This window comes from Lactobacillus sp. ESL0701 (assembly GCF_029433445.1).
Classification (GTDB): Bacteria; Bacillota; Bacilli; order Lactobacillales; family Lactobacillaceae; genus Lactobacillus.
The window spans coordinates 115,344-217,073 of record NZ_JAQTIC010000003.1 but is presented as its reverse complement, the minus strand read 5'-3'; the positions used below and the strand labels follow the sequence as shown (position 1 = coordinate 217,073).

The following is a 101,730-nucleotide window of genomic DNA, read 5'->3' as shown; positions in this document are numbered from 1 at the left end:
AGGCACATTAGTTGCCGCATGGGCAACCTGCGGTGAACTCAATAGACCACCTAAAATACCACCGATTCCGGCAGTACTCGCAGCTAATAAATTACGTCTGAGTGCCCGCGCCTTGTCAATCTTCTCCTTCTCTACTATTTCCTTCTCTAACTTTTTCTTTTGATCTGAATCTACCATCTTACACACCTAACTTAATAATAGTTAACTTGGATTTCATGACGGTTACCCGTTCTTTAACACTAACTTACATTAGTCTTAGACCTGAGAAAGTAGCTTGTTTATCATCTCTAGTAATAATCAAGCTACATTGTCTGTTATCTTTTTTGATAACAATCACTTTTACTAAACACTTTTTATAAGCCACATATTAATGACCTAACTGTAACTATTATAATGATTAATTCAATAAATTCAACGCCTATTTGGACACTATTATTACTCATAATAATAACAAAAAAATTTAATAACCATTGTATATAAACAAGCGTATTTATTATTGTATTTAGCGAATACTACTGAATAAACAGTAAAATAAAATAACATATCTAAAAAAATATAGTAATTATCACTTGAATAATTTAATCTAAAAAATAATTTATTTTTCTATGCTTTTACTAAATATTAAATTCAAAATAGAAAAACCGCTTACCAATTAAAATCAATATAATATGCAATTAGATATATTTTTAAAATGTATACGTTTTATATTATATATATAAAACGATTATGCAGAATTATCTATAATCTATTATAAATATTTGACCTAAGTTTAAATCCAAGCAAAAAAGCATTCTAAATCATAGTTTTAGAATGCTTTTTGCATTTTCTAGAACAAAATATTACTATTGATTATTTTCTGCAGTAGCAGCAGCGATAATTGCATCTACTTTGGCCGAAAAGTCATTATAAGCAGTAGTTATCTCTGTATCTGTTGTTGCCGCATTAACCGCCGAAATACCTGCTGTTAAGGCACTAGTTAACTGTGACTGATACGTAGCCTTATGGGAAACTGTTAATTTAGTGAGTTTCATCAAACTAGTTCTGGCATTAACCCATTTATTCTTAATATTAGTCGTTGCTTCATTCTTCAACTGATTATTTAACTTAGTTGAAGCATAACTTGCAATTTTACTCTTACTATCTTGATATACCGCATTAAGCTTGTCAGCATCAGTAGCCATAGTAATGCTCCGACTAGCTGCACTAAAAGCAGCATCAATTTTATCTTTTAAATCACTAGCATTAGTTATTTCCGGATGCTTATCAATATCTGCTTTAGCATTAGTACATTGCTCTTTAAGTAAATTGTTCAACCATGACTTACATATATCAAGTATTTGACTGGTATATGTATCACGAGCTTGGTTAATGGCTGAGTAATCTGTCTTGGCTTCTGCTCTTGTACTACCATGTTGACTATCAATATAACCATCACCAGCTTTAACTTTATTAGCAATCTGTTGACGAACATTTGCATCCGTAACATTTAATACTGTAATACAGTTGTTAGCATAGGCTTCAAGTTCAGACTTAGCAGCTTCATGGTTATAAATATCTAATGCTTGTGTATATTGATAGTTAATTGTATCAAAGTCAGTAGCATTATCAATGTAGTAAACAGCATCATCATGAGCCTTTTGAATCTTGTCTAGGTGTGGTGTTTGATCAGCTACACTTAATCCCGATCCTTTTACTCGAGCTGTCGCACTATCCAAACCAGCATCAAGGTCCTTTTCAGTAGCAGCTTTCATCTGTTTTAAGTCCATGATATTACCAAGATAAACAGTTGCCATCTTGTCTTTAATTTCAGGGTCATAACCAATGAAGTTAGCTTCTGGAGTCAAATCAATTGCGGCACCACTAAATAGACCACTTGTACCTGCTGGAATTGTGATGCTAAATGTCCCATCTGGACTAGCCTTGGTACTATAAACATGGTTCAAGTCTGACAAGACATCATTGGTATTAATATATGGATCAGCTACTGGATTAGCAGGATCTGAAATGATTCCCGATTGTCCTCTAAACTGTGCTTTAACATAAACATCTGTACCACAGCTCATTAACTTACTAAACGGATTATCTGATTGTACCGGACCATCTGTAGCATAGTTAAAGTTATCTACTTTACCCGTAATTGTAATTGAACCGTTAGGATTTTGATGATACGAAGCTTGACCTGGTACACCATTATCATCTTCAATATCCAAGAATCCACCCTCATTAGGTGATACCATTCTAATATTGTTATAGCCTGGGTTAGTTGGATCAGAGAATGCTGCAGAAATAATATCACTGAAGATTTGATCATACGGTGTTTGTTTAGCAGAATAGTCTTGCAGTACAGACATATAATACGGACCAAATACTTTTTGGAGTAATGCTACTAAAGATGAATTTTCTGGCTTAGCAAGATCAGTTTGAAGCATTTGAAGAGTGCCAGCAGAAATTGTCTGTTTACCGTTCAAAACTGAAATCTTATTAACACCAATTGTTGGTTTACCACCAACTGTCTTCTTCTGAACATTCAAAACATGGAATGGTGGTAAGGTAATTGGCTTCATTCCAGGATAAAGTGAACTAAAGTCAAATACTTGACGCACGTTCTTAATGTTAATTGCACTATCACCAATGATACTTGTGCCGGCAGCTGTATTCTTAGAAGCATTCAAGACTAATTCATTTGGATTATTAACAGTTAAGGCAGCTGAGCTGGAAACATCAAGTAAAGTAATCGGCTTGGTACCTGCACCATAAGCATTATCTCCTGGATGTTTAGGATCATCTTGCAATTCAATATGTAACGATCCGTTATTCAGATCCGCTTTACCAGTAATGTAAATTAACGTACCCGAATAGTCTTGCATATTCTTGCCATAAATATTAAGAGATGCGCCAGGTCCAACTGATAAACTACCCTGATCGTAAATCAAACTTTTAGCTCTAGTATTTCCACCAGTACTGTCTGAAATGTCACCATTAGTGTTAATGTTAATTGTCCCATTATCAACTAATTTTGCGTTATTACCGGTTTTACTGGTTAGCATAATCGCAGCTGTACGGTGCATATCTAAACCACCTGTATAGTCCGGTGTTCCGACATTAATAGTCAGTTTTGCTCGCTTATTAACAGTAACGGAACCTTCACCGTTATTAACAAAGATCCCACTAGCCTTACCGGTGTTTTGAGCATTATCACCATTATTACCAGGATCTTTACGAGGGTTCAGAGTTACATCAGCACCACTATCAATTAAGATATTGTTGGTCCGTGATCTACCGTTAGGACCAGCATTATCAGCAATACCTTGATCCAGTTCGAGCACGTTACCATCACTTGAAGAACCAACAAACTTACAATCCTTAGTGAAAACTAAATTTTGTCCTGGTTGATTAAGTTCAAATAACTGTTGTCCACCGCCATCACAAGTATATGTTTTTCCGTCAAGCGGACCAACATATGTCTGTACAGCATCAGCAGTAACTGTATTCTTAATATAAATATCACTATATTGACCACTATAAGTAACCTGGGAACCAGTAAAGTCAATATCATCAAGCGTTAACTTACATGGTGATGAAGTACCATCAACAGTATTATCAAGTCCGTAATAACTTTGAGTATAAATACTTAAGTTGTGATAAGTTAAATCAGTTGTTCCCCGATTAGCTGGATCAGTCGAGCCATCATCAGGTCTAGGTCCTGAATAATGCAAGTCAAGAATAAAGCGTTTATTTCTAGCTGGATCTGACTGAATTAAAATCTTACGTTGTGGGAAATTGACATCTGCTCTACCTCCGGTATTATCAGAAGCAATATCATTTTCAAGATCAATTTCACTAACAGTTGCATCTTTAAGTGCAGCCACAAATTCCTGCCAAGTAGTTACTTGCTTTACAGAACCAAAAGCTTGAGTTCCAACAGTTGGATCAACCTCTTTAGTTACAGGAGCCTTAGCCTGGTTGATTACATCTGTTGCTTGTACAGCTGAATCTGTAGTTTGATCCGACTTAGCAGTTTGAGTAGTAGATGTAGAATCTTTGGCTGCTGGTGCAGCAATATCTACGTTAGCATCAGAATCTGTTGAAGCTTTTGTTGGCTTAGCTGCCTTAGAATTATCTGGTGCTGAAGCAGTTGATTTAGTTGCAGCTGTGGTAGCAGTTGATTCATCTGTCTTAGTATCAGCTGCTTGTTCTTTTACTGCTGCTTGCTTTTGATTCGAAGTAGCAGTTTTAGCCGCTTTTTTACCAGTTGACTTGTTGTTCAAATAAGACGTTAAACCTTTATAGCTAGTAAGATTAGCCTTTTTAGCTGGCTTATCAGCTGGTTCATCCGTATTTTGAGTATTATTTGTTGCCTCATCCGTTTGTGTAGGTGTCACAATTGTATCAGCTTTAGTAGTTTGTGTACCAAGACCCATAAATGTTATACCCAACAAGACAGATGTTGCACCCATGCTTAATTTTCTAATTGAAAAACGTTCATGTTTTGATTGCGATTCAACTTTTCTGTTTTTCGCATCAAAATTATTTTTCCCTACCATATTTTTCCTTTCCGTATAATGCCCATAGCAAAATACTTCACACTTTTGTATTGATTAATTTTAAATCATTCTGTTTATTATGTAAATATATTTTTACATATAAAAACGCTATATAAAAATAACGTATTTAAGATTTTTTATGTGGAAAATATAATAATATTTATTAAGAATCTTAATATTATAGGTAATAATAAATAACAAAATATTTATTAACAGCGAATTTTTGATAATTTTGTATTTTTGCAAAAAAATAAAGCGTATAGTATACGCTTTATTAATAAACTAAAATTTTTGACCATACTTACTTCTAAGAATGTGATACAATTGCTGCTCAAACCAAGCCGCAATTGAACTACTATCATCATTATGCCGACCATAATAACCTTTAGAAATAACATGACGATCTGGATAATACTTTTGTAGAAAATTTTGTAATTTATTATAAGCAAAACGATCATAATCATCATTGCGCATATAACCTAAAACAAAATCTGTCTTACTAAAATCACCCTTTTTAATCCGCTGCCACATAATATCATCAACTTTTTGACAAGCTTCATGATCATTATTACCTTCAAGCATCAAAACCATATCAGTTGAGCAATGAAATTCATTTGGTCGATTAATTCGTAAATTTTCGGCAATTGTTCCTAAGTTCATTAATGGTTTAGCAATTACAATATTCCCCGGGCTTAGTAAAGCCCCATAATACATAGACGCGTATGTTCCCATCGAAATTCCTGACAACACAAGATCTTTAGTATCAAAATGCAGCTTAGCCAGGCAATCCTTAATTACTGTAAGGATTTTATTTTCAACTGCTGCATCTCCCAAATAAAAAGTACCACCTTCAACTCGTAAATCTGAAATTAATAAATAAGGAACTCCTTTAGAATGTAACATTCCTCGAGCCTCAAAAGTTTCAGCAGAGTGATACCCCGCAAAATAAACGGTGAGTGGCGGTTGCATATTTCCCGGATTAAACAAATAGGCAATTTCACCATTAAGTGAATTTCGATCAATAATCTTTTTACCGCCAAGATCTAGGAAGCCATATTTACCTCGAGATCTTCGCTGATGCAACGTACCAATTTTTACATTTCCGTGTCCACGCACATAATAATATATACTATAGAAAAATTTAGTCTTGATATCAGTAATCTCAATTTCTCCATTGTCAGCTATCAGCTGCTCACCACTTTTAGAAAATGTCTTAATTAACTGCCTATCTGAATTGAAGCATTTAACTTCGATCTTTAATTCTGCAGAACCTGTTGTTTGCATTTCAACTTTAAGAGTTGTGGCATAACGTTCGACAACAGATACACTATATGACAATTGACCTAAATATTGCCATTGATCGCCAAAATTTGCTTCAACATTAAAATAACTAGCGCCATAATAGGTAATATTATTTTGCAAATCAGAATTAAGTTCCAGCTGATCGATACTTACTCGATAACCAACATCAACATCAAAAAAATAATGATTAACAACATCTGCCAAATTTAACGGGTTAATTTTATATGCGCCCCGTAATTGTAAAGCTTGCAAAATGCTTACTGGTATCTCTGCATCATCACTATAAAGAATTCTATGTGCCGGCAGTTGCATTAACAATTTTACATCTTTGAGCCATGGCGAAGTTTTATCAAGAAAGAAATATGCAAACAAATAGTCACGATTAAACACATTCTTTTTAAAAACTGGTGATAGCTTATGCTTATTAAGATTAACAGGATCAGCCCATAAATATGAACAGTCTGTTAAAGCATCCTCGAAATTTTCTAATGGTTGAGCACCACTATGAAAAAGATACGTCTTTTTTTTACTCATCCTTGCAGCACCCGCTTCCATTGTTTAATGACCATCCTAAGCGACATCCGTTGAATTAATCGCACATTTTCAACCACAGCTACATTCCATTTATCGAGATTAGTTAAAAAGACTTCAACTGGTTCTTTAATTTCACCTTTTTGCTTAATCAAAAAGCCATTCTTACCTTCTTTGATTAAATTATTACTTTGATAAACAATTTGGGGGATCCCTATTTTTACTGCTTCAAGTTGTAAATCATAATTAGTTACCGGATCAGTATCAATAAAAATATGAGCTTGTCTTAAAACTGCTAATTTTTGCTCATACGTTGCATTTTCCGGACAAGCAAAACGGTCAAGAGCTTCAATTTGGTCAACATCTAAATTAGTTGTATCAACTTCATCAAGTGACTCAACTTCATCTATCTCGTTAAGTTCATCCTTAAATTCAGCAACCCAACCAGCCGAGACAGCTTTAAAAAATGACGCATACTGTAAATCAGCATCAGCCATGATCCTTAAATTTTTATTTTCCTTTAGTAGATCAATCAATTCACAAAAGCATTTCATTAATTCGTTATTATCAATCTGACCAACATGCCAATAAATCAACTGCTCTTCCCGTTCCATACTGGTTCCCAAAGAAAAGTCATTAAAGTATGGCGGAATTATATGCCATAATGGAACAAAATCAACTTCATTTTGCTTAAGCTCATCGAAAAAAAGATGCGCTAAAGTTTCATTTTGAAATAAATATTGATCCTGAGGCGTGACAGTATGATAATCCAAATTAACAATTTGATCATACTCAGTAAAGTAATAATAAACTTGAGCCTGCAACAAAAAATGACGAAAATCCAGACTCTCTTGACTTGGCTCAATTAATAGCTTTTGCTTACCTGTCAAATATGGTAATGCAAATTCACATTCAATTTCTGCTAAGTTAGTATATCTTGATTTTTGAAAACGAGGTTGCTGACGCGCTGGAATTGTTATTGTTAAATCCTCATTTTGCGTCATTACCAAATCACTCGTGGCATTAAACCATTCTTTACTAGTCAATTGACCTAGTTCATTAAAATAGCTTCGACTACTGCGAAAGCCGCGTAAATCATAACTATCTACTATTTGACCAGTTTTTTCATAATAAGAAACTAATTTTAGTTCACCACTACTGCCCAGAATAACTTCCATGACCCTTGTTTGATCATCAAACACTTCTACTTGTGTTCCTGATAAATAAATAAGCGTCTCTAGCTTATAATCATCGGGAATATGAAGATCCTTCAAGGTTAATGGCGAACCATCAATTTCAATTCCACGTATTTTATCAAACAAATAAATTACTTGTTTAGTATCCATGTAGTTCGCTAAGAATTGATCTGTTTCATCATCAAGAAGCAACAATTGATTGTCGACATTTTCTTCTTGTAAACGTGCAGATAGGCTTATCAAAGTATTTTCTTGATAAAATTTGTTTTTAGTATGTAAATCAGGAATCAATGTCAACATTTTTATCATCAACCTATTTCAAATCAATTACGTATTTTTTCTCACTGTTTAAAGTTTGAAATTCTTGCTCGATCATATCCAAAATCATAATCAAAATAAACAAGTTACCAATAAATGGGGTTAAATTCGCCATTTGTGGTAGCCAAAGACCAAGTAATAACGGCCAAATACTTAAACAAATCAAAATAAAACTACTTGCCCAAGTTAATCTTGTAAACTTATGCATAATAAATTTTTCAGTCTGAATACCTGGCACAACTTTATAAAAATAACTGCCATTTTCTTTGAAATTACGTGCCTTAACACTAGGCTGCAACGTAATTAACCCAAAAACAAAATTCAGTAGAATAATAACAATTGCATAAAAAACTATCCCAATTGGTTTATTAATCGAAACAATATTAAAAACAAATTCTCTAATCTTTAACGGCGAATTTTTAACTAGCATTGGCAACAACATAAACAATGAAGTTGAGAACATAAATGGCATCGCACCCGCAGTCAATAACTTAATTGGAAAATATGACTTAGCAAATTCACTCATTAATTGTGGTTCCCGATAGGGTACTCGTTCTTCAGCACGAATCAATGCCAAACCATAAAAAACAACTACCAAAGTTGTCAAAATCACAATAATAATATTAATAACTGAAAAATTAAAGTGACTGGTTCCCCAACCACGAATTAACAATGACGGCAATGATAATACTAGCTGTGGCACCATTAAAATTGCGGAATTACCAATTCCTCGTTCAGAAATAACATTTGCCAAGTAAACTGAAATCATTCCACCAGTTACCAAAATAATAATTGCTAGGTTAAAGCTGATATTATGACGCGCGACATAAACAGGCAATAGAGCCTTCTTAAAGTTATTTACATAGAGAAATGCCTGCAAAATTGCCACAATCAAACTAATAAAGTTTGTAATAATTCCCCAGGTATGCTGAGAAATTTGTCTTAATCTTTTCAAATCAAGTGAACTAACCGCTTGAACCATAATATTAGTTGTCATATATGGACCAATACCAAGCATTAGCAAAGATGGCCTGGAAGTTTGGGAACCAGTATACATTCCCAAAATACCAATTAACGTATTAGCTTTTAAATAACCAGCTGCAGTACTTTGCTTAACGAACGGAATAATAATGAACTGACCAAAGATATAAACTGTTACTAACAATAATGTCCAAAGAATTCGCTTATGTAAAACTTTCTTATCTACCATCGCCAATTCCTTTCTTAATTCTAAGCAAAATAAATTCGCATTCCTTTAATGTTACTGCCATTAACCTCGGAACAAAGTACATTACGCATAATATTACGCATAATATCTTCTTTCATGCGATTAAAGCTTGCCAATGCCTCTTTTTGATATTCAAATAATGGATTTGATTGACCCGTAGTTCGTTGAGCTGTTACTGAACGCAAAGCCTCAAGATTATCTACTTCATCAACCCAAGCATCATCAATTGCTTTTACAATTGCTAACTGCAGATAATATTGCCAAGCATCTTCATTAGCTAATGTATGCTTTTTGGCCTTTAACGCTTGCAATGCTGTCTTATTTAAAAAGCGCTCGCGATCATTATATGAAGCCATTTCTAATTCAGACTCATTCTTAAATTCAGAAGTCATATTATCACAAACAAAATCGTTAATTTCAGCTAAAGATAAATCTCCATTATTAAGGAAATTTTTGACAGCCTTTTGCATACTATGGATCACGACTTGATCTAATTCCTGGTTCATTTTGATAATTTGACCGCGAGCCTGATAGACAGCTTCACGCTGCAAACGAGCAATCTCACCATACTCTAAAACCATGAAGCGCGAAGATTGTTCCTCATACTTAACGCTTTTTTGTAAGCGACTAAAGAAATGCCGATATCGGTTGCTATACGGAATTTCTTGCTGCCTGTCATTTTCATGACGAGCAACTTTTCTGGCAATTTTTTTAGAAGGATAACGACCAACAAGCTGATCCTGCAGCGAAGTATAAAATACTGTCGTTCCTGCTTGTCCCTGACGACCAGAACGTCCACGTAATTGATCGTCAATTCGCTTAAGAGGCATCTTTTCTGTACCAATAACGAGCAAGCCGCCAGCCTTTTTAGCTTCTGGAGAAAGAACAATATCTGTCCCCCGCCCTGCAAGAGAAGTTGATACTGTAATCATGCCTGCTTGACCAGCAATTTCAATCATCGTTGCTTCTTGTGAAGCCGACCACGCATTAAGCAAACTGTGTGGAATATGCGCTTGCAGTAACATTTCTGAATACAAATTTGATAATGTTAATGAACCTGTTTCAATTAAAACTGGACGCCCTAGGTTATAATTCTTCTTAACTAAGTCAAGTGATGCCATCAATTTTGCTTTGGCAGTATAAAATACTTTATCAGGCTCATCTTTTCTGATACTTGGCTTATTAGTCGGCACTTCAACAACATTTAAGCGATAAACTTGCATTAATTCTTGTTTATCACCCTTGGCTGTTCCTGTCATCCCTGCTAACTGCGGGAATAAACGAAACAAATTTTGATAAGTAATGGTTGCAATAACTTGCTCTTGAGGACTATTCTCTAACCCTTCTTTAGTTTCAATGGCCTGCTGAATTCCAGCTTGCATTTGCATTCCGACCATTTTACGACCACTATTTTTATCTAACAAAATTACTTTGTCATCTTCAACAATATAATCACGATTACGAATATGAATCTTGTTTGCCTGCAGAGCAAAGATCAAATGGCAATACAAATTTGAATATTCTTCTGTTAAAATATTTTCTATTTTAAAGAATTTTTCAGCTTTTTTAATACCTGAGGCTAAAAACCAAACATTTTTCTGATCTGGACTTAAGGCATAATCAATGTCTTTTTCACAGATTTTGATAAATTTATCAGCTAAACCTGGATAATTTGACTTTCCCTTTGGTCGACCAGAAATTACTAGCGGCGTAGTTGCCAAGTCAAGCAAGACTGCGTCAATTTCATCAATTAGCGCAAATTCAAATGTCGGCATAAATTGCTGGTCCGCTGAACTAACCAGATTATTAGTCAGATAATCAAAGCCAAATGTCCCACCATCGGTATAAACGATATCATTAGCATAAACTTCTTTTTTGTACTTTATTTGATCTGTATCTTTATCATCATCTTTATTTTCATCTTCATGAAGATCAGCATTATAACCGACACTTAAACCGAGCCAACGATAAACTTGCCCCATATTCAGGGCATCACGTTTAGCCAGATAACTATTCGCCGTAATCAAAAAGTTACCATTACCTGCTAGACCATGTAAATACATCGGCATCGTGGCAGTCAGGGTCTTCCCTTCGCCAGTTTTCATTTCAATAACATTATGAAATTGCATGGCAACCGCACCAAAAATCTGAACTTTATAAGGTGATAATCCCAAGACACGTTTATCAGCTTCACAAACTACTGCGTAGGCTTCAACAAGTAATGAATTTAGTGACTCGCCAGCTTTAAGACGGTTGCGAAATTCAACAGTTTTAGCTTGCAATGCCTCATCACTTAATTGTTCATATTCTGTTTTTAATGTGATAATCTGGTTTGTTTTTCGCCAGTATTGGTGATTTCTAATATGCATCATTATTTCAAACTAAGTAGCGGTAATAACATCCCCGCTAAAATACCAGCGCCAACTAAAATATTCAACAAAGCTAACACCAATTCTGATTTAGTTTTGCGACGATCTTTCATTGAGGGTAATTCTTTCTTTTCATACGCAAAATCTTCCTCAATTTTTTTGGACAATGAATTCTTCATTAGCACACCTCAAAAACTATTAGACAATTTCGGCTTTCTTTAACGGGACTGTTGCATGACGTAATTTTTTATATGCTGTCTTATTCATCTTCACTGTATCAATATATGGAATTGTATCTTTTAAAATACTTGCCAAATTGGCACGTACTTCACCATTATTATCAACTGGATCTTCTGACAAATAAAATTGATTGTGTGATTTCGTATTTTGTAATGACGTTAATTCAATTCCCAAGAAATTAATGTTAACTGTATCATCCTTAGTCATTAATTTGCTTAATTGATCAATATAGAAATCAAGCAAATTATTATAACGCGCAATTACTTCATGTTCTTTTGGATCTTCAACTGTAATAAAGTTAAGATTACCTTCATAGTAAAAGTAACGAATTACTGGTTGACCTTGCATATCAACAAATTCAATCTCTTCTAAATTACCATTTGCATAATAAAGATGGCTATAAACTTTACCATCTGAAGCATACTCTTCAATGTAGTCATAACTGCCATCAGGATTTAAATATCGGATATCTTGAGTTGCACGACGTGTATTAGGAAACAAATATTCCCGGGCAATAAAAATCCCTTGATCATCGACAAAGATACTACTGTCTTTTTGCATTTGAACATAATCCATACTTGGAATATTAACTTCGTTAAAGTAGCGGTAAGTTGTAGGATCATATGTCCGACCAGTAATCATATCAATCAGAGTAGTTCCTTGAATGCCATTAGCCTGCAAGAAATTACGCATATTAGGCATTGAAGTTAAACATAAAAGTTGACCATTATTCTTTTTCAGTCTTGTTTTAATTTCATTAAAAACATTACCGCCTAAACTGTTAACTTCATTAATTAGCTCGTAATCCATCGACTAACTTCCTCCATTTTTTACTAATTGCACTATTACGGTATTCATCAATTCCAACTTGAGTATTACGACGCAGTTTTAAGTAATCTGCATCTAATAGACGTGTAATACCCTTCTTAATTTGAGCAACATCATAGGCTTCATCATCACGTTTAAAGTCTTCAATAAAGCCATTTTCACCATCCCGAATTAACTGGGTAGCACCAAAACGAGCATTAAACGTAACAACAGGTAATGCAGCATTGAGGGCTTCAATATAAGTTAAACCGAAACCTTCTGAAAATGAAGTTGAAATAAATGCATCGTGCTTTGGATAGACCAACTCTAAATGTTGTGACAAACCACGAACGTGAACGTATTTTTCAGCATGGTTTTCCTTGACGATTTCTTCAAGATGCTTCTTTTCTTCACCGGCACCGTAAATATCAAAACTAATATTCTTACCTTCATTATGCAGTTCAATAACTGCTTTTTCAGCAATATCAACATGCTTTTCTTTGGCTAAACGTGAAGCTGTAATCAGTTTTAAGCCGTTAGGTGTCCGATCTTTAAATTTCTTTGGTTTATCACTGATCCCACCAACTGGAATCGCCCAAATTTTATCTGCTTCATCAGGAAAGTTAACGAGCAAATCTTGACGCTGCTGTTCAGTTGATACGACGACACGATCAACCTTTTTAATGTGGTCAAGTAGATATTCGTAATAATTATTCCAAAATGGCTTAGCTGGATCAACACGATCAGCCAAGTGGTCAGCATGAATTAAGTAAATAATCTTAGCTTCTGGAATTGGATCATGCATTAATGCTTCATCAGCCCAATCTCCACGGTCAATATAAAAGTTGCTCTTACCACCGAAGAAGCGGTCTAATTGTTCAAAGAAATACCGATATAAGCGAACAATATTAGCAAAATATAGGTGTTCACCATGTTCGGTGTATAAATGGATGTTTTGCAAACGTCCTTCTTCATGAGCATTATTGATTGTTTCGTAAGAAACCTTCAACTCACCAGTTTTGGTACTAAAAATTTGTGTTTGATAAACGCGTACCATTAAGATCTTACTTTCAGGTTTTTGTTTATTATGTTCCTTAACAAAGTGATGCACGATATGTAATCCAGAATCAGTATAAAACTCATTCATCCGCATTGTATTAGTGGCATCTGATAAAATACGTACCTTTTTAGCTGGGAAAGTCTCAGTTAGACCATTCTTTAAATAATCATCGCCTAAAACAAAGTACTCCCACATATTAATGACATTTTCATTCTTTAAACGCCATTTATCCATTGCCTTATGCAATTCTGGTACTTCTGCTAAAAATAAAAAGCGGTAAGGAATCCCTGCTTCTTCAAATCGTTTGGCACGATAAAACTCGGAATGTTCAATTCCTGAATTACCCATCCCCATTGCTTGGTTAACGAAAAAATCCATATTATCTCCTATCAATCATTATTAATATTTTGCTGTATTGCTTTAACTAGTGAAGTAGTTGATTGATTATTTTCAATTTGCAAAACATAACCTTGTGTTCTAATTTCATTAATATACTTCACGATTATATCTATTTGTTCATCGTCAAATTGTCCCTGACCATTAATTTGCACGGGAATAAAAATAAACAAATTATCTTGCTGCGGCTCAAAACTAATTGTTTGAACCGTTGATGTATGTGTTCGCACACATACATTTAATACCGGCATAAAATCCGATCTTTTATTATAATGCGTCCAAATTGTGCGTATATTGCCAATATCTTTAACTGTAAAAGTATATTCCTCAAGAACTGGCACCTCAGCAAGTAATAAATGCTGAAAATACAACTTTTGATTACCCAGACTAGCTAAATCAAAACGATATTTTACTTCTTCAGGCTCTAAGCTAAACTCGCCCTCTTTAGAAGTAAAAATGCGATAATCTCTTTGCTCTAAGTTACTATCATAGGTAGTCAAAGCTAATGCAATCGAATCAATCGGTTGTTCTTCACTTTCAATTTGATATTGATACTTAGTACCGATTGCTAATCTTGGCATGGTTATATTAGGAACAAAGTCGGCCGTTTCAAGATGGCGTTCCTCCCAAGTCACAATCGCTTTACCGGGAGAAACAATCGCATTTTGATAAAAAAGATCTTCATCTCTAAAATTAACTTTCGCACCATACAGATAGATATACGCCATATTCTGCGGTCTAAAAAAGAAATGTGCTGTCAGTAACTTTTTTTCAGTCATTGTGTAACAACTTCCTTCATCATCATAATTGGAGAAACTTGCTCAGTCCCAGCCATAATTTGCTCATTATGCCAAATTAATAGCTGGGACAAAATTTGCAGAACATCTCTGCGTGGTCCAGCAAGAAACTGCTTATTATCATCTTGCGGCAGCTGCAATTTACTTGGAAAGAAATCATCACTTGCAGATAATTCTCCTGAAAATAATAAGCAGACATAGCGTAAACGACTATTATCTACCACTGTTTCCCAAGCAGAATTAACCAGTTGCCAAGCATTTTGGTTAGCCAACCACTTAACTTCAGCTTGTTTAATAGTTACACATTCATTAATTTGTGCTTGCTCATCTTGGGAATAACCTTGACTTGCCAAAAGTAAAAATTGTTTACTCCAGACAGTATCCGTTATCACTTTTGATTCCATATCAAGCGTTAAATACGCTACATAGCGCGTATCAGGCTCAGTTAAGCAAGTCATCTCAATATATCTACTCTCTTCAACAACTGGTGCTGAATACTTAGATACAATGAATTTATCATTTTCATCTGTAAAAATTACACATTGATTTTCTTGATCCCAATGCCAATATCGCTCATCGGGTCCAAAGCTAACATGTGTTGGCAAGCCTACAGTATGATCTGGATTCAACCTAATCATTAAAATGGCGTTATTTCTGCCCATATAAATAGTTATCTCGGGCTTGCCTGTTTTAAAAACAAAGTCATGTCCTGAACAAAGCGCGATTACTTCATCTTCAGTCATTATTCACCCCCTACTTATGTTTAAACCAGGATTCACCATTCCGATCAGCATACATAAAACGTGATGCTACTTTACGACCATGACAAATACGTCCTTCAAAAAAGGTATAGGCAATATAATTTACAATTGCCATCTCAAAAATACCAAAATGTGTATTTCCCTGACCTAAATATTCTTGAACAGTATCATCAGTATACAGTTTCATAAAGATACCCAAAAATTCAAGTAATGTTTGTCGTGTACCCACAAGAATGCCTGCATTTAATAACTGTAGATATTTATTTTTATGAGTAAAATCAGTTAAATAATCCGGCTTCCCATCATCCTCAATAATATACGTGTTTAGGTCATTATATTCATCACCAATATATAATACATTATCTTCAATATCATTGAAAGGGTAGTTCATCATTTCAACATCAGCGACATCCACCAAGGCTGCCTGATCAATCTCAAAATGCTTTAGCAAATATTTATATGCAAATTCCCAACGCGAAAAATAAAATTTTATTCCTTCATAAGGATAATGAGCAAACGGCTGACATTCCACTGCCCTCACTAATTCTGGTAGTTCTTGGTCATTTTTAAAGTTAATTAGAATGTCCGTTTCAACGCCAAATTTACTTACCGAGGTTGTTAACTGCTGTGAAATTTCAGCAAGATCAACTGCTTTTTCAGACTCATTGGTTAGATATTCACCAATAACTACATTTTTCATAAAATTAATTTTTCCAATCTCTTAAATAAAACGCGTCTAGTTTAGATAATAACATAGACTTATTCTATCACTAAATTAACTTATTTTTTATTAAATTTTACGCCAAAATAGATTAATAATTATAAGTACTTTAGCTCGTCACATATACTTACCATAATATTAGTCATGCTTATTACTATAATTCAGCTTTCTTAACTTAGCAATTACTAGTCTAAAAATATTTTGGGCAAAAAAATAAAGCGAACAAATTCGCTTTATTTTAAATTAATTATTCTTTGTTACTTTTAAATAGATTGGCCACAAAATTGCAATAACCACACCAAGCCCTAAACCTGTCCATAACATTGTTGAGGTAGTAAAGCCAATTCCACTATAAATAGCACCACGTAAGTTAATAACTAATTGACCTGTAAAGTATTGCAGAATACCAAACGACCCAAGAGCTGTTAATAATAACGCTATTGAGGCACCATACTTACCAAAGAGTACTAATAATGCCGCTAATACAAAGCCTAAGATAATTACTAGGATTACGTAATGAAAAATATTAATAACTTGCTCTACCTGCTTATTATTGGTAGCTAATTCGTGATTAATATCCCGCAAGATTATATGATTAACTGCCTTTTCTGTCTGATTATCCTGTGGCAGCGATAAATTCTTAGCTGTTAATTCACCATTAGCTTCATAAGTTACACTAAGATTATACAACCCCATATAAGACAGGTCGTGATGATACTGCTTCGGTAATTGATCCAAAACCTTGTCTTCTAGTCCTGCACTTTGGGCCAATTTTAAGGCATCTTTGAGAGTTGTGCTGCCTGATGTTGTCGCATTTTGATTAATAACCGTACGGGCCATCTCATGAACATTAGTTACGTTAACCGTAACTGGGCTTTTAAGCGTCAAGTAGCCACAAGCAAAGATAACGACTATGAATACTGCTCGCAGCAGCATTTGCACAACTTTTTTCATCAAATTATTCTCTCACTCTCTAACAATCATGAGCACCGGTAGCTAAGCAATTACAATCAACCGTGTCTGGAGCCGTAGTAGCCTTTTCATTCAATTCCTGCTCAATGGTCGCAATATCTCCCTTGGATAAAGGCATCCCCTTCAAGATTTCAATTAACATTTGTCCCTTGTGCATGTCGCACATATGACTCATCATCTCAGTTGTCACTTGCACCATCATCTGGTTTTCAGTTACCGTCGCATTATAAACAAAACGACGACCATCTTTGCGCGTCTTCAGCAAGCCTTTTTTTACTAACCGACCCATTAAGGTTTTGATGGTTGACTCGGACCACTTTTTTTTAGCCTGCAGCTGCTTAATGATATCGCCGGTATGACTTGCTCCCAGGGTCCATACAATTCGCATAACTTCCCATTCAGCCTCGGAAATATTATGTTCTTTAATTTTTTCTGTCATCTTGTTAACTCAATCTTATTCTACTACAATACGAGCTTTTTAAGTGCTTTAGCAATTCCATCATGGTCATTATCATCAGTTATATAATCAGCTGTATCCTTGATTTGCTCTGTGGCATTACCCATTGCTACCTTATAGAAATTAGGATTGCTAAACATTGAAATATCGTTGCCCTGATCGCCAAAGACCATCACCTGTCTTTGGTCAATCTTAAGTCGATCAGCCAGTTCCATTAGGGCATTGCCCTTAGAAGCACCTATTACGTTAAGTTCTACCATACTTGGAAAACTGCGTACAACGTCGTATTTGGCAAAGACCCAATCAGGAATGTTGTTCCATAATTTATCAACCTCCGCCTCACTCTCGGTCATACTAAAGCCAACCTTGTTAAAAGTAAAGTCCTGAGGAATTTCTTCAGTCTTGCGCACCTTAATTGTAGTCAAATTAACAGATGCATTCATTGTTAAGTCATGTGCGAGGTCGCGATCACAAGTCCAGAAGCAATCTGGCGTTTCAAAATGTAAATTAATATGTGCCAGCCGCTGCAAACGCAACATATTAGTAAAGTCGCGATAGTCCATTTTCATGTCCATCATTACCTTACCAGCTAAGTTTTGAATAACTGCACCATTAAACACAATATTATATTGGTCACTGCCAGATAATCCAAGCTGTCGATTATACGGCATGACCCCAGATAGTGGTCGACCCGTTGCTAACACAACTTTAATTCCTTGACCACTTATTTGTTTTAAAACTCTTTCCGTTTCCGGTAAGATTTGCTTACTAGTTGTCAGCAGCGTGCCATCAAGGTCAACTGCCACTAATTTAATCGCCATAATTTACCTCCCACAGCTTAATTCATCCCCTTTATTATACAAAAAGTCGTAATTACTTACGACTTTTTTCAATAATTATTCTACTGTAACGCTCTTGGCAAGATTGCGAGGCTTATCGACATCAAGACCTTTATCCTTAGAGGCATAATAGGCAATCAGTTGTGCGACTACCACTGTAATCAGTGGTGAGAGATAGTAATTTAGTTTAGGTAATACAACATCGTCATCCGGCTTTGCCAATTCCTTAGTGGCAACAGTAATTACACTAGCGCCTCTGGCAATTACTTCTTGGATGTTGCCACGCATCAGGTCTGCGGTTACCGGATCATTAATTAGAGCAACAACTGGGGTATCCTTTTCAATTAAGGAAATTGTTCCGTGTTTTAATTCTGCAGCTGCAAAGCCCTCTGTTTGAATATAAGAAACTTCTTTCAACTTCAAAGCTGCTTCAAGAGCTACCGGATAATCAATTCCCCGTCCAATGTAAAAAGCATTGCGTGATGGCACGATATATTCATCGGTCAATTGCTTAATATGCTTTTGTTCAGTCAAAATCTGCTCAATTCCTTCAGCAGCAAGACCCAAATCATGGGTTAAATCTAAGTCCCGGGCAGCAGCAATTTGCCGCTTCTCCCCAATTGCCTTAGCTAAGACAGCTTGGGTAGCAACTTGAGCAATATAAGCCTTAGTTGAAGCAACGGCAATTTCTGGACCAGCTTCAAGTGACATTGAATATGTTGCTTCCCGCGCCAAAGTTGAACCTGGCACGTTCGTTAGTGTCAAACTTGGTAAGTTACGCTTAATTGCGGCTTGCAAAACGACACGCGAATCAGCAGTTTCACCAGATTGTGATAAGAAAATCAAGAATGAATTCTTAGGCATCATTGGGAAGTGGTAACCAGCTTCAGAAGCAAAGCCAACTTCGGTTGGAATTCCCGTGTATTTTTCTAATAAAGCCTTACCGACTAAACCAGCATGGTAGCTCGTTCCTGCCGCAAAAATATAAAACTTCTCAGCTTGAGACAAGGCATCGACAATTTGCGTATCAACTTTAGGTTCACCATTTTCATCAAGGTAATATTGCACTAAGTGGCGCAATACACTTGGCTGCTCAGAGATTTCCTTTAACATGTAAAACTCATAAGTTCCCTTTGAAGCAGCATTAGGATCAATATCTAAATGATGCGGCGTGCGCGTTACTTTTTCACCAGTAATGGTTTCTAATTCATAACCATCTTTAGTAATGTCAGCAACTTCGCCATCATGCAAATCGACAAAAGTTTTAGTTTGATCTAGGACTGACAAAGCATCTGAGGCAATAACGTTAAAGCCATCACCTAATCCCAACATCATTGGTGACTTGTTTTTAGCAACATAAATGTGACTAGGATTAGTATTATCAACCAGCAAGATTGCGTAAGAACCCTTGATAAGTTGCAGTGCCTTTTTCAAAGCAGTAAAGGCATCAAGTTGCTCATTACGGGCAATTTTACTAATTAATTGAACTACAACCTCAGTATCTGTGTCTGACTTAAGGTCTACTCCTTGTAAGTAATTATCTTTAAGTTCCTGATAGTTTTCAATTACACCATTATGAACCATGTAAAAGCGATTAGTTTCATCAAATTGCGGATGAGCATTAGCAGTAGTTGGCTTACCATGTGTTGCCCACCGCGTATGACCAATACCAACTTGACCTTGTTCGTCTGGGGTCATTTCATCCTTCAAATTCTGAATGCGGCCAACCGTTTTCGTTAAATATTCGTTGCCTTGAAGGTCATTAAGATAAATTCCAGCCGAATCATAGCCACGGTATTCCAAGTTAGTTAAGCCGCTGAGAACAATTTCTCTGGCTGATTTACCAACAATTCCAACAATTCCACACATATTTTTCTCCTTTGGTCTAGTTCAATTTTTTAAGACAAATTGATTTTGAGTTTCTAGTTATAGAAGGAATATTAGTCTATTTATGGTGATTGGTCAAGTACATAATTTGGTAATTGGTATAGACTAAGGTAGAGATAGTCTGTCATAGCAAAAAAGAAGCAGAGAAAAATATTTTTCTCTGCTTCTTTTTAATTTAAATTACTAGATACCCATTTCTTGCTCAACAACATCGGTAATGCGTTTAACATAAGCATCAGTTTCTTTTTGAGTTGGACCTTCAGCCATTACCCGCAACAATGATTGCGTACCAGATGGTCGAACTAAAACGCGACCTTCACCAGCCATATCAGCTTCAACTTCCTTAATTACATCAAGGATTGGTTGGTGCTTACGCCAGCTCTTCTTGTCATCGACAGGAACATTAACCAAACATTGTGGATATTCCTTAAAGTCAGCTAACAATTCAGTCAATGACTTACCAGTTCTTTTCATAACCAGCATCAAATGTAAACCCGTCAGCATTCCATCACCAGTGTTATGATAATCGCTCATGATAACATGACCTGATTGCTCGCCACCAAGGTTATAACCATTAGCACGCATTTCTTCAGAAACATAGCGGTCCCCAACTTGAGTGCGGACATTTTTGATGCCTTTTCTTTCAAGTGCCTTGGTAAAGCCAAGATTACTCATGACAGTAGTCACAATTGTATCGTTTTTGAGGCGACCACCATCAGCCATATAAGTACCTAAGACATACATAATATGATCGCCATCAACTTCATTGCCGTTTTCATCAACAGCAATACAGCGATCGGCATCCCCGTCAAAGGCCAAGCCTAATTGGGCACCTTGCTTAACTACTTCTTCTTGCAACTTTTCAGTATGAGTCGCACCAACGCCATCGTTAATGTTCATCCCATTTGGATGAGTAGCAATCGTGGTAAAGTCAACGCCGCAATCCGCAAATAGCCGCGAAATTAATCTACTGGCAGCACCATTAGCGCCATCAATTACAACTTTAATTCCGTCAAGGTCTTCTGGAATTGTATTTTCAATGAATTGGAGGTACTTAGAACTACCTTCATGAAAGTCGGTTACTGTACCTAAGCCTTGAGCTGATGGTCGTGGTAAAGTATCTTCCTTAGCATCGATTAATTTTTCAATTTCGCCTTCCATTTCGTCAGACAACTTCAAGCCATCGCTACCAAAGAATTTAATGCCGTTATCTTGAACCGGATTGTGTGATGCCGAAATCTGCACACCAGCATCTGCACCTTGAGCACGTACTAAGTAAGACAAACCCGGTGTAGTAATAACGCCAACTTCCAAAACTTCAATGCCCACCGACAATAAGCCTGAAATCAAGGCATATTCCAGCATCTGTCCTGACATTCGGGTATCACGAGAAACCAAAACCTTGGCTTGCTGGTCCTTAGCCTTATTTTTTGTCAAAACATAGCCGCCATCGCGCCCCAACTTAAATGCTAATTCTGGAGATAAATCTTGATTTGCGACCCCACGTACACCATCGGTACCAAAATATTTTAACATTAAAAACAACCTTCCTTTTCTAGCTTTTAATTATTTAGAATCATTTGCATTTGCAACTTTAATTTGTACGCTTACCTTAGAACTACTTGCCCTAGTAACATCATTTGGCAGCTTTAACGTCACCATCTTAGTAGTTGAAGCATTAACACCACTTAGGTCAACAGGAACCGTTAATTTGTTAATCTTACTCAGTACTGATTGTTTACCATAAATGGTCACGTAATCATTTTTAGCCGTCAATGAGTAGACTTTGCTAGTGTTTTCATGCTTAGGTACCAACTCTAATTTAACCTCTTTTTTGGCAATTGAAATTGGCAGCATTACCTTAGCTGTTGCCGGCTCAATAATCACGTTAAGCTGCTGCCCCTTGCGGTCTTCAGCAATCAGATTAACCTGCCGTTCAAATGAATGATTAATGCCGTTCGGCAAAACGGCTTTAGCAACAATTTGGTCAATTTGATCAACCTCACTACGTGAACCTGTCACTTCAACTTGTTGCGGGGTAACAGTTACCTTACCTAACTTATAACCGCGTGCCACAGCAGTTTTATTATACTCTATTTGAACAGGCATTGTCGTCGATTTTCGTCGTTGAATATTTACATGCACGGTTTTAGGACTGATTGTATATGCCAATTGTTTACTTAAACCACTAACATGCACGTGAACGTCATGTTCACCAATACTTTTATTCGTTAAATCAATGTAGGCACGGAAGTTTTGCGTATTAATCGTTGAAGTAACCAAGGCATTCGCGCCCTCCAACGTAACACTAACCTTAGCTGGATAACCCACAACATAGTAATTATCGGTATCAACTGAAACCTGCAGCGGTACCTTGACGGTTCGAGTTTGAGTAGCGGTCTGTTTAGTACGATCAGATTGCCCCTGCGTCATGAAGCCTTCTTGGGTATAATTAATGTAAATAACCAATAAGATCGCAATCAATAATGATACAAGCCGAATAAACCATGACTTATGCCAAAAATTCTTCATCGATCAGCACCCCACTTCCAGATTTTGCCCAATATTTTTTGGTACCACTTGGTATCCTTTTCTTTTTTAGGTACAAGCTCTGCTTTTAGGTATTTCAGGTATTCATCACGAGTCATATCAAGTAAGAAGCGACCATTGCGGGTAATCGTTACGCCGCCAGTTTCTTCTGATACTACAATGGTAATGGCATCAGTCACTTCAGAAATTCCAACTGCCGCACGGTGCCTGGTTCCCAACCGCTTAGGGATCATGGTACTATCTGATAGTGGCAAATATGCGGCAGCCACGGCAATTTGGTGATCTTGATTAATAATTACCGCTCCATCATGCAGTGGAGTATTAGGAATAAAAATATTAATTAATAATTCACCGGTAACATCAGCGTTCAACTTAATGCCAGTTTCAATGTACTCATCAAGTCCGGTTTCCTGTTGAATCGTAATCAAAGCACCGATTCGCCGTTTAGACATATACTGAATTGCCTTGTCCAGTTCCTTAATGAACTTAATCGACTCATCCCGCGCACTTTCCTCACGACCGCCAAATATCGGCAGTCTACCTAAATGTTCAAGACCACGCCTAATTTCTGGCTGAAAAATCACGATAATCCCAACAACCGACCATGACACAATCTGATCAATTAACCATGTGGTTGTATGCAGCTGCAGAATGCCGGCAATAATGCGAACAATAAAAATCAGCACAATTCCCTTAGCCAGCTGCACTGCCTTGGTCCCCCTAATTAAAATAATTAGGTGATAAACCAAAAACCAAATAATCAAAACGTCGAGCACCAAAGAAAAGTTACTCCACGTAAAGATATTTGTTAGATTAAAATGCATAAATACTCCTTTCTGATAGGATGTTCTTAATCAGCTTTCTGACCAATAATTCTAACCTCAGTTTGTAAATCAATGGCGAATTTTTCTTTGATAACTTTCTGAATCAAATGAATCAAATCTAGGTAATCCGTTGCTGTTGCACCGCCCTTATTGACAATAAAGCCAGCATGCTTGGTTGAATCTTGCGCGCCACCAATTTGCCTACCCTGTAAGCCAGCCTGAATAATCATCGGTCCAACATAATGGTCTTTGGGTCTCTTAAAGACACTACCACAAGATGGATATTCCAGTGGTTGTTTGTAACGCCGTAAGGCATTTAAATAATGCATATTCGCCAAGATTGGTGCCTTTGGGGCTGATGTCAACTCAAAAGTAGCTGCTATTACAATGTCGCCAGTTTCCTGGATTAATGAGTGCCGGTAAGAAAACTGCATTTCATCCTTATTATAAGTTCTTAATTCCCCAGCACGTGTTAAAACCCGAACTGACTTCACAGCCTCACAGGTTTCACCGCCATAAGCACCAGCATTCATGAAGATAGCGCCGCCAACACTTCCAGGAATCCCAGCCGCAAACTCTAACCCACTTAAGCCGGCATTAGCGGCGGTAAATGCAGTATCAACAATTCGTGCACCAGCTTGTGCTGTCACCTGCTCTGCCGTTACCGTAATCTGCTTCATCTGCGTTAAAATAAGCACTAACCCGGCAATCCCACCATCACGAATAATTAGGTTTGAAGCATTGCCAATTACAGTTAAGGGAAGCTTTGATTGCTGCGCGGCTGTTACTAGCTGCGTTAATTCTGTTTCATTCTTAGGAAAAGCAAGATATTGCGCGGGACCACCAGTTTTAGTAAATGTATATTTACTAAGTGGAACTTGCTCTTTAATGTCAATTCCGTACTTTTTTAAATTCAATAATTCCAAAGCTAAACGTCCCTTCAATTACATCTTGTTATATTCTACCGCATTAATCTGCTAGCTTCATCCTATGTTATACTAAAATTAAGTTTTTAAGGAGAAATAATGAACTTTATCGCAATGGACTTTGAAACTGCCAACCGTCATCCAGAAAGTGCCTGTTCACTAGCATTGGTGATGGTGCGAAATAATCAAATTGTCGACCGCTTTTATACTGTAATTAATCCGCAAATGCCGTTTGATGCACGCAATATTCAGATACATGATATTACAGCAGCTGATGTTGAAGACGCGCCAACAATGGCAGAGGTCTGGCCGCAAATTAAGGCTTTATATCAGCCCGGAATGTTGGTTGCTGCTCATAATGCCCGCTTTGACACCAACGTTATGCGCCAAAGCTTGGCTCGTTATGATATTCAAGAGCCGCATTATTTTGTCATTGATACTCTGCAGACTAGTAAATTATTTGAGCCCGAGCTTAAAGACCACAAGCTGGACACAGTCGCCAATTCTTTAAATGTTGAATTATGGCATCACCACAATGCCCTCAGTGACAGCGAAGCTTGTGCCGGCATTTTAATCTCTCAAGATCAACAGTTTGGTGATGAAGCAATTAAAAATCTGGTTTATCAAATATAAAATAACCTTGATAGTTTTCGCTATCAAGGTTATTTTGTTTCAACAAATCTTGGCAACATCAGTTAACAATTGCGCAGGTAATTGTTCTGGAGTTTTTGCCAATAATTGATGATAATGCTTAATTAACAGCTGAGCCAAGACAATTACAACTTCCTGCCTCGTTCCTGAAATTAGCTGTGAATTGACGGTTAACTTTTTAGTTAATAGTTCTTGACCAAACTTTGTTATTCCTACCAAAACAATACCCACTTGCTTTATCCGTTCATCAGCATAAATTTCTTGCCAGACTTGTTTAATTAAAGTCCAAGAATTATCCTCCAGATCATCTAACCAATGCACAATACAATTATTATCTAGCGCATAATTTTCAACTGCGGTTTTATTCGAATTATTGACCATAAAAATAACCCGTTGACTTGCTAAAACAGGCTTTTGTTCAATTGAACTAGTAAAAGTAAAATCTTTATAGAGAATATACCGTTTATTAGAATCCGTCATATTCTCTAAAATAAAATAGTGGTCATTAGGTTTTGTGGGCAATAAATATTTAGCAACAATCCAGTTTTGATCCCAATTTGTTAAAACAATCAGTTGCTCTCGTTCATCAAACTCCCAATAACGTTCCTCTGGATAAAAACCAATTTTCGAAGGAAAAAGCAACCTATGATCTTGGGAAAAGATAACTGTCAAATACGCTGCCTCTTCTGACATCAATACAACTGACCAGTTACCATTATCTAGTTTGGACTGAAAGCTGAAGACTCGATCGCTAACCAACTGCAAAAATTCATGTTCATTCACATTAGTACCTCACTTATCATTTGTGCTTAAACCAAGCAGCTGAAGTTCGCTCAAAATATTGAAAACGCGTCACGACTTGCCGACCATGACATAAACGGTCTGTAAAACACTGATAAGCAATGTAATTTACCAATGACATTTCATAATTGCCTAAATGTTCCTCATCTGGATGAATTGTCTGCTCATATGCATCCTGAACATATAATTCAGTTAAAATTCCCAAAAATTCCAGTAAGACCTGCCGTGTTCCTACTAGTACTCCAGCATTTAATAATTGTAAGTGACAATTTTGTCGAATAAATTGTGCTAAATATCGCGGCTTTGAATCATTTTTAATAATTTCTGTCTGCAAATCAACACCTTCATCGCCAATATATAGGGTATCCTCTTGAAGATCCGCAAACGGATAATTCATCATTTGAACATCGCCGGCGTCAACCAAGGCAGCTTTTTCAATTTCTGGATGCTTTAGTAAATATTCAAAGGTAACTTCCCAACGCAAAAAATAAAATTTATCACTAGGATAATGAGAAAAAGGCTCCACATTAATGATTTTTTGCAATGGCGGTACAGTATTCTCATTTTTAAAATTAACTAATGTATGTAATTCCAGACCAAAGCGACTAACTGATGCATACAATTGTTGAGTCTTTTTAATGATGTCAACGTCAGTCATAATTTCATTATTTTGAGCATTATACATTTTAGTAAAAAACTGTGCGATTACCACATTTTTCCCCACGGCAAATACTCCTACCTAACAATTACTTGATCTAACAATTCAACTGGGGTGTGCAATTCTTGATTGCCCGTTAATTGTTCATGATAATGTTTGATTAGTAATTGTGACAAGACCACCACAACATCACCCTTTGTACCTGAAATGAATTTATCATTATTTTCTTGATAACTAAGAGTTAACTTGTTGGTCAAAACCCGCTTAGTGTCTGGATAGCCACCAAAATATACACAAGTATCTTTAAGTGCAAAATCATTAGTTATTGCGTTCCAAACCTCATTAACAAAGTCCCATCCATCCTTAGCAAAAAGATATTTAATTTCACAGCACTCTTTTACCGAATATTGCTCAATGCTAGTCCTAATTTCGTCATCTTCTAAGTCATCTTTCAAGAAGATAACTCGTTGGCTATTTAAAACGCTAGGAGAACTTTCTTGCTTATCAAAATCATAGTTTAAGTGGGTAACGTACTCTTTAGTCGGGTCAGCGATGTTCTTTAAAACAAAGAGATAATTATCTTGTTTATCTGGCAGCAAATATTTCGCAACAATGCGAGTTTGCTCCAAATTTTTCAAAATAATCATTTGCTCTTGTTCATCAAATTCCCAATAACGTTCCTCTGGATAAAAACCAACTGGTGCTGAAAATTTTAGTGTATGATCACGCGCAAAAGTAACTGCTAAGTATCCACCTGGATACATTCGCACCATTACCCAATTACCATCATCCAGTTTTACTTGGTAATTAAATGTCTTATGCTCAAAGCGCCGCAAAAATTCTTGTTCGTTCATTTTAATTACACCTACTTATACTTAAACCATGCCTTACTACTACGCTCATAATATTTATAATGGGTAGTAACCAAGCGACCATGACACACATGTTCTGGAAAAAACTTATAAAGAATATAGCAGGTAATCCCCATCTCAAAATCCCCTAAATGAGCTTGCTCGGGAAAGAACTTTTCATTTACAGCATCTTCAGCAAATAATTTAACCACAATAGCCAAGAACTCAAGCAGCATTTCTCGTGTACCAACGAGGACGCCCGTATTTAATAATTGCAAATGACGATTTTTACTAATAAATTCTGCTAAATACCCCGGCTTAGCATCATTAGTAATGGTTGTTCCTGTAAGATCATTATCTTCATCTCCTACATACAACATGCCATTCTTCACTTGATCAAAAGGATAGTTCAGCATTTCTACATCACCAGCATCAACTAAAGCTGCCTTCTCGATTTCAGGATGCCGTAATAAATATTCAAAGGTAACTTCCCAACGAAAAAAACGTCCTTTATAACTAGAATAATTAGCAAATGGCTCTACCTGAATTATTTTTTCTAGGGATGGCGGCATTATATCATTTGAAAAATTAATTAATGCATGTAACTCGATGCCAAATTTTGCTGTTGACTCATACAAATTATGAGTCTTTTCAATGATATCAATTTCATCAAGATTTTGACCTGTTTGTTTATCAGGTATCTCGGTAAGAAACTGTGTAATAACAACATTTTTACCCATTTGTGACTCCTATTGTAATTAGTCTACCAACATTCTTAATGCATCTCATAACAAGCTCTATTAATTTTATCTTGACAACTAGAAGCGATCATTTTCAAATTTAAAGTTTATCCTGATCTAAAATTAACTTATAAATATTTAACTAGTCATCTTTAATATATTATTATATAAAATCGATAATTAATGATGCATGACAGTGTATATTATAAACCACCAAAATAAATACTTGCAATATAAATTTCTTTATTTAGTAATATATATTAGAGCAGCTTAAAAGCAGAGCTAAAATCAATCAGCTCTGCTTTTGGTATGTTATTTAATTTTGGCTAATATCTCATTAACCCAAGTTTGATTACGCTCACCCTGCGGTTTAAATTCAATTAGCCGCTTAGTTGAGTTCCAGCTATCATCCACACGACTAATTACTAACTGCAAATATTCACTGGGTAAATCGGACTTAATTACCTGCGGCCATTCAATTACGACTAATCCAGGTTCTGCCAAATAACTATTTAAATCAATCGAGGACAGATCGTCATTTTCTAAACGATAAAAATCCATATGAAATAACGGCAATTTTGCTTCGCGATACTCACGCACGATGGTAAAAGTCGGACTCTTTACTGGTCGTTTAACACCTAACGCCCGACCAATCCCTTGCGTTAACGTTGTTTTCCCTGCACCTAAGTCACCATTCAACAGCAATAAGTCGTGCGGCTGCGCCGTTTGAGCAATTGCTGTTCCGATTTGCTGCATTTCCGCAGCGGAATTAACTTCTAATTTCATTATTTTTATTCAGCCCCCAAAAGCGCTTGGGCAGCTGTTAAAATTGCCATATTGTAAATATCTTGACTGCTGGCACCACGTGATAAGTCATTGACTGGTGCGGCAAGTCCCTGCAAAATCGGACCAATTGCCGTAAAGTTACCCAGGCGCTGGGTTATTTTATAAGCTAAATTCCCTGACTGCAACTCTGGAAAAACAAAAATATTCGCTTGACCCTTGAGTGCGGAGTTCGGGGCCTTAGTTGCGGCAACTTCTGGTACATAGGCCGCGTCAAACTGCAATTCACCATCGGCAATAATCTCAGGATGTTGCTTGTGGAATAACTCGTTAGCTTCTTGCACCTTGTCGACCATTTCACCCTTAGCAGAGCCTTTAGTTGAAAAACTCAAGAATGCCACCTTAGGATCAATATCAATTAGTCGTGCTGTTTGCACAGATTGGTAGGCAATTTCCGCTAACGTGCTGCTGTCAGGTTCAATGTTAATTGCACAATCAGCAAAAACATACTTTTCGGTGCCGCGCTCCATAATAAAACTTCCAGAAACTCGGTGCATCCCGTCAGCTGCATGAATTAATTGTAAAGCTGGACGCACAGTATCAGCTGTTGAATGTGCCGCACCTGATACCATTCCGTCAGCCTTACCCATTTTCACAAGCATTGTGCCAAAATAATTAGGGTCTTGCAGCTGTTTAGCAATTTCTTGCGGCGTAAAACTTTTACTTCGAGCAGCAGCAAATGCCGTTATCATCTCATCTAAGTGCGTATAAGCCGCAATATCAATTACAGTTACTGTACTAAGGTCGCGTTCATCAGCTTGAGCTACTTGAGCAATCTCTTGCGAATCCCCCAACAAAATTGGTTCAATTATTTTTTCTTGTGCTAACCGGCTAGCCGCTGCAATCACACGCTTATCGGTTCCTTCTGGAAAAACAATCCGATAATTCTTATGACTTGCCTGTACCTTATCTTTTAATAATTCAAAAACACTCATTATCTTCACCTATGCTAAATCTGCTTGGGCAACTGTCTAAGGCAATTGCCAATCTATTGGCGTTTCACCAAACTTTTTCAATGCGGTATTACACCGTGAAAACGGTCGTGACCCAAAAAAGCCACGATCAGCTGAAAATGGACTTGGATGAGCTGATTTAATCACAAAATTCTTCTCTTGGTCAATTAATGGGATTTTATTTTGCGCGAATCTACCCCACAGAATAAAAACAACCTGACCCCGATCACTCAAAGCCTTAATCGCTGCATCCGTCACTTGCTCCCAGCCCTTGCCTTGATGACCATTAGCATGACCATACGGAACTGTCAAAACGGCATTTAGCAATAATACACCTTGGTCCGCCCACTTTTTTAAGTAGCCATGATTAACTGGTTGACAACCCACATCATCGTACAATTCACGATAAATATTTTGTAATGAAGGCGGCAGATTAATTCCTGGCATCACCGCAAAGCTCATCCCTGTTGCCTGACCAGGATTATGATACGGGTCTTGTCCCAAAATAACTACCTTGGTCTGCTTATACGAAGTTAACTTAAAAGCCGTAAAAATATGATACATATCTGGAAAGATTTGCTTAGTTGCATATTCCTTCTTTAAAAAATCGTGCAGTTGCTGGTAGCCATCACTTGCAAATACCGGTGCTAAAACCTCATCCCAATCATTACCAATAAACCGTTTCATTATCCATGTAGCCTCTCTTCCGTTAACTTCAATATTATCATGAAACCAAGCGCTAATGGCAACAAAATTAGCTAAATTAGCAATAATCTTAATGTCATTCTACTTAAAAAGTAGGGTTAATATTTTTATGATATGTTAATATTAATTTAAAGAAGTAATTAGTTAGTCTAACTAAGGGAGGATTGAATTTTACCTTGATTAAATTAGTAGCTTGCGACCTTGATGGCACGCTATTTAACAGCAAAGTAACCATTTCTGACGAAAATATTGCGGCCATTCGTGCTGCCCAAGACAATGGCATTGAGTTCCTAATTGCAACAGGTCGGGCACCTAAACAATCACGCGCAGTTATTCGTAATTATGGACTGCGAACGGGTTTTATCAACATTAATGGTGCCTTGGTTTACGATGAAAATGACACTTTGCAAGTCAAACACGCTTTACCTAAGCAAAAAGTGATTGCTGCTGCTAATATTTTGCGTAAGCACAATATTTATTTTGAAATCGTGACTGCTGACCATATTTATTCTGAAGATATTAGCAAACGTGTCTTCAACTTGGCCCACTCATTAATTACCCTTAATCCCAAATTGTCTTTTAAACAGGCAGTTGCAATTTCCGGCGGCAGTAATGCAATGTTAAATATGACATGGGTTAACAATTTTGAACAACTTTTACGTGATCCCGAGATTGAAGTTATGAAAATAATCGGGTTCGACAGTCGCGGACCTGCCTTATTAACCAAAATTAAACAAGAACTGGCACTTATCAGTGATCTTGCAATTACCTCTAGTTCTGCCATCAACATTGAAATCAATGACAGCCATGCCAAAAAAGGAACTGCCTTACTCGATTATGCCAAGAAAAAAGGCATTAAGCGTGACGAAGTTGCCGCAATCGGCGATAATTTAAATGATGAAAGCATGATTCGCGATGCTGGAGTTGGCGTGGCAATGGGTAATGCCGTCCCCAAAATTAAAGAACTTGCACAAATCGAAACTAAAACTAACAACGAAGACGGTGTCGGCTATATTTTAAGGAAGTTTATCAAAGATAATGCTAAAGAATAGAGGTATTATAGATGCGCTACTTATTAGAGTTAAGTCAAGAATCCGAATACGGACAAATTCCTGTCGCTGACGAAAACGGACAAATTCAGTATATTATTCAGGGAAATTTAGATAATCCTAACCATACTTTATATTTAAAGACGCGCAACCATGAAGAAATTGGTCGGCTATACGCTGATGGCAATGGTCTTATTTCTTCATTTACTATTGATGTCGTCAACCATTCACTAGTTAAAGTTAAGCGCCTCAACAGCCGCATGACCAACTTATTTTACCTGACACGGCTTAATTACCTTGTTACTGGCAGCATTAAAAACGGCAGCTACAAATTTCTCTTTGGCATTAAAAAAGTGGCCACCGTCAAAACTAAAGTCGGTAAAACTGGCGTCACCTTAACTTGTGATATTACCCGTCCAGAAGATGTCCCCTTTATCTTACTAAGTGCCACACTCTTTACGCAATGGCACACGACACCGTTAAGATTGCCGACCTTCCCGCCAATTGGTCGCAAGGTCAACATTAATTTAAATTAAAACTCATATCAAGAATAGCCCCATAATTGATAAGCTAACAATTATGGGGCTACTTTTGTATTAATTATATCTTAAACCAACTAAACAAATCATTAATTAAATACTAGTTCTTAAATTTTTCTAACCTTGATTCTACAATTTCGTCATTTAATTCTTGCTCATAGCGACTAATTTGTCCCCGATCCCAATTATAGTAATCTGACATATACTTGATAACGCCTACTTTAATCTTATCTAAAGTATCATTTTTAAATAAGACATGGTACGTCCGACGCAGCAAGTAATCGACTGGCGTCAACGTCATTTCTTCATTGAGCGAATAATCAAGAGCAGCGGTCTGTCCTAATGTTAAGCCAGCTGCTGGTTCAATTTCTTGTGCATGCTCAAAAATTTGCTCTGCTTCTGAACCAAAAAGATTAGCTATTTCTTTAGCATCTTCTGAGCTAATTCCACTTTCAACACCGTCCTGAGCAATTGCCGCCAATTCTGCTTCAGCATTATCTGAATCAAAGTCGCCACCCGCTACCTTAATTTCAGCTGAATCTTGCAAAATAAAGTCTTTACCAAAATCATCATGTTGCTTCTGCTTAATTTTAGCCAAAGCACCATTAGCCATAATCCGATAATCTGTCAACTTACCACCAGCTAAAGTAATCAGTCCATCCTCAGCTTCTGTCAGTGAACTACCACGCGAAACAGCAGATGGTGCTGACGTACTATCTGACACACTAGCACCACTAACAGCATCAGCAGCTTCAGTTGGACTAATTTCAGCTTCAATTAAAGGTCGAATACCTGCCCAGCTGGCTTCAATATCATCGACTGTTAAGTGAGCAGTCGGATATTTTCGATTAATAATATCTAGTAGATAATCAATATCATTTTGTTCAACTGTTGGATGAGCATAATCACCAGCAAAGTCAGTATCGGTCGTACCGAAGTATGTTTTGTTTTCTCTTGGAATTGCAAAAATCATGCGACCATCAGCAGTTCCTGAACCAAAGTAGGTTGGTTGTGATACCTTCAAACGTGATTGATCAACTACTAAGTGCACACCTTTAGTTGGACGTAAACGCGGCTTCTTGTAATTCTGCTCATCCTCTTGTCTTACAGTATCAGACCACGGTCCAGAAGTATTAATTACCACATTAGAATGAATAACAAATTCTTCGTTTGTTAATTGATCTTCAACTTTCACAGCATTAACGCGACCTTGATCATCATGTAAAATATCAATGCACTTCAGTCGGCTAACAGCAAGACAGCCTAAATCATGAGCCTTTTTAACATTTTCTAATACTAAACGTGAATCATTGTTTTGATAGTCAAGATAGACCCCTGCTCCCTGCAAGTTAACTGGATTCAACTGTGGCTCACGCTTTAACGTTTCTTCCTTATTGATGGTATAGTTGGCATATTTCATTAATGGTGAATCACCTTCAATGCCCGCTAAATGATCATATAAGTCCATTGCCACCTTAACAGAAAACATTGTAAAAGTTGTTCCTGGTTCATCATAAATTGGCAAAATCATGGGATCAGGTTGCGTCATATGTGGTGCAATATGCTGAATTACGGCACGTTCCTTAACCGTGTCCGAAACTACTTGAACGTCGAATGTTTTTAAATAACGAATCCCGCCATGTACCAGTCTAGTTGAGCGAGAAGATGTGCCGCCACCAAAATCCTGCATATCAATCAGACCAGTTTTCATCTTAGCTGCGGCTGCTTGCAAAGCGACCCCAGCTCCAGTAATACCGCCGCCGATAACTAGCAAGTCTAATTTTTCATTTTTTAAACGTTCAATTTCTTCTTTTCTTGTTGTTAACGAAAATGTCATTTTATTCAATCTCCTAATTTCTAATCTTCTGCTTGATAAGGATGATATGAAAAGCTTTGTGCTGCTTTAACCGCTGATTGCCAACCTTGATACAAGTTATCACGTTCTGCCGCATTCATTTGCGGTTTGAAAATTTTCCCTACCTTCTGAATTTTTTTAATTTCGTCAACATTTTTCCAAAATTTGATTGCTAGACCTGCTAAGAATGCTGCACCCAAAGCTGTTGTTTCCAAATTGGCGACACGTTCAATTTCTATTCCTAAAATATCCGCCTGAAATTGCATTAAATAATCATTATTAGCAGCCCCACCGTCAACCTTAAGTTTAGGAATTGAAATCCCCGTGTCCTTACGCATCGTGTCAATGACATCACGACTTTGATATGCCAACGACTGTAAAGTAGCCTTGATAAAATCATCTCGTGAAGTACCACGAGTTAGCCCAAAAACAGACCCCCGAACATTGGAGTCCCAATATGGTGCACCTAAACCAGTAAAAGCAGGCACAACAAAGACCTCGTTATGATCAGTGGAATTACGAGCTGCTTCTTCAGATTGCGGCGCATCGTCAATAATCTTCATCTGGTCACGCAACCACTGAATTGCCGATCCCGCAACGTAGATACTACCTTCCAACGCGTAATTGACCTTACCATTAATTCCATAAGCAATTGTTGTCAATAAATTATTAGCAGAAAATTTAGGCTTTTCGCCTGTATTCATTACGGTGAAGGCACCTGTACCATAAGTATTCTTAACCATTCCTGACTCAAAGGCTAACTGACCAAAAAGCGCTGACTGCTGATCACCGGCTATACCAGCAATCGGCACTTGACTGCCATAAAAGTGATAATCGGCTGTCTGCCCATAAATTTCTGAATTAGATTTAACTTCTGGAAGCATTTTCCGTGGAATATTAAGCAGCTTTAGAATATCGTTATCCCAATCAAGCTTAGAAATATTGAATAACATGGTTCTGCTGGCATTAGAATAATCAGTAACATGAACCTTGCCACCAGTTAATTTCCATACCAGCCAAGAATCAATCGTGCCAAATAGTAACTCACCTTTTTCAGCACGTTCTTGTGCACCAGCAACATGGTCCAAAATCCAACGAATCTTGGTAGCTGAAAAGTAAGCATCAGGAATCAGACCTGTCTTTTCATGAATTAGATCTTGATAGCCTCCTTTAATTAACTGATTTGCCAGTTCCGACGTCTGCCGCGATTGCCATACAATTGCATGATAAACTGGTAACCCGGTTTTCTTATCCCAAATAACTGTCGTTTCCCGCTGATTGGTAATCCCAATACCAGCAATTTGCTCTGGCTTAATACCTGAATTAATAAATGAATTAGCAATCGTGGATAAAACCGAATTCCAAATTTCATTAGCATCATGTTCTACCCAACCCGGCTTAGGAAAGTATTGTCGAAATTCCTTACGTGAATCAATTACCTTTTTACCAGCATGATCCAAGATAATTGCACGTGTACTTGTCGTCCCTTCATCAATCGCTAAAATATATTTTTCAGCCATTTCTACGTCTCCTTTTTACTACTAAAAATAATTTAAAGTAAAAGTATTATTCGTTACACTAAAAATTCTACTCTGTCATTATATGAAGCGCTAACATATAATAGTAATAACTTATTAGTTGAAGTTATGAATCGAGGAAAACTAATGAAATATAATTTGATGGCAATTAAATATTTTGTTGATGTAGTTGAAACTCAAGGTTTTACACCAGCTGCCAAAAGAAATTTTGTTTCACAAACTGCTATCAGTAATGCTGTCAAAAATTTAGAAAAAGAAATTAATCTTAAACTGATTGATCGTTCCACTTCACATTTTAAAGTTACTTCTGCAGGGGTTAACTTTTATCACTATTCTGTGGCCTTGCTTAAGCATTACTATAACTTTAGCGAAAAAGTCAGCCAGCTTAATAACTCATATAGTACACTGCGGATCCATTATTTACGCGGCTTTAGACACTGGGCTATTTATTTAGCACAAAGCCTGAAAGAAACAATTCCAGATATTCAACTACAATTAGATACGGAAAACTTTTCTGGCAGTATTCCCAAGCTAGACGCTAATGATTACGATATTTTGATTGGCTTTGCTACTGCTGTCAGTAAAATTAAAGATATTCATCTTAAAAGTATCGGTACTGCTAATTTCGGAGTTTTAGTCAACAATAACTTTCAAGAAACTAGTAGTACCAGCCAATCATTATTTTTGCAAAAATGGTCAGCAACGGACAACAATGATGTTCAAACTAAGATTAGGATTATCCTAAAAAAGATGAATATTGACTATGATCCTGTTATCTACCTAGATAGTTTTGATGCAGCACTAGCAAATATTATGTTAAATCATGGTATGGCACTCTATCCTAAAGAACTAACCATCCCCAAAGATTATGCTAAAGAAGTTTGCTATTTACCAAATATTCCAAGTTTACAATATGACGTTGTAGCAATTTATAAAGACCCGACTATTGATAAAATTTTAACTAATAGCTTAGTTAGATAAAGTGCTATTCGACAAGCAACTAAAAATACCAGATAAGCTTTAAAGCCTATCTGGTATTTTTATATTTAGTTTTCAGTAACTAGCATTTTACTTTTTGGGATGTAGTCAATATGCTTTACAAATTGTCCCTTATGCTTAATAACAACATATTTTTGATTGGGATCATAACCACCAAAGTTTTCAAGCTTATACCGTAACTTATTCCCATCTTTATCAACTGCCTGAATGTTACGGTAATCTTGCGTACCCTGAGGCACTTCAGCATAATCAGTTCTCATTGAAATAAACGGATTAAAGTAATCAATGACTTCATCCACAATCGGTATATGACTTATCATGATAAATGCAATTAGGGCTACGATGACAATCACACTATTTAAGAAAAATTTTTCAATATGCTTCATTTTCGTCTCCGTCAAAGATCTTAGTGTTATGCATAAATAATACAGTATTGAATATAAACAAAATAGCATGTCTATCATATATTGTCAATAACTAGTATGAGTAAAATTTGGTGTCCTATCGTTTTATTTATTAAAATAATACAAGCAAAACAAAAATTATAATTAATAGTGATTTTTGATTTAATTGGTAAAAATGCCATAGTTCATCCATCACCAGCATGATTATCATAAATAAAGTGATAAACAATAATGCAGTTGGCAAACAATACTTTCCTAGCAAAATAAGTGTTACTACGAATAAAAAGCTGATACTTACAACGGTAAAAATTAATATTTTGAGCCCAATGACAAAACATAATTGACCCAAACTTTTGAATCTGATGCGGACAAAACTCTGTTCCAAAAAATCATCAAATATTTGGTCATACACAAATAAAATTGAAAACCAATAAAATAAATTTGTAGCAAATACACCAATTGTCTTAGTTGCTGATACTAGCGGCTGACTAGTATTACCTACTTCCCGTATAGTGACCCCCCAAACAATTGTTACAATTAAAATTAATAATAGGCTTTTGCTAATTCTCTTAATCATAGTCCCCTCGCAGCAGCAGTACATGAATCATTAAAAATTCAACAATAATCCATACCACACTAATATAGTTATTAAGTAATGAAATTAATGAATTAGAATTTAAAAATAATTCTGTTCCCGGCAAAAAAGCAAAATGATGAAGCAATGGCAAATTTACCTTCAGAATTGCAAACAGGCAACAGCAGAAAATTAATCCGCCTACAAATGTCATGATTTGCTTTTTAAAATATAATTGAAACAATGTGAATAATACCAGCCAAGAATAGATATCTAAGACTTGCAGCCATATAAGCATTAAATCCTTGATTGTAATTACAAAAGTTGGCTTGATTCCTAAAAAAATTGCCGCAAAAACTGATGCTAAGAAAAAGGCCAACTCTAAAATTAAAGCAAAAACAAATTCACCAAAAAGATAACCATCAAGCAAAGATTTTTTGTTGCCTAGTCTTATTTGTAATACATCACCAAATCCCGTGCCAATAACTCTAGTGATATCAAAACCAACAAATAATGTAATCACTGGAAGGACAAATAAAGATAGCTCGGGACTAACCGCTACATTACCAAAAATCAACATCATGTTCATTTTGGCAGGAAGAGTATAATTACTTAAAAACGAATAGACAAACGCTGCCAGCAAGATAGTTGCTAATGTCAGCTTTAACAAATTTCTGTAACTTGTTTGAATAATAAATTTATTCACTCACGCTCAACTCTTTATCTTGAATTTGCCATTTTCGATTACAAATTTCATTAAAACTATCATCATGAGAAACAATAATCCATGTTTTATCGGGCTTTTCTTGATGTATTTTAGCTATTAAATCAATAAGCTTTATTTTTGAAGTCTTATCAAGACCATTAAGTGGTTCATCAAGCAAAATAAGTTTTTCATCTTCCATCAATGCTTGAGCAAGACCTAATTTTTGATTCATTCCCAAAGAATACTTTTTAACTTTTGTTTTATTTTCTGGATCTAAGCCGACTAACTTCATGTAGTGCTTGACTGTCGACGCATCAATCTTATGCTTTATTCTAGCTAATGCACATAAATTCTCTAAGCCACTATAATTTCCGATAAATTGGGGTGCATTAATCATTACTGCAGTATCAGAAGCAAACTTGCCCTTTGATAATTCCTGATTAAAAACACTTACTTTCCCATTATTAGGTCGCAGTAACCCACAAATTACTTTTAACAAAGTAGATTTACCTGTACCATTATCACCGTTTAATAAAATCAAATCACCAGCATTAACAGTTAAGTTGACATTAGTTAAAAGAACATTTTTGCGAAATTGTACTTCAACATTTTCAAGAGTAACTACCTTCATCATTAATACTCTGTCCTTTCATGAAATTTATTCAATCCATAAATAATTACAATTTCACAAATAACCGTCGCAATTATTAAAATAACTGGCTGTAACAATTGATTTGGCTTTGTAGCAGTAGTAAATATATTTAACAGATTAATTGGCATGTCAGCTTCAGGCAGAATTTTTAGCATAAATAAAAAAATCGGCAAAAAGAAATTAAGTAATATTGCTAACGCAAAGACCTGCCACTTTTTCTTCAAAAATAAATTGCAAATTAGTGGTAACAGAATTATGCCAAAATCTACTACAATCGTTACTAGCAAAAAACCGATGGTCCCTAAAAAACTTCCACTAAAGCCAATTAATCCAGTTTTGATAGGTAGCCTTGGATTACTGCCATTGGTTAGCAGCAACAGAATATATGATACTAACCAACTAATAAATACAAAACTAACGGTAATTACAAAGCTACTTTTTATTTGCTCAAAAATAATATTATGTTTACTCCGCAATAATGACCATTCTCTAAAACTAGTAAACCAATACGGCGTTGCTATTTGGTAGCCAAGAAAGATAATGATCACGGGAATAAAGTTATATTCAAAATAAATTGGCGAAAAATTTCCTTCTAATGCCCGATAATATAACGGATAGCCAACAGCAATCTTATTATTCACAATCAAAACAAGTGCGACATAAATAATGATAGCACTTGTAAAAATCAGCCAACTAATCTTATTTACACCACGATATTGATTAATTTTGCTCATAATTGCGCTCCCTCATTCTTAAAAAAACAACGATTCTCTAATATGAGAACCGTTAGAACTGGATCATGGACGCCATTCTAAATAACCTGTGGTAGTGCGTAGATTATATCGATTAGTTTGAAATACTGCCTTAATTTTTGATCCTTTAGCATCAGTTTCTACATATTGAGCATATTTATTTCTAGCTTTAAAAGTTTTCCAACTCCCAATTAATTTATTGCCTGTATTAGCAACATTACCTACAATCTGATATTTATTTTTACTAGCTTTCAAGCCCTGTGTATTGCTAGTAGCTTTACGCTTTTTTGTTGACCACCAAGTTCTCCCTGCTCTAGGTAAAGTTATATTTGTACCATACCACGTATGAGAAGCTGATACTGTAACTGGTGCTATTAGTGAAGCAGCAATAAAAATAGCAGTTAAGGCTTTAACAAATTTATTTTTCATAACGTTTCTTCTTTCTAATATCTATATTTGATTTATCTATGGATAATCTATACAAGCTTCTTCAATAATTAATTCATAGAAATATTATTTTTATATAATAAATAACAATTATCTATAAAGCTTTTATATATCCGATACTTATCATATCTCAACTATTTTTAAAAGTCTGTGCAAAATTTGCACATATTTAAAATTATAAAATTATTTAGTATAATTATTATATATTAACAATTAAAAGGATGATATATATTTATGAACACATTTGGGGAAACTATCCGACAATTACGTTTATCACGCTCAATTAGTCAGGAAGATTTAGCTGAAGGACTATTTGATCGCAGTACCTTATCTAAGATTGAATCTGACAAAGTATACCCTTCACGAGAAAATGCTAACGAAATGATTTTTCGACTTAGTTTAGGTCTAAATGAATTTGAATATGTTCAAAAGGGATATTTGCCGACAAAAAAGAGTAAAATTTTGTATGAACTGCTCAATTTACAAACTAGTACTGAAACCGACAAAATTAAAAAAATCATCGTAGACTGTTCTGCTACTAATGATGACGATCTCAAACGAATATCCTTAGTATTAAAAGCACTTTTATTACTAAATGAAAAAGATGGTCTAGAGCCGGCGAAAAAACTGGTTCAACCTATTTGGAATGACTATTTAAGCAAGATTAAGATTCTAACAATTACCGATATTTGCCTATTAAATATGATTGCCTATGCTTTTGACTATGAAACTAACAAGCAAATCATTAATAAGATTTTATATACAATCAATAACTATTATCCTTTTTTAAAATCATTAAAATGTAGCGTTCTAATTAATCTAAGCAATTTACACATTGATGAAGAAAATTATCAAAAAGCAAAAGATACTTTAACTCAGGCTGATAAATTAGCACAAGAAGTTGGTCAATATGATAAGTCACTTCTTTGTCGTTCTGAAATTGCTCTCTGCGATCAAGACTATAAACAAGCTTTATACTATGCCGACTTACTTAATAAAATTGGCGCCAGTACTGTTGCTCAACCACTAAAAGAGGAAATTAACAATAAACAAAAATTACATAATTAAATATTCCAAACTAAAAACCAGCCACTGCTTATTTGCAGTAGCTGGTTTTTAAATATTATTAGTCTTGGTAATTAACCAAAGCCAAGAATGAATCTGGCTTGAGGCTAGCACCACCGACTAAACCACCATCAATATCAGGTTTAGCCATTAGTTCCTTAACATTGTCAGGGTTAACGGAACCACCATATTGAATGCGAACATTTGCGGCAGTTTCTTCATTATAAAGGTTCTTAACAGTGTCGCGAATTGTCTTACACATCTCTTCGGCTTGGTCTGAACTAGCAGTCTTACCAGTACCGATTGCCCAGATTGGTTCATAGGCAATTACTAAACTAGCAACTTGTTCAGCTGATAAGCCTTTTAAAGCTTCCTCAATTTGACCAACTACCCATTCTTCTTGCTGGTTAGCTTCACGTCTTTGTAGTGATTCACCACAGCAGATGATTGGTGTAATGCCATTAGCCAGCAAAGCCTTAGCCTTCTTGTTAATGTCTTCGTCAGTTTCGTGGAAGTAACCGCGCCGTTCTGAGTGACCGATAATGCAGTAATCCATACCCATTTCTTTTAAAACTTTAGGTGAAGTTTCACCAGTGAAGGCACCTTCATCTTCAAAATAGGCATTTTCTGCACCGACTTTTAGGTTAGAACCCTTAGCAGCTTGTGCTAGATTTTCAAGGTCAACAGCTGGAGCACAGATCAAGGCTTCAACTTTAGTAGATTCTGGCAACTTACCTTTAACGGCATCAACAAATTCAGTTGTTTGTTCTGGATTCATGTGCAATTTCCAGTTACCAGCAATAATTGGTGTACGCATAATAACGTTCCCTCCTTAATTTACTTGTCTGAAATGCAGGCAATTCCTGGTAATTCCTTACCTTCAAGGTATTGCAAACTAGCACCACCACCAGTTGAAATGTGGGTAATCTTAGGTGCAATTCCTAATTGCTTAGCAGCGGCAGTTGAATCACCACCACCAATGATAGTTGTGGCATCTTTAAGTTCTGCCAAGGCCTTACCAACTTCCAAAGTACCATTAGCAAAGTTGGACATTTCAAAGGCACCCATTGGACCGTTCCAAACAACTGTCTTAGCATCTTTCAAGATTTCCTTGAACTTCTCAACAGTCTTAGGACCAATATCTAGACCCATCATATTGTCAGGAATATCGTCACCAACAACTTCACGAGAAGCATCATTTGAAAATTCAGTTGCTGCCAAATTATCTACTGGCAAAACAATCTTACCATCAGCTTCTTTGAGCAATTGCTTAGCAAGGTCAACCTTATCTGGTTCAAACAATGACTTACCAATGTTGTGTCCTTGAGCAGCTAAGAATGTATAAGCCATTCCACCACCAATTAAAATGTGGTCTGACTTAGGAATCAGGTTGGTAATAACATCAATCTTGTCAGAAACTTTAGCACCACCCAAAATGGTAACAAATGGGTGAACTGGGTTAGCAACAGCGTCACCCAAGAACTTAATTTCCTTTTCCATCAGGTAACCAGCTGCTGCAGGCTTATCAGCCTTCTTCATTGCTTCAGCAATTCCCACATTAGAAGCATGACTTCTGTGCGCGGTACCAAAGGCATCATTAACGTACATGTCGCCTAGACTTGCCCAGTATTCACCAAGCTTAGGATCATTCTTAGATTCACGCTTACCAAAGTCGTTGTCGATATCTTGGAAACGAGTATTTTCAAGAACAATAACATCACCATCTTGCATCTTGTTGATGGCATCTTCAACTTCTTGACCTTCGTTTGCAGGTACAAAAGTTACAGGCTTCTTCAAGAGTTCGCTTAAACGTTCAGCAACTGGCTTAAGTGACAATTCTTTTTTATCGTCGTCTGACTTAACCCGACCCAAGTGACTAAGCAAAATTGCTTTACCGCCATTTTCAATAATGTATTTAATTGTTGGCAATGCGGCAACAATTCTATTATCATCGCCAATTACGCCATCTTTAATCGGGACATTAAAGTCAACCCGAACTAAAACTTTTTTATCCTTAACATCTAAATCTGAAACAATTAATTTAGCCATCTATATCCTCCGATAACTCAATTATTTTTCTTTCAAAAAAAGGCGGAAGGAAGAATTTCCCTCCGCCTTCTCTTTTACTATCAGCAGTAATCAAAAATTAATGACTAAAGAGTAGCAAATTTCAACAAAGTACGAATCATTTGGCAAGTGAATGAGTATTCATTGTCATACCATGAAACAGTCTTAACTAATTGGCTGTCGCCAGCAGTAGTTACCATAGTTTGAGTTGGGTCATAGATGGCACCAGCAGTCATACCGATAACATCGCTTGAAACGATTTCGTCATCGTTGTAAGCAAATGAAGGACTTTCATACTTCTTAACTGCAGCGTTAACTTCGTCAGCAGTAACTTTCTTGTCAAGGATTGAAACTAATTCAGTCAATGAACCATCAACAACTGGAACACGTTGTGCGTGACCGTTAACTTTACCGTTCAATTCTGGAACAACAAGACCAATAGCCTTAGCAGCACCAGTTGAGTGAGGAATAATGTTAGCTGCGGCAGCACGAGCAGCACGCATGTTACCACCACGAACAGGTCCATCCAAAATCATTTGAGTTGAAGTGTAAGCGTGGATAGTAGTCATTGTAGCTACCTTGATGCCGAATTCTTTTTGCAAAGCGTCAACCATTGGAGCCAATGAGTTAGTAGTACATGAACCAGCTGAAACGATCTTGTCGTTTGCATCTAAAGTGTCATCGTTTACTGAGTAAACAATAGTCTTCAAGTCGTTGCCAGCAGGAGCTGAAATCAAGACTCTCTTAGCACCAGCGTCAAGGTGAGCTTGTGACTTAGCCTTGCTAGTGTAGAAACCAGTACATTCAAGAACGAAGTCAACGCCGTCATTCTTAACCCAAGGAATGTTTTGTGCTTGTGGTTCAGCATATACGCGATATTTCTTACCATCAACAACGATTGAGTCTTCAGTTGCTGAAACTTCGTGGTTGAAAGTACCATGAGTTGAGTCATACTTCAATAAGTGTGCCAAAAGTGCAGGGGTGGTCAAGTCGTTAATAGCAACAACTTCAATATCCTTTGACTTTTCGCCCAAATCCATGATCCGACGGAATGCTAAACGACCAATACGGCCAAAGCCGTTAATACCAATTTTAACTGTCATATTCTAAAGTCCTCCTTAAGAACTATGTAAGAATTGTAAACACCAATTTATTTTAAATGAGACTTAAATCTCCTTTAAAATCTTATTTGAGGCTCCCTCATCAGTAATTAACCAGGTTTGATGAGGAGCATTAGGCATATAAGCCTTAATTGCTTGAGCCTTACGGCTGCCGCAAGCAAAGGCAAATATGTGCGGGATTTTGTTTAGATTTTCGAACTGCAAGCCAACCTGTTGCACGCGGTCGACAATCTTTCCTTGGTCATCGAAGAAACACCCGAAACATTCGGTGACCACTTTCTTCTCGCGCAATTCAGATAAACGAATTGAATCATATCCTCTGCGCCGAGCCATATCATGAGCTAAACCAATGCCATGGATAACAACATCACTTTTAGCGATATCTTCCAAAACATCCGCAAAAGTTGACTCTCTAATGAGAGATCTATACGTTTGCTCTGAAATTTGTTCAGGTAAATATAAAGTCTTATATTTACTACCAGTTTTTGCGGCCATTTCTTGAACAATAGTGTTACTTTGAATCGCGACATTCTCGCCCAGTGCACCACGTCCCGGAACAAATTCCAACTGCCGGTTATCACTCAAGTTCTTGGACAAATACTTTGCAGATTTAGCAAGAGCAACTCCACCTAAAACGGTAATAATTGACTTACCCAGCGGCAAAAATAAATTCAAAGCCGAACTTAGTTCTTCGCCCATTCGCTCATAAACTCGTTCTTGCAAGTCGCTATCACCCGGAACAATAATTGTCCGGTCAATCCCTAGCTTCTGAGCCAACTCAATCTCTGTTTGCCGGGCATTAAAGTGCCGGTCAATCAAAGGAGCCACGTCCTGTAAGGCTTTCTTACCCTTTTCCGTCATAAACATGCCAAAACTCTTGATCTCAATCAAGCCGAGATCGCGAAGATATTCCGTCTCCGTTCGCACGTTTCTTTCAGAAAGCCCTAAAGCCTGTGCTACACTTCTGCGACCAATTGGTGCATTAAGTGAAATCTGCTCAAGAACAAGATACCTCTGTCGAAACACTTTTAAGATATCAGGAACGAGAGCTTCTAGCACGGGGAATTCCGAGTACATAATCTTTTCTCCTCCCTGCTGGGACAATTATGACCCACTATGTGTCACTTACTGTCCCAGATTGTCTAAAAATATAAGAGAAATATAGACTTGTTATACCTTAAATCTGCTATTTCCCTATCGACACTTACAGTATAACAATGCTTTGCAAATAATTCAAGTGAAATATCAATTATTAAAATGGCATAAAATATAAGCATTTTTAGTGACAAAATAATTTTTTAGCGAATTTTACAAAAAAGTTTTTATTTTTCCCTTCTTTCTGGTATACTTGTTGATGTGCTTAATTGGGTCCTTAGTGTAATGGATCGCACGTAAGATTCCGGTTCTTAAAATCTGAGTTCGACTCTCAGGGGACCCATATTAAAAAAGCAGCTTCGCGAGAAGCTGCTTTTTATTTTTCTATTTTATTTTTCCTACCGTTAATTCACCACGTTGAGCAAATTCAACGTAAAGTTTACTGCCAGAAACTGCTAAACCTTCAATTTCTCGTTTAACGTGTAATTTATTTCTTCCTTTATAAGTACCATCTTGACTAACACGGAACAAATAGTCATTAAAGCCAATATAAAATTGGTTGTGACTTGCATCGTAGGTAAAGCCCTGAACTGGCGAGCCATTCCCAATAAAGTTGCTTTGGGTAGAACCAACTTCAACTGGCGTCCAGGTATCACCATCTCTAGTAACTTTCCAATATTCGTAGCGTCCGTTGCTGCCATTATGGAATAAGCAATACATCGTGTTATCACCACTAAAGGTTGCATTGTGGATGTAGCGCGGCGAATTACCATTTGCAATCTTAAATGACCAAATCTGATTAATTTGCATATCAGACTTACGGATTTGTAAGATTTCTTCAGAAGCACTGGAATTATGAAGCTTATTGTTATTAGCCATAACATAAAGATACTTACTAGAAGATCCAAGTGACTGGCCATGACCCAACTTAATGTAAGGACTCACCTTAATATGAGCAGCATAATTTTTAAATGTTGACCAACTTAAGCCCGATAAATTTTGAGCACGATACTTATTAATATGGGCTAAGTCATAAGAAACTAGGTGCCCCTTGTCATCACTACTATTATTGAAAACCGCAACTGTAAAATTATTGCCGTTTACCGTAATTCCTTCTGGAATTACACCAACTTGGCCCATCTTATCAGCGGCTTGATTGTAGTCCAAACTAACAAAGCGTGGCTGATAAAGTTTGGTTTTCAGTGTTAAATCACCAGCTTTAAAAGTATTAGTTTTAGTTTCAAAGCCATAATGATGTTTGGCATTCCAATTGCGTGATGATGATTTAGAACTACCCTTCCATGTAGAAACGGGTGTCGGACCATTCTTTGGTGTTTGATCAGCTCGGGTAATGCCCTCACCTTGATTGCCACGCACAGTTACTTCAATGCTCGCCTTAGCACTGCCATACTGAAAATTAACCGTGGTTGTTCCCGGTTTACTTGTATCGATTTTAGCCGGTGAGGCTTTAATATCACTGGGATTGATTGCTGTTCCTTGACTATTTGCAGCCACGCTAATGGCATCCCTTGTTGGGAACTCGTAATTGCTGTTTTCAACTAGACTAACTCTTTTGGCTACCTCAATTTTATTCTTGGCAAAAAAGTTCTGGTTAACCCAACCGACAATTCGACCATCAACAATAATTTGCCAAAACTTACCCTTTTTAGTTGTCAATGACCGCTTTGCCTGCAAATTAGCATGCTTAAAATACTTAGTTGACGTAAATGCACCAGTTGGTCCTTTAGATGAAACATGATGATAAATTGCGTAATTGCCAGTGCCAGCTACTTTTGTTATAGCCTTACTGTAACTCTTGGCATTAGCCACATGATAATTACTACACGCAAATAAGCTAGTTGCAGCTATTGCACCAACTAGTAGACGCTTCCCAATCTGTATTTTCTTCATAATTTTCCTACTCTCTAATTAACAGCATAATTACAGTTTTGCACAATTATAAGTTGCATTCAATAATTACCAGTGTTATATAATTCATAATTTTCTCACCAAAAAATCTCTATATGACTAACAACTTGCGAAAAACAAGAGATTTTTAAGTCATCCTAGTGTACAATATTAATTATTATTATCTGAAAGGAGAATATTATTTCATGATTGAAACACACGACAATTCTAAGAAAATGTTGTGGACAACCTTGGCAACAATGGCCTTCTCTATCGTTTGGAGTTTTGGTAATGTTGTTAACGGATTTGTTTATTTCGATGGGACCCACGTTATCTTTAGCTGGATTATGATCTTCCTGCTATTCTTTATCCCTTACGCCTTAATGGTTGGTGAACTTGGTTCTGTCTTCAAAGATTCCGAAGGTGGTGTTGCCTCCTGGGTCAACGCAACAATGGGACCAAAATGGGCTTATTACGCTGGTTGGACCTTCTGGGCTGTTCATATCGTTTATATTTCCAGTAAAGGAACGGGTGGACTAAGAGGAATGGCTTGGGGCATCTTTGGTAATACCAATTGGTACGACGGCTTGCCAACTGCTTGGACACAACTTGCCACTCTTGTAGTTTTCCTATTCTTCTGCTGGGTTGCCAGCCGCGGTGTTCAGGTTATCAAGACCTTATCAACAATCGCTGGTACTTCAATGTTTGTGATGTCAATTTTATTCATCATCATGATGTTTGCGGCACCTTTGATTAACCCACATGCCAGCTACTTCAATATTAGTTGGAACTGGAAGAACTTTATGCCGACTTTTAATATGAAGTATTTCACTTCATTGTCAATCCTAGTCTTTGCTGTCGGCGGTGCTGAAAAGATTTCACCATATGTTAACAAGTTAAAGGACCCAACCAAGAACTTCCCGAAAGCAATGATTGGTCTAGCAGTTATGGTTATGATTTCAGCGATTTTAGGTACCGTTGCGATGGCAATGATGTTTGATCCTAAAGTTGTCAGCAGCAATCTAAATGAATATATTTCAAACGGTCCTTACATGGCCTTCAATAAATTAGGTCAATACTACCACGTTGGTGGTTTGTTTATGTATATCTATTCTTGGTGTAATGTTATCGGTCAGTTCTCAACTTTAGTTATCAGTATTGATGCGCCACTAAGAATGCTCTTAGGTAGCAAGGAAGCTAAAGACTTCATCCCTAAGAAACTGCTTAAGTTAAATAAGCACGGTGCATACATCAATGGTATCTGGTTAATTGTCGCCTTATCTGGTGGTTTAATTCTTCTTCAAGCTGTTATGCCAAACGCTCAAGCAGTTATGGCTCAACTGGTTAAATTAAACTCAATTGTTATGCCAATCCGTTACTTCTGGGTTTTCGCAGCTTACATTGCATTACGTAAGCAATGTAAGAAATTCGTTACCGACAACACTTACCAAATGACAACTCATCAAGGTCTGGCATTTACGGCTGGTATCTGGTGCTTTGCCGTTACTGCTGCTTGTTGTATCATGGGAATGTATTCTCCTGATCCGTTTACATTAGCACTGAATGTTGCAACGCCAATTATTTTATTCCTTCTTGGTTTAATCTTACCGGCTATCAAGCATCATCAAGAAGCTAAAATGAATTAATTATATTATTTAACCGCCCTTTAGGGGCGGTTTTTTATTGCCGCAAAAATTGAATACTAAATTAAAAAGGTTGATTAATCAGGTAGCCGCCTTGGATATTGTTATTGCTTTTGATTTATCATTTGCCGCAACTATTTGGATACTGGCAGAAATTATCAGTAGTTTAATTAAATTAACTGATAATGCCACCAAATTAGTTAGCGCATTTAATGAACTAAGAGCTGCTTTAAAGAATTTTAAAGCGAAAAAATAACCGCTCTAGTCTTGACACACTAACGGTTATTATTAACTAATAGTTAAGTCACCGCTTTTATGCGGAAACTCATGTAAGAAGTCCTGATACCAACAGGACTTCTTTTTTAATACTATAACATGTAAAAACAAAAAAATAAGAGCTGTTAGCTCTTATTTTTTCTTTTAATTAATCTTCAGACTGACCAACAATTCTGCACGTTGGGCCAAGTTAACGTATAATTGATTATCGCTGACTGACATCCCCTCAATCTCGCGACCAGTGTCAAACTTGTAAGCCTCTTTAATTGCACCATTGCGATTCATCTTAAAAATCAAATCGTTAAAGCCTAGGTAAAACTTCTGATTAGTAGGATCATAGGCAAAGCCCTGAACAGGGGCACCATTATTGACAAAATTGCCGTTAGTCTTACCTACAAGCGTTGGGTACCAGTTATCGCCCTTACGCTGTAATTCCCAATATTCATAACAATTATTCTTAGTATCGTGATAAACCGTGTACATATCATAATCTGACATTACAACACCATTTTGGAAATAACGTGTTTGGGTATCATCACCAATCCAAGTCTTAAAAGTCCAAATCTTGTTAATTTGCATGTCACTCTTACGAATCTGCATCAATTCAACTGAGTCAGTACTCTTCTTTTGTGTATGATCATTATTAATTACATAAATATATTTTTCACTTGCACCCATTGCTTGACCATGACCAATCGGGATATATTGACTAACCTTAATATGCTTCACATAATTATTAAAATCAGTTTGCGACATATCAAGCAAATGTTGCGCGTTATATGGATCCTTTAACTTATTCAAATCATAACCAACAATGTGACCAGACATTAAATTAGTGTGGCTCAACAAACTTGTATAAGCCCACCCGTCAGAAACTGTCATCCCTTCTGGGATATGACCGACACGATTAATATTATTGTCTGACGGATCTTTAACACTCAAAAGCACTGGCTGATAAAACTTAGTCTTCAACGTCAAATCACCACTAGTTAAAGTGTGAGATTCAGTTTCCGGTGTGTACTCAGTTGGACTAATATAATTAACTGATGAGCCGTAATGCTTTTTCCAAGTCTGATAATCATTAGTACCAGGTTCGCCAGTTACAGCAGCAAAGTCAGTTGGATCAACAACCCCCTCACTGGTACTTTTTCTCACCGTTACCTTAACTGTGGCTTTAGCTGAACCATAACTATACTTAACATTATAAGTCTTGGCCTTACTACAAGAAATATCCGGTTTAGAAATTTTGACACTATCGTTGTCAATTACTGTCCCCATGTTGTTAGTTACATAAGAAATTGCATCTGATGAGAAGAAATCATAATTATCATTACGGACTAAAGAAATTGTCTTAGGTACTGAAATTTGATTCTTAGCAAAATAATTTTCGTTAACATAACCAACTTCACGACCATCAACATAAATTCGCCAATAGCGAGCATTTTTAGTTTCAATCAATTGATCTGACTGAATGTGGTTATATTGGTAAATTTTACCATCGGCAACCTTAGTATGAACCTTACCATCAGTTACTGTTTTCCAAACCTTGTAGTTCTTATTGCCGGCAACCTTGGTCATCATTGAATAACCAATTACCTTTTGCTTTGGTTTAGCCTTCGGCTTTTTGTCCTTATCAGCATTAGCCATGTCCTGTGCAGCATCAGGCTTAGCAGGATTATCTGTCTGATTATCATCAGTTGTAGCGGTATTTGTATTTTGCGTATCGTCAGGCTTAGTCGCCGAATTGGTAGTATCTGAAGCAGGTGCATCAGAGTCAGTTGTAGCGGCCGCAACTACTGCCGCAGATGAGCTGGTTACGACTGAAACGCCCATCATTAATGTCGTCATAATTGTTGCTATTTTAGTAAAATGCTTCAAAAATCTTTCCTCCAAAATTTAATATACTCCTTATATTGTAATATAAGATGGGCATTACAAAAAATACAAAATTGATACACTTTCATTGACAGCCTCTCATGTAAGTGATTTAATTAGCACTGTACTTATTAGAGTGCTAATAATTAGAACTTAAATTTAGGAGGCAGAAACATGCTTGTACCTACAGTTATTGAACAAACTGCTCGTGGTGAACGTGCATACGATATTTATTCTCGTTTATTAAAAGACCGAATCATCATGTTAAGCGGTGAAATTAACGACGATATGGCAAACACTATTATTGCGCAACTACTCTTCCTTGATGCTCAAGACAACACCAAAGATATTTCGCTTTACATCAACTCACCTGGTGGTGTAATCACTTCTGGCTTGGCAATTATGGACACAATGAACTTTATCAAGTCCGATGTTTCCACAATCGCTATTGGAATGGCCGCATCAATGGCTTCAATCTTGCTTACTAGTGGCGCTAAGGGTAAACGTTTTGCATTGCCAAACTCAACAGTCTTAATTCACCAACCTTTAGGTGGTGCTCAAGGTCAGCAAACTGATATTCAAATCGCTGCTACTGAAATTTTGAAGAGCCGCGAAAAGATTAACAACATTATTCATGAGACCACTGGTCAACCATTAGACAAGATCCTCAAGGATACCGAACGCGACAACTACATGACCGCGCAAGAAGCCAAGGATTACGGCTTGATTGACGAAATTATGGTCAACAAGAAGAAGTAGTTAGTTACTACCAAAAAAGAGTTCATTTAAAATGAGCTCTTTTTTATTGTCTTAATTTTTCTGCTAACTCATGTAATTTTTTAAGTCGATGATTAACACCAGACTTAGAAATCGGACCATCGGGTACTTGCTCTGCCAATTCTTTTAGCGATAGCTCCGGATTAGTTAAGCGCAGTTGCGCTAGGTCCCGCAACTTTTCCGGTAAAGAATCCAAACCCTTTTTTTGTTTAATTAATTCGATATCATCAACCTGTTTAGCCGCTGCCGTTGCTGTTTTTTTCAAATTGGCCGTATCACAATTGACCAACCGATTAACTGAATTACGCATGTCCCGCATAATCCGTAAATCTTCAAAAGCGAGCATCGCGTTCAAAGCGCCAACAATATGAAGAAAATCGCCGATTTTTTCTGCTTCTTTTAAATAAACAATAAATCCACGCCGCCGCTTAGTTGTTTTAGCATTTAGGAAAAAATAATGGTTCATTAATTCCAACAAATCATCGTTATGATCCTCATAGGCTGAGTAAATCTCCAAATGATAGCGGCTGGTTTCCGGATTATTAACACTGCCGCTAGCCAAAAAAGCGCCGCGCAAATAAGACATTGCCCCTTCCTTAGAGGTAATAATCCGCTTGGGAATACGCGTGATTAAGCCAGATTCTGGCGATAAAATCTCTAAATTAGTCAAAATGTCGCGCACATGATTTTGCAGGCGAACAAGGTATTGGTTGTTCTTCTTCAATTTCATTTTACGCGACACAATGAGCAGCGGCTCAACTCGATAAGCAGTCTTAATCAAGGAAAAAATCCGTCGCGCAATCGCCGGATTTTCCGTTGTAATATCCAAACTAAATTGGTGATCGTGAAAGTTCAGCACCCCGTTCATCCGCAAGAATGCCGCCAGCTCCGCCTTAGCATGTTCTGGATGAATTGGTAAGGCTGTCAGTTCCTTTTTAACATTACTAGCATAACTCGCCATTACTTATTGGTCCTCTTTCTGCGGGACATCGCTTCATACGCCAAACTGATAATCTCACGCGCCACCTTTTTACCATCATGAAAAACTAACCCACTGCGCTGATCAATAAAATCATCAGTAATCACGCGGCTGCCCTGAGCCCTTAGTCCAGCAAAATCATTTCTAACCGGTTCCAAATAAGCATCATAATCTGCCGGATTAAACTTACTCATATCAATTTTGGCACCATTAACTAACGTTGTATCAACATAATGACCACCAAGATGGTTATTAATTACCGCAACGTGCTCGCTATCAGAGAAATGGTCAGTCTCTCCCAGTTGGGTCATGATATTACAAATATAAATTACTTCCGCGCTGGTTTCACGTACCGCTTGACCAAGATTTGGAATCATTAAGTTAGGTAAAATCGAAGTAAACAAGCTGCCGGGACCCAGTACTACCGCATCAGCCTGCATCACCGCAGCTACAACCGGCAGCACGGCTTCTGGTTCATCATCTGAATTAGTATCTGTCACCCAAATGCGCTTAATCTGCTTATCCTTATCCGTAATTTCTTTTTCGCCAGCTTGCGTTGTCCCATCAACAAATTCCGCATTTAAAGTCAATGGTTCATTAGATGCTGGAAAGACATGCCCGTCAACGTGCATCATTTTGGATAAAGACTGCACGGCATCAAAAATATTACCGTGCATTTCATTTAAAGCCGCAATAATCAAATTGCCAATTGCGTGTCCGGAAAAGAACGAATCTGATGAATCAAACCGATATTGAAAAATATTCTTCTCCTCTTGCGGAATATCACTTAAGGCCACTAATACATTACGAATATCACCAGGTGGCACAACGTTAATAAAGTTACGAATTGAGCCGGATGACCCACCATCATCTGAAACGGTCACAATTGCCGTAATTTCCGCATTCTGGTCTTTTAACGCGTTTAAAATAACGGGCAAGCCAGTTCCGCCGCCGATAACGACGACCTTGGGACGTCTGTTTTTAATTACCCGAATAATCTTTCCTTCTCCATACGCCATTCAATTCACCTATTTTCTAGTGTAGCGGCTGATTTCACGATGTGTAATATCTACTTGATAATCATTTTTAGCTAAATCACGAGCTAACTGCTGAGCAATTGCCACACTGCGATGTTGTCCACCCGTACAGCCAATTGCAATTGTCAGTTTTTCCTTACCCTCTTTGATATAACCAGGCAAGGCAATTTTTAATAGATCAAGCAATTTCGCATAAAAGGTTTGTGTTTCCTTCTTCTCCATCACGTAATCAAACACCCGCTTGTCCAAACCAGTAAACGGTCGCAATTCCGGCAAATAAAATGGATTCGGCAAGAAACGCACATCCATCACAATATCGGCATCAATTGGCATTCCGTACTTAAAGCCAAATGACATCACCTCAATTGAAAACGGCTGCTTTTGTCGATCGCTAAATTCTTCAAGCAGCTTTTGCTTTAATTGCTTAGTTGTTAATTCAGAAGTATCAATAATGTAATTGGCCCGATTGCGGATGCCTGTCAAAATCTGTCTCTCTTCCTCAATTCCGTCAAGCAGTCGACCGCTGCTGGCAAGTGGCGGCAGGCGGCGCGTTTCCTTATACCGTGCCACCAAGGTATCGTTTGATGCATCCAAAAAGACAATCGTCGTCTGCACGGTACCGTTATCTTCCAGCGAATTAACCTCATCAAGTAGGTCCCGGTAAAAATTTTTCACCCGCAAATCAATCACAACCGCAACTTTTGTGAAATCATCGGAACTCACAATCAAATCCCAAAAACTCCCCAGAAGTGTTGGCGGCAAATTATCGACCACAAAATAGCCCATATCCTCTAAGGCATGTGCTGTTACTGTTTTACCAGCCCCACTCATCCCCGTGACAATTAATAATTGCTTTTTCTTGTCAGCCATTTTTGCCAGCCTCCTATCATCTAAATTATAACATACCGGGTGTTCCGTAACCCTTTTTAGTAATAAAAAAAGCCCTTAACGGACCTTTTTTAATCATTATTAATTATCTACGGGCAAATGCGGCTACAATTTCGTTAATTCCAAAAATAAGCAACCACAATGAAATCAGCCAAATTAAAGTTAGCGCTGATAAAGCTGGGTTAAACATTAGACTTACCGCGATTAGTAAACCAAAAATATTTAAAATTAGAGTAAACCAGAAATAAAAGCTCGAGAGGCGGCGCATGTGCCACGAAACAATAATGCCCGAAATGGAATCAAATAAAAACCAAATTGCGAACAAGTAAGCAAGCGTCAACCCACCAGCATCATACGAATATAGGAATAAAATACCGACTAAGATATCTAATACCCCTGAAACAATCGACATCCAGCTAATGGAAATATAATAATGAAAATGACTATAAAAAGCCAGCCACACAAATCCTTGGACAATCGACAAAATGGCAAACAATAAAACAAAGGCATGCAATGCCCTGTCCGGATGACGCAGCAGGAATAACCCCGCTATAATCATTAAAACACCTGCAAGAAATGCAGCCCAATCAAAGCCGCGATGTTCTCTGTAACTAGAAAAATTATCCATTTTCAGTCCTCCTTGTGCTTTATTGTACACTTCTAAATAAATAATTAAATGTTATTTAGCTTTCTTTTTAGCCGCTAATTTTGTCAATTCTGTGTCGCGAACCAAAACCGGCTTGAGATATTGCCCAGTATAACTAGCTTTAACTTCAGCAACCTGTTCAGGAGTTCCCGTGGCAACAATATTGCCGCCGCCTTCGCCGCCTTCAGGTCCAAGATCAATCAGCCAATCGGCATTTTTAATTACATCAAGATTGTGCTCAATAATCAAAACCGTGTTGCCCTCATCAACTAACCGTTGTAACACTTCAAGCAGTCTTTTAATATCATCCGTATGCAGACCCGTTGTCGGTTCATCAAGAATATAGAAGTTCTTGCCTGTCGACAATTTCTGTAATTCAGCTGCTAGCTTCATTCTTTGGGCTTCACCACCCGACAGGGTTGTCGCCGACTGACCCAATTTAACATAGCCTAAGCCCACATCAACAATTGTTTGCAATTTGCGGGCAATCTTAGGAATATTCTTAAAAAAGTCACAGGCTTCACTAATCGTCATATCTAATACTTGGGCAATATTCTTCTTGCGGTAAGTAACTTCTAAAGTTTCCGAATTATAACGACTGCCATGACAAACTTCACACGGAACATAAACATCCGGCAAAAAGTTCATTTCAATCTTAATAATTCCATCACCATGACAAGCTTCGCAGCGACCACCTTTAACATTAAACGAGAAGCGCGCCTTAGTATAACCACGCAATTTTGCCTCATTTGTTTGGGCAAACAATGTCCGAATATCGTCAAAGACACTGGTATAAGTTGCTGGGTTACTGCGCGGCGTGCGTCCAATTGGACTTTGGTCAATATCAATCACTTTTTCAATATTCTGATAGCCGCTAATACTCTTGTACTTGCCCGGTTTTGTTTGATTACGATTTAATTTTTGTGCCAGTACCCGTTTCAAAATCATATTGATCAGAGTAGATTTACCCGAACCTGACACGCCGCTAACCACGATGAACTTGCCCAACGGAAAATCAACCTTGATATTTTTAAGATTATTTTCGCTAGCTCCCGTAACCGTGATTTTTTTACCATTGCCCTTACGCCGCTTTAACGGAACTGGAACAAACTTTTTACCAGCTAAATATTGACCCGTCAGTGATTTAGGGTTAGCCTCAACCTCTTTTGGCGTACCAGCAGCCATTACCTCGCCGCCATAAGTACCAGCTCCAGGTCCCATGTCAATTAGATAATCAGCCTGCCGCATTGTTTCATCGTCGTGCTCAACCACAATTAATGAATTGCCTAAGTCCCGCATCCGTTTTAAGGCGGCAATTAAACGGTCATTATCACGCTGGTGCAAGCCAATTGACGGTTCATCTAGGACATACATAACACCCGATAAGTTTGAGCCAATCTGGGTTGCCAACCGAATTCGCTGTGCTTCCCCACCGGATAACGTATTAGCCGATCGCGATAAAGTTAAATAATCTAAGCCAACACTATTTAAGAAATTCAGCCGATCACGGACTTCTTTTAAAATTGGTTTGGCAATTATGGCTTCTTGCTCATCCAGCTTAACCCCGTTAAAAAAGTCTAAGGCCTTATTAATTGCTAGTTCCGAAGCCTCAGCAATATCCTTGCCCATTACTTTAACAGCAAGTGCCTTTTCATTAAGCCGCTTACCATGACAGGTCGAACAGGTTAGTTCGGTCATGTATTTGCCCATCACATCACGCATAAATTTGGACATCGGGTGTTTGTAGCGCCGCTCAACATTCTCCATTGCGCCTTCAAATGGTGCGGTAGTATCGTTAACACCAAAGTCACCAGTAACGTGAAACTTAATTTCTTTCGTTGAACCATGTAAAATCGTTGCTTGCTGCTTTTTAGTTAATTTAGCAAATGGCTTGTCTAGCGGGATTTTTAATACTTCACAGGCTTGCGCCAGCATTTCACCGTAATATTTGGAATTTTTCCATGGTGCAACCGCACCTTCGACCAAGGTTTTACTTTTATCGGGAATAACCAAATCCTCATCAACTGACAGCTTCACGCCTAAGCCATCACAATCAGGACAGGCACCAAACGGTGCATTAAAGGAAAAGAGCCGCGGCTCCATTTCGCCAACCGTAAAACCGCACTTGGGACAAGCGTAATATTCCGAAAAGTTTAACATCTCAGCCCCAATGACATCAACATTCATGTAGCCGTCTGACAGCCTAAGAGCTGCCTCAACAGAGTCAAACAATCGTGAGCGAATGCCCTCTTTGACAATTAGCCGGTCGACCACAATATCAATCGTGTGGCGCTTATTCTTAGCTAACTTGAAGTCCTCGCTAATTTCGTGCATCTCACCATCAACAATCACCCGCACATAACCAGCTCGTTGAACACGCTTGAACACTTCCTTATGTTCACCACGTTTTGCCCTGATAACTGGTGCCAATAATTGAATTTTAGTCCGCTCAGGTAATGCCAAAATACGGTCAACCATCTGCTGTGCCGATTGGCGCTCAATCAACGTCCCATCATTAGGGCAGATTGGGTGACCAACACGCGCCCACAATAAGCGCAAGTAATCATTAATTTCCGTAACTGTTCCGACAGTTGAGCGCGGATTATGCGACGTCGTTTTTTGATCAATCGAAATCGCTGGATTTAGCCCATCAATCGAATCAACATCAGGTTTATCCATTTGTCCCAAAAATTGCCGGGCATAACTGGACAATGACTGCACATAACGTCTGCGCCCCTCGGCATAGAGAGTATCAAAGGCTAATGAGCTCTTACCGGAACCTGATAGGCCAGTAATGACCACCATTTCGTCTTTTGGAATTGTTAAATTAATATCCTTGAGGTTGTGCTCACGCGCGCCCCGAATAACGATTTTATCATTTGCCATTTAGTGTTTGTCCCTTTTTCTTAATCGGTTTTCTCGTTGAATTTTCTAATTCCATAATTGCATCCCGCAAGGTAGCTGCCCCTTCAAAGTCCAATTTCTTAGCGGCATCCTGCATCTGCTCACGCAAATCAGAAATCATCGTCTTCTTCTGCTTAGCAGTCAACTCATCAAAGTTAAGGTCCGCAAAACTATCATTGTCAGGTACATCATCAGCCGTTTTAGTTGCCGAAATTACATCCCGAATTGGTTTGACAATTGTTGTTGGTGTTATCCCGTGTTCTTCGTTAAAGGCAATCTGCAACTTACGTCTGCGCTGCGTCGCTTCGATTGCTTCTCGCATTGAATCAGTAATCGAATCCGCATACATGATCACCTCACCATTTTGATTACGTGAAGCTCGCCCCATCGTCTGCACTAGCGGTCGGTATGCCCGCAAAAAGCCTTCCTTGTCCGCATCCAGAATTGCTACCAAAGAAACTTCCGGCACATCAATTCCCTCCCGCAAGAGGTTAATACCAATCAACACATCATATTTGCCTAAGCGTAAATCCCGCAAAATCTGCATTCGTTCCAGCGTTTTAACATCCGAATGCAGGTACTGAACTTTAATTCCCAGGTCTTTAAGGTAATCAGTTAAGTCTTCCGCCATCTTTTTGGTTAACGTGGTCACAAAAACTCGTTCATTCTGATCTATCCGCTTGTTAATTTCTGCTACTAAATCATCAATCTGGCCCTCAATTGGTCGGACTTCAATCTTCGGATCAAGCAGACCTGTCGGTCTGATAATTTGCTCAACCTGATGATCGGTGCGTGCCAATTCATAATCACCAGGAGTAGCTGATACATATAAAATTTGATTAACGTGCTTTTCGAATTCCTGCAATTTTAACGGTCGGTTATCTAAGGCTGATGGCAGACGAAAGCCATAGTCAATCAGCGTCTTTTTCCGATTACGGTCACCATTGTACATTGCGCGAATTTCCGGCATTGTGGCGTGTGACTCATCAATCAGAATTAAAAAATCATCGGGGAAGAAATCAAGCAGCGTATATGGTGGCTCACCTTCCTTGCGTCCTTCCATGTGACGCGAATAGTTTTCAATGCCGTTAGTGTAACCAACTTCACCCATCATTTCCATGTCATAGGTCGTACGCTGCTTAATCCGTTCAGCCTCCAGTAATTTGCCTTCACCTTCAAATTCCTTGATCTGTAATTTCATTTCTTGAGAAATTAATTTCAATGCCCGTCGCATCTGCTCATCATTAGTCATAAAGTGGGTAGCGGGAAACAGTGAAATACTCTCACGCTCACCAATTACCTCGCCGGTTAGCGAATCAACTTCCACAATCCGATCAATTTCATCACCGAAAAATTCAATTCGATAAGCATGGTTGGAATTCCCCGCTGGAAAAACCTCCACACTATCGCCGCGTACACGAAAACGCCCACGCTGAAAGTCAATATCATTGCGGTCATACTGAATATTGACTAAGTCACGCAGTAAAGTATTGCGGTCGTATTCTTCACCCTCATGCACGGTAATCACACTTGCCGCATACTCATGCGGGTCACCCAATCCATAAATACAAGAAACCGAGGCGACAACAATCACATCATTGCGTTCCATCAAGTCACTAGTAGCTTGGTGGCGCAACTGATCAATCTCGTCATTAATCGCTGAATCCTTTTCAATATAAGTGTCAGATTGCGGCACGTAGGCTTCAGGCTGGTAATAATCATAATAGGACACGAAGTAGTCAACGGCATTATGCGGGAAAAATTCTTTAAATTCGCCATAAAGCTGACCCACTAATGTTTTATTGTGAGAAATAACTAAAGTCGGTTTATTTAAATTAGCAATAATGTTAGCCATGGTAAAGGTCTTCCCCGTACCAGTTGCTCCTTCAAGAATTTGTTCTTTATTGCCAGCATTAAAGCCTTTAGTTAGCTGTTGGATCGCCTGTTCTTGGTCACCAGCAGGCTGAAATTTAGATACAAGTTCAAATTTACGCTTTTCTTGTCGCTTAATCATAAAAAGACTCCTCGTAAAAAAGTTGGACAAAAAGCCCAACTTTTATTAATGTATTCTATTTTACTACTGCGAACATATTTTCGCACGTTATTTAACTTATTTTAACAGTTCTGCTAAAGCCGTCTGATAATCCTCTGCAGCACTTTCAGCGGTCGTAATATCCGGTTTGTTCACCCCAACATAGGCTTTAATGACTGGTTCAGTACCGGATGGTCTTAAAGCAAGCCAAGTTTCATCGGCCAAGAAGTATTTTAGAACATTTGACTTCGGCAAGTCCGTCATAACCTGCGTTTGCCCATTAACCGTTTCTTCCTGCAATAAAAAGTCCTGCGTTTTAATTACTGGCACCCCATTAATCGCAGTTAGGTGTTCGTCACGCAATTTGCTCATCAGCAATGCCATCTTCTTCTGACCGCCAATTCCCGGCATTTCAATTGCACGCGTAATTTCATAAGACGTACCATATTTTTGCCAAATTTCTTTTAAGCCATCTAAAACAGTCATCCCGCGCGAAGCATAATATGATGCAACTTCCGCAAACATCAACGCGCCCTGCATGGCATCCTTATCACGAGCAAATGGCTTAAACAGATAGCCATAGCTCTCTTCAAAGCCCATCAGGAATTGCCCGTCATGTTCTTTGTTCATCCGGTCGACTTCTTCACCAATAAACTTAAAACCAGTCAAAACTGATTTTGTTTTAATGCCAAAGTCACGAGCAATCTTCAACGGCATTTGACTGGAAACAATTGAGGTAATCAATTCATAATCACTAGTCAACTTGCCGCTGTTTTTCAAATTAACCAGCAAATAATACGCCATCAAGGTGGCAATTTGGTTACCTGTCAGAACCTGAAAAGCACCATTTTCATCACGCACACATGCCCCCATCCGGTCGGCATCAGGATCAGTCGCAATAATCAAATCTGCCTGCTTTTGGTTGGCTAAAACCACACCGGGATCAAACACATCCCGATATTCTGGATTAGGCTTCTTAGTAGTTGGGAACTCTGGATCAATAATCGACTGACTGGGAACGGGAATAATATTGGTAAACCCGCCCTGACGAAATGCTCGGTCGTAAATCATTTTCCCCGTGCCGTGCAGCGGTGAATAAATAATTGTTAACTTAGAAGCATTTTCCTTAATCATTTGCGGATTAACATTAACGGTTTTTAATTCTGCCAGATATGCTTCATCAAGGTCTTCACCAATTAATTGCAACAAGCCTTGTGCCCGTAATTGTGCTACTGGTGCTGCCTTAATTGCAAACATATCGTTAACTTGCTGTGCATGAGCAAATACTCGCGCCGCATTCTCTGGTCCCATCTGAGCACCATCAGCGCCATAAACCTTGTAGCCGTTATATTGTTTGGCATTATGGGAAGCCGTGATGTTAATTCCAGCAAAAGTATGCAAATAACGTACAGCAAATGAAAGTTCCGGTGTCGGCCGCAAGTCATCAAACAAGTAAACGTGAATGCCGTGTGCCCCTAAAACGCGCGCAGCAATTTCCGCAAACTCCCGGGAATGATACCGGGAATCAAATGAAATAGCTACGCCGCGTTTTTGCGCTTCAAAACCATTTTCATCAATTAACCGCGCCAAGCCCTCAGTAACCCGCTCAATTGTAAACAAATTTATTCGGTTGGTACCTGGCTCAAGTCTTCCCCGCATCCCCGCGGTACCAAAATTAATCTCTTGACCAAAAGCATCTTCAACCCATTTCGAATCCTGACCTAAAACTGTCAGCTGCTGTTTTAAATAATCCGGCATATTCTGAACTTGTTGCCAATCCTTAAAAGTCTGCTCTGCATTCATTACCGTCATGTACCTCAATTCCCACACAATAAATTCGTTTTTATCTAATCTATTTTAGCATTTATTGTCATTAGTAAATAAAAAGAATTCATCTTCCGATGAATTCTTAAGATTAATCATTTAAATTTTGTAAGTAGTTATATGCTTCCTGTCCGGCTACGCTACCTTCACCAACTGCATTAGCAATCTGGCGCAGGTCCTTTGCCCGAACATCACCTAAAGCAAACACTCCAGGAACCTTGGTCCGCATATGCTCATCAGTTGGAATCCAACCCTTGTCATCTAAAACACCTAAGTCTTTAAACGCTGCAGTTTGCGGCAGCATTCCAACATAAATAAATACGCCGCGAGTAGCTAGCTCCTTTTGTTCACCAGTTTCCTTATCCTTATAAGTTACACCAGTGACCTTCTGACCGTCACCAACGATTGATTCAGTATCAGCATTCCAAATAAAATGCATCTTATCATTGGCAAAAGCACGTTTTTGTAAAGTAGCTTGTGCCCGCAATTGGTCGCGGCGGTGAATAACTGTTACCGATTTTGCAGATTGAGCAAGGTAAATCCCTTCTTCAATCGCGGAGTCGCCCCCACCAATGACTGCAATATCCTCATCTTTAAAGAATGCAGCATCACAAACAGCACAATAAGAAACACCTTTACCCGAATATTCTTCTTCACCCGGAACACCTAAATGGCGGTGATCAGCACCAGTTGCAATGATTAAAGCTTGAGTGGTATATTCGCCAGCATCAGTTTTAACAACCTTGGTATTACCATCAAGTTCAACTGACTGCACGTCACCATATTCAAATTCAGTACCAAAACGCATAATTGAATTATACATTTTTTCACCTAATTCAGGACCCTTAACGTCACTGAAGCCAGGATAGTTATCAATCGCGTCAGTATTGTTCATTTGACCGCCATAAAGTCCGCGATCAAGTAGCAACACTGATAAATTGGCACGTGAAGCATAGAGCGCAGCAGTCATGCCGCCGGGACCAGCACCAATAATAATTACATCATAATTCTTTGCCATGATTTCACCTCAAGTAGTTTCTTATTTTTAGTAAGTAAATTATACAATGGAAACCGCTTAAAGTCTAATTTCCTGCTTTGGACTTCGACCCATCATCTTGGTAATTTCATCATCCACATTGGTATTTTCATATAAAACCCGGTAAATTGCCTCACTAATTGGCATATCAATTTGCTTTTCCGCACATAATTCGTGGACTGCCTTAACCGTCGTTGCTCCTTCAACTACTTGTCCCATATTTTCAAGAATGTAGTCTAGACTCTTACCCTCGCCAATTTGCTTACCACAGCGCCAATTACGAGAATTAACAGAAGTACAAGTAACAATCAAGTCGCCAATACCAGCCAACCCACTAAAAGTTAACGGTTTAGCGCCAAAATAATTAACTCCAAGTCGCGTGATTTCTGCTAAACCTCTTGTCATCAAAGCAGCTTTGGCATCATCACCGTAATGCTTACCGACTAAAATCCCAGCGGCAATGGCGATGACGTTCTTAACGGCACCCGCGACTTCAACACCGACTAGATCATCATTAGTGTAAAAACGGACATAATCATTAGACATCATCTTTTGCACTTTTTGGGCATTTTCCATACTAGTCGAAGCACAAGAGATTGCTGTTAAGTCCTTCTGCGCAACACTTTCAGCATGACTAGGACCAGAAATCGCAACTATTTTATCGGTATCATTTGGATAAATTTCTTCAGTTAAAATTTCTGAAATTAATTTTTTGGTACCTGGTTCAATTCCCTTAGTTGCAGTAACTAATAACGGTTTATTGCCAGTTGCCGCCAAAACTTGGTGCACATTTTTGGCAACACTGCGAATTGCACTAGTTGGCAAAACAAACAAAACAACTTCAGCGCCAGCCAAAGCTGCTTCAAGATCACTAGTTGCCGTAGCTGTTTCATTAACTTGCCAATTCTTCATGTAATGCAAGTTAGTGTGCTGCTCATTAATTTCGCGGATGACCTGTTCATTATTGCCAAATAGAACAACTTCATTTCCTTTATCAGCAAGCATTGAACCCAAAACGGTTCCCCATGAACCTGCTCCTAAAACTGCAACTTTTGTCATTTTTATTCCTAACTTTCTTTAATAATAACTTTTAATCTCGTGAATACGGGTACTTCAGACCACTGCCGTCAAGATACCATTTGGGCTTAACTTTTACTCGGCGATAAATAAACAATGCCACTACCACTAAAAATAGCACTAAGCTTAATAATTGCGAAACGCGAATCCCGCCTGCCAAATACAAGCTATCAGTGCGCAGTCCCTCAACAAAAAAGCGGACAATTGCATACCAACCAAGATAAAACATAAAAACTTCACCCTGTTTAAAGAGATGCTTGCGATGACGCAGGCTTAAAAGGATTACCAGACCAACTAAGTTGAAAAATGATTCATACAAAAAAGTCGGCTGGTAATACACGCCATTAATTTTCATTTGCGAAATAATAAATTGCGGCAAATGGAGGCTTTGTAAAAAGGCCAAAGTTGTTGGGCCGCCATGAGCTTCTTGGTTCATGAAGTTCCCCCACCGACCCAAAATTTGAGCAGCAAGTACCCCTGGGGTAATTACATCAAGCATCAAAAACGGTGGTAAATTTCGCTTATGACAAAAAATCAACAGGACAATTGCCCCTGCAATTAAACCGCCATAGATCGCAATCCCGCCGTTCCAAATGGCAATAATCTGATCTGGGTGTTGCGAATAATAGCCCCATTCAAAAATCACATAGTAAATGCGGGCACCAACATACCCTAGCGGCACGCCCCATAACAGCAGATCAATAAAGTCATCGCTTGCAATTTGTCGACGCTTACCTTCAATTATCGCCATTGAAGCTGCAAGCACAATTGCAACCGCCATGATAACGCCGTACCACTTAATACTAATCCCACCCAATTGAAGGGCAACTGGATTAATTGTTAATGTCATTTATCTTTATCTCCTGCCATATTCTTTTGGGAATTTTCGGCAATTAGGGCTGTTAAATTATTATCAAAAGTTTGCGTGGCATCATGACCCCATTTTTTGGCACGGAAGTTCATGGTCGCGATTTCAATAATATCTTCCATGTTCCGACCAACTTTAACTGGAATGGTAATTTGAGGGATTTCCACATTACAAATCTCGCGCTTGCTCTCCTCAAAGCCAAGACGGTCATAGTTCTCGTTGTTGTCCCAATTGACTAATTTAATTACCAAGCTAATGCTGGAGCGCCGTTTCACGGCACCGACACCAAACAGATCCATCACGTCAATAATCCCGATGCCGCGAATTTCCATTAAATGCTTCAAAATTTTTGGCGCCTCACCCATTACAGTTTCAACGTCTCTTTGGTAAACGTCAACTCGGTCATCAGCAATCAGTCGGTGTCCGCGATGAATTAAGCCTAAGGCAGTTTCCGACTTACCAACACCGGAATCGCCAGTCAATAAGACACCTAAGCCCTTAACTTCAACTAACACGCCATGGATTGTATCACGAATAGCTAGTCGCTCACGCAAATATTCAGTCAAAATGCTTGAGACATACGTCGTTGACTCTGGCGATGTCAAAATGGGAATCTGTGCCTTGTCTGCAGCTTCAACCAGCTCCTGCGGAATCCGCAGCGACCGGGAAATGAAAAAGCAGGGCGTTTGCGGCGTACACATTTTAGTAAAAACCCGCACAAGACTCTCATGATCCAGCCTTGCTGAATAAGAAATCTCTGTTCGCCCTAAGAGCTGAATCCGTTGCTTAGGATAGAAGTCAAAATAACCTGTTAACTCTAATCCTGGTCGGTAAATATCCGACACAGTAATTTCTGTATTTGCAACATACTGCTTACCATGAGCAACATGAATAATCTTATTATCCCGAATTAACTTTTCTAATTTAACAGCATTTACCATTTTAACTGCCTCGATATTTTACTGATCAACATCCTTGGTCTTAACATTACGCGCTTTTTTTCGCTTAGGCTGATCACTATTATGCCTGTCTGTCCAATTATTGCTGCTCTTGTCATCTTTTTTAGAAAAATGATTAATCAGCCAAATAATCAGCGCAATCACAATAATCGCCGGCAGGAGCATAAATAAAATATGAAAGAATCCAAATAGCAAAATCAAGATGATTGCTGCACCTAATACTAAACCAACTATTCCCCAAAAACTCATTTTTTCACCTATTCTGGATTGTCTTGACTAAGCAGCCACTGCAAATATGCGTAGACAAATGGCTGCAGCTTTCCATCCATTACACCACTAGTATCCGCAGTTTCATAGCTAGTACGCAAATCCTTAACTAAATTATAAGGATGAAAAACATAGGAGCGGATTTGTGAGCCCCAACCAATTTCTTTTTGGTCACCCTTGAGCTCTTGTTTGTGCTGACGCTTTTTTTCTTCTTCTAGGTGAAAGAGCTTGGCACGTAGTTCGTTCATCGCGGTTTCACGGTTTTGCAGCTGCGAGCGCTGTGCTTGTGAAGTCGTCACAAAGCCCGTTGGCAGGTGCGTAATCCGAACAGCACTAGAGGTTTTATTGATATGCTGACCACCAGCACCACTTGAACGGTAAACATCAATTCGTAAATCTTTAGGATTAATGTCGATTTTAATACTATCATCAATTTCAGGAATAACCTCAACTGAAGCAAACGAAGTGTGGCGGCGCTTAGCAGAGTCAAATGGCGAAATCCGTACTAAACGATGAACACCATTTTCAGACTTCAATAAGCCATACGCGTTCTTTCCTGTTACTCGAACACTGACACTTTTGACACCAGCTTCTTCACCTGGTTCATAATTATTGATTTCAAATTTAAAATCGCGTGAATCGGCATACCGTTGATACATTCTGAGCAGCATTGCCGCCCAATCCATTGCTTCCGTACCACCAGCACCCGGATGAATTTCTAATAAAGCATTGTGATTATCATATTTGCCCGATAAGAGCAGATCCATTTCATAATCATGAAATTCATCCTGCAGTTTAACTAAGTCAGTTTCCACTTCTTCTTGCAAATCCTGATCGGGCTCAAGCCGCAATAATTCCAAAGCAGTTGTTTCATTTTGATAATTTTCTTGTAAATGAACAAAGGAATCACGCTTTTCCTTGAGTAAATTATTGTCAGCGATTAACTGTTGGGCCTTTTCTTGATTATCCCAAAAACCCGGCTCCTGCATCTTACCTTCATTTACGGCAATACTTTCATCAATTGATTCAAGGTCAAAGAGACCCCCTAAAGTGATCTAGCCGCTTTTTTAATTCGTCTAGCGCACTTTGAATTTCGCTAATTTCCATTATCTAGTCCTTTTCTTTTGTTTACCAGCAAAAAAGAGAAAGCACCCTTGCTTTCCCTTAAACCCGTTATTACCGGCTAAGATTTTGTCTGATTTCAGCTTTCAAGAACAACCGAGTTACGTCAAATTCAATATTTGAAATCATTTCTTCAAACATGTTGTACCCTGAATCTTGATATTCAACTAACGGGTTAAGTTGACCATACCCACGCAGACTAATTGATTGCCGCAATTGATCCATCGCATCAATGTGGTCAGTCCAACGATCATCAACAACTCGCAGAATAACAACCTTTTCAAATTCAAGCATTTCTGATGGATCAGCTAAAGCACGTTCTTTTTCTTCAAAGTTAGCTTCAACAATATCATAGAGCTTTTGCTTTAATTCCGGCACGGTAATAGTCTTAAAGTCAAACTTATCAGCGACTTCTTCACTGGTGATGCTAGAAACAATAAAGTCACGTAATGAATCCAGCCGCCACTTCTTGCGATCGCCTTGCGTGAACATATCAACCTGACTGCTAATTGTCCGCTGAATCATTGGCACCAAAACATCCTTCAGGGACTTTTCTTCACCAATTACCTGCATCCGTTCACCGTAAATAATTTCACGCTGAATCCGCATGACGTCATCATATTGCAGTGTTTGCTTACGAGTATCATAATTATTACCTTCAACCCGCTTTTGCGCAGACTCAACTTGCCGTGTAATCAGGCGGCTTTCGATTACCTTATCATCATCATTATCTGATAAGCGATCCAAGAAGTCCTTAACTCGGTCACCACCAAAGCGCTTCATCAAGTCATCTTCAAGTGATAGATAAAATCTCGTCATGCCTGGGTCACCTTGACGACCCGAACGACCACGAAGCTGGTTATCAATTCTTCGTGATTCATGCCGCTCAGTTCCGATAACTGCAAGACCACCTAATTCTTTTACACCAGGCCCTAACTTAATATCAGTACCACGACCAGCCATGTTCGTCGCAATTGTCACGGCACCACGTTGACCGGCATTCATGATAATTTGGGCTTCCTTAGCATGGTTCTTCGCATTTAACACCGCATGCGGGATACCAGCACGATTAAGAAGGTTACTCAATCGTTCTGAACTTTCGACAGCCACCGTACCAACTAAAACAGGCTGACCCTTTTCATGACGTTGCTGAATATCAGTAACAACGGCGCTGAACTTTGAATCTAAAGTCGGATACAAAATATCAGACTTATCAATTCTGGCAATTGGTCGGTTGGTTGGAATCGTGATTACCTGCATGTTGTAGATTTCACGAAATTCTTCTTCTTCGGTCTTAGCAGTACCAGTCATTCCTGACAGCTTTTTGTACATTCTGAAAAAGTTCTGGTAAGTAATCGTTGCCTGCGTCTTTGATTCTTCTTGAATCTTCACGCCTTCCTTGGCTTCAATTGCTTGATGCAGGCCATCAGAATAACGCCGACCCTGCATTACCCGACCAGTAAATGAGTCAACGATCAAAACTTCGCCATCTTGAACAACATAGTCAATATCCTTGAGCATGATATAGTTAGCTCTTAACGCTTGATCAAGGTGGTGAACCAGTTTTTGGTTTTCGACATCATACAGGTTCTTTAACCCGAAATGCTCACAAGCCTTTTCAATTCCTGTCCGTGTCAGTGAAATTGTCTTAGTCGGCCAATCAATCTTGTAATCGCCGTAATCTTTGTCATCATCAACATCGTCATCACTTTTATCTTCTTGAAGCTTCTTAACAAACCTATCAGCGCGAATATAGTCACCATTAGCTTGTTCAGCCTCACCGGAAATAATCAGTGGCGTTCTGGCCTCATCAATTAAAATTGAATCGACCTCATCAATAATCGCGTAATTAAGCGGTCTTTGAACCATTTGTTCCTTGTAAACAACCATGTTGTCGCGCAAGTAATCAAAACCGAGTTCAGAGTTAGTTGAATAAGTAACATCACAATTATAAGCAGCCCGCTTTTCATCTGGGGCCATTGAGTTCAGATTCAATCCTACTGTCAGACCAAGCCACTTGTACAGTTGACCCATTTCTTCTTCGTCACGGCTTGACAAGTATTCGTTAACCGTAACCACATGAACGCCCTTACCAGTCAAAGCATTCAGATAAACTGGCATGGTGGCTGTCAAAGTCTTACCTTCACCAGTCATCATTTCAGCAATATTACCAAAGTGTAAGGCAATCCCACCCAAAATTTGAACGTGGAACGGATATAAGCCTAAGACTCTCTTAGCACCTTCTCTGGCAACCGCAAAAGCTTCTGGCAAAATTGCATCTAGGTCTTCACCCTTCTTCAGCCGTTCTTGAAATTCTGGTGTCTTAGCCTTTAATTGCTCATCAGAAAGTTTGCCGTATTCATCAGCATGACTTTCAACTTGACTTGCTATCTTTTCGAACTTTTTTAGTTCTCGTTTATCATTGTTATATAGTTTCTTTAAAATGTTTACCATTAAATCGATCCTTAAATTGTACTTAAGTATAAAAACACATGATAATTTTACCATGATTAACGCAAAATGAAAAATAAACAAAACAAAGACCTCACATTAAATGTGGGGCCCCTGCCAACAAATTATTATTTTTATTTAGTTTCAATTAAACCGTATCGACCATCATTTCTGCGGTAAACAACACTGGCACCGTTAGTTTCAGCATCTTGAAAGACAAAGAAATCATGTTCCAGCATGTTCATTTGCAAAATTGCTTCTTCAGGACTCATTGGTTTTAAGCCAATTTGCTTATTACGGACAATATCAAACTCACTATCTACTTTTTCTTTCTGTTCTTCTTCTGGAGTTTCTACAAAAAAATCATTAACTCCCTTTTCACGACTCTTACGGTTTACCCGTGTCTTGTATTTTCTAATTTGCCGTTCTAATTTTTCAGAAACAAAGTCGATACTTCGATACATATCATCAGTTGTATCTTCAGCTCTCAATACTAAGTATGGCAGTGGAATAGTAACTTCAACTTTAGCTGTATGATCGCGATAAACTTTTAGATTAACATGAGCAACCATGTCTTGATTTAATTCAAAATATTTTTCTAATTTTTTTAGGCGCTTCTCAACATAACTTCTTAAAGCGTCAGTTACCTCGATATTTTCACCACGAACATTATACTTTAACATAATGAGATTCTCCTTTCGAGCTGCTTAGCAGCCTTTTGTTATTTATATTATAACAAAACTTGAAAGCGCTAAACAAGGAATAACCTACCGGTAAATTGAAAAACTTTCAATCCTAGCTGCCGGAAATACAGCTGAGAGTGCATCCCGGGCATGATACAAAGTTCGCCCAGTAGTATAAATATCATCCAAAAGTAAAATCTTACGTTGATTAAGTTGATTAAAATCAAGCGCTAAATCATGATTGACACCAAAAGTTTGTCCACTTTTTAACCGCTCTGTCCGATTTTTCGACCCTTGGGCACCATAATCACCGCTTTTAAGCAAAATTGGTGTTAATGGAACTATCTCGTCATAGATTGCACTAATTGTATCAAATTGGCGCTTTTCAAGATGTGCGACAGAAGTCGGAATCGGAACGTAATAATCTGCTTTAACTTGCTTTAATTCTTGATCGCACAATTCCTGAAGTACAGCCCGCAAGACGTAATCGCCATAACGCTTATAATTAACCATCAAGTCATGAGCAGCATCGTTATAACGCAAAACAGCATAGTGATGCAGTAATTTAGAGCCATAAATTTTGCGCCAAGTACGGCAATTCAGACATACACCATTGGGGGCTAATTCACCAGCACAAACTGGACACTTACGGTCTGGTAAAGATTGAAATTTGGCACGACACCGCGGACAAATACGTTGCACGTGCACTTTTTGCCATGAAAAGACCTGCCGTAAAGAAATAGCTGGGGCAAATTGTTGCCCGCATAATAAGCAGCTGTTCATCGATTCATTTCCTTAATTTGCTTCACGGCACTGCGCAAATTTGCCGTATATTTGTGATAGCAAAATAGCACTAAGCCATCAGTATCATCTTGGGCTCGACCAACACGACCAGCTATTTGAACAAGACTAGCTGGAGTGTAAATTTGGTCATCAGCGGCAAGAACAATCACCCAAACATGTTTAAATGTTACCCCGCGCTCTAAAATTGTTGTGGTTACCAAAACTTGTAGTTGCTGTTTACGAAATTGCTCTACTTTCTCTAGTCGCTTTTTATCAGCAGCATAAACCCCTGCCATCGCAATATCAGCTAATTCCATTTCCCGCCTAAGTGCCGCTAAATACACGGGAATTTGCTCAACTCTGGGAACAAATAATAGCAAAGGACGTCCTTCTTCAATTGCCGTCAAAATCGCCGCCAACAATTTAGGATGTAGCTTACCCCGATTTAAAAACTGGCGCAAAAATAATTTTTCTTTTGGGACTGGAAGTTTACCACCGTGAAAACGCTGGTTTAATTTCAAAATTTGCAGCTGCCCTGCTTTTACTTGTGTCAATAAATCAGCGGTCGGTGTTGCGGTCAAATAAACCCGCACGCCGCTTTCCTTTACCGCATTTTGTGCGCCAAAATGAAGCTGGTCGTTACCAGCATAAGGAAAAGAATCAACTTCATCAATCACTAATAGATCAAAGGCGCGATAAAACTTTAGTAATTGGTGCGTCGTACAAATTGTCAACTGCTCTAATCCTGGTTCCTGATACTTGCGGCCATGATACACACCAATTTCAACTTGAGCAAATGCTGCCCGTACTCGCGGATACAGCTCATTTATCACATCAATCCGCGGTGTAGCAATACAAACTCGCTGCCCTAACTTCAAACTTTCCGCCAGCAGCGCAAATAGCATTTCTGTTTTACCTGCACCTGTTACAGCGTGAACTAAGGTATTTTGATGCTGATTAAAATTATTAACTAACTGCTGTGAAATTTGTGCCTGCAGACTAGTCAACTTGCCAACCCAAGTTAAGCCGCCAGTTTTAGAAATCGGAAAATTTACTTTCATCTGGTTGCGCCACAAATAATCGCCTTCAACTATTCGCCCAATATTTAAACATGAACGGCAGTATTTTTTACCGTTGGGCAATTGCGCTTTCACCTTTGCGCCGCAACGATTACACTGACCATTAGTAATTGCGGCGATTTTCGTCAGTGCCATATTTGTGCTAAAATCCTCTTGACCGCCAACCCATTGGCGACCTGCGAGGCGCGTTAAGTCTTCCATTCCACTGCCTCCATTAATAACTACGCAAAAAGAAGGTAAAATTTTTTGACTAACGAAAATTATTTAACAATTAAAGAAAACGGCGACCATGAAATAATCATCAAGAAAAGCCGCTTTATCGCCAGTTTGGCAAGAACAACATCAGTTAGTGAAGCCGAAGAATTCATTGCAGCAACCAGCAAAAAATACCACGATGCCACTCACAATACCTTTGCCTACACGATTGGTCTAAATGACGATCACGTTAAAGCCAGCGATAATGGTGAGCCTTCTGGCACCGCTGGAGTGCCGGAATTAAAGGTGCTCCAGCTAATGAACTTAAAAAACGTAACTGTTGTTGTGACGCGCTACTTTGGCGGTATCAAGCTTGGTGCTGGCGGCTTAATCAGAGCTTATTCTAATAGCGTTAGCGAAGGTGCTCAAGCAATCGGAGTGGTGAAACGCGTTCGCCAGCAAGAAGTGATTTTTCACGTTGCCTACAACCGTTTTGATGAAGTAGACCATTTTTTAAAACAAAAAGATATTTATGTTGCTAAAATCGACTATGGTGTTGACATTGCCATGCATCTTTTTATTGATGACCACGACCAAGCTGCTTTAGAAAAAGTGTTAACTAATCTGCTTGCTGGCAAAGTAACCTTCACTAACGGCGAAAAGCGCTACAATGAACTGCTAATTAATACACATAATTATCACGAAAAATAAAAAAGACTAGCTTCAATTCTAGTCTTTTTTGTCGTTTTGATGTTTTAATTGTTCCGGCTTATCCTGTCCCAGATGCCAAACCTCGACCGTCGGATCCTTAGTACTGCGCGCACTAATTATCTTTTGCGTTAAATGCAAGAATGGCTTATACTTCTCGCCTAATAGTCCAATTGATTCCACAAACAATTCTAGGGCAAGCAAGAGTCCAACTATAAGCAGCCACGTGCCCCAAGTCGGCGACAGAAGAAACAGCAGCGAAATAAAGGAAAAGATTAACGACAGAGCATAAATTGTTAATACTGTTTGCCTGTGCGTCAGTCCCATCCGCATTAACTGATGGTGCAAGTGGTGCTTATCAGCTTGAGAAACTGGGCGCTTATTTAATTTGCGCCGAATCATTGCATAAATTGTGTCAGTAATCGGTACTCCTAAAATAATAATTGGCACTAACAAAGAAATAAAGGTAACATTTTTTAACCCTTTAAGTGACAAAACCGAAATCATAAAGCCAATATATAACGCTCCCGTATCACCTAAAAATATTTTTGCCGGATGAAAGTTATACGGTAAAAAGCCTAATAAACACGCCGCAAGCATAAAGCACGCAATTGGAATATATAATTGCCGTGTATGCAGGAAAAAGTAGCCAACAATTCCCATTGTGAACAAGGAGATCATTGAAACCCCATCGGCTAGACCATCTAAGCCATCAATCAAATTGACGGCATTAGTCAAAGCCAAAATCCAAAAAATAGTAATTGGCAGGCTCCACCAGCCTAAATTAATTTGCTTATTGATAAACGGCACGTTAAGAACGTTCATCTTAATGCCGCCCAAGAAGTAAATCACTAGCGCACCAACAAAAATACCAAACATTTTTTGTCGGGGTTTTAATTCTAAAATATCATCAATCATCCCAGTTAATACAACAACACTTGATGCCAGCAAAATGCTAAATGATTCATGAGTGGGAAATTGTTCCCGCAATAAAACGAAAACCCCAATATTAAAGGTTACAAAAATACCGAGCCCGCCTAAAGTTGGCATTGGCGTTTTATTTACACGTCTAGCATTGGGATTATCAACCGCACCAAGCACAAAGGCCAATCTTCTGATAAAAGGAGTAATGGCCGCCTGAATGATTACCAAAAAGAATAATTCAACAATAATTTTAAACATAATTTGGCTACTTTCATAATTTAGTTGCTTTTAATTATACAGGCTTGGGCAAAAATGCACAAATTAGGCGAAAAAGCAAAAAATGCTCTATTAGAAAAATCTTCTAATGGAGCATTTTGTTTAGTCTAAAGATCAAAAAACTAATCGTTAGCTATTACCGTATTAAACATGTTGTAATGGTTACTTGCATTACCATTCAAACCATCATTAATTGAACTAAAGTCAAAATGATCAATCCCAGAAATTGGACCTGGTACCTTATGGAACATTGCAACCATACTTGTAACGTTGTGTGTATCAAAATTGTTGACATCAAGATTTCTTAAACTAATGTCATCATGGAACATACTTGCCATCGAAGTAACCTTGCTAGTATTAAAACTACTTACGTTAACACTAGTTAAACTTTTATTAAACGCAAACATTTGATGCATATCAGTTACATTTGAAGTGTCAAAGTTACTCAGATCCAAATTAGTTAAGGCAGGAATAAAGTTAGTAGGACCCGACATATTAAACATACCAGACATATCTGTTACCTTACTTGTGTTAAAACTACTTAAATCAAGACTTTTTACACTAACATCAGCCGCAAACATTCTTGACATATTTTCCACATTAGCAGTATCAAATTTGCTTAAGTCTAAACCTTTCAGATTGGGATCATATCCAAACATTACTGACATATCTGTTACTTTGCTGGTATCGAAATTACTTACATCTAGGTTTGTTAACAGTTCATTCTTTTCAAACATAGATACCATATTTGTTACATTACTTGTATTAAAGTTACTTACGTCTAATTTTGTTAAAGACTCATCAAAGAAAAACATATATGACATATCTGTTACTTTACCAGTATTAAAGCTACTTATATTTAAGTTCTTTAACCCTTTAGCATTAGCAAACATATTAGACATATCTGTTACCTTACTAGTATCAAAACTACTTAAATCTAAACTAGTTAAATTACTATCATCATTAAACATATAAGACATGTCCGTTGCCTTACTAGTATCAACTTTATTTAAACCTTTGATTTCAGTAACATTTTCTAAACCTTCAAACATTTGACTTGCATCTGAAGGAAAGCTAACTTTTGAATCAATACTTATTGTTCGAATATCATTAGGATCAATTTTCATATTACTTACTGAAGTTGCAATAGTGTCTTCATTAGACAAAGTATCACCAGCTTTACCAGCAGCAATATGCAATGTCTTGGTACTTGGATCATAAGTTAAATCACATTGACCACTTACACCCTTTTTAATATTAGAAGATGTTGAATTACTACTATTTGATGAGCTCGAACTGCTTGAACCGCCATTGTTTACTGGTGGTTGCGGCTTAGAATTATCTGACGAACCTGAACTAGTTGATGAACCTGTACCTGTTGAACTACCACCATTTGCTACGTTTGAACCAGTGGAACTACTTGAGCTAGGTGTATTGCTACTTGGCTTCGAAGAATCAGTCTTAGCAGGATTTGGTGTAGACGTGTTGCTATTATTTAATACTACATTCTCCGTCAAAATATACTTACCATTTCCTAATGCATAATAGGTCTTTCCCTTAATAGTTTTTACACCATAAGTATAAATAGTCTTACCAGCTTTTAAAACTGTTTTATCAGCACGTTTACCACTCTTAGTATACAAGTACGACTCTTTTACAACTTTAGCATTCTTAGCTATTTTTACATGACTTGCTAGTACATACTTGCCATGACCTAAAGAATAATATGCTTTTCCTTTAATAGTTTTATTCCCATAAATTTTAACCGTTTTACCGTTCTTTAAAGCTTTTTTACTGGTACGCTTTCCCGACTTATTGTAAAGATAAGTTTTCTTGGTTACTTTCGCAATTTGAACCGAACTTGTAGCCTTTTTAGTACTTGCTTGTGTACTTGTTGGTACTGCTGCATGAACCTGATTAATTGTTGTCAGACCACCAATCGTGCCGGCAATTACTGCCGCACCAACCATTAATTTGCGGCTCGACTTTTTGTTATTCTTCAAAAAAGCTTTAATTAACCGTTTTCTATTATTAAAATGCATATTAAGTTCCTCCTATATTAAATTATTTTCTACATATTTAATAATAATCTTTTTTTTTTTTAATCAACAAGAATTACGACTTTCGTCTAGCAAAATAGCAAATAAATAATTAATAGTACGAAAAAAGCTAGGTTCCTTCGAACCTAGCTTTTAACTTTATTTTGCAACTGCTACAACCCGTTTTTCACGGATCACAGTAATTTTAATATTACCAGGATAATCAAGTTCTTTTTCAACTTGATTCCGAATATCACGTGCCAAAACGGTAATTCGATCATCTGAAATCTTCTCTGGCTCTACCATGACCCGAACTTCACGTCCAGCTTGAATAGCATAAGCCTGTTTGACTCCATCGTACCGTTTAGCAATCTGCTCAAGTTCAGTCAACCGTCTAATATAGTTTTCCAAACTTTCGCTTCTAGCACCCGGTCTTGCCGAAGAAAGCGTATCTGCTGCAACAACTAGTTCAGCAATAAACGACAACTTCGGTACATCCCCGTGGTGGGCTGCAATTGCGTTAACAACAACATCTGATTCATGATATTTCCGGGCTAATTCCACACCAATTTCAACGTGTGAACCTTCAATATCATGATCGATGGCTTTTCCAATATCGTGTAATAATCCCGCGCGTACCGCTAATTTTTCATTTAATCCCAATTCCGCTGCCATTGTGCCGGCAAGCTTAGCTACCTCAATTGAGTGACCCAGTACATTTTGTCCGTATGAAGTACGATACTTCAAGCGGCCAAGCGTCTTAACCAACTCCGGATTCATTCTGTGAATTCCAAGTTCCATTAATGCGCTTTCACCAGCCTCATAAATATCGTCATTGACTTCTTTACGCGCCTTATCAACCGTTTCCTCAATGCGAGCTGGGTGAATCCGACCGTCTTTAACCAGCCGTTCCATTGCTCGCTTGGCAATCTCACGTCTAATCGCGTCAAAGCCACTAAGAGTAACAACCTTTGGTGTATCATCAATAATTAAATCGATACCTGTTAGCGCTTCAAATGAACGAATATTCCGACCTTCACGTCCGATAATTCGTCCCTTCATCTCCTCATTAGGCAAATCAACCACAGATACAGTAGTTTCGGCAACTGTATCCGCTGAACTGCTTTGAATGGCATCAATGATTACTTGACGAGCATAATGGTCAGCCTTAGCAGCCACTTCCTCATTACTGGTCCTAATCATTGTTGCCCGCTCTTTGACCAGCTGATCAGCCAATTGGTCCAAAACCAACTTTTTAGCCTGCTGTTTATCTAGGTGAGCGACTTCATACAGCTTCTGTTGTCTTTGATCGACTAATTCAGCAGCAGCCTTAACTTTAACATCAAGTTCTTCCTGCCGCTTCTGCAATTGATCCTTTTTTTGGTTGAGTCCATCCTCTTGCTCTTTAAGTAAAGAATTCCGGTGATCAAGGGTATCTTCTCGTTGTCTCAGACGATTATTGTCACGCGCAATCGCATCACGCTTAACATTTAATTCATCTTCCACTTTTTGCCGATAATCCTGAATCTTTTCTTGAGCTTCAAGAATTTTCTCTTTTTTAGCATTTTCAGCACTCTGCTTTAAGGCTTCAGTAGCCTGCTTTTGGGCATTAACTTCGGTTCTTGCAGCAGCAACCTGTGCTTTTGCATCGGTTAAAATATGGTCGGCATCATTTTGCGCATTTTGGGCATTTTTCTCCCAAATATTTTTGCGAATGGCATAACCAATTCCTAAACCGCTTATAATTGAAATAATAGCAACCGCGACGGGAATCAAAATTATATTTGTCATGATTACTATCGCCTTTTTATTTTTTTAGATTATTCACACAATATTAATGATAAAGAACCGCGGCACACATGTCAATGAACAAGAAAAAAACCTTGCCTCAAATTCTGAGGTCAAGGTCAATTTCTTCAACTTTATTTGCTTTTGTTATCAGCTTCTTTTGATTTTGAAGCCTCTTCTTTTGCAGGTTCTTCTTTTGGCTTTGCAGCCTTAACTTTTTCTGGATCTTCACGATCAGCAATTGATTTTTCATCGATACCATAAGCTTCGCGAACTTGATGTTGAATGTCATCATAAATATCTTGATGTTCTTCAAGATATTTTTTGGCATTTTCTCGACCTTGACCAATCCGCTCATTATTGTATGAATACCACGAGCCTGCCTTAGCAATAATATCTTTATCAGCTGCCATATCAAGCAATTCTCCACTTTGAGAAATTCCCTGACCATACATCATATCAACTTCAGCAACTTTGAATGGTGGCGCAACCTTATTCTTAACCACTTTAATTTTTACTCGGTTACCAGTAATGTCGCCGCCGCTTTGCTTAATCTTTTCAGCCCGCCTAATTTCCAAGCGAATAGTTGAATAAAACTTCAGGGCACGACCACCAGGAGTAGTTTCAGGATTACCAAACATAATCCCAACTTTTTCCCGAATTTGATTAATAAAAATCGCAATGGTTTTGGTCTTATTAATATTACCGGAAAGCTTACGCAACGCCTGACTCATTAATCGAGCTTGCAGTCCCACGTGACTATCACCAATATCACCATCAATTTCAGCTTGTGGTACTAACGCAGCAACAGAATCGACAATTAAAATATCAATTGCCCCACTGGCGATTAAAGTATCAGCAATCTGTAAACCTTCTTCACCTGTATTTGGTTGTGACAAAATAAGCGCATCAACGTCAACACCCAAAGCTTGGGCATAAGCAGGATCCATTGCGTTTTCAGCATCAATATAAGCAGCAGTGCCGCCGCGTTTTTGCACTTCCGCAACAGCATGCAAAGCAACCGTCGTCTTACCAGAAGATTCAGGTCCATAAATTTCAATAATTCTTCCTCGTGGGTAACCGCCAACACCTAAAGCCGCATCAAGTGCCAGCGAACCAGACGGAACCGTCGAAATTTCAGTATCAGCCTTGTCACCCATCCGCATTACGGCACCTTTACCAAAATTCTTTTCAATTTTTTTCAATGCACTTTCCAGTGCTTTTTGTTTTTCGTCTTTGGCCAAGCGATTTGCCTCCTCTATTTAATACTCATTAATTATACTTTGATTTCTTGTTTATTTGCAAGGAAAACCGAACAAATGTTTATTATTTTATTCTGTATTATTAAATACGCCAAAATTATCTTTTTTTACGAAAAAATTGCTAACGTAATTCTTTAATATGTAATCACGTTAGCTATAAAACTTCTTTACTAATCCAAATTTTCCTTGTTACTAGTTCTATTGATTTAATGCTAACAAGTAAGAATTGATTAAGCAAAAATATTGTATTCTTAGATGATTTTAAAAATATACACAAAAAGACGCTAACCAAGTTAGCGTCTTTTAAATTTATTTACAATTACATTGAGCCCTTAAAAACGCCCCATGAACTGTGGAAGTAATCCCAACCAGAATAAATAGTAAAGATTAATGCCAAGTATAGCAAAATCGTTCCAATGTGGTAAAAATCACCAATTAGTAAGAAAATAACTGACAACATTTGGCAAGTTGTCTTAATCTTACCAGGCATTGCCGCAGCCATTACCTGACCCTTGTTTTCTGCCAAAATCAACCGTAAACCAGTAACTGCAAGTTCACGACAAACAATAATAACAACTACCCAAGCTGGTGCTAGTTTTAATTCAACCAGCATAATAAAGGCGGTCATTGTTAACATTTTGTCAGCTAACGGATCGGCAAACTTACCAAAGTTGGTTACCATATTGCGTGAACGGGCAATGTGACCATCAAACCAATCAGTTGCAGAAGCTATGGCAAACACGATTGCGGCGATTACTAACCGCCAATAGACTGTACTGCCAGCAACTTGGACACTTGCATCACCGCCAAACATGACGATTAATACAAAGACTGGAATTAAAAATATTCTAAAAACAGTTAATTTATTGGGTAAATTCATTCTCTACTACTTCTCCTATATTCGATTATTATCTGCCATTATTAGTGGTTGAAGAGTGAGTTGAACTATCAGACTGACCGCCATTATTAGTGGTATTAGTCTGATTATTGCTCTGACCATTATTTTGGGTAGTTTGATTATGCTCTGCACTATTGTTAGTAGTCGCATTATGTGTAGTCTGATTGTTTGAACTATTAGTAGATTGACTAGAATTAGAACTTGAACCAGTTGTACCGCTATTGGTATTTGTCCGGTTACTTTGAGTTGAATTTGATTGACTTGTAGTTTGACTGTGTTGCTTACCAATCAATAAGGTCAAACTCAAATTGCCATTTTGAGCATCATATGGTACCTTCTTACCACCGACAGTTACCTTAGTTCCTGAAGCATTGCTCAACGTAATACCAACATTTTGAGCATCAGTAGGAATGGCTATCGTCTGCTTTTGACCCGCTGCCAAAGTTTGTGATGCTTGTCTAACACCATTGACAGAAATCGTAACCGTAATACTTTGATCGCCAGCACGCACAACTAAATTGCGATTATTCTTCAAACCCGTAACTTGGAATTGGTTAGCGGCTAATTCCTTAATCTTGACTGGATTAACTGCAACTGGCTTCTTTTTCTTAGCCTTATTAGTATTTTCTGAAGAAATCGAAACCCCATTATCTGGATTAGCAGTTTGATTATGACTTGCTGAAAAATGGGCGTACACCACATAACAAACCAAAATTACAACAATTACTCCCAGACCGATAATAATCCGTGGTAAGTAATTCTTCCATATCTTCTTTTTATTGCTGGTTGTCTTACGAACTTCTTCGCTCTTATTATCAATCGAATCTTCAACGTATTCGTCTGGTTGAGCAGCAGGTACATCTTGATGGTATTCACTTAACAGCTTTTTACCATCCAAGCCAACAATCTGTGCATATTGTCTAATAAAGGCCCGTACATAAAAATCACCAGGGAGTTTATCAAAATCATTTTGTTCAATTGCCGTCAGATATCTACCTTGAATTTTGGTTGCTTTTTCAATATCTGCAATTGAAAGTCCCTTTGCCTCTCTGGCACTGCGTAATTTATCTCCGATATCTGCCATAGTTACCTCTTTAAAAATTCTCCACTAACAACTCGAGTATAACATATACTACTACTTTTTTTGTACTTATAAAAGCCAGCCACCGCTGACATAAATCGTCTGACCTGTTAAATAGCCAGAACGAAGACTGAGCAAAGTCTTGACCCAAAATGAAATATCACTGCCTTCAGCTAATCGACCAGCAGGAATTTCACCCTTAACTTCCTCCATTGTTTCCGGCGCAAACATTGCGTTCATTGGTGTATTAACCGCACCAGGAGCAATTACGTTAACTGTCAAATTTGCTGAGGCCACTTCACGCGCATAACTTTGAGCAAAGCGCGTCAAACCAGCCTTTGAGCTGCTATAAACAGACTCCATTGCACTACCTTGCCCGCCATAAACCGAACCCAAATAGACAATCCGGCTAAAATCATTTTTAATCAAAAGCGGCTCAAGCAAGCTCGTCAACTTAATTGGTACTGTTAGATTTACCCGCATAATTTGGTCAATCTTATGTAAGTCTTGCCCACTGACAAAATTATAATCAGTAATACCTTGCGCAAAAACAACTGCATTAACTGGCAATAATCCTGTTACAAAGGCTTGTAACTCACTATTATCAACCAAAAAACTAAGTTTAATTGGAATAAAATCTTGTTGAGGATATTGCCTAGTTAAGTTTTCACTTAACTCGCAAGCCGCTTGCCAATTTTGACTGCAATGAATATAAAGCGACCAGCCATCTTGTGCTAAATCCGCACAAATAGCTTGTCCAATTCCACCAGTAGCGCCAAACACAATTGCTCGCTGCATTATAACATTCCTTTTCTGCCCGATGATGAGCCATTAATTTGTACAGCATTACAAATTATATAACAATTACTTGTCCAATTCTACACTTTTACAATCACAATGTTCGACTTAATTTTAACATTATTCAACCGTAAAATTAGTTAAAATTGCCATATGCTAAACTTTCTTAAAAATTACTTCTCAGTTGTATCTTCTGGCGACAATAAAACCTGGCGCGGCTTTGAACCCTCAGAAGGTCCAACGACACCTTTAGCTTCCATTTCGTCTACAATTCTAGCAGCTCGATTATAACCAATCCTGAAGCGGCGTTGCAACATTGACACACTAGCCGTCTGCTGACGTCTAACCAGATCAACTGCCTGAGAATAAAATTCATCTTCCGGCTCATCGTCATTTGACACGTTGTCACTGCCCTTTTGCGGAATCATTTCTTCATCATATACTGGCTTCTGCTGGTCCTTAACCCACGAGATAACTCTTTCCACTTCACTAGAAGCAACATAAGCTCCTTGGATTCGTTCCGGCTTTGACGCGCCAACCGGCATATAGAGCATGTCGCCGCGACCCAATAATTTTTCTGCTCCTGTTTGATCCAAAATTGTGCGCGAATCAACACCACTAGATACGGCAAAAGAAATTCGCGAAGGCACATTAGCCTTAATCAAACCAGTAATTACATCGACACTTGGTCTTTGCGTTGCTAAGATCATGTGTATTCCGGCAGCACGTGCCATCTGTCCTAAGCGGACAATCGCACCTTCAACATCATGACCGCCAACCATCATTAAGTCGCTCAATTCGTCAACTACAACCAAAATATAAGGTAACGGCTTCATTGCCGGCTTAGTTTTATCTTGATTGTTTAGACGAACCTTTTCATTAAATTCAGCCATGTTGCGGGCACCACTAGCCGCAAACAATTTATAACGCCGTTCCATTTCCTTAACGGCCTTGCTTAACGCGTTAGCTGCTAATTTTGCGTCCGTCACAACTGGAATTAACAAATGCGGCACTCCATTATAAACCGATAATTCAACCATCTTCGGATCAATTAAAATCAATTTAACTTGGTCGGGCATGGCTTTCATTAAAATACTGGTTAGGATCGTGTTAATTGCCACGGACTTCCCAGAACCAGTCGAACCAGCAATTAACAAGTGCGGCATCTTAGCTAAATTAGCCGAAATTGTTTGTCCTGTGACATCCTTACCAAGAGGCACAACCATTGGTTCCTTTTGCGCCTCGGCATCCTGATTTTGCATTACATCCTTAAACGCAACAACAGAAGTTGTTCGGTTAGGCACTTCAATCCCAATAAATGGTTTACCGGGAATTGGCGCTTCAATTCTAATATCTTTAGCAGCCAGCGCTAAGGCCAAATCATCAGCCAAATTAACAATGCGGCTGACTTTGACCCCAACTGCGGGCTGAACCTCGTAACGAGTGATTGTTGGCCCCAAAATTGCTTTCTTAATGATGACATTAACACCAAAGCTCTTAAAAGTTGTCTGCAAGGTTTGGGTATTCTGCCGAATTAACGTTTTATCCGAACTCTGATCTGTATTCTTAACTGTATCAAGCAGCGAAAGCGGCGGCTTACGGTATTTAGGATTAGGTTTTTGCTTTTGCTTAGTTTCTAGTTCGCCGTGATCGACATCTGCCAATTCCTGCAGCATCTTTTTGTCTTGATCGGCAAAAGAATGTGACTTTGGCAAAGCCGCTTCTTCTTTTTGGTCAACTTCAGGTTCTACTGGTTGATCAAAAGTTGCTGCTGGTTCACTTGGTTCCGATTTTTCTGGCGCTTCTTGACTAGCAATTTCAATTTGCGGCTCATCCTGTTGCTCGTCTTCAACTGGTACTTGCAACTCTGCTTCTGTTTCAGGATTATCTTCTTGTAAAGTAGGTGCTTCTTTAGAGGCATCTTTTTTAACAGCAAAATCATTAACATTAGGAAAAATCGGTGACGTCGAATTTAACGGATCATTCAGATCATGTGCCTGCTGCTCCGCTATTTTCTGTAATTGCTTCTCGCGCAAGTCCGCATATTTATCCTTGATTTTGGTTCCTGCTTCTTGGTTCTTAACAATAAACAGCTGACTAAAAGACTGAAATTTTTTAATAATTGTTCTAAATTTAACGTCAAAAAACATTAACAGACCAATCGGAATCAATAAAATTGCGATGACACGCAAGCCAATATGACCCAGGAGTTGATAAAATAATTGATAGCAGATGGCACCAATAATTCCGCCGCCAACTGGCAGTGTTACTGCCGCGCGAGCAAATTCTGCAGACATCTCGTGCCAAAATGCATTCATAAAAGCATTATTAACCAGCTCATGCTCAAAATAAATACTACTCTGAATTACCAATACTCCCAAAATTGCCAAAAACAAGCCGCAACTGCGCTTGAACTTAAAGTGCATCGGCTTGTTATAAATTAGCATCACCAGACCAAACAGACCAAACAGACCCGCTGCCAGTAAATAAGAATCGCCAAAAAACAAACGAAAACAGTTGGCAATTTGTCTACCCAAAATACCAAACTTCACAAATGCCCAAACAGCAATAATAAGTTGAATCAGACCAATAACTGCCCAAGTTATCCCAGTATTTTGCGTCTTCTTACGTTTTTTAGTTGTTTTTCTCTTTTTCTTAGGCATAATTGCACCTAATCAAGAGCTAAAAATTAGCTTGGAAGTTCAAATTAACCGGTTGATCTAAGGTAATTTGCGTAACTTCATAAGTTAAGGTTTCAATATATTCAACTAGTGGTCGACTAAGTAATTTATAGTCAGTCTTATCAAGATCGCTGCCATCACCAAAATAATTTTTAATTTGCACAATTTGGCTAATCATCCCACTAACAGAAAATTCTCCGGGAGCTGGCGCAACATCAAAAATTACCGTCACGTCAAAGTAACTACCATCTTGACCAGCATCAGTTGTACCGTCATCGTTTTGTTTTTCAACTTTTTTCAAGCCAAAATTAACTTGATCCTTTGTTTCTGGTTCTTCATTAATGTCATAGTGAAAATTTTTAACCATCACTGGTGTTTCTTTAACAAAATCCATTATTCTTCTCCTAAATTTCTCTCATAACGTTCAGGCCGATTATAATCATCCTTTAACTTGTCATTTTCATAATGGTGCGCTGTTTCCATATTTGGAAAGCCTTGTTGGCGTAACGCCTCAAGCAAAACCATTGCCACGGAATTAGACAGATTATAACAGCGAATATTATCTGACATGGGAATACGCAAGTTGCGATCATAATATTCCCGCATAAAAGTTTCCGGCAAACCCGTTGTTTCTTTTCCGAAAACGAAATAATAGTCTTTATCTTCATCAGTATAATCAACTTCGGCGTAATTTTTCGCTGAAAACTTAGAAATTAAGTACATTTCATCTTGCGGACCCAAGGTTTTCAAAAAAGCCTCAAGATCATCATGCCTGCGAACATCTACTTTATCCCAATAATCAAGTCCCGCACGCTTCATCTTCTTATCATCAATTTGAAAGCCCAATGGTTCAATCAAATCTAGCACTGTATTTGTTCCCGCACAAGTCCGGGCAATATTACCAGTATTAGCCGGCATTAGTGGTTCATACAATACAACATGGTTTGTCATTATTTTCTCCTTAATAAAAAAGTGCGGCCTACAACCACACTTTTCCTATTCTTTTGTTATTTTTTCTTTCTTAGCTGCAGCTTCTGTGGTTAAAGCAACATTCTTATCCTCCGCAAAGACCTGCGAAACCTTACGATAATAATTGTACACGCGCATGATAATAATTTTCAAGATTGCATAGATTGGAATCCCAAAAATTACGCCCCAAAGTCCCCAAACGGAACTGGCACCGATTAAAAGTAAAATCGTGGTAACTGGGTGCATTGCCATCTTATTGCCTAATACAAGCGGACTAATTACCCGCGACTCAATTGTCTGCTCAATAGCAAACACAATAAGTACCTTAACTACCATTGGCACCGAAATCATGACTGCAATAACCAAGGCAGGTATAAAGGAAATAAAAGTTCCAAAATATGGAATCAAGTTTAACACGCCACTTAAAACTGCCAAGGCAATTGCATACGGCTGCCCAATAATAGTGTAGCCAATTGCAAACATAATGCCCACCCAAAAAGCAACGGTAATCTGACCACGAATATATGAGGCTAAGGCAGCATTGATTTCATATAACAATTTACTAAAACTTTGTTGCCAATGTTTAGGCGCGAATTCCGTAATATAAGGTCGTAATTTATGACCATCTTTAAGCATGAAGAACAAGATAAACGGTGCGGTAACGACTGTCATAAAAACAATCGTAATAATACTAATTGCTGATGAAATATTGTCTAGTGCCGCGTTAATTGCCGTTTGGCTCGACTTGAATAACATATTTTGCGCGCGACTAATCGCATCATTAATATTATTTTTAACACTATGAAACTGCGGATCACTTAACTTATCCTGCACAACAACAGTCGCTTCATGCCAAATACGCGGCCAATGTTTAATTAGCGAATTAATCTGAGTTTGAACAATCGGCAACAAAATATTGATAATCCAAATAAGTAATAAGGCCACTAAAATAAATAGACCAGCGATTGTAACAACTCGCGGCACTTTGAATTTCCGCTCAAGCAGATCTACCAGTGGATTCATAATATAAAATTGAATTACTGCTAGTAAAAGTGGCGGCAAAATAGCACTAAAAAATAGCCGTGCTGGATTTAAAACAAAAGAAATCTTATTGAACAACCAGATTACAAGGAAGAACAATAAGATATTAAGCAGTACAATACTAAAGCGATTATTTAAAAACCATTTTTCAAAAATACTGCGCTTCAAGTGTTTTCGTTGATTTTCCATTAAACCATCCTAATTATCTATGCTCATAAACAATATCATCATCTACCCTAAATCTCGGCAACGTTTGTTTAGTTCCTAATTCAAGGTAAATACCATTAGCTAGTGGGTTGTGGGGCTTTATCTGGTCTAAAAATAAAGTTGCATGTCCCAAAACCCGCATATTACTTTCAACCATACTCCCGACAAAAGCGGCAACATAAGTTTGACCATCAATCGTGATTGTATCACCTTTTTTAAAAACAAACGTACTAGGAGGTGTCTGCGAACTAAATTTTTGTATGACCGCCACATCTACTAGGTCTTTAGTAACATTTTCACCAAACAAAATAACCATCTTATCTTCAGGTTCAATTGCTTGCTGACCAATTTGCGTTATTGTAGATATCCATTTCATTTTTTGCTGCTCCTTAATGACTAATTTTAGCATAATAAAAACCGCTTACCCAATATATAAGCGGCTTTTTATTTTTACTCTTTAACTTTTTTGTGGAAAAAGAGCCATTTACGTAATTCATCAATCAATACTAGCGGAATTGGCAGACAGAAGAGGAATAACCAATCTGTCGGTAATAATCTCGTTGTGTTGAATAATTGTTGTAGACCAGGAGTTACCGTTAAAACAAAGAACAGTAAGATTTCAAAAATAATCCCGTACCAAATGTTATGGTTACTGAATAATCCTTTCTTGAAAATCGAAACTCTGTTGGTCCGGCAGTTCAAAACATTGGCAATTTGAGTAAAGACAATTGCGCCTAAGACCATCGTCGTTGCCCGCATGTAAACAGAACCACTGGCAGCTAAAGCAGCTTGCGGCCAACCGTTTTGAGCATTAACAAAGAAGTAGGCACCAATTGAAATAATACTTGAAATCAAGCCATACCATAGGAACGCATGAAGGATAACACTACGGTTAAGAAGATGCTCACTACGCTTTCTTGGCGCCTGCTTCATGACATCTGGGTCAACAGCTTCACCACCAAGCCCTAATGCTGGGAGCATATCCGTTCCCAAGTCAACCGTTAAAATCTGCATAACTGTCATTGGTAGTGGAATTAAACCACCAGAGAACAAGAACAAAATTGATGGAAAGGCTTCAGGAACATTGGAAGTCAAAATATACGTTAAGAACTTCCGAATATTGCTATAAACGGCCCGTCCTTCTTCAATTGCGGCAACAATTGAAGCAAAGTTGTCATCGGTCAAAATAATGTTGGCAGCGTCTTTAGCAACGTCCGTACCGGTCATTCCCATTGCAATACCAATATCAGCTTGCTTCAAGGCTGGTGCATCATTAACCCCATCACCAGTGGAAGCGACAATTTCACCATTTTCTTGCAAAGTCTTAACAACTTTGTACTTTTGTTCTGGAGCAACCCGAGCAAAAATAACTTCGCCCTTCAAGGCCTCACGTAAATCGTTATCGTTCATTTCTTCAAGCTCTGTTCCAGAGATAACGCGCGCCTTGTCAGAAGTCAAGCCAATCTGAACTGCGACTGACTTGGCAGTCAATTTAGAGTCACCAGTAACCATGATAATCTTAATCTTAGCTTCATGACACCGTTTAACAGCGTTGTAAATTTCTGGTCGTGGCGGGTCACTCATTGTTGTTAGCCCAACAAAGACCAAGTGTGTTTCAGCGTTAGCGATTGTTAACTTAGAAACATCGGTATCATCGCGGTCAACAATCCGGTAAGCCATCGCCATACTTCGTAAGCCTTGAGCAGCATACTGCGCATTAACCTTATTAGCCCGATCAATATCATCTTGTGTCATTGACCGAACTTGACCATCAACTTGTACTTGGTCACACTGCTTAATCACGTCACTAAAGGAACCTTTAGTGAAAATTATATATTGCTGATCGTTCCAGCGATGAATTGTTGACATCCGTTTTCTATCAGAATCAAACGGCAATTCCCGCATTCTTGGGTATTTCACCAGCACTTTTTGCCGGTCAAAGCCCGCTTTTTGCGCCATAATGATTAATGAAGCTTCAGTTGGCGTACCTAAAATCTTCGGCTTGCCGCCCTTAACCTTGCTTGGCTGTACCGCGGTATCATTATCAAGAGAAGCAATCTGAATTAATTTATGTAGGTCTGGGTTTTCTTCATACCATAATTGCTTACCGTTTAATTCAACTTGACCATTATTAACATATCCATTACCTGTAACTTTGTATTCATTTTTCAAAGTCCAAATGTAGTGAATTGTCATTTGGTTTTGCGTTAATGTTCCCGTCTTATCCGAACAAATAACCGTCGTTTCACCTAAGGTTTCCACGGAATTTAATTCCTTAACCAAGGCGTGCTTTTTCGCCATCCGGCGAACACCTTGCGCCAAACTCAAGGTAACTGTTGGTAATAATCCTTCCGGAATAAAGGCAACAATCATTCCCAGCGCAAAGATAAAGGCTTTGGCGAACGGATACTTAACAAAGAAAATGGCCGCAATTAGGAACAAGACCCCAATCGAAACCGCAATAACTGATAATTGTTTGGTCAAACGATTAAGTTCCCGCGTTAATGGACTATCGACCTCGTCCTGCTTTTGCGTTAATTTCGCAATTCGACCAAACTCGGTATTCATTCCCGTCGCAAAGGCAATTGCCCGGGCTGTTCCGGCACCAACTGTTGTCCCAGAATAAACCAAGTTAGTTTCGGCGTAACTGCCTTCACCAGGATCATACTTTGTTGTCTTCGATTCTGGTACTGACTCACCATTTAAGGCACTTTGATCAACTTGCATTGAACTTGCCGAGATCAGCCGAGCATCAGCAGGAATCGCATTCCCAGCCTGCAAGACAAATACATCCCCTGGGACTAACTCTTTAGAATCAATCTGCACCTTTTTGCCATCACGAATGACCTGCACATAGGTCGGCAACATATTATTTAACGCATCTGTTGCTCGTTTAGCCGCACGTTCTTGCCAATAACTAAACAAACCATTGATAATGTTCACCATCCAGATTGCAATTCCCAGCTCAAGTGTGCCACTGAACATTGCAATTGCACCTGAAATCCACAACAAAATTGCCATCATACTAATAAAGTTTTTGAAAAAAACTTTCCACTGTGATTCTTCTTGGGATTTTTTAATCTCATTGGGACCATATTTTTGCAATCTTTTGGCAGCTTCTTGTGAACTTAGACCATCAGATGAAGAATTTAAATTAGTAAAAACTTCCGCAACATCATTTTTTGCATAAAGTTCACGAATTTTATTTTCGTCCATTAACGGTACCTTCTTAACTAAAATTTTCTGCTTTTAATAAAGCTAACTACACAAATTTAAATATAACACTTCGTGCTATACTTATTAAGAGTAATTATATTACAAAATTTAACTGGAGGTTCAAAAATGAAGCTATTAATTGGCGGCTACACTAAAAATACAGCCACCGGAATTTACGAATTACCGCTTGAAATCAAGGATTCAACAGCTAAAATAGGTCAGGCAAAGGAAATTATCAAAGTTGGTGGACCAACTTATTTTGTCCAAGATCATGACCTAATTTTTACAATTAATAACGCGGGTGATAAAGGCGGAATTAGTGCCTATAAATTAATTAATGGTTCATACCAAGAAACTGATTCTTATTTAACAGTCGGTTCATCTCCTGCCTATATTGGCATCAATCAAGAGCAAAGACGGCTCTATACAGCCAATTACCATACAGCTCAATTGGCAGTCTTTTCTTATACTGCAGACGGCAAATTGACGCTGCTGGATTCAGTAACCCATACGGCTGACACTCTAGGACCACAACCTGAACAAGTCGACGGTCCACACCCCCACTTTTTTGATGAAACACCTAATGGCAATTTAGTTAGTTGTGATTTAGGTAATGATCGTGTTGACTTTTATAGTTTCAAAAATCAAAAATTAGCACACTTAGCAAGTTACCAGAACGAACCGGGATTTGGCAGTCGTCATATTGTTTTCAGTCCTGATGGCAAGTACTTTTACGTTGCCGGCGAATTGTCCAGCAAAATCAACGTCGTTAAATTTGACGAAGATAACTGGACTTTTGAAAATATTGCAACTTATTCGACCATTCCTGAAGACTACACTGAACATAACGGCGCAGCAGCCATTCGGATGAGCGATGATGGCAAATATCTTTATGTTTCTAACCGTGGTCACAATTCAATTACTGTCTTTGGTATTAAGCCCGACCATACTTTGCAGCTGGCTCAACGAATTTCCACGTTCGGTGAGTTCCCACGTGACTTTAATTGGGACGAAAAAGAACAATACGTGGTGGTCGCTAACCAAAATACAGATAACGCCACGCTTTACACTCGGGACGCGGAGAATGGTTGTCTAACCCCAATTCAAAAAGGTATTACCGTACCAGAAGGTACTTGTGTCTTATTTGAATAATTAGTTTTAATAAACAACGAGGAGTTCATTCATTAAGAATGGACTCCTTTTAATTTTCATGTTTATTGTCAATCTTGACTAAATTTATCAAAACAATACCACCACTAGAACCATTTTTGATAATTAGTTGTCCCTTATTTTTACTAACAACATCATTAGCAAACCATAGCCCTAGACCACTATGCCCATTAATTTTGCGTGCTTGGTCTTCTTTCCAAAAACGCTTAGTTGCATTCAATAAGGCACTTTTAGAAAAGCCTGGGCCTTGATCATAAATACCAATTTGCACCTGTCCTGTTCGATTTTTAAAAGATAACTTAATTTCTTCGCCTGTAGACGTAAAGGTAACTGCATTTTCAATGACATTAATTATTGCTCTAATAATATGACTTTTTTGTAAATAAGCATAACCCGACATAATGCCACTTTGTATTAACTTGATTTTTTTAGGATAAACTAGTTCTTGAGCACGCTGAATAATTATACTTTGCAAAATATTCAAATCAATATTTTCTGCCTGTTCAACGTCGCCATTAGTTGCTGCTCTGAGTGAATCTAAATATTCATCAGCCTGAATAGTATTACGCATAATACTTTGTAAATTTTCTCGCTGCTGCTGAGTCAAATTGTTATCTTCGAGTAACAACTCACTATTACCATGAATAATAGTGAGCGGAGTTTTTAAGTCATGACTAAGAGCAGAGACTTCTTGCTGCTGACTTTGTTCCTGTGCCCATTTGCTTATCAATGATTCTTTTAAAGCTGACTGCATTTTTGCCATTGCATTCAAAGCATGTTCAAATTCTTTAATATTAGATTGTGGTATTTTAAAATCCAAATTTCGTTTAGCTATCTTTTCACCAACTTGATGAAACAGATTAACCGACTTAACTATCTTATTTCTTAATAAAACAGTTGTCACAACCAAGCAAAACAAAATTAAGAATAATAATATTCCTAAAGAAAAATATTCATATGGCGGTAAATTCTTTTGCAAAACTGAGTTAACATACCGAATTAGATAGTAATAATGGAGCACTACAACCGATTTATTCGGATAACGTACAAGTTGGTAACCATAAGCAGTTTGGTCAGGATAATGTAAATACTGCCGCATTTTTTGCTGGTCAGTTTGCGTTGTATTAGTCTTCAAAATGTGATGTTGCTGATTGAATAAAGCATAACTTACATTATCAGGTACTTCGTCAGCATTAAACACTCGCTCATGGCTTTGCCTTTTAACAAACTGTTGAACTTTCTGCTCATCATAGTTGGCTGGGTAGATAACACCATTAGTCGCTAAATACTGGTCACTGAAAAACCAGATACAAGTTAAGAAAATAATCATTATTCCATTAACTAATAAAAATTCAATTAATAAGTAGGAAATACTCCTTCTTCTTGCCATTTATAGCCCACTCCCCAGACAGTTATAATCGGTGTTAACGAAAACATTTTTAATTTAGCACGAATATTTTTAATATGTTCAGCAATTGCAGCATTGTCATGAGCAGTATTAAAGCCAAAAACTGTTTCATACAATTGTTCTTTGGTATAAACCTGACCTGGATGCTCTGCTAACTGAGCTGCCAACTGAAATTCACCTTTGGTAAAAGGAACGGATTCACCACGAACATAGGCTTTTCTTTCTGATAAATTAAAGAGTACACCTGAGCGTTCATACGCATGCAGTGGCTGACGCTGTTCACGACGCAAATGCGCATTAACTCGTGCACGTAATTCAGCCAAGCTAAACGGCTTTTTAATATAATCATCACCGCCTAGTCCTAATCCACGCACCAACGCAGCATCATCAGTCTTAGCCGTTAAAAAAATAATTGGACCATCATATACTGGCCTAATTCGCTGACAAAAATCAAAACCATCTTCATCGGGCATCATGACATCAACTAATAACAACTGATAAAAGCGACAACTTTCAGCAGTTAATTCTTTAGTTGAGCACCTAGTATCAACAGTATAACCTTCACGAGTTAATGCTCTTTTAACCAATACTAGCAAATCTTGATCGTCATCAACGACAAGAATTTTAGACATAATCTTCTCCTCTTGATAAATCATTAACCTTCATTCTTGCGTCCTTCCCACTGATTGAACCAACAAAAAGCAAAAATTAGCATTGCTAATGTCAAACTAATAATTATTGATAAAGCAAAACGTATTGGAATAAATGAGACAACTTTTAAATTAAAGACTGCCATTGTATAAATTCGCACAAGGTGTCCACCCCAACTACTAGGAAAAAATGGCCAAAGCAAATTACCTAAATCTGTTAGTAACAGGGCTGCTAATAAAAATTCAAGAGCAGCACAAACTAAGCTAACATTATGACCAAACTTTAATTCCAAAAAGCTATGAACAAGATATGCTAAGCAGTTACTGCCCCAAAGTAACAAACACATTCCTAACAAATAACTTACATTAATTATTATTTTAGCGCGCATTATTTTGACCATACAAGTAAATGTACAAATCGCTAAAAAGCAAGAAATTAAGCTACTAATTAACAGATAACACAATTTAACTAGCAAAACCTGCCAACGCTTAGTTACACTCAAGAGATTAAAGCAGCCATTCTTTATTTCTTGTTCAAAAATACTGTAGCAAGCATAACTACAGGCAAATGGATAACTAAGCGCAATTACTAGGAAATAATTAATTAGAAAAGTAGTGAAACGATACTTAGTTATTAAGAAACAGCTGGCACCTAATATTCCTCCTAGTAAAGGCAGACCAACATGAATTACAAAATAATTTGTGTGACGTAATTTTAAAAACTCAGCTTTAAGCAAATTTATTAAATTCATAGTTTATCTTCTTTAAAGTAATGGCCAAGTATAACCACAAAAATTCCAAATAGTGCAATGGTAAGTAAAACACCTAGAAAAATAACATTCTTTGCATGTAGAAAACTATTTTTGGCTAACAAAACACCATTAGGATTAATACCCAAAATGGCCGCCATTAGTCTGGCCGGAATTGCAAAAGGAATCAGCCACAATGTCTTGCTGCCAGCAAAAGTTTGACTAGCAAAAAACATATTTACAATAAACATCATAATTAGCGTAAAGATTGCTGGTAATTTGAGTTCTAATAGCATCCCAAGTGGAATTTGCCAAGCAAAGCATACCGTCAGCAAGATAGTTGCCTGCAATACTTGTCCTAGAAATAACTGTTTGCCAAACAAACTTCCTACTCCCAAAACTAAAAGCATCATAATTATATTAGTAAATAACAGATAGCTGCAACCTGTTAAAATTTTGGCAAGACAAATTTTAAGGGTAGGAATTGGTGTTAACTTAAGGGTAAAATAATTTTGTTTTTTATCGTTTTCGAGTAGACAACTACTAATTAGGGCAACTTCTATCGGCAACATAACCATATACCACCAATTGAAGGCTGCTTGCTGTACTTGCTTTTCGGCTAGTAAAAAGCTTGCTAAAACTATCGTTACTAAGGGCAATAGCCATAAACTAAGAACTATAAAAGAGTGACGATTTTTAATCATTTCAGCTGTAATTAAATTTTGCATTCTACTCATCTACTGACCCTTTTCTTACTACCGTCATAAACAATTTTTCTAGTTCCTCAGTATTATTTGGTATTTTTCCTTGATAGCCCAACTTCCCAGTAGCAATAATCCCAATTTCATCGGCTACATTCTCAACCTCAGCTAAAATATGACTTGAAAAAATAACCGTAACTCCCTTTTTGGGCAGAGAACGAATTAACTTACGTAAAGATTCAATTCCCAAATGATCAAGTCCATTAGTTGGTTCATCCAAAATAAGTAAGCTTGGTTTATTAATCAATGCCAAAGCAATTCCTAAACGTTGCTTCATCCCCAAAGAAAACTGCTTAACCTTTTTCTTACCTGTATTCGTTAAGTCAACTATTGCCAATACTTCACTAATTTTCTCTTTTGTTAAACCTAAAGAAGTTGTCCTAACCAACAAATTTTCAAATGCAGTTAAGTTGCCATATAACGGCGGTGTTTCAATTAGCGCACCAATTTCATTTAAGTCCTGCCTTTGCCATGGCTTGCCTTTATAATAAATAATGCCGCTAGTTGGTCGAACAATTCCGGTAATCATTTTAAGCGCTGTCGATTTTCCCGCACCATTTGCTCCTAATAGGCCATAAACTGTATTTTTAGGAATTGCTAACGATAAATTCTTGATTACTTCAGTTTGACCATATTTTTTAGTCAAATTTTTTGTCGTTATCAATAATTCATTATCATTCACTGTCTAACCTCCCTTTTTTAATAAGTTTAGCAACCAGTTATCAGGAAATTATAAAGTAAAAAAATAAAAGTATGGATTCTCCATACTTTTATCCTTGTAAATTCTGCCATAATTCTTGCATATCAAGCGGCTCTGGAATTTTAATTTCTACTTGCTGATCCAAAAATGGATCCAGAAAAGCTAAATAGTAGCAGTTCAAGGCTTGCCTTGTAAAGTTATCAGCAACCCCATACAACGGATCGCCAAATAATGGATGCCCAATCGACTGCAAATGAACGCGAATTTGGTGGGTGCGACCAGTAAATAAACGTAATTCAACTAGACTTGCACCTTTGACTTGCTCCAAAACACGATATTCAGTCGCAGCTGATTGACCAGTAGGATCAACTTGACGAACAACGGTGCCATTTCTTTGACCAATTGGCGCCTTAATCATTCCGCTTAAATCATCTGCCGCAAAGTTGCCATGAACCACAGCATGGTATTTTTTTACAAAATCATCTTTACTTAACTTGGCAAAACGGGCGTGAGCAATTGGATTCTTGCCAATTAACACTAATCCCGAAGTATCACGGTCAAGGCGGGTAATTACATGCGGCTTAACTTCTTGCTGTTTATTCTTAGCAAAGTATCCTAAAGCGCGATTAACGAGAGCGTCATCGTCTTCATAACGTGAAGGAATGGACAAAACTCCAGCTGGCTTATTCACGACCAAGTAGTTAGCTGTTTCCTTAACCTGCACTAGCGGCTTATCAGAAGGACGCAGCCACGGATTAGTCTTTTCTTGACCTGGCACAAAAATAATTTCATCACCATCATGCAATTGATAGCTGGTATAGCGCCGTTTATGATTAACCAGAATTAGACCAGCATGATTTTTAGCATTATTGATAGCTTGTTTTGAAAAACCATTGTTCATTAAAAAAGCCCCTAACTTTTTAGGGCTTTTGCTTGTAAACTTTAACTTAAATAGTGTCATCTTTATCACCAATGAAGGCACTCTGAACTCGCGACCAGAACCGCGTGTGACCAAAGCGATCAAACTGAATTACCTTTTGTGAAATCCGGTAAGTAATCTTCTTGGCATTGCAAACATCAATGCGCTGACCGTCAATTGTCATCACCAAATGATTGGCATCTGGGACAATTGTAATCCACTGGTCAGGGGCAATAACAATCGGCGAAGACAGCGTGCGAAACACCCGATTATTAATTGAAGCAATCTCAGCCATTTGCAATGCTTTTAACCGCGGATGAATTACCGCACCGCCAAGCGACTTGTTGTAGGCAGTTGAACCAGTTGGCGTTGACACGCACAGACCATCGCCGCGAAAGTTTTCAAATAATTGACCTTCAATATAGACGTTAGCTTCCAAGGTATGTGAAACTCGTTTGACTGCCGATTCATTCAGAGCCAAAAAATGTTGTTTTCCACCCGCTTCGGTTTCAAGTTCAACTTCCAGTAACGGATAGCTGGTTGATTCCGGCTGCCGCAAAAAGAGTGCGTCAACCATCTTATCAACATCGTCACTGCGCCAATCAGTATAAAAGCCCAAATGCCCCGTATGAATCCCGATAAACCTGATTGAACTAATCTGAGATTCATAACGATGAAAAGCATTAATTAATGTGCCATCGCCGCCCACCGTAATTACTACATCCGGATACTTGGCATCAAAGACAACATTATCTTTTTGCTGCAGTAATTTTTTTAAATGCGCGACGACCCGCAACGTTTCCTCATTAGTATTATGAGCAATCGTTATTTTCATGATTTTTCCTTGCCCTTATTCTTGGTAAAAATCTTCTGCGCTTCTTGAACTTCATCCTTAATTAAAGACATTTCCTCATCTAACTTATATGCTGTTTCCGCTGTTGACTTTAGACGCTTGGAAATGTCATCTGGATAAGAACCTTGATACTTATAATTTAAAGTATGCTCAACTGTTGCCCAAAAGTTCATTGCTAATGTTCGCACCTGAATTTCGGCGAGCAATTTTTTCGCACCTTCTGGCAAATAAACGGTATACGAAATCACCATATGGTAAGAACGGTAACCTGAGGGCTTGGCATTTTGCACATAATCGCGTTCCTCCAAGACTTCCATGTCTTGCCGCTCATGGATTAAATCCACTACCTTATAAATGTCGTCAACAAACTGACACACAATTCGAATTCCCGCAATATCCTGCATGTCGGTTTCAATTACATCAGGACTAATTACCCGCCGGGTCATTTTTTCTTTAATCGAATCAACTGTTTTTACTCGACCAACGACAAATTCAATTGGCGAGTGTTCTCCCTTAGTTAAAAAGCTCTGTCTAAGGGCCCGAAATTTTACTTTTAATTCATTGACGGCCTCTGTATACGGCCATAAAAAGTTGTCCCAATCTATTTCCATTGAAATAATTCCTTTCTCAAACAGCAACTTCATTTTACCATATAATAAGAGTAAACAGATTGGAGTAATGATAATGACTAAAAATACTGAAATTGAAGCTAAAACATTATTAACTAAGACAACCTATCAACAATTATGTGCCGCCTTTCCCATTAAAAGTGACTTCTTGCAGGCTAATTATTATTTTGATACGCCCGATGGCTTATTAAAGCAGCACCATATCAGCTGCCGCGTGCGAATATTCAAAGACCATGCAGAACAAACACTCAAAGTTCCCCACTCACAGCTTATTCAACATAACTTTCATGAAGCAGTTGAAATTAATGATGATTTAGAACTGGCTGCCGCGCAAAAATTTGTCCAGCAGGCAGAAAAGGGTACAGTTGCTGTATTTAATAGTAATGTTGAACGATACTTGCGAGATAATTTAGGTACGCGGCTTGAACTATACCTCCAAACTTTTAATAAGACACGCCGCATTTTAGCTGTTGGACCCGAAAATTGTGAATTAACATTAGATGCAACTACTTATCCGGATTCTTATATTGATTACGAATTAGAAATCGAAAATTCTAATCCTACTTTAATCAAAAAAGTCCTCATTTTCCTTGAAAACGACTATAACTTTAAGCAAACTAAAACTAATACTAACCAGCCCAAAATCGCACGTGCCTTTAGTCATCGTGTTAGAAGATAATTATGTGAGCGTATTCTTTGTTTATATATAAGTTATTTGGTAAAGTAATAGTTAATTGGTAATTTGAAGGAAGGATTAAAGATGTTTGAGATTTTTCTCTTTGTCAATCCGATTGGCATCTACTGTTATGATACAGAACTTTTAATCAAACAAGCCACTAATGAACTTAATATTGATACTTGTTTTAATTATATTCCGATTACTAACACAAAAGTAATTACAGCGGACGTTATTCGCCGCCGCAAAGAGGGGCAAAAGTTAACGGATGTTTCCAAATACACGATGGCCTCTTTTCAGACATTACATATCTATCATGCAATTAAGTTCGAATATGGTAATAAAAAAGCCCGTGCTTATTTGGTTGAGCTGCAACAGGCATTGAATGTTAACTTTAATCTCTATTCTGAAAATTTACAACGAAAAATTGCCAAAAAATTGAATTTAGATTTCAACAAAATCAATAATCCTAAAGCCAACAAATATATTGATAAATCAATTAAACAAGATATGGAACTTGCTGAGAAGATGAATGTCCGCAACACACCGACAACAATTATTTATAACGAAAGCGGTAATTACAACGGTATTTTACTGGAAGGTACCGTTGCTCACGATAAATTAATTAAGGTCTTAAAGCATGATTCTTGCTTACTCGAAAACTTTAACGAGGAAACTAAAGATTGTGACTTGCGTAAAACTAATCATCTGCGCCTAATTTAAATAGGTCAAAACATTATTAAGTTGACCTACATGGCGCATTTTACTAAAAATCTCATCCGGCAAATCATCAAAAGTAAGTTTCCTAGTATACAGGGCGGTCGCAATTGACTGTCCTGTTTTAGTTTGCTGAATTAATTGCCGAGCCAAATAATCACGTTGATCACCAGGATTAACTTGATATACTTGAAGTTGCGGCTGAAAGTGCCATAACTGCTTTAAACCTTGTGCGTTTAGCGCAAATGTCATTTTTTGATAATGAACCCGCGTAGTAACCGGTTCAAGTAAAATATTATATTTGAGAATTAATTGCTGCTTTTGGGGATTAATTTCTAGATAATAGTCATGCCACAGTTCATTTTCACGAAAAAATAGCAGCTGTGACTTTTTTAGTTGCCTGCGTAAATAATGTCTCTGGCCCACAACCCAGACATCAACAATCCCAATTTCAGAATACAATTGATGCCGATGGTTAAATTCTGACAAACTTAATGGTGCACACTGCACCTCAAACGCTAACTGCGGACTTGCCAGGACATCTGCTCGCAGCTGCCCTTGTGCCAGTGGAATTTCCACCTGTGCATCAAAGCCGGCTGTCCTTAACGCCTCTTTAAGTAGTAACTTGCTCTGCGCATGTTCCGCCCTTTCTCCCATCATATTAGCTGTCTTAGCTAAATGCTTAAAATACGCGCCATCTGCCTTACTAATAAGCTGCACACGGTGATGACACCGCGGACAAAAATAATTTCTTACTGATTTACTTTTAGTCTGTGCCTCAACTGTCGCTAAGACCAACTGATTATTCAATAATGCTGCGTACAAATTTATCACCTAAATTTACATACGCAAAAAGGCAAGTAACTTACTTGCCTTTTTAATTAACGATTACTTTTTATCAAAATACTTACGTAGTTGTCCCAGTGCATCACAGGCAATTAGACACTTCCCCGTTGTGCGTACCCGCGCCATCTCACTGGCCTTGACTTTAATACCATACTCATTGGCAATTGCCCAAGCATCTGCAGGTTTGATTTCTGCATAATTTTCATTATTGAATGTTAACTCTAAGAAAAATTCTCCTCGCTCAAAATAAAGACTTGAGGACAAATCATTAGCTCGCAAATTATCTGCTAATTCAGTTAATGGATCTAAATCCTTAAAGCTGTATGCCTGCTTCTTTTGAAACTTCCAAAATGGCTTCTTAACCTGCGGTTGCGAATTATCTTGAGAATTGCTAACAGGATCTTCTTCGGCTTCAGGCTCTTCTGGTTCCTCATCAGAATCCAAATCAATAAATGTTTTACGCGAATCTTCAGTTTCTTTCTCAGTTTCAGCTTCGCCGCCAAACATTTGCGTCAAATTATCGCGATCCTTATTCGTTACCTTGCTAATTAACAAGTCTAAGCCGCCATTATTTGGCATTACTTGGAAGGTTACTGGCGCGTCCTGACTAAAGGAATGGTCGGTATCAACTTCATCCAAAATTGAATAAAAGAAATGCTGGATTT

The 101,730-nt window shown here is 38.0% G+C and carries 92 protein-coding genes (1 of these 92 cut by a window edge); 12 read left to right on the top strand and 80 right to left on the bottom strand.

Features of this window, described 5'->3' with window-relative positions:
- Positions 1-842 precede the first annotated feature (842 nt).
- The 19 genes from PT281_RS03960 to murB all read right to left on the bottom strand — a co-directional run bounded on the left by PT281_RS03960 (position 843) and on the right by murB (position 24,725).
- Complete coding sequence (locus tag PT281_RS03960; protein ID WP_277152245.1) at positions 843-4,544, bottom strand: pectate lyase-like adhesive domain-containing protein; 3,702 nt, start codon at positions 4,542-4,544, stop codon at positions 843-845.
- A 282-nt stretch (positions 4,545-4,826) separates the two neighbouring features.
- Complete coding sequence (gene asp2, locus PT281_RS03955; protein WP_277152243.1) at positions 4,827-6,380, bottom strand: accessory Sec system protein Asp2; 1,554 nt, start codon at positions 6,378-6,380, stop codon at positions 4,827-4,829.
- Entirely contained in the window at positions 6,377-7,882 is a 1,506-nt protein-coding gene (gene asp1 / locus PT281_RS03950) for an accessory Sec system glycosyltransferase Asp1 (RefSeq protein WP_277152241.1), read from the bottom strand. The genes asp2 and asp1 overlap by 4 nt, the downstream gene beginning before the upstream one ends.
- A gap of 4 nt (positions 7,883-7,886) precedes the next feature.
- On the bottom strand, positions 7,887-9,101 hold the full coding sequence (locus PT281_RS03945) for a hypothetical protein (protein WP_277152239.1): 1,215 nt from the start codon (positions 9,099-9,101) through the stop codon (positions 7,887-7,889).
- Between the two features lie 20 nt (positions 9,102-9,121).
- On the bottom strand, positions 9,122-11,491 hold the full coding sequence (gene secA, locus PT281_RS03940) for a preprotein translocase subunit SecA (protein WP_277152237.1): 2,370 nt from the start codon (positions 11,489-11,491) through the stop codon (positions 9,122-9,124).
- A complete protein-coding gene (locus PT281_RS03935; RefSeq protein ID WP_277152235.1) occupies positions 11,491-11,667 on the bottom strand; it encodes a hypothetical protein in 177 nt (58 codons plus the stop codon). The genes secA (PT281_RS03940) and PT281_RS03935 overlap by 1 nt, the downstream gene beginning before the upstream one ends.
- Positions 11,668-11,686: 19 nt before the next feature.
- On the bottom strand, positions 11,687-12,538 hold the full coding sequence (locus PT281_RS03930) for a hypothetical protein (RefSeq protein ID WP_277152234.1): 852 nt from the start codon (positions 12,536-12,538) through the stop codon (positions 11,687-11,689).
- Positions 12,519-13,973, bottom strand: coding sequence for a glycosyltransferase (locus PT281_RS03925; protein WP_277152232.1), 1,455 nt, complete (start codon positions 13,971-13,973; stop codon positions 12,519-12,521). The genes PT281_RS03930 and PT281_RS03925 overlap by 20 nt, the downstream gene beginning before the upstream one ends.
- Positions 13,974-13,984: 11 nt before the next feature.
- The gene (locus PT281_RS03920) at positions 13,985-14,770 is read right to left on the bottom strand and encodes an accessory Sec system protein Asp3 (protein ID WP_277152230.1); all 786 of its coding nucleotides are present in this window, start codon (positions 14,768-14,770) and stop codon (positions 13,985-13,987) included.
- The gene (locus PT281_RS03915) at positions 14,767-15,531 is read right to left on the bottom strand and encodes a hypothetical protein (RefSeq protein WP_277152228.1); all 765 of its coding nucleotides are present in this window, start codon (positions 15,529-15,531) and stop codon (positions 14,767-14,769) included. The genes PT281_RS03920 and PT281_RS03915 overlap by 4 nt, the downstream gene beginning before the upstream one ends.
- 10 nt (positions 15,532-15,541) lie before the next feature.
- Positions 15,542-16,249, bottom strand: coding sequence for a hypothetical protein (locus PT281_RS03910; protein WP_277152227.1), 708 nt, complete (start codon positions 16,247-16,249; stop codon positions 15,542-15,544).
- A 264-nt stretch (positions 16,250-16,513) separates the two neighbouring features.
- The gene (locus PT281_RS03905; RefSeq protein ID WP_277152225.1) at positions 16,514-17,224 is read right to left on the bottom strand and encodes a hypothetical protein; all 711 of its coding nucleotides are present in this window, start codon (positions 17,222-17,224) and stop codon (positions 16,514-16,516) included.
- 19 nt (positions 17,225-17,243) lie between these two features.
- The gene (locus PT281_RS03900; RefSeq protein WP_277152223.1) at positions 17,244-17,681 is read right to left on the bottom strand and encodes a CopY/TcrY family copper transport repressor; all 438 of its coding nucleotides are present in this window, start codon (positions 17,679-17,681) and stop codon (positions 17,244-17,246) included.
- Between the two features lie 23 nt (positions 17,682-17,704).
- Positions 17,705-18,520, bottom strand: coding sequence for a Cof-type HAD-IIB family hydrolase (locus PT281_RS03895; protein WP_277152221.1), 816 nt, complete (start codon positions 18,518-18,520; stop codon positions 17,705-17,707).
- A gap of 75 nt (positions 18,521-18,595) precedes the next feature.
- A complete protein-coding gene (glmS, locus tag PT281_RS03890) occupies positions 18,596-20,407 on the bottom strand; it encodes a glutamine--fructose-6-phosphate transaminase (isomerizing) (protein ID WP_277152219.1) in 1,812 nt (603 codons plus the stop codon).
- Between the two features lie 201 nt (positions 20,408-20,608).
- Positions 20,609-21,961 carry a phosphoglucosamine mutase gene (gene glmM, locus PT281_RS03885; RefSeq protein WP_277152217.1) on the bottom strand — a complete coding sequence of 451 codons (1,353 nt, stop codon included), beginning with the start codon at positions 21,959-21,961 and terminating at the stop codon, positions 20,609-20,611.
- Between the two features lie 30 nt (positions 21,962-21,991).
- Positions 21,992-22,957, bottom strand: coding sequence for a CdaR family protein (locus PT281_RS03880; RefSeq protein WP_277152215.1), 966 nt, complete (start codon positions 22,955-22,957; stop codon positions 21,992-21,994).
- Positions 22,954-23,799 (bottom strand): diadenylate cyclase CdaA, encoded by an 846-nt coding sequence (gene cdaA, locus PT281_RS03875; RefSeq protein WP_277152213.1) that lies wholly within the window; start codon positions 23,797-23,799, stop codon positions 22,954-22,956. Before cdaA ends, PT281_RS03880 begins: the two co-directional genes overlap by 4 nt.
- Before the next feature lie 26 nt (positions 23,800-23,825).
- Entirely contained in the window at positions 23,826-24,725 is a 900-nt protein-coding gene (gene murB / locus PT281_RS03870) for a UDP-N-acetylmuramate dehydrogenase (RefSeq protein WP_277152262.1), read from the bottom strand.
- 99 nt (positions 24,726-24,824) lie between these two features.
- On the opposite strand from murB, the gene PT281_RS03865 reads away from it, so the two are divergent.
- Complete coding sequence (locus PT281_RS03865) at positions 24,825-25,358, top strand: 3'-5' exonuclease (protein WP_277152211.1); 534 nt, start codon at positions 24,825-24,827, stop codon at positions 25,356-25,358.
- A 39-nt stretch (positions 25,359-25,397) separates the two neighbouring features.
- On the opposite strand, the gene PT281_RS03860 is transcribed toward PT281_RS03865, so the two are convergent.
- From PT281_RS03860 to PT281_RS03830, 7 genes are all read right to left on the bottom strand, one after another.
- Positions 25,398-26,159 carry a hypothetical protein gene (locus PT281_RS03860; protein ID WP_277152210.1) on the bottom strand — a complete coding sequence of 254 codons (762 nt, stop codon included), beginning with the start codon at positions 26,157-26,159 and terminating at the stop codon, positions 25,398-25,400.
- 16 nt (positions 26,160-26,175) lie between these two features.
- Positions 26,176-26,901, bottom strand: coding sequence for a hypothetical protein (locus tag PT281_RS03855; protein WP_277152208.1), 726 nt, complete (start codon positions 26,899-26,901; stop codon positions 26,176-26,178).
- Positions 26,902-26,912: 11 nt separating this feature from the next.
- On the bottom strand, positions 26,913-27,689 hold the full coding sequence (locus PT281_RS03850; RefSeq protein WP_277152206.1) for a hypothetical protein: 777 nt from the start codon (positions 27,687-27,689) through the stop codon (positions 26,913-26,915).
- Positions 27,690-27,700: 11 nt separating this feature from the next.
- Positions 27,701-28,426: a hypothetical protein gene (locus PT281_RS03845; RefSeq protein WP_277152204.1), complete on the bottom strand. Its 726-nt coding sequence runs from the start codon at positions 28,424-28,426 to the stop codon at positions 27,701-27,703.
- 312 nt (positions 28,427-28,738) lie between these two features.
- Positions 28,739-29,215 (bottom strand): tRNA (adenosine(37)-N6)-threonylcarbamoyltransferase complex ATPase subunit type 1 TsaE, encoded by a 477-nt coding sequence (gene tsaE, locus PT281_RS03840; protein ID WP_277131305.1) that lies wholly within the window; start codon positions 29,213-29,215, stop codon positions 28,739-28,741.
- A 2-nt stretch (positions 29,216-29,217) separates the two neighbouring features.
- Positions 29,218-30,204 (bottom strand): phosphate acetyltransferase, encoded by a 987-nt coding sequence (gene pta / locus PT281_RS03835; RefSeq protein ID WP_277152202.1) that lies wholly within the window; start codon positions 30,202-30,204, stop codon positions 29,218-29,220.
- Positions 30,205-30,240: 36 nt separating this feature from the next.
- On the bottom strand, positions 30,241-30,912 hold the full coding sequence (locus PT281_RS03830; protein WP_277152260.1) for a uracil-DNA glycosylase: 672 nt from the start codon (positions 30,910-30,912) through the stop codon (positions 30,241-30,243).
- A gap of 191 nt (positions 30,913-31,103) precedes the next feature.
- Between PT281_RS03830 and PT281_RS03825 the strand changes: the two genes are divergently transcribed.
- Together PT281_RS03825 and PT281_RS03820 are read left to right on the top strand one after the other, a co-directional pair.
- Positions 31,104-31,979: a Cof-type HAD-IIB family hydrolase gene (locus PT281_RS03825; RefSeq protein ID WP_277152200.1), complete on the top strand. Its 876-nt coding sequence runs from the start codon at positions 31,104-31,106 to the stop codon at positions 31,977-31,979.
- 11 nt (positions 31,980-31,990) lie between these two features.
- The gene (locus PT281_RS03820) at positions 31,991-32,512 is read left to right on the top strand and encodes a hypothetical protein (RefSeq protein ID WP_277152198.1); all 522 of its coding nucleotides are present in this window, start codon (positions 31,991-31,993) and stop codon (positions 32,510-32,512) included.
- A gap of 103 nt (positions 32,513-32,615) precedes the next feature.
- Here PT281_RS03820 and PT281_RS03815 read toward each other — a convergent pair whose 3' ends face one another.
- The gene (locus tag PT281_RS03815) at positions 32,616-34,352 is read right to left on the bottom strand and encodes an FAD-dependent oxidoreductase (protein ID WP_277152196.1); all 1,737 of its coding nucleotides are present in this window, start codon (positions 34,350-34,352) and stop codon (positions 32,616-32,618) included.
- A 20-nt stretch (positions 34,353-34,372) separates the two neighbouring features.
- Positions 34,373-35,890, bottom strand: a complete 1,518-nt coding sequence (glpK, locus tag PT281_RS03810) for a glycerol kinase GlpK (protein WP_277152194.1) — start codon at positions 35,888-35,890, stop codon at positions 34,373-34,375.
- Between the two features lie 144 nt (positions 35,891-36,034).
- Here glpK and PT281_RS03805 point away from each other — a divergent pair, with 144 nt between their 5' ends.
- On the top strand, positions 36,035-36,889 hold the full coding sequence (locus tag PT281_RS03805) for a LysR family transcriptional regulator (RefSeq protein WP_277152192.1): 855 nt from the start codon (positions 36,035-36,037) through the stop codon (positions 36,887-36,889).
- Between the two features lie 65 nt (positions 36,890-36,954).
- On the opposite strand, the gene PT281_RS03800 is transcribed toward PT281_RS03805, so the two are convergent.
- From PT281_RS03800 to PT281_RS03775, 6 genes are all read right to left on the bottom strand, one after another.
- A complete protein-coding gene (locus tag PT281_RS03800; RefSeq protein WP_277152190.1) occupies positions 36,955-37,293 on the bottom strand; it encodes a YxeA family protein in 339 nt (112 codons plus the stop codon).
- Positions 37,294-37,423: 130 nt separating this feature from the next.
- Positions 37,424-37,888, bottom strand: a complete 465-nt coding sequence (locus tag PT281_RS03795; protein WP_277152188.1) for a hypothetical protein — start codon at positions 37,886-37,888, stop codon at positions 37,424-37,426.
- Positions 37,881-38,591 (bottom strand): hypothetical protein, encoded by a 711-nt coding sequence (locus PT281_RS03790; protein ID WP_277152187.1) that lies wholly within the window; start codon positions 38,589-38,591, stop codon positions 37,881-37,883. Before PT281_RS03790 ends, PT281_RS03795 begins: the two co-directional genes overlap by 8 nt.
- A complete protein-coding gene (locus tag PT281_RS03785) occupies positions 38,584-39,225 on the bottom strand; it encodes an ABC transporter ATP-binding protein (protein ID WP_277152185.1) in 642 nt (213 codons plus the stop codon). The genes PT281_RS03790 and PT281_RS03785 overlap by 8 nt, the downstream gene beginning before the upstream one ends.
- Positions 39,225-39,977: a hypothetical protein gene (locus PT281_RS03780; protein ID WP_277152183.1), complete on the bottom strand. Its 753-nt coding sequence runs from the start codon at positions 39,975-39,977 to the stop codon at positions 39,225-39,227. The genes PT281_RS03785 and PT281_RS03780 overlap by 1 nt, the downstream gene beginning before the upstream one ends.
- A 63-nt stretch (positions 39,978-40,040) precedes the next feature.
- Complete coding sequence (locus tag PT281_RS03775) at positions 40,041-40,424, bottom strand: hypothetical protein (RefSeq protein WP_277152181.1); 384 nt, start codon at positions 40,422-40,424, stop codon at positions 40,041-40,043.
- 252 nt (positions 40,425-40,676) lie between these two features.
- Here PT281_RS03775 and PT281_RS03770 point away from each other — a divergent pair, with 252 nt between their 5' ends.
- A complete protein-coding gene (locus PT281_RS03770; RefSeq protein WP_277152179.1) occupies positions 40,677-41,510 on the top strand; it encodes a helix-turn-helix transcriptional regulator in 834 nt (277 codons plus the stop codon).
- Between the two features lie 58 nt (positions 41,511-41,568).
- Here the strand turns inward: PT281_RS03770 and tpiA are convergent, their stop codons facing one another.
- The 5 genes from tpiA to PT281_RS03745 all read right to left on the bottom strand — a co-directional run bounded on the left by tpiA (position 41,569) and on the right by PT281_RS03745 (position 47,701).
- Positions 41,569-42,324 (bottom strand): triose-phosphate isomerase, encoded by a 756-nt coding sequence (gene tpiA, locus PT281_RS03765; protein ID WP_277152177.1) that lies wholly within the window; start codon positions 42,322-42,324, stop codon positions 41,569-41,571.
- A gap of 20 nt (positions 42,325-42,344) precedes the next feature.
- A complete protein-coding gene (locus PT281_RS03760) occupies positions 42,345-43,556 on the bottom strand; it encodes a phosphoglycerate kinase (RefSeq protein WP_277152176.1) in 1,212 nt (403 codons plus the stop codon).
- Positions 43,557-43,660: 104 nt separating this feature from the next.
- Entirely contained in the window at positions 43,661-44,677 is a 1,017-nt protein-coding gene (gene gap / locus PT281_RS03755) for a type I glyceraldehyde-3-phosphate dehydrogenase (protein WP_277152174.1), read from the bottom strand.
- Positions 44,678-44,740: 63 nt separating this feature from the next.
- Positions 44,741-45,772, bottom strand: coding sequence for a sugar-binding domain-containing protein (locus PT281_RS03750; RefSeq protein WP_277152171.1), 1,032 nt, complete (start codon positions 45,770-45,772; stop codon positions 44,741-44,743).
- A 402-nt stretch (positions 45,773-46,174) separates the two neighbouring features.
- Positions 46,175-47,701 carry a GW dipeptide domain-containing protein gene (locus PT281_RS03745; protein WP_277152169.1) on the bottom strand — a complete coding sequence of 509 codons (1,527 nt, stop codon included), beginning with the start codon at positions 47,699-47,701 and terminating at the stop codon, positions 46,175-46,177.
- A 203-nt stretch (positions 47,702-47,904) separates the two neighbouring features.
- Between PT281_RS03745 and PT281_RS03740 the strand changes: the two genes are divergently transcribed.
- On the top strand, positions 47,905-49,344 hold the full coding sequence (locus PT281_RS03740) for an amino acid permease (RefSeq protein WP_277152167.1): 1,440 nt from the start codon (positions 47,905-47,907) through the stop codon (positions 49,342-49,344).
- A gap of 49 nt (positions 49,345-49,393) precedes the next feature.
- Complete coding sequence (locus PT281_RS03735) at positions 49,394-49,597, top strand: hypothetical protein (protein ID WP_277152165.1); 204 nt, start codon at positions 49,394-49,396, stop codon at positions 49,595-49,597.
- 164 nt (positions 49,598-49,761) lie between these two features.
- Here the strand turns inward: PT281_RS03735 and PT281_RS03730 are convergent, their stop codons facing one another.
- Positions 49,762-51,495: an SH3-like domain-containing protein gene (locus PT281_RS03730; protein ID WP_348635618.1), complete on the bottom strand. Its 1,734-nt coding sequence runs from the start codon at positions 51,493-51,495 to the stop codon at positions 49,762-49,764.
- A gap of 171 nt (positions 51,496-51,666) precedes the next feature.
- Here PT281_RS03730 and clpP point away from each other — a divergent pair, with 171 nt between their 5' ends.
- Positions 51,667-52,251 (top strand): ATP-dependent Clp endopeptidase proteolytic subunit ClpP, encoded by a 585-nt coding sequence (clpP, locus tag PT281_RS03725; protein WP_277131243.1) that lies wholly within the window; start codon positions 51,667-51,669, stop codon positions 52,249-52,251.
- Between the two features lie 43 nt (positions 52,252-52,294).
- Here the strand turns inward: clpP and whiA are convergent, their stop codons facing one another.
- The 17 genes from whiA to PT281_RS03640 all read right to left on the bottom strand — a co-directional run bounded on the left by whiA (position 52,295) and on the right by PT281_RS03640 (position 73,105).
- Positions 52,295-53,230, bottom strand: coding sequence for a DNA-binding protein WhiA (gene whiA / locus PT281_RS03720; RefSeq protein ID WP_277152163.1), 936 nt, complete (start codon positions 53,228-53,230; stop codon positions 52,295-52,297).
- Positions 53,230-54,267 (bottom strand): uridine diphosphate-N-acetylglucosamine-binding protein YvcK, encoded by a 1,038-nt coding sequence (gene yvcK / locus PT281_RS03715; RefSeq protein WP_277152161.1) that lies wholly within the window; start codon positions 54,265-54,267, stop codon positions 53,230-53,232. The genes whiA and yvcK overlap by 1 nt, the downstream gene beginning before the upstream one ends.
- Before the next feature lie 9 nt (positions 54,268-54,276).
- Positions 54,277-55,155, bottom strand: coding sequence for an RNase adapter RapZ (gene rapZ / locus PT281_RS03710; protein ID WP_277152159.1), 879 nt, complete (start codon positions 55,153-55,155; stop codon positions 54,277-54,279).
- A 103-nt stretch (positions 55,156-55,258) separates the two neighbouring features.
- Entirely contained in the window at positions 55,259-55,801 is a 543-nt protein-coding gene (locus tag PT281_RS03705; RefSeq protein ID WP_277152157.1) for a DUF308 domain-containing protein, read from the bottom strand.
- Positions 55,802-55,852: 51 nt separating this feature from the next.
- A complete protein-coding gene (gene uvrA / locus PT281_RS03700) occupies positions 55,853-58,705 on the bottom strand; it encodes an excinuclease ABC subunit UvrA (RefSeq protein WP_277152156.1) in 2,853 nt (950 codons plus the stop codon).
- A complete protein-coding gene (gene uvrB / locus PT281_RS03695) occupies positions 58,695-60,737 on the bottom strand; it encodes an excinuclease ABC subunit UvrB (RefSeq protein ID WP_277152154.1) in 2,043 nt (680 codons plus the stop codon). The genes uvrA and uvrB overlap by 11 nt, the downstream gene beginning before the upstream one ends.
- 96 nt (positions 60,738-60,833) lie before the next feature.
- The gene (locus PT281_RS03690) at positions 60,834-62,558 is read right to left on the bottom strand and encodes a phospho-sugar mutase (RefSeq protein WP_277152256.1); all 1,725 of its coding nucleotides are present in this window, start codon (positions 62,556-62,558) and stop codon (positions 60,834-60,836) included.
- Positions 62,559-62,670: 112 nt separating this feature from the next.
- The gene (trxB, locus tag PT281_RS03685) at positions 62,671-63,597 is read right to left on the bottom strand and encodes a thioredoxin-disulfide reductase (RefSeq protein ID WP_277152152.1); all 927 of its coding nucleotides are present in this window, start codon (positions 63,595-63,597) and stop codon (positions 62,671-62,673) included.
- 57 nt (positions 63,598-63,654) lie between these two features.
- Positions 63,655-64,674 (bottom strand): NAD(P)H-dependent glycerol-3-phosphate dehydrogenase, encoded by a 1,020-nt coding sequence (locus PT281_RS03680; RefSeq protein WP_277152150.1) that lies wholly within the window; start codon positions 64,672-64,674, stop codon positions 63,655-63,657.
- 31 nt (positions 64,675-64,705) lie between these two features.
- Positions 64,706-65,542: a prolipoprotein diacylglyceryl transferase gene (gene lgt / locus PT281_RS03675; protein WP_277152149.1), complete on the bottom strand. Its 837-nt coding sequence runs from the start codon at positions 65,540-65,542 to the stop codon at positions 64,706-64,708.
- Positions 65,539-66,501, bottom strand: a complete 963-nt coding sequence (hprK, locus tag PT281_RS03670) for an HPr(Ser) kinase/phosphatase (RefSeq protein WP_277152146.1) — start codon at positions 66,499-66,501, stop codon at positions 65,539-65,541. Before hprK ends, lgt begins: the two co-directional genes overlap by 4 nt.
- Before the next feature lie 18 nt (positions 66,502-66,519).
- Complete coding sequence (locus tag PT281_RS03665) at positions 66,520-66,768, bottom strand: hypothetical protein (protein ID WP_277152144.1); 249 nt, start codon at positions 66,766-66,768, stop codon at positions 66,520-66,522.
- 8 nt (positions 66,769-66,776) lie between these two features.
- Positions 66,777-67,893, bottom strand: a protein-coding gene (prfB, locus tag PT281_RS03660; RefSeq protein ID WP_277152143.1) for a peptide chain release factor 2 whose coding sequence is annotated in 2 segments (ribosomal slippage) — positions 66,777-67,820 and positions 67,822-67,893 — 1,116 coding nt in all. Because the reading frame shifts where the segments join, the coding sequence is not laid out codon by codon here.
- 69 nt (positions 67,894-67,962) lie between these two features.
- Positions 67,963-70,362 (bottom strand): preprotein translocase subunit SecA, encoded by a 2,400-nt coding sequence (gene secA, locus PT281_RS03655; protein ID WP_277152141.1) that lies wholly within the window; start codon positions 70,360-70,362, stop codon positions 67,963-67,965.
- A gap of 131 nt (positions 70,363-70,493) precedes the next feature.
- Positions 70,494-71,042 carry a ribosome-associated translation inhibitor RaiA gene (gene raiA, locus PT281_RS03650; protein WP_277152139.1) on the bottom strand — a complete coding sequence of 183 codons (549 nt, stop codon included), beginning with the start codon at positions 71,040-71,042 and terminating at the stop codon, positions 70,494-70,496.
- Between the two features lie 84 nt (positions 71,043-71,126).
- Positions 71,127-71,825 carry a ComF family protein gene (locus PT281_RS03645; RefSeq protein ID WP_277152137.1) on the bottom strand — a complete coding sequence of 233 codons (699 nt, stop codon included), beginning with the start codon at positions 71,823-71,825 and terminating at the stop codon, positions 71,127-71,129.
- A complete protein-coding gene (locus tag PT281_RS03640) occupies positions 71,822-73,105 on the bottom strand; it encodes a helicase-related protein (protein WP_277152135.1) in 1,284 nt (427 codons plus the stop codon). The genes PT281_RS03645 and PT281_RS03640 overlap by 4 nt, the downstream gene beginning before the upstream one ends.
- A 45-nt stretch (positions 73,106-73,150) precedes the next feature.
- Here PT281_RS03640 and PT281_RS03635 point away from each other — a divergent pair, with 45 nt between their 5' ends.
- Complete coding sequence (locus tag PT281_RS03635) at positions 73,151-73,810, top strand: YigZ family protein (RefSeq protein WP_277152133.1); 660 nt, start codon at positions 73,151-73,153, stop codon at positions 73,808-73,810.
- Between the two features lie 18 nt (positions 73,811-73,828).
- Here the strand turns inward: PT281_RS03635 and PT281_RS03630 are convergent, their stop codons facing one another.
- The 13 genes from PT281_RS03630 to PT281_RS03570 all read right to left on the bottom strand — a co-directional run bounded on the left by PT281_RS03630 (position 73,829) and on the right by PT281_RS03570 (position 90,987).
- Entirely contained in the window at positions 73,829-74,989 is a 1,161-nt protein-coding gene (locus PT281_RS03630) for an MraY family glycosyltransferase (RefSeq protein ID WP_277152131.1), read from the bottom strand.
- Between the two features lie 140 nt (positions 74,990-75,129).
- A complete protein-coding gene (locus tag PT281_RS03625) occupies positions 75,130-77,049 on the bottom strand; it encodes a BspA family leucine-rich repeat surface protein (RefSeq protein ID WP_277152129.1) in 1,920 nt (639 codons plus the stop codon).
- Positions 77,050-77,205: 156 nt separating this feature from the next.
- A complete protein-coding gene (rny, locus tag PT281_RS03620; protein WP_277152127.1) occupies positions 77,206-78,837 on the bottom strand; it encodes a ribonuclease Y in 1,632 nt (543 codons plus the stop codon).
- A 131-nt stretch (positions 78,838-78,968) separates the two neighbouring features.
- Positions 78,969-80,078, bottom strand: coding sequence for a recombinase RecA (recA, locus tag PT281_RS03615; protein WP_277152125.1), 1,110 nt, complete (start codon positions 80,076-80,078; stop codon positions 78,969-78,971).
- A gap of 337 nt (positions 80,079-80,415) precedes the next feature.
- Entirely contained in the window at positions 80,416-80,976 is a 561-nt protein-coding gene (pgsA, locus tag PT281_RS03610) for a CDP-diacylglycerol--glycerol-3-phosphate 3-phosphatidyltransferase (protein ID WP_277152123.1), read from the bottom strand.
- Positions 80,977-81,004: 28 nt separating this feature from the next.
- Positions 81,005-82,078 carry a RodZ domain-containing protein gene (locus PT281_RS03605; protein ID WP_277152121.1) on the bottom strand — a complete coding sequence of 358 codons (1,074 nt, stop codon included), beginning with the start codon at positions 82,076-82,078 and terminating at the stop codon, positions 81,005-81,007.
- Between the two features lie 66 nt (positions 82,079-82,144).
- The gene (locus tag PT281_RS03600; protein ID WP_277152119.1) at positions 82,145-82,873 is read right to left on the bottom strand and encodes an SDR family NAD(P)-dependent oxidoreductase; all 729 of its coding nucleotides are present in this window, start codon (positions 82,871-82,873) and stop codon (positions 82,145-82,147) included.
- Between the two features lie 173 nt (positions 82,874-83,046).
- Complete coding sequence (locus PT281_RS03595; protein ID WP_277152088.1) at positions 83,047-85,536, bottom strand: DNA translocase FtsK; 2,490 nt, start codon at positions 85,534-85,536, stop codon at positions 83,047-83,049.
- 19 nt (positions 85,537-85,555) lie between these two features.
- Positions 85,556-85,948, bottom strand: coding sequence for a DUF1149 family protein (locus PT281_RS03590; protein WP_277152086.1), 393 nt, complete (start codon positions 85,946-85,948; stop codon positions 85,556-85,558).
- Complete coding sequence (gene trmL, locus PT281_RS03585) at positions 85,948-86,505, bottom strand: tRNA (uridine(34)/cytosine(34)/5-carboxymethylaminomethyluridine(34)-2'-O)-methyltransferase TrmL (protein ID WP_277141328.1); 558 nt, start codon at positions 86,503-86,505, stop codon at positions 85,948-85,950. The genes PT281_RS03590 and trmL overlap by 1 nt, the downstream gene beginning before the upstream one ends.
- A 45-nt stretch (positions 86,506-86,550) precedes the next feature.
- Entirely contained in the window at positions 86,551-87,753 is a 1,203-nt protein-coding gene (locus PT281_RS03580) for an AI-2E family transporter (RefSeq protein WP_277152084.1), read from the bottom strand.
- Between the two features lie 13 nt (positions 87,754-87,766).
- Positions 87,767-88,147 (bottom strand): PTS glucitol/sorbitol transporter subunit IIA, encoded by a 381-nt coding sequence (locus PT281_RS03575; RefSeq protein ID WP_277152082.1) that lies wholly within the window; start codon positions 88,145-88,147, stop codon positions 87,767-87,769.
- A 74-nt stretch (positions 88,148-88,221) separates the two neighbouring features.
- Positions 88,222-90,987, bottom strand: a complete 2,766-nt coding sequence (locus tag PT281_RS03570; RefSeq protein ID WP_277152080.1) for a cation-transporting P-type ATPase — start codon at positions 90,985-90,987, stop codon at positions 88,222-88,224.
- Positions 90,988-91,113: 126 nt separating this feature from the next.
- Between PT281_RS03570 and PT281_RS03565 the strand changes: the two genes are divergently transcribed.
- A complete protein-coding gene (locus tag PT281_RS03565) occupies positions 91,114-92,139 on the top strand; it encodes a lactonase family protein (protein WP_277152078.1) in 1,026 nt (341 codons plus the stop codon).
- A 49-nt stretch (positions 92,140-92,188) separates the two neighbouring features.
- On the opposite strand, the gene PT281_RS03560 is transcribed toward PT281_RS03565, so the two are convergent.
- The 8 genes from PT281_RS03560 to PT281_RS03525 all read right to left on the bottom strand — a co-directional run bounded on the left by PT281_RS03560 (position 92,189) and on the right by PT281_RS03525 (position 98,808).
- Entirely contained in the window at positions 92,189-93,547 is a 1,359-nt protein-coding gene (locus tag PT281_RS03560; protein ID WP_277152076.1) for a HAMP domain-containing sensor histidine kinase, read from the bottom strand.
- Positions 93,514-94,197, bottom strand: coding sequence for a response regulator transcription factor (locus tag PT281_RS03555; protein WP_277152074.1), 684 nt, complete (start codon positions 94,195-94,197; stop codon positions 93,514-93,516). Before PT281_RS03555 ends, PT281_RS03560 begins: the two co-directional genes overlap by 34 nt.
- Positions 94,198-94,220: 23 nt before the next feature.
- Positions 94,221-94,967 carry a lantibiotic immunity ABC transporter MutG family permease subunit gene (locus PT281_RS03550; RefSeq protein ID WP_277152072.1) on the bottom strand — a complete coding sequence of 249 codons (747 nt, stop codon included), beginning with the start codon at positions 94,965-94,967 and terminating at the stop codon, positions 94,221-94,223.
- A complete protein-coding gene (locus PT281_RS03545; protein WP_277152070.1) occupies positions 94,964-95,692 on the bottom strand; it encodes a lantibiotic immunity ABC transporter MutE/EpiE family permease subunit in 729 nt (242 codons plus the stop codon). The genes PT281_RS03550 and PT281_RS03545 overlap by 4 nt, the downstream gene beginning before the upstream one ends.
- 1 nt (position 95,693) lies before the next feature.
- Positions 95,694-96,407: a lantibiotic protection ABC transporter ATP-binding protein gene (locus PT281_RS03540; RefSeq protein ID WP_277152068.1), complete on the bottom strand. Its 714-nt coding sequence runs from the start codon at positions 96,405-96,407 to the stop codon at positions 95,694-95,696.
- Between the two features lie 88 nt (positions 96,408-96,495).
- A complete protein-coding gene (locus PT281_RS03535) occupies positions 96,496-97,386 on the bottom strand; it encodes an RluA family pseudouridine synthase (protein ID WP_277152066.1) in 891 nt (296 codons plus the stop codon).
- Positions 97,373-98,179 (bottom strand): NAD kinase, encoded by an 807-nt coding sequence (locus tag PT281_RS03530; RefSeq protein WP_277152064.1) that lies wholly within the window; start codon positions 98,177-98,179, stop codon positions 97,373-97,375. The genes PT281_RS03535 and PT281_RS03530 overlap by 14 nt, the downstream gene beginning before the upstream one ends.
- Positions 98,176-98,808, bottom strand: a complete 633-nt coding sequence (locus tag PT281_RS03525) for a GTP pyrophosphokinase family protein (RefSeq protein WP_277131197.1) — start codon at positions 98,806-98,808, stop codon at positions 98,176-98,178. Before PT281_RS03525 ends, PT281_RS03530 begins: the two co-directional genes overlap by 4 nt.
- A gap of 73 nt (positions 98,809-98,881) precedes the next feature.
- On the opposite strand from PT281_RS03525, the gene PT281_RS03520 reads away from it, so the two are divergent.
- Together PT281_RS03520 and PT281_RS03515 are read left to right on the top strand one after the other, a co-directional pair.
- Complete coding sequence (locus PT281_RS03520; RefSeq protein ID WP_277152062.1) at positions 98,882-99,505, top strand: CYTH domain-containing protein; 624 nt, start codon at positions 98,882-98,884, stop codon at positions 99,503-99,505.
- Between the two features lie 81 nt (positions 99,506-99,586).
- The gene (locus PT281_RS03515) at positions 99,587-100,225 is read left to right on the top strand and encodes a DsbA family protein (RefSeq protein WP_277152060.1); all 639 of its coding nucleotides are present in this window, start codon (positions 99,587-99,589) and stop codon (positions 100,223-100,225) included.
- Here the strand turns inward: PT281_RS03515 and PT281_RS03510 are convergent.
- Together PT281_RS03510 and PT281_RS03505 are read right to left on the bottom strand one after the other, a co-directional pair.
- Positions 100,217-101,044: a competence protein CoiA family protein gene (locus PT281_RS03510; RefSeq protein WP_277152058.1), complete on the bottom strand. Its 828-nt coding sequence runs from the start codon at positions 101,042-101,044 to the stop codon at positions 100,217-100,219. The two genes, PT281_RS03515 and PT281_RS03510, sit on opposite strands and share 9 nt — an antisense overlap.
- Before the next feature lie 63 nt (positions 101,045-101,107).
- A protein-coding gene (locus tag PT281_RS03505; RefSeq protein ID WP_277152056.1) for an adaptor protein MecA crosses the window boundary here: on the bottom strand, positions 101,108-101,730 show its 3' portion. Its footprint extends 106 nt past the window's final position; only the last 623 of its 729 coding nucleotides appear in the window; its start codon lies off the right edge, out of view; its stop codon occupies positions 101,108-101,110.

What these genes read in the sequence shown, in the direction of transcription:
- lgt (WP_277152149.1), bottom strand. Translation starts at nt 65,542, where the DNA reads ATGACATTAACAATTAATCCAGTTGCCCTTCAATTGGGTGGGATTAGT.
- PT281_RS03605 (WP_277152121.1), bottom strand. Translation starts at nt 82,078, where the DNA reads ATGGCAGATATCGGAGATAAATTACGCAGTGCCAGAGAGGCAAAGGGA.
- PT281_RS03845 (WP_277152204.1), bottom strand. Translation starts at nt 28,426, where the DNA reads ATGGGTAAAAATGTTGTTATTACACAGTTTCTTACCGAGATACCTGAT.
- PT281_RS03535 (WP_277152066.1), bottom strand. Translation starts at nt 97,386, where the DNA reads ATGACACTATTTAAGTTAAAGTTTACAAGCAAAAGCCCTAAAAAGTTA.
- PT281_RS03515 (WP_277152060.1), top strand. Translation starts at nt 99,587, where the DNA reads ATGTTTGAGATTTTTCTCTTTGTCAATCCGATTGGCATCTACTGTTAT.
- PT281_RS03580 (WP_277152084.1), bottom strand. Translation starts at nt 87,753, where the DNA reads ATGGAAAATCAACGAAAACACTTGAAGCGCAGTATTTTTGAAAAATGG.
- asp2 (WP_277152243.1), bottom strand. Translation starts at nt 6,380, where the DNA reads ATGAGTAAAAAAAAGACGTATCTTTTTCATAGTGGTGCTCAACCATTA.
- PT281_RS03575 (WP_277152082.1), bottom strand. Translation starts at nt 88,147, where the DNA reads ATGAAATGGATATCTACAATAACGCAAATTGGTCAGCAAGCAATTGAA.
- PT281_RS03680 (WP_277152150.1), bottom strand. Translation starts at nt 64,674, where the DNA reads ATGACAAAAGTTGCAGTTTTAGGAGCAGGTTCATGGGGAACCGTTTTG.
- trmL (WP_277141328.1), bottom strand. Translation starts at nt 86,505, where the DNA reads ATGACAAACCATGTTGTATTGTATGAACCACTAATGCCGGCTAATACT.
- glpK (WP_277152194.1), bottom strand. Translation starts at nt 35,890, where the DNA reads ATGGCTGAAAAATATATTTTAGCGATTGATGAAGGGACGACAAGTACA.
- PT281_RS03895 (WP_277152221.1), bottom strand. Translation starts at nt 18,520, where the DNA reads ATGGCGATTAAATTAGTGGCAGTTGACCTTGATGGCACGCTGCTGACA.
- PT281_RS03915 (WP_277152228.1), bottom strand. Translation starts at nt 15,531, where the DNA reads ATGACTGAAGATGAAGTAATCGCGCTTTGTTCAGGACATGACTTTGTT.
- PT281_RS03935 (WP_277152235.1), bottom strand. Translation starts at nt 11,667, where the DNA reads ATGAAGAATTCATTGTCCAAAAAAATTGAGGAAGATTTTGCGTATGAA.
- PT281_RS03760 (WP_277152176.1), bottom strand. Translation starts at nt 43,556, where the DNA reads ATGGCTAAATTAATTGTTTCAGATTTAGATGTTAAGGATAAAAAAGTT.
- uvrA (WP_277152156.1), bottom strand. Translation starts at nt 58,705, where the DNA reads ATGGCAAATGATAAAATCGTTATTCGGGGCGCGCGTGAGCACAACCTC.
- PT281_RS03750 (WP_277152171.1), bottom strand. Translation starts at nt 45,772, where the DNA reads ATGTACTCGGAATTCCCCGTGCTAGAAGCTCTCGTTCCTGATATCTTA.
- glmM (WP_277152217.1), bottom strand. Translation starts at nt 21,961, where the DNA reads ATGTTAAAATATTTTGGTACCGATGGTGTACGTGGGGTCGCAAATCAA.
- pgsA (WP_277152123.1), bottom strand. Translation starts at nt 80,976, where the DNA reads ATGAATTTACCCAATAAATTAACTGTTTTTAGAATATTTTTAATTCCA.
- PT281_RS03555 (WP_277152074.1), bottom strand. Translation starts at nt 94,197, where the DNA reads ATGTCTAAAATTCTTGTCGTTGATGACGATCAAGATTTGCTAGTATTG.
- PT281_RS03925 (WP_277152232.1), bottom strand. Translation starts at nt 13,973, where the DNA reads ATGGATTTTTTCGTTAACCAAGCAATGGGGATGGGTAATTCAGGAATT.
- PT281_RS03905 (WP_277152225.1), bottom strand. Translation starts at nt 17,224, where the DNA reads ATGAAAAAAGTTGTGCAAATGCTGCTGCGAGCAGTATTCATAGTCGTT.
- asp1 (WP_277152241.1), bottom strand. Translation starts at nt 7,882, where the DNA reads ATGATAAAAATGTTGACATTGATTCCTGATTTACATACTAAAAACAAA.
- whiA (WP_277152163.1), bottom strand. Translation starts at nt 53,230, where the DNA reads ATGGCGAGTTATGCTAGTAATGTTAAAAAGGAACTGACAGCCTTACCA.
- PT281_RS03565 (WP_277152078.1), top strand. Translation starts at nt 91,114, where the DNA reads ATGAAGCTATTAATTGGCGGCTACACTAAAAATACAGCCACCGGAATT.
- PT281_RS03850 (WP_277152206.1), bottom strand. Translation starts at nt 27,689, where the DNA reads ATGAACGAACAAGAATTTTTGCGGCGCTTTGAGCATAAGACATTTAAT.
- PT281_RS03865 (WP_277152211.1), top strand. Translation starts at nt 24,825, where the DNA reads ATGAACTTTATCGCAATGGACTTTGAAACTGCCAACCGTCATCCAGAA.
- PT281_RS03920 (WP_277152230.1), bottom strand. Translation starts at nt 14,770, where the DNA reads ATGACTGAAAAAAAGTTACTGACAGCACATTTCTTTTTTAGACCGCAG.
- PT281_RS03595 (WP_277152088.1), bottom strand. Translation starts at nt 85,536, where the DNA reads ATGCCTAAGAAAAAGAGAAAAACAACTAAAAAACGTAAGAAGACGCAA.
- PT281_RS03945 (WP_277152239.1), bottom strand. Translation starts at nt 9,101, where the DNA reads ATGGTAGATAAGAAAGTTTTACATAAGCGAATTCTTTGGACATTATTG.
- tpiA (WP_277152177.1), bottom strand. Translation starts at nt 42,324, where the DNA reads ATGCGTACACCAATTATTGCTGGTAACTGGAAATTGCACATGAATCCA.
- PT281_RS03705 (WP_277152157.1), bottom strand. Translation starts at nt 55,801, where the DNA reads ATGGATAATTTTTCTAGTTACAGAGAACATCGCGGCTTTGATTGGGCT.
- PT281_RS03570 (WP_277152080.1), bottom strand. Translation starts at nt 90,987, where the DNA reads ATGGACGAAAATAAAATTCGTGAACTTTATGCAAAAAATGATGTTGCG.
- PT281_RS03775 (WP_277152181.1), bottom strand. Translation starts at nt 40,424, where the DNA reads ATGAAAAATAAATTTGTTAAAGCCTTAACTGCTATTTTTATTGCTGCT.
- PT281_RS03800 (WP_277152190.1), bottom strand. Translation starts at nt 37,293, where the DNA reads ATGAAGCATATTGAAAAATTTTTCTTAAATAGTGTGATTGTCATCGTA.
- rny (WP_277152127.1), bottom strand. Translation starts at nt 78,837, where the DNA reads ATGACAAATATAATTTTGATTCCCGTCGCGGTTGCTATTATTTCAATT.
- PT281_RS03560 (WP_277152076.1), bottom strand. Translation starts at nt 93,547, where the DNA reads ATGGCAAGAAGAAGGAGTATTTCCTACTTATTAATTGAATTTTTATTA.
- trxB (WP_277152152.1), bottom strand. Translation starts at nt 63,597, where the DNA reads ATGGCAAAGAATTATGATGTAATTATTATTGGTGCTGGTCCCGGCGGC.
- pta (WP_277152202.1), bottom strand. Translation starts at nt 30,204, where the DNA reads ATGAGTGTTTTTGAATTATTAAAAGATAAGGTACAGGCAAGTCATAAG.
- cdaA (WP_277152213.1), bottom strand. Translation starts at nt 23,799, where the DNA reads ATGCATTTTAATCTAACAAATATCTTTACGTGGAGTAACTTTTCTTTG.
- PT281_RS03900 (WP_277152223.1), bottom strand. Translation starts at nt 17,681, where the DNA reads ATGACAGAAAAAATTAAAGAACATAATATTTCCGAGGCTGAATGGGAA.
- PT281_RS03770 (WP_277152179.1), top strand. Translation starts at nt 40,677, where the DNA reads ATGAACACATTTGGGGAAACTATCCGACAATTACGTTTATCACGCTCA.
- PT281_RS03625 (WP_277152129.1), bottom strand. Translation starts at nt 77,049, where the DNA reads ATGCATTTTAATAATAGAAAACGGTTAATTAAAGCTTTTTTGAAGAAT.
- glmS (WP_277152219.1), bottom strand. Translation starts at nt 20,407, where the DNA reads ATGTGTGGAATTGTTGGAATTGTTGGTAAATCAGCCAGAGAAATTGTT.
- PT281_RS03550 (WP_277152072.1), bottom strand. Translation starts at nt 94,967, where the DNA reads ATGAATTTAATAAATTTGCTTAAAGCTGAGTTTTTAAAATTACGTCAC.
- clpP (WP_277131243.1), top strand. Translation starts at nt 51,667, where the DNA reads ATGCTTGTACCTACAGTTATTGAACAAACTGCTCGTGGTGAACGTGCA.
- PT281_RS03795 (WP_277152188.1), bottom strand. Translation starts at nt 37,888, where the DNA reads ATGATTAAGAGAATTAGCAAAAGCCTATTATTAATTTTAATTGTAACA.
- PT281_RS03820 (WP_277152198.1), top strand. Translation starts at nt 31,991, where the DNA reads ATGCGCTACTTATTAGAGTTAAGTCAAGAATCCGAATACGGACAAATT.
- PT281_RS03530 (WP_277152064.1), bottom strand. Translation starts at nt 98,179, where the DNA reads ATGAAAATAACGATTGCTCATAATACTAATGAGGAAACGTTGCGGGTC.
- PT281_RS03630 (WP_277152131.1), bottom strand. Translation starts at nt 74,989, where the DNA reads ATGTTTAAAATTATTGTTGAATTATTCTTTTTGGTAATCATTCAGGCG.
- PT281_RS03815 (WP_277152196.1), bottom strand. Translation starts at nt 34,352, where the DNA reads ATGACATTTTCGTTAACAACAAGAAAAGAAGAAATTGAACGTTTAAAA.
- PT281_RS03640 (WP_277152135.1), bottom strand. Translation starts at nt 73,105, where the DNA reads ATGGAAGACTTAACGCGCCTCGCAGGTCGCCAATGGGTTGGCGGTCAA.
- uvrB (WP_277152154.1), bottom strand. Translation starts at nt 60,737, where the DNA reads ATGATTAAGCGACAAGAAAAGCGTAAATTTGAACTTGTATCTAAATTT.
- PT281_RS03930 (WP_277152234.1), bottom strand. Translation starts at nt 12,538, where the DNA reads ATGGATTACGAGCTAATTAATGAAGTTAACAGTTTAGGCGGTAATGTT.
- PT281_RS03910 (WP_277152227.1), bottom strand. Translation starts at nt 16,249, where the DNA reads ATGAAAAATGTAGTTATTGGTGAATATCTAACCAATGAGTCTGAAAAA.
- PT281_RS03780 (WP_277152183.1), bottom strand. Translation starts at nt 39,977, where the DNA reads ATGAGCAAAATTAATCAATATCGTGGTGTAAATAAGATTAGTTGGCTG.
- PT281_RS03785 (WP_277152185.1), bottom strand. Translation starts at nt 39,225, where the DNA reads ATGATGAAGGTAGTTACTCTTGAAAATGTTGAAGTACAATTTCGCAAA.
- PT281_RS03600 (WP_277152119.1), bottom strand. Translation starts at nt 82,873, where the DNA reads ATGCAGCGAGCAATTGTGTTTGGCGCTACTGGTGGAATTGGACAAGCT.
- PT281_RS03805 (WP_277152192.1), top strand. Translation starts at nt 36,035, where the DNA reads ATGAAATATAATTTGATGGCAATTAAATATTTTGTTGATGTAGTTGAA.
- PT281_RS03525 (WP_277131197.1), bottom strand. Translation starts at nt 98,808, where the DNA reads ATGGAAATAGATTGGGACAACTTTTTATGGCCGTATACAGAGGCCGTC.
- secA (WP_277152237.1), bottom strand. Translation starts at nt 11,491, where the DNA reads ATGATGCATATTAGAAATCACCAATACTGGCGAAAAACAAACCAGATT.
- raiA (WP_277152139.1), bottom strand. Translation starts at nt 71,042, where the DNA reads ATGTTAAAGTATAATGTTCGTGGTGAAAATATCGAGGTAACTGACGCT.
- hprK (WP_277152146.1), bottom strand. Translation starts at nt 66,501, where the DNA reads ATGGTAAATGCTGTTAAATTAGAAAAGTTAATTCGGGATAATAAGATT.
- yvcK (WP_277152161.1), bottom strand. Translation starts at nt 54,267, where the DNA reads ATGGCGTATGGAGAAGGAAAGATTATTCGGGTAATTAAAAACAGACGT.
- PT281_RS03545 (WP_277152070.1), bottom strand. Translation starts at nt 95,692, where the DNA reads ATGCAAAATTTAATTACAGCTGAAATGATTAAAAATCGTCACTCTTTT.
- PT281_RS03740 (WP_277152167.1), top strand. Translation starts at nt 47,905, where the DNA reads ATGATTGAAACACACGACAATTCTAAGAAAATGTTGTGGACAACCTTG.
- secA (WP_277152141.1), bottom strand. Translation starts at nt 70,362, where the DNA reads ATGGTAAACATTTTAAAGAAACTATATAACAATGATAAACGAGAACTA.
- PT281_RS03690 (WP_277152256.1), bottom strand. Translation starts at nt 62,558, where the DNA reads ATGAATGCAGAGCAGACTTTTAAGGATTGGCAACAAGTTCAGAATATG.
- rapZ (WP_277152159.1), bottom strand. Translation starts at nt 55,155, where the DNA reads ATGGCTGACAAGAAAAAGCAATTATTAATTGTCACGGGGATGAGTGGG.
- PT281_RS03665 (WP_277152144.1), bottom strand. Translation starts at nt 66,768, where the DNA reads ATGAGTTTTTGGGGAATAGTTGGTTTAGTATTAGGTGCAGCAATCATC.
- PT281_RS03880 (WP_277152215.1), bottom strand. Translation starts at nt 22,957, where the DNA reads ATGAAGAATTTTTGGCATAAGTCATGGTTTATTCGGCTTGTATCATTA.
- PT281_RS03645 (WP_277152137.1), bottom strand. Translation starts at nt 71,825, where the DNA reads ATGAACAGCTGCTTATTATGCGGGCAACAATTTGCCCCAGCTATTTCT.
- PT281_RS03520 (WP_277152062.1), top strand. Translation starts at nt 98,882, where the DNA reads ATGACTAAAAATACTGAAATTGAAGCTAAAACATTATTAACTAAGACA.
- PT281_RS03745 (WP_277152169.1), bottom strand. Translation starts at nt 47,701, where the DNA reads ATGAAGAAAATACAGATTGGGAAGCGTCTACTAGTTGGTGCAATAGCT.
- gap (WP_277152174.1), bottom strand. Translation starts at nt 44,677, where the DNA reads ATGACAGTTAAAATTGGTATTAACGGCTTTGGCCGTATTGGTCGTTTA.
- PT281_RS03960 (WP_277152245.1), bottom strand. Translation starts at nt 4,544, where the DNA reads ATGGTAGGGAAAAATAATTTTGATGCGAAAAACAGAAAAGTTGAATCG.
- PT281_RS03590 (WP_277152086.1), bottom strand. Translation starts at nt 85,948, where the DNA reads ATGGATTTTGTTAAAGAAACACCAGTGATGGTTAAAAATTTTCACTAT.